This is a genomic window from Rhodospirillales bacterium (assembly GCA_016872535.1).
Lineage (GTDB): Bacteria > Pseudomonadota > Alphaproteobacteria > Rhodospirillales > 2-12-FULL-67-15 > 2-12-FULL-67-15.
On the sequence record VGZQ01000003.1, the window covers coordinates 1 to 83542 of the forward strand.

Consider the following 83542-nt stretch of genomic DNA (forward strand, 5'->3'; position numbering starts at 1 on the left):
GCCTCCTTAAGGATGCCGATGATCTGTTCCTCGCTGAACCTGCTGCGCTTCATGGTGGGTCCTCCCTGGGTCAAAATTAACGGGAAAACTCACCCTCCGGTTGGACCTAAAAACGGGGGGAAGGTCAAACACAGGCCATGTAGTCGAGCGGATTAAAAAGAAATCGAACCCGAGAGTTAAGCGATTAATCTTGGCTTATATACAGTTAGAGGAAACAGTCGTTGCGTTTTTGGATGCTCTTCTTAAGGAAAGTCGTTTAAGGCATTAATGAGCGAAGGGAGAGTTACTATGTCCGATGTAAAAAATTGGTTTGATCGTCAGGTCGAGTTTGCAGTGAAGGATATCGAAACTTGGCCTGCTTGGATGAATAATGCAGCTAGGATCGCTGGTGGCATAACTCATGGACGTCAGGTAGGTAGCAGAAAACCGAATAATCGGAGTTCGAGTAGTTACGATGATTCTCAGAAAAAAGCAAAATCCTTTCTTAAGGGGGTCTAGAGAAATCTATGAATAGATATTCTTCCATGAGAGTTAGATAAGCCCGCTCTCGCGCACGCCGTCGAAGATGAACTGGACCGAAAGGGCGGCGAGCAGGATGCCGACCACGCGGGTGATCACGTTCTGCCCGGTGATACCGAGGAACTGGCCGAGGCGCGCGGCCACCAGCAGGAGCGCGAAGGTCAGCGCCAGGACTAAACCGAGGGCGATGAACACCGCCGTGACGCGGGCCGTGTCGCCCGCCGCCTGGGCATAGAGCAGGATGACTGCGCCCATGGTGCCCGGCCCGGCGATCAAGGGCGTCGCCAGCGGAAAGACGGAAATGTCGTGGCGATGGCCGGCCTCCAGGTCCTCGTCGTCGGTGGTGGTGACGCCGCCCGAGGAACGCGCGAACACCATGTCGATCGCCATCAGCAGCAGCAGCACGCCGCCCGCGACGCGGAGCGCCGCCAGGCTGATGCCGAGCAATTCCAAGAGCTTGTTGCCGAAAAGGGCGAACGCGAACAGGATCGCGGCCGCGATCAGCACGCCGCGCAGCGCCATGGCGATCCGGCGTCCCTGCGAGGCGTGCGGGGTCAGCGCCGCGAACAGCACCGCCACGTCCACCGGCGCGACGGTGGCGAAGAAGGTGGTGAAGGCGAGCAGTCCGGCTTCGAACATTTCGGCCCTATTTTACACCCGTCCGGCCATCGCCGCCTCGAGCAAGCCCTTGAGGTTGGCGACGTCGAGCGGCACCGGGTTGCCGCCCGCGGTCGGGTCGTTGGCGGCCATTTGCGACAGTTCGTCGAGCCGGCTTTCCTCGACGCCCAACTCGCGGCAGGTGTGGGGGATCTTGAATTCGCGGCGGAGATCCATCACCCAGTCCAGGAATCCGTCGAAGGTCGGTTTGGATAGGCCGATGTAGCGCGCGGCCGCGGCGATGCGCTCGGCGATCGCCTTGCGGTTGAACACCAGCACGTAGGGCATGAACACGGCGTTGGTGAGGCCATGATGCGAGTTGTAGACCGCGCCGACCGGGTGCGAGAGCGAATGGATCGCGCCGAGCCCCTTCTGGAACGCGGTCGCGCCCATGGTCGCCGCCGCCATCATGTGGGCGCGCGCGGCGAGATCGCGGCCGTCCTTGACCGCGCGCTGCAGGTAGTCGCGCACGAGGCGCATGCCTTCGAGGGCGATGCCGTCGGCGAGCGGATGGAAGCCCGGTGCGCAAAACGCCTCCAGGCAATGGGCGAAGGCGTCCATGCCGGTCGCGGCGGTGATGTGCGGGGGCAGGCCGACGGTCAGTTCGGGATCGAGGATCGCCTGGCCCGGCATCATGCCGGGGTGGAAGATGATCTTCTTGGTGTGGGTCGCCTCGTCCACGATCACGCTGGCGCGGCCGACCTCGGAGCCTGTGCCCGACGTCGTCGGCACCGACACCGTCGGCGCGATGCCCTTTTCGTCGACCCGCTTCCAGTTGTCGCCCACGTCCTCGAAATCCCAGAGCGGGCGGCTCTGCCCGGCCATGAGCGCGATCGCCTTGCCGGCGTCCAGCGCGCTGCCGCCGCCGAAGGCGATCACCCCGTCGTGGCTGCCCTGGCGATAGGCGGTAAGACCGTCGTCCACGTTGCGCCCGACGGGATTTGGGCGGACGTCGCTGAACACGGCGGCAGTCAGACCAGCCTTCTTTAGGGAATCGACCGCCGCGCCGATCATCGGCAGTTTCGCCAGCCCCGGATCGGTCACCAGCAGCGGGCGTTTCATCCCGAGGGCTTCGCACGCGCGCGGCAGTTCCTTGATCCGCCCGGCGCCGAAGCGGACCTTGGTCGGATAGTTCCAGTTGCCGATAGGAGACGTTTGTTCGCTCATGGATCGATTCTCAGGTTTTGACGCGGAGGTGGAACGATTTCGGCCGGGTCAGGTGCTCGTAGCCGAGGATGGAAAGGGTACATCCGCGTCCCGAATCCTTGACCCCGGTCCAGGCGAGCGCCGGATCGAGATAATCGCAGCGGTTCATGAACCAGGTGCCGGTGTCGACGGCGTCGCCGATGCGGATCGCGGCGTTTTCGTCCGCGGTCCAGATCGCGGCCGTCAGACCATACGGGCTGTCGTTCATCAGGTGGATCGCCTCGTCGTCGCCCTTGACCTTCATGATGCCGATCACCGGGCCGAACGATTCCTCCATCATCACCGACATGGAATGATCGACGTTCACCAGCACCTGGGGCGCGAGGTAGGGGGTACCCTGCCTGCTCGCCGGAAAGGCGCGCTCATCGATCAGGGCCTTGGCGCCGCGCTTGACCGCCTCGGCGATCTGCTGGCGCACGAATTCGGCCGCGTCGGCGCGCACCATGGGCCCGAGGTTGGTTTCGGGCTTGGAGGGATCGCCGAGCTTGTACTTGCGTGTCAGGTCGGCGAAGCCCTCGACGAAGCGGTCGTAAACGTCGGCGTGGACGTAGATGCGCTCGATCCCGCAGCACGACTGGCCGGAATTGAAGAACGCGCCGTCGACCAGGTTTTCGACCGCGTGATCGAGGTCGCAATCGGGCCGGACATAGGCCGGATCCTTGCCGCCCAGCTCGAGCCCGACGCCGATGAAGCGCCCGGCGGCGGCGCTTTCCACCGTCCGTCCGCCGGCGACCGAACCGGTGAAGGCGACAAAGGCGACCTCCGGCGACTTGACGACCTTTTCGGTGTCGGCATGGGTGAGGTGAAGATGCTGGAACACGCCCGCCGGAATGCCGGCGGCGTCGAACGCGGCCTGGAACCGTTCGGCGCAAAGCGGCGTCTGGTGCGAATGCTTGAGGATCACCGTGTTGCCGGCGGCGAGGGCCGGCACGATCGAATTGACGGCGGTCAGGTAGGGGTAGTTCCACGGCGCGATGGTGAAGACGACGCCGAGCGGTTCGGGCCGGATGAAACGCCGGAAATTTTCCTTGGGCCCGACGTCGCGGTCGGCCAGCGCCGCGGGCGCCTCTTTGATCATGTAGCGCGCGCGTTCCTCGAACCCGCGCACCTCGCCCGGGGATTGCGCGATGGGGCGGCCCATCTGCCAGGTGATTTCCTCGGCGATCTTGTCCTTGTTGACGACGAAAGCGTCGACGGCCTTGAGAAGCAGGTGGCAGCGTTCGGCGATCGGAACGCTTTTCCATTTCTTCTGGGCGGCGCGGGCGCGTTCGAGGGCGCCGCCGATGTCGGCGGCGGACGCGAGCGGGCGTTCGACGTAGACCCGGCCATCCACCGGGGAGATGGTTTTGAGGGAGGCGGGCATGGGCGAGGAGTCCTGGCTGGAGGGTCGAGACGTAATATAACACTTTGAGAAAGAAGGAAAAACAAGCCTAAAAGGGGGTTTGTGCAAGGTCCGTTCGGCGTCTTGTGGTTCGAGTTCGGCCGTCAGGTTCACAAGATTGGTTGTTTCCGGAGAGTCTTCGCTTGGTGGTGAGACCGATCCCACCGATAGGCGCGGAACAGACCTGACCGATTTGATTGGAAATCAAATCGGGTCGAAGATCGTCGTCGAATGGCGGCGCTCCCGATGCCGGCCGTCTCGAATCAGATCGGCCGTTCTTTGGAAAACCTGTCTTTCAATCGCAATTACAGAGACTTGGCATAACCCCAACCGAGACTTGGTAGAGCCATATTTAAACTATACATTCGAGAACCGAGATCTGGGTGAAAAACAGCCTCAGTTCTTAATAGCACCGAACAGTCTTCGTGCCGAACATCCCCGTTCGCCTCGGCTTGATGCCGCCCCTGACTGGCCTCGTGGAAATGTATGGCCAGGAAATCATATGGGCGGCCACCATTGCCTGCGCCGAAATCAATGAGAGCGGCGGCGTACTCGGGCGCCCCCTGCAATTGATGGTCGAGGATGACGGCAGTCTGCCCCAGACGGCGGTCCCGGCGGCACGACGATTGATTCAGGAGCACGGGTGCAGCGCCATCATCGGCAACCTGCTTTCGAACGCGCGCATCGACGTGGCGGCCAAGGTCGCCGCCCCTCTGGGCATTCCCTATCTCAACTTCTCTTTCTACGAAGGCAGCATCTCGTCGCGCTGGTTCTTCCACTTCGCCGCCCTTCCCAACCAGCAAATCGACAAGATGATTCCGTTCATGGCCGAACACTATGGCGTAAAGATGTTCTTCGCCGGCAACAATTACGAATGGCCGCACGGATCGATCGACGCGTGCAAGCGGTCCCTGGCCGCGCTGAACGGCGAGATCGTGGGCGAGGAATATCTGCCCCTTGGCGTCCGCACCGAGGAGATCGATGGCCTGCTGGAGCGCGTGGCCCGATCCGGCGCGGATGTCTTCGTCCCTTATTTTGCGGGCGCCGACCAGATCACTCTGCTGTCCCGCTTCGCCGAAATGGGGATCAAAAGCCACATGGCGGTGGTCATGGGGCATTTCGACGAAATCATTGCCGGGCGGCTGTCCCCCGAGGCTCGGGATGGGCTCTATTCCAGCAATACCTATTTCATGTCGATCGACACGCCCCAATCCCGGGCCTACCTGGCTCGGCTGAAGGAATTGCCCGGCGTTTCGGATCTATGGCCACGTGGCAATGGCGTGCTCACTAATTTCGGCGAGGGGACTTATGTCTGTGTCAAGGCTTTTGCCGAAGCAGCCCGGATCGCCGGAAACACGGAGCCGGAGGCCCTTGCCGCCGCGCTTGAGAATGTGCGGGTGCTCGGGCCGCAGGGAGAGGTGCGCATGGATGCGGCGTCGCACCACGCGACGGTGAACTCCTATCTAGCCCGCTGCCGGAAGGACGGAACCTTCGAAGTGGTGCAGGCATTCAGACCGATTCCGCCGCAAATCCCCGAGCGCTACCGGCCCCGTCCCAGCGAACCCCGTTTCGCGGAATTGCCTTTCGGTCCGCAAGCGGTCGCTCGCATGGCGTCGGAAGCCGGCGAGGCCTATCGCTGGGTGGGAACGGCAAAGAAAATCCTGGCGCTGGCCGACATGGCGATCCTGGCTACGGACCAGAACGGGTTCATCACCGACGCCAATCGCGCCGTGTCCGAAATGTTCGGGTATGCCAACGGTGAACTGAAGGGACTGTCGGTTCACCTTCTGGTTCCGCCCCATCTGCGGGCCATCCATCAAGAGCATATGGCCCGCTTTCTGGCCGGCGACGAGACCGAGCGCCGGATGGGAAGGCGGGGCGAGATCTCCGGTTATCGCAAAGACGGCACCTTCTTCCCGCTGGAAGCGTCCATTGCCAAATTCCGCGACGGCGAATCCTGGGTGCTGGTGGCAACCTTGCGCGACATGACCGCGGCGAAGGAAGCGGAAGCCGAACTGACCCGGCGCGCCACCCACGACCCACTGACCGGCCTTCCCAACCGCGCCCTGGTCTACGAGCGCCTCGAAAAGGTCCTTCACCGGTCGAAAGCGCGCGGCGATAACATCGCCCTGCTGTTCATCGACCTGGATGGCTTCAAGGCGGTGAACGACAAGTACGGCCACGAAGCCGGCGACTATCTGCTGAAGGAAATTTCCCAGCGCTTCATCCAAGCGGTGCGCCCGGGGGATACGGTCGGACGCCTTGCCGGCGACGAATTTGTGATCCTGTGCGAGCACGTGGATTCTCCGGCCATGCTCTCCTCCCTCGCGGAACGCATCCTCGACGCCGCAAAGCAGGCCGTGCCATATGGGACGGACAAGCTGTTCGTGACCGCCAGCATAGGCATAGCCGCCGGGCATGGTTCCACCCATACCGCCGACGATCTTGTCCGTGCCGCCGACACCGCCATGTATTTCGTCAAGGGGTCCGGGCGGGCGGGATGGCGGTTCTTCAACGAAGACCTGCAGAAGGAGGCGCAGCGGCGCCTGTCCATTTCCACGGGGTTGCGCACGGCGTTGGAGCGCGACGAATTCCATGCGGTGTATCAGCCGATTGTGGACATCCGTTCATCCGTGGTGGTCGGCGGCGAGCTTCTCCTGCGCTGGCGCTCTGCCGAAGGTGAGGAGTCGCCCGCTGTCTTCATTCCCGTCGCCGAGATGAACGGGACCATCGTCGCGATCGGCTATTGGGTCTTCGAGCAGGGATGCCGGACCGAGAAGCGATGGCGCGAACAGGCCGGGGAGAACGCCCCCTATGTCTCGCTCAACATGTCGGCGCGCCAGATGGCCGATCCGCTGCTGGTTGACAAATATGCCGCAATTCTGAAGGAAACTGGCGCCGATCCCAGGCGCCTGCTTCTGGAGATTACCGAGACGTCCCTGATGGCCGATCCTTCCTTCAATCGCGAGGTCGTCGACCGGTTGGCGGGGTTGGGCATGCGCATCGCGGTGGACGATTTCGGTAGCGGCTATTCGTCCCTGGTGCAGTTGCTTCGACTCAAGATCGATGTTCTCAAGATCGGCAGGGAATTCATCCAGGACATCGATATCGACCCCGACAGCAGAATCATCGTTTCCGCCCTGTGTCGCATGGCGAAATCGCTGAAACTGATGCTTATCGCCGAAGGCGTCGAGACTCAGAACCAAAGAAATATGCTTCGCGCTTTGGGCTGCGACTGCATTCAGGGATATCTGTTCTACCGCCCTATGCCTGCCGACGAATTGCTGATCGCGGCGACCAACTCCCATCGCGCCAAGGAACGGGGTGACGACGACCTTCAATTCCTGATCTGCTCAAGTAGGCCGGCCAAAGCCGTAGCACGGTCGCCGCTCGACGACATCGTTGCCGAAGCGCGAGCATACAATCCGCTGAACGGAATCACCGGTTATCTGATTCATTTCGACGGGGCGTTCGTTCAATACCTGGAGGGTAACGGGGCGGACATCCATCGCCTGTTCGCCATGATCAAAAAAGACCCGCGACACCGCGACGTAACCCTGGTTTCCAAGGGAAAGCTGGCCCGGCGGTTATTCGCGGGCTGGACGATGGGGGTCCGGAGTCTCGACAGTCCGGCGATTGCCGATGACCTTGGCGGTGGCGGCTTGGTATTCGAAGCGCTGACAACCAATCCCGTCGCCTGTCGCGCCTTGTTCGAGGCTATTGCGATGGAATCGCAATAACCGAACGAGCCTCTTCGAAGGAATCGAGCAAAGCGGTGCGGGTTGCCGCCGCCCATCAGACTTCGTTCCCGGCCGAATAATGGCGACTCCGCGCTAAATCCGTGTGCGGGGAGGGTGTTTAAACGGCCGCGGGCGAGAAGCGTTATTTTTCTCGTTAACCACGAATCGAATATCGAAAAAGGTGGCGGCCGCTTTTGGGGCGAGTCATCATCGTGACAATAAAAAAGTAGCTTGGGGGACTGTACGATGATCGACGATACGCGTAGGTGCGCCTTCGTGACGGGGGGCGGCCGAGGAATCGGGCGCGCGATCGCGCGTCGTCTGCTGCAAGAGGGCTGGGCGGTGGCGATCGCCGACATCGATCGCGAAGCGGGCTTGAAATTCGAGGCCGAATTCGTGGCGATCGGCCCGTGTCATTTCCATCAGGCCGACGTGCGCCAGGAAGACGACGTCAAGAACGCGATCGCCGCCACGCTCGTTCGCTTCGGCCGGATTGACGGCCTCGTCAACAACGCCGGCATCGCCAAGGCCTCGGCGGCGAAGGTGACCGAGCTCGCGCTCGCCGATTGGAATCGGATTATCGGCACCAACCTGACCGGCGCGTTCTTGTGCGCCAAGCACGCGACGCCGCATTTGCGCGCGGCCAAGGGAGCGATCGTCAACATCGCCTCGACCCGCGCGCTGATGAGCGAACCGAACACCGAAGCCTACGTCGCTTCCAAGGGAGGTCTCGTCGCTCTCACGCACGCGCTGGCGATCAGCCTCGGGCCCGAGGTGCGGGTCAATTGCGTCAGCCCGGGTTGGATCGACACGCGCGGGGAAGGCGCGGCCCGCGCGCATAAAACCGGCGAACTGTCCGCCGCCGACCATGCCCAGCATCCGGCGGGCCGTGTCGGCCGTCCCGATGACATCGCCGAGGCCGTCGCCTATCTCCTCGGCGATCACGCGGGCTTCATTACCGGCGCCAACCTGGTGATCGACGGCGGCATGACGCGGAAGATGATTTACGTCTAGGCGTCGGCCGTTTCAGAGGATGCGGGCGCGGATTTTGTTGCCGGCCCAATCGGTCAAAATCACCAGGGCAATGATCACGATCAGGACCATGGCGGTCGTCTGGTAATCGAACAGCCGGATGCTGGAGATCAAATGGAACCCGATCCCGCCCGCGCCGACCAGGCCGAGCACGGTCGCCGAGCGGATGCTGACCTCGAAGCGGTAGAGATTGTAGGTGATGAAGTGGGGCAGGATTTGGGGGACGATGGCGTAGGCGACCGTCTGCGACCAGCCGGCGCCGGTCGATTGCATCGCCTCGACCGGGCCGTGATCGACCGCCTCGATCGCCTCGGCGTAGAACTTGCCGAGCATGCCGGCGTTGTGCAGCGCGAGCGCGAGAATGCCGGGAAACGGGCCGAGGCCGACGGCGGACACGAAGATGAGCGCGAACACCAGTTCCGAAACGCCGCGCAGCGCGTTGAGAATAAATCGCGCGCTGCCGTAGACGACGACGTGGGGCGAGATGTTACGCGCCGCCATCAGGCCGAGCGGGATGGCGAGCACGATGCCGAGCACGGTACCCCAGATGGCGATCTCGATGGTCTCGATGGTCGGCTGCACGATGCGCGGGGTGAAGGCCCAGTCCGGCGGGAACATGCGCCCGACATAGCTGGCGATGGCGGGAAGGCCGCGCACGAATTCTCCCAGGCTCAGATCGGTGTCGCGGGCGCTGACGTAGAGGACGACCAGGGCGACCAGGACGCCGCCGCCGACGGTCACGGTCTGGCGCAGCCGTTCGGCCGGCGTGCGCGCGGAATCGAGCAGTTCCTCCAACCGCTGGCGGCGGTCGGCGGGGGAGGGGCGGCCGGCGGGATCAGGCGCGTTCACGGTCGTCCTCCTCGTCGTCGACGGTCGCGCCGTAGATGCCGTGCAGCGTGTCCTGGCTCAGGTCGCGGACGTGGCCGTCGAACACGATGCCACCGCCGGCAAGCCCGATCACTCGTTCGCCGAACTCGCGCGCGTAGTTGACCTGGTGGATGTTGAGCAGCACGGTGATGCCCAACTCCTCGTTGATACGGCGGAGATAGCGCAGCACGACGCGGGCGATGTTGGGATCCAAACTGGCGACCGGCTCGTCGGCCAGCAGCAACACCGGCTTCTGGTTGAGCACGCGGGCAATGGCGACGCGCTGCTGTTCGCCGCCGGAGAGCGTATCGGCGCGCTGGAACGCCTTGTGCGCCATGTTGACGCGCTCCAGGCAGTCGAGGGCGGCGAGCTTTTCCTCGCGGCCGAAGCGGAAAGCGAGCGACGGCAGCAGCGCCTTATAGCCGAGCGTGCCGGTCAGCACGTTGGACAGCACCGAGAGTCGCTTCACCAGGTTGAACTGCTGGAAGATCATGCCGATGCGCCGGCGCATGTGGCGCAGGTCCCGGCGCCCGCTCGGGGTCGGCGTGCCCTCGAAGCGGATATCGCCGCCGCTCGGCTCGACCAGGCGGTTGATGCAGCGCATCAGCGTGGATTTGCCCGCGCCGGAACGGCCGAGCACAACGATGAATTCCCCGGCGCGCGCGTCGAACGACACGTCGTGAAGCGCGGTGTGCGCCCCATAACGCTTGTTGAGGTTGCGGACCTCGAGAATCGGCGCGGCCGGGGCGGTCACGATTCCACCCCGGCCGTGGACGTTTCGCTCACTTACCGGCTGCTTTCTTCTGCTGATCCTGGAAGGCGATCAGTTCGCGCACCGTGTCGTAATCCTTGTCGGTCGCCGGATCCATCGCGTTGACGACGCCGAGCTTGCCGAACTGGACGTTGCTGATGGCCAGCAGGCCCTTGCGCAGCTTGTCCTGCAGGTCCTTGGGCAGGTTGGTACGCACGACGAAGGGCGAGCCGGGGATCGGATCGGACTCGAACACGATCCGCACGTCCTCTTTCTTCAATTGGCCGCGGGATATGGCAAGATCGTAGACCTCGTCGGCGATGCCGGCGGCGTTGACCTTGCCTTCCTTGACCGCGATCAACGAGGCCTGGTGGGTGCCGGAATAATAGAGCGACTTGAAATCCTTTTCCGGGTTGATGCCGTTCTTGTGCAGCGCGAGCCGGGGCACGAAGTTGCCCGAGGTCGAGGCCGGATCGACCAGCGCGAAGGTCTTGCCCTTGAGGTCGGCGAGCGAACGAATCGGCTGATCGGGATGCGCGATGATCAGCGCGCGGTAAGAGGATTTTCCCGTCTGCGCCATCACCCCGCGCGCGACCGGATCAACCCCCACCTTGACCTTATCCTTGGCCAGGATGTAGGCGGCCGGACCCAGGAACGCGACTTCGAGCTTGTCGGATTTCAGCGCCTCGACGACCGCGCTGTAGTCGAGGGCGACGAACGGCTTAACCTTCATGCCGACCGCGGCCTCGAACGCCTTGATGAACGGCTGCGAATCGGCGATCAGCTTGTCCGCGTCCTCGGACGGGATCAGGCCGAAACGGATTTCGTTGGTTTGGGCGAACGCGGCCGGAGCGGCGAGCAGGCCGAACGCGGCGGCGGCCAACAGCGTGCGACGTAACATCTTTGGGGCCTCCCCTGTCTGGTTTGTCGACGACGTTTATACCGGCCATAGTAGCCTCAGGGCGCGCCGGATTTCACCCCTAATTCGCGCAGAGCGTTCCGCACGGCGGCCAGGGCTCCGCGCATTTCGCGTTGGCCAATGGCGCCAATGCACCCCATGCGGAAGGAATCGGCGACCGTGAGCTTGCCCGGATAGATGACATAGCCCTGATCCTTCAGCAGATTGTAGAACCGCTCGAACTTGAAGTTGGGGTCTTTCGGCATGCGGAAGGTGACGATGATCGGCGCCTGCAGCTTATCCGGCAGCAAGGTGACGAAACCCATCTTGCGCATGCCGTTGACCAGGGTCCGGCAGTTGGCGGAATAACGCGCGTTGCGGCCCTTGACCCCGCCCGCCTTGTCGAACTGCTCGATCGCCTTGTCGAGGGCGACGATGACGTGAATCGGCGGGGTGAAGCGCCATTGCTTGTTGGCTTCCATCGCCTGCCACTGGTCGTAGAGATCGAGGCTGAGCGAATGGGCGTTGCCCTTGGCGGCCTTGAGCGTCTCGGTCCGGACGATGACGAAGCCCATCCCCGGCACGCCTTCCAGGTTCTTGTTGGAGGACGCCATCACCGCGTCGCACGGCGTCGCCTTGAGGTCGAGCGGAATGGCGCCGAACGCGCTCATGGAATCGAGCAGCAGCGCGCGCCCGCGCGCCTTCGCGATCCGGGCGACTTCGTCGACGGGGTTGAGCAATCCCGACGTGGTCTCGCAGTGGATCATCAGCACGTGGGTGAGCGACGGATCGGCGGCCAGGCGCCGGTCGACCTCGGCCGGATCGGGCGGCGTGTCCTCGGCCGTCTCGTAGGCCGCATAGGCGCGGCCCATGTAGTCGAGAATCTTGCACATGCGCTTGCCGTAGGCGCCGTTGACCAGCACCAGCGCCTTGCCGTTCCTCGGCACCAGGGTTCCGATCGCGGCCTCGACCGCGAAGGTGCCGCTGCCCTGCATCGGCACGGTGACGTGGGTGTCGCTGGCGTTGACGATGGCGCGCAGCCGGTCGCGCACGCGGGCGTTGATGGCGATGAAGGTGGCGTCGCGCGAGCCCCAATCGCGCAGCATGGCTTCCTTGGTCGCGCGGGTGGTGGTGAGCGGGCCCGGCGTCAGCAGAATGGGATCGCGAAATTTGGTTTTGGCGCGGCGGGTTTTTTTCGTGCGAGTGGGGGACTTGCGCGCGCGAAGCAGCGAGCGGCCGGCGGTGCGGGGCATGGCGGGTTCCCTGATGGGTGGCGGGACCCCGATTATCGAGGATATTTCCGCCTGAATCCAGACATCGCCGGGTTCCGTCGAGCGGAACCCGGCGGTCGGATCGAAAGCCCCGCCGGCTTACTTTTTCGCCGCGAATTCGCGCAGCGGCTTGAGCGAAAACAGGAAATCGTCCTTGTCCAACGGTTTATGGCAGGCGTAACACTCGGCCAGGTTGGCGGTGCCGCGCGGCGTTTTGTCGGCGTTGAAAATGCCGTAGTTCCAGTCGCCGTTCTTGAGCAGGTCCGGGATGTCCTTGCCCCAACCCGCCTGCATTTCCATCACCGTGGTGAAGGAAATCTTATCGGGTTCCAGATGGCCGTCCTTGCCGGTCACCGGTTTGCCGGCGGAATCGAGCTTGGGCGTGAAGACATCGAGCACGAAGATCGCTCCGTTGGGCATGGGCTTGCCGTCCTTCGCCGCCTTGACGGCAACGTCGTTGGCATAGAGATGGCGCACCTGCGGCCGCTCGGGATAGTTGACCGTTTGATAGAGGGTGTACTTCGTGCGGTAATCGTCGGGCAGCTTGACCCGGGTGTTGAGCAGAGTCGGGAACATGGACGAGGTGTCGGTGCCCTTGGACGCCCCCTGCAGGCCGGCATAGAAGGCGGCGACGTTGGCAATGTCCGCCGGCGTGATCTGGGCGGCGATCGCGTTCATGACCGCGTTCTTGCGCGCGCCCGACTTGAACGCGGTCAGTTGCGAGGCGAGGTACGCCTGCTTCTGGCCGGCGAGGTTGGGGATGGCGGCGCTGACGCTGACGCCGTTGGCGCCGTGGCAGGCGGCGCAAACCTGCTCGGCTTTGGCCTTGCCGGCGGCAAGGTCCGGCGTCGGCGCTTGGGCCAGGGCGAGGGCCGGTGCGAAGGCGGCGGCGCCGAAAACGAACGCGAAACGTTTCATGGCGAGATACCCCCTCTTGCGAAAGTTGGTCGTGAACCGCCGCGACTATGCCCAACCCGTATCGGGTCGAAAAGATACAGCCGTCGCGTTCACGCAAGAGTGAAGAAAGCTACCTTCGCCGCCACGCCTGGGTGCGAGCCAACACCCCCCGGGTCAGCGCGAAGTGGAGAATGCGCACCGCGGCCGAGGTGTAGACGATCATCATGCCCATGGCCGCGGCCGAGGCCAGTTCGCCCGCGTCGTCCATGTTGAGCACCGCGACCGAAGCGAGCGCCGTGTGCGGGGCGTAGAGGAACACCACCGCCGACACCGTGGTCATGGCGTTGACGAACAGATACATGCTGATGTCGAGCGCGGCCGGCGCGCACACCGGCACCGTGACCCGCGCGAAGGTCTTGTAGACCGGCACCTTGAGCGAGGCCGACACCGCCTCAAACTCGGCGTCCAACTGCTTCAGCGCGGTCACGGCGGTCAGGTGCGCGACGGTGTAGAAATGGACGACCGTGTTGATCACCAGGATCGCCATGGTGTGATAGAGGCCGCCGAGCGGGTTACTGGGCGCGTTGAAGAAAAAGACATAGGCGAGGCCCAGCACCAATCCCGGCACCGCCATCGGCATCATGGCGAGGAACTGGAGCGCGAGCCGCGCCGTGCGGAAAGCGCGGCATTTTTCGACCAGGTAGGCGCCGACGAACACGACCGTGGTGCCGATCGCGGCGGTCCACGCCGCCATGACCAGCGAATTGCGGTACGACGCCCAGCCGCCGCCGTCGCGCAGGTCGAACTGGTAGTGGTAGTTGGTGAGCGTCAGGTTGTAGGGCCAGAGCTTGATCCAGGACGCGTAGGCCGCGACCGCGAGCACGGTCAGGATCGCGGCCCCGACCAGGGCGCAGAACGCGAAAAACAGGGCGTCGCGGCCGCGCTTCGGTTTGGCTTCGTACGGCACCGCGCGCGCGGTCAGCGCCGCGCTCTGGCGCCGCTCCGCCAGCCGGTCGGCGAAGAAGGCGAGCACCGCCGGGCCGAGCAGGATCATGCTCACCACCGCACCCATCTCGAAATCGTGCCGCCCGACCACCTGTTTGTAGACGTCGGTCGCCAGCACGTTGTACTTGCCGCCGATCACCTTAGGCACGCCGAAATCGGTGATGACCAGGGTGAAGACGACGAAGAACGCGCTGATCAGGCCGTAACGCACGCCGGGAAGCGTGACGGTGAAGAAGATGCGCGTCTTGCTGGCGCCGAGGGATTCAGCCGCCTCGTAGAGCCGGGCGTCGCTGGTCGATAGCGCGATCAGAAGGATCGTCAGCGCGTGCGGGAAGACGTAGAACAATTCGCCCAGCACGATGCCGATCGGCCCGTAGATGGTTTCGCCCATGAGCAGGCCCTTGGCGAGCCCCTGGTTGCCGAACAGGTAAACGAGCGAAATGGCGGGCAGCAGCGACGGCATCAGGATCGGAATCAGCGCGATCCCCTTGAACACGCTCTTGAACGACATGCAGGTGCGGGTCAGGCCGTAGGCGAACAGGAAGGCGAGCGGCAGCGCGATCAGGGTGGTGATGAAGGTGACCACCAGGCTGTTGCCGATCGAATAGAACAGCGCCGGGGTCGAAAAATAAGTCCGGTAATTGGCGAGCCCGACGAATTGGCCGTCGGCGTTCTGGAAGCCCTTGGCGAGGAGGGCGTAGAGCGGCGCGGCGATCCCGATCAGGAGCGCGCCGACGATCAGCGCGGTCGCGGCGAGAAGGATCTTGTCGTCGGCGGACATGCGCGCCCGGATCGGCCCCCGCACGGGGGCGAGGCCCTCCGGGGAGACCGCGATGACGGGCCGGCTCACGGCGACGACCTATGATTTGCCGTTGAAGACGAGAATGCGCTCGGGCGGGACGGCGACGAGGAACTGCGCGCCCTCGCGCACGCCGAGGTCGCGCACGAGGTTGGTGGAAAAGTCGGCGAGCAGTTCGAATCCGCCGTCGCCTTCGCTCCTAAGCGTCGCCCGCCAGAACGAGCCCAGGAATTCGATCGTGGCGACGGAAACCGGAAACGCGTTGGCGTCCGCCGCCGCGATGCCGCGCACCGTCACGTCCTCGGGCCGGACGCAGACGGTCGCGGGTTGGCCCGCGCGGAGCCCTTCGCCGGCGGCGAATTCGACCGCGCCGACGCGCACGCGCCCGCCTGGGGTCACCGTACCCTTGAGGAAGTTCATCGAGCCGACGAAATCGGCGATGAACGGCGTCGCCGGACGGCCGTAGATGTCCTCGGGCGTGCCGACCTGCTCGATCCGGCCCTGGTTCATGACCACGATCCGGTCGGCCATGGTCAGTGCTTCCTCCTGGTCGTGGGTGACCATGATGGTGGTGACGCCGAGCTTTTCCTGCAGCGCCTTGATTTCGCGGCGGAGATGAACGCGCACCTTGGCATCCAGCGCGCTCAGCGGTTCGTCGAGGAGCAGCAGGCCGGGCGACGTGGCGAGCGCGCGGGCAAGCGCGACCCGCTGCTGCTGGCCGCCGGAAATCTGCGAGGGATACTTGTCGGCGTGTTCGGTAAGCCCGACCAGGTCCAGCAATTCGTTCACCCGTCGCGCGGTCTCGGCGCGCGCCGCGCGCCGCGATTCGAGGCCGTAGGCGACGTTCTTGCGGACCGTCAGGTTGGGAAAGAGAGCGTAGGACTGAAAGACGATGCCGAAATCGCGTTCCGCCGGCGGCAACGCCGAAATATCGCGTCCGGCCTGGATGATTTGGCCCCGGGTCTGGATATCGAGCCCGGCGATGGCGCGCAACAGCGTCGTCTTGCCGCACCCCGAGGGCCCGAGGAAACAGACGAAATCGCCCTCGTGGACGTCGAGCGACACGTCGCTGAGCGCGGCGAACTCGCCGAACATCTTGCTCAGGCCGCGGATCGAGAGATAGGGGGCGCGCTCCGTTCGCGCTTCCCGTACATTTTCCTCGAGTGCCGTCATCGAGAAATCCCAACCCCCCACCCCAACCCTCCCCCGCAAGGGGGGAGGGGACTTTTATAGTAACCCCCCTCCCCTTGCGGGAGGGGGTAGGGGGAGGGGTCGCTTTCGCCTGGACGAAAACCGACGAGGAGCGGCGATAACGAAACCGTCACTTCTTCGGATCGGATTTGGAGTCGTAACGCTTCTGCCATTCGTTGAGGATGCGGATGCGGTTATCCGCCGCCCAGCCGAAGTCGTTCTTGGCGAACCTGTTCGGGATATCCTGCAGCTCCTTGGTCGGGTTGGGAACGCCGGGCATGGAAACGGCCTCGTAGCCGGGGGCGTAGAGGTCCATGGCCTGGCGGCTGACCGACCAATCGGCGACCTTGCGGGCGAGGTCGAGCTTCTTGGTATTCTTGACGATGGCGAAGGCTTCGAGTTCCCAGCCGAGTCCCTCGGACGGGAACACGACCTCGAGCGGCGCGCCCTCGGCCTTGGACTTCACGCCGCGGTAAGCGAAGGAGACGCCGAGCGGCACTTCGCCCGAAGCCGCGAGCCGGCACGGCGCCGAGCCCGAATGGGTGTAGCGGGCGATGTTCTCGTGCAGCTTGTCCATGTACGCCCAGCCGTCCTTCTCGCCCCACATCTGCAGCCAACTGGAGACGTCGAGGAAGCCGGTGCCCGACGAATTCGGATTGGGCATGACGACGCTGCCCTTGTAGACCGGCTTGGTCAGGTCCATCCACGACGCCGGTATCGGCAGGTTCTTCTTTTTGGCCTCGACGGTGTTGACGCAGACGGCCGCCGCGTAGACGCGCTGGCCGATCCACTGCGGCGGGTTGTTCTTGGTGTCGTAGTAGCGCTTGTCGAGCTTGTCGAGGCCCTTGGGCGCGTAGCCCTGGAAATAACCCTGGTTGGCGAGCAGCACCAGGCTGGTGGCGGCCAAACCGTAGACCATGTCGGCCTTGGGATTGTCTTTCTCGGCGAGCAGCTTGGAGGTGACGATGCCGGTCGAATCGCGCACCCATTTCACGTCCACGTCGGGCACGGCGTCCTCGATCGCCTTCTTGAACTTGGCGAGCTCGTCGGCCTCGATCGCGGTGTAGATCAAGAGATCGGTCTTGGCGGCGGCGGGTTGGGCCGCGAAGGCGGCCAGGGCCACGCCGGCGGCCAGGCCCCAGGCGATTTTGGCGGCGCGTTGAAAGGTCATTGGTCGGATCCTCCTTGTCGATGATGTTGTTGGCGTGTTGCGGCCGTGCGCGGAAAGCCGGGTTTTTTCAGCACCACATAGTTCCACAATATTCCTCACTTCGCCACTACCCCAGGGGAGTGCCGCGCCCGCCGCCATTCTACCTTGCTATGGTGATGCATAAACGGGGAAAAAGTGATATTTTCTTGATACTTCCGGGAACGCTAGGATTTTAGCCATGCTCGCGGAACGCCGCCGCGCCCTGATTCTCGACGTCATCGCCCGTCACGGCTCGGCCAGCGTCGCCGAACTCGCCCGTCGGCTGAAAGTGTCGCGCGAAACCATACGGCGCGATCTGCTGCGCCTCGAGGCCGACAACAAGCTCGCCAAGACCCACGGCGGGGCGCTGGCGCTCGGCGCGGTCGAGCCGGCGGTCGCCGACCGCATGAAGGTCAACATCGCGGGCAAGCGCGCGATCGCGCGCGCGGCCGCCGAAACGGTCGCCGACGGGGCAAGCGTGATTCTCGATTGCGGCACCACCGCGCTCTGCCTCGCCGAAATGCTGGTCGCGCGGCGGCGGCTCACGATCCTGACCAACGATCTGGAGGTGGCGGGACGGCTCGCCGGGCGCAACGACAACAAGGTGTTTCTCCTCGGCGGCGAGCTGGCCGGCAACCAGAGCGCCACCTTCGGGCGCGACGCGCCCGCCATGCTCGCCGGCCATCTCGCCGACATGGCCTTCGTCAGCCCGGCGGTGGTGTCGGATCACCCGTGGCTGATGGACTACACGCGCGAGGCGGCGGCGCTGCACGAAGCCATGATCGCCCAGGCCCGCGCCGTCGTCCTCTTGGTCGACGGCACCAAGTTCGGCCGCACCGCGCCCGCGCGCGTCGCCGCGTTCGAGCGCGCCCACACCTTGATCACCGATATCGATCCGCCCGCGGCCCGCCTGCGCGCGCTGAAAACGATCGCCGGCAAGGTCGTGGTGGCGAAATAACGAATAGATCGGCGACCTTTACGGCATCTTCGATTGCAACTTTACGATCTTGCCGTCCACGGCGAACACGCCGTCGCCGCGATGATGGAGGATCTTTGGATTTTTCCGTTTCGGATCGATCCACGCCTTGACCGCTTCGAGCACGAACAGATTGTACTTCTTGACGAAGCCCGTATCGACCACCTTGCACTCGATGTTGGCGAAGCATTCGGCGATCAGCGGCGGTTTCACGCGCTTGGCTTGAAGCGGCGTCAGGCCGAACTTCTTGAACTTGTCGATCGTGCGGCCCGAGCAATTGCCGACCGCCACCATCTGGCGCGCGAGGTCGCGCGCGGGGATCGCGATCACGCATTCCTTGGTCGCGCGCAGGGCGGCGAAGCTGTGGTTGGCCTCGCTGACGATACAGGCGATCAGCGGCGGCTCGAATTCCATCGGCGTCAGCCACGACATGGTCATGACGTTGGCGCAGCCCTTGTGCGCGGTCGTCAGCAGGACCACCGGACCCGGTTCGAGCAGTTGGTAGACCTTGGCGAGGGGGAGGGCTTTCATCGGGAGCCTCCACCGATGCGGATAGAGCTACAATTTTCATATATGGTTTGAGACGAAGCTGGGCGCTATACGGTATCTTGACAATATTCCTATTACCGGCTATATTTTCCGATAAAATAATCCCGCGTTCTTGGACAGGTGAATAGGTCTCAGATTTCTGGCGCGCGCCGGATGTCGCGCTTAGGACCGTTTTTCCGCCCGCGCCGCAAAAACGCCTACAAATGTCTACATGAATCGGGCTGTTTCGAAGGATATCAACGCGTTAAGCCCGATTTACCCGCTGTTAGCTTGGCGCAAGCGAGCGGAATGTGGGTGTCAACGTGGCGCGAGCCGCCCAAGTCGAATGACCGTTCCGCTCTCCGGCGCGTCCGCCGCGCATATAAGTTCGACGATCGCCTCGGCCGCCGCTTTCGGCTTGGGCAGCCCCGACGGAGCTTCGCCGGGAAAAGCCTTGGCGCGCAGCGCCGTGCGCGTCGGGCCGGGGTCCACCAGGTGGACGCGCACCTTGGCGTGGGCCACCTCGGCGGCGTAACTGCGCACCATCGCCTCCAACGCGGCCTTGGCGGCGGCATACGGCCCCCAATAGGCCGCGTGCGCGCCCTCGGGCACCCCGCCGGTGAGAAAAATCGCGCAGGCTGAGGCGGACGCGCGCAGCAGCGGATCGAGCGAGCGGATCAGGCGGTAGTTGGCGGTGAGGTCGATTGCGAGGGTGCGCTCGAAATCCTCCGGCTTGACATGGGGGAGCGGACTGAGCGGGCCGAGTTCGGCCGCGGCGGCGACCAGAAGGTCGAGTTTCTTGTGGCGTTGGAACAGGGCTGCGCCCAGCCGGTCGATGCCGGCGAAATCGAGCAAGTCGAGCGGCACCAAGGTTACGGTTTTGCCGAGCGCGCGGATTTCGTCGTCGAGTTCCTCGAGCGCGCCCTGGGTGCGGGCGAGCGCGATCACGTGCGCCCCTTCGCGCGCGCAGGCGAGCGCCGTCGCGCGGCCGATCCCGCGCGAGGCCCCGGTGACGAGGGCGATGCGGCCCTCGAGGCGTTTCATGTCAGGCCCGCTCGGCCAGCAGCGACAGCTGCCTCGGCACGTCGCCTTCGTTCTGGTCGGAAAGGGCGATCGGGTATTCGCCGCTGAAGCAGGCGTCGCAATACTGCGGCGCGTTCGACAGGCGGTGCGGCTCGCCGACCGCGCGGTAAAGTCCGTCGAGGGAAACGAACGCGAGCGAATCGGCGCCGATGAACCGACGCATGCCTTCGACGTCGTGGCGCGCGGCCAGCAGCTTGTCGCGCTCGGGCGTGTCGATGCCGTAGAAACAGGGGTGCGTGGTCGGCGGGCTGGAGATGCGCATGTGCACTTCGCTCGCGCCGGCGTTGCGGACCATTTCGACGATCTTGACCGAAGTGGTGCCGCGCACGATCGAATCGTCGACCAGGACGACGCGCTTGTCCTTGAGGTAGGCGGCGTTGGCGTTGTGCTTGAGCCGGACGCCCAGGTGGCGGATCTGGTCGGTCGGTTCGATGAAGGTGCGGCCGACGTAGTGGTTGCGGACGATGCCGAGTTCGAACGGCACCCGCGACTGCTCGGCGTAGCCGATGGCGGCGGGCACGCCCGAATCCGGAACCGGCACCACCACGTCGGCGGACACGTGGCTTTCGCGCGCCAGCTCGCGGCCGATGCGCTTGCGCGTCTCGTAGACGTTGCGACCCTCGATCGAGCTGTCGGGGCGGGCGAAATAGACGTACTCGAAGATGCAGAAGCGGCGCGGCGCGCGGGCGAAGGGCTTGTAGCTCTTGAGTCCGTCCTTGTCGATCACCACGATCTCGCCGGGCTCGACGTCGCGCTCGTACGTCGCGCCGATGATGTCGAGGGCGCAGGTTTCGGAGGCGAGCACGTAAGCCGGGCCGAGCCGCCCCAGCACCAGCGGGCGCACCCCGTACGGGTCGCGCACGCCGATCAGCTTGGCGCGCGTCAGCGCGACCAGCGAGTAGGCGCCCTCGACCTGGCGGAGCGCGTCGATCATGCGGTCGACCACGCGCGCCTGGTCGCTGATGGCGATCAGGTGGACGATGGTCTCGGTGTCGGTGGTCGACTGGAAGATGCAGCCGCGCTGGACCAGCGCGCGCCGGAGGGTGTAGGCGTTGGTGAGGTTGCCGTTGTGGGCGATGGCCAATCCGCCGAAGGCGAAATCGGCGAACAGCGGCTGGACGTTGCGCAGTACCGTGTCGCCGGTGGTGGCGTAGCGGACGTGGCCGATGGCCATGTCGCCGACCAGGCGGCGAATGACCGATTCCTGGTCGAAATTGTCGCCGACCAGGCCGAGCGCGCGATGACTGTGGAAATGGGCGCCGTCGTAACTGACGACGCCGACCGCCTCCTGGCCGCGATGCTGGAGCGCGTGCAGGCCGAGCGCGGTGTGGGCGGCGGCGTCGGCGAGGCCGTAGATGCCGAACAGGCCGCACTCCTCCTTCGGATGATCGTCGTCGACCCGATCGGCGAAGGGGTGGTGTCGGATCATGGAATTCCGGCGCCTACTACGTTTGGCGAAGCGTTCTTGTACTCCTCCGGGGGCGCTCTGTCACTCGCCTATGACCGTAGAGTTATTGGCGTTTTCCGGTGCTGTCGATCAGGCGCTGCATGTCCTGGCGCTCCTTCTCGGTATAGCCCTCCGGCGGGTCGCGGTCCGGGGCCTTGGGGCGGGGTTGCAGCAGATCGCGAATCGTGGGCTCGGGCGCCGCACCGTCGCCGGTTTTCGGCCGGCGCAGGCCGAGACGGTCGGCGGTCGAAGGCGGCAGCGCGCCGATCAGCAGGTTGGCGCCCGCGCCCATCCAGGGCGTCGTGCGCGCCTTGGCGACCCATTCGGGCCGTTCCTTGGGCGGGACCGCCAGCATGTAGACGACGAAGGCGAGCACCGCGATCAGGGCGCCGCGCGCGAGCCCGAACAAAAAGCCGAGTGCGCGGTCGAGGGCGCCCAACGCGCTGTCCTTGACCCGGCGCGAAATCATGCGCGCAAGCAGGGAGAGGACGACCAGCGCGACCAGGAACAGCGCCGCGCCGGCGGCGATGTCCGCGAACAGGGCGTTGTCGATGAACTGGCGAAAGTACGGCTTGGCGTGGGGAAAGCCGTAGATCGCCGCCGCCGCCGCGCCGATCCAGCCGGTGATCGAGAGAACTTCGTGGACGAAGCCGCGGAAGTAGGCGAACCCGGCCGATACCAGCAGCAAGGCCGCGACCGCGAGATCGAGTCCGTTGACGCCGGCCAAACTAGGCATGGCCGGATCTCCGGGGGGTGGAATGAGTGCGCGCGAGCAGGGCGGCGAGTTCGGTCACGTGGCCGAGTTCGCGCACGTCGATTCCGGAAACCCGCGCGGGCTTGCCGCCGGTACGATGCGGCGCGGGCGCGAGTGCCCGCTTGAAGCCGAGCTTGGCCGCCTCCTTGAGGCGCGCTTCGGCGTGGGCCACCGGGCGGATTTCGCCCGAAAGCCCGATTTCGCCGAACACCACCGCGTCGGCCGGCGCGGGCACGCCGGCGAGCGAGGAAATCAGCGCGCACGCGGCGGCGAGGTCGGCGGCCGGTTCGTTGATGCGCAAGCCGCCGGCGACATTGAGATAGACGTCCTGGTTGGCGAACGACAGCCCCGCGCGCGCCTCGAGCACCGCCAGCACCATGGCGAGGCGGCCCGAATCCCATCCCACCACCGCGCGCCGAGGCGTGCCCGGCTGCGCGGGCGCGATCAGCGACTGGATTTCCACCAGCACCGGGCGGGTGCCTTCCATGCCGGCGAACACCGAGGCGCCCGGCTGGGCGTCCGGCCCGCGTTCGGACAGGAACAGCGCCGACGGGTTCGGCACCTCGGCCAGGCCTTCCTCGCCCATGGCGAAGACGCCGATCTCGTCGGCCGGGCCGAAGCGGTTTTTGACCGCGCGCAGGATGCGGAAGCGGTGCGTCCGCTCGCCCTCGAAATAGAGCACCGTGTCGACCATGTGCTCCAGCACGCGCGGGCCGGCGATGAGGCCTTCCTTGGTGACGTGACCGATGAGCACCAGCGCGAAGCCGCGCCGCTTGGCGAGCCGGATCAACTCGTGCGCCGCCGCGCGCACCTGGGCGACCGTGCCGGGGGCGGATTCGAGCGTTTCGACGAACAGGGTCTGGATCGAATCGACGACCACGAATTCGGGCGCGTCGCCGGAAGCGAGCGAGGCGGCGATGTCGCCGACCTGGGTCGCGACCGCGAGCTTGACCGGGGAATCGGCGATGCCGAGACGTTCGGCGCGCAGCCGCACCTGGTCGATTGCCTCTTCGCCGGAAATGTAGACGGCGCCGTGGCCGTTGGCGGCGACGCGGGCGGCGGCCTGGAGCAGCAGGGTGGATTTGCCGATGCCGGGATCGCCGCCGACCAGCACGGCGGAACCGGCCACCAGTCCGCCGCCGAGCACCCGGTCGAGTTCGGCGATGCCGGTCGCGAGCCGGGGCGCGGGCGCGCGCTCGCCGCGCAGACCGACGAACGGCACGGCGCGGCCCTTGCTCGCGCCGCCGAGCGCCTTGGGCTTGGCCTCGATGGCTTCCTCGGCGAGCGTGTTCCAGGCGCCGCACGCCTCGCAGCGGCCGGTCCACTTCGGCGCTTCGGCGCCGCAAGCCTGGCAGACGAATTTCGATGTGGCGCGCGCCATGACCCGCGCTCGTCAGGCCCTGACGGCCATCTTGATCGGGCCCTCGGCGCGGCCGTGCACGAATTGATCCACGTACGGATTGCCGGATGTGTCGACCGCGACGGGGGGGCCGTTCCAGATGATGCGGCCCTGGTGCAGCATGGCGATGCGGTGCGCGATCTTGCGCGCGCTGGCCATGTCGTGGGTGATGGAAAGGGCAGTGGCGCCGACCTCGCGCGTGGTCTTGACGATCAGGTCGTTGATGACGTCGGCCATGATCGGATCGAGGCCGGTGGTCGGCTCGTCGAAGAAAATGATTTCGGGATCGGAGGCGATGGCGCGGGCGAGCGCGACGCGCTTCTGCATGCCGCCCGAAAGCTCGGCGGGCGAAAGCTGGCCGACCTCGGCGCCGAGCCCGACCTGGGCGAGCTTGGCGACGGCAATCTCGCGCGCGCGCGCGCGGTTGACCTTCTTCTGGGCGAGCAGGCCGAAGGCGACGTTTTCCCACACCGGCAGGCTGTCGAACAGGGCCGCGCCCTGGAACAGCATGCCAAACTTGCGGTTGATGCGCTCGCGCCCGTCGGCGTCGATACCGACCACTTCCTCGCCGTCGACCTCGATGCTGCCGGAATCGGGCTGCAGGATGCCGAGCACGCTCTTGATCAGCACCGACTTGCCGGTGCCCGAGCCGCCGATCACGACGAGCGATTCGCCGACGCCGACGTCGAGATCGATGCCGTCGAGCACCACCTTGCGCCCGAACGCCTTCTTCAGGCCGCGAATGCGGATCTTCGGTCGGGCGGGGGTGGCGGCGCGGTCGCTCATTTTCCGGCGAAGAACATTTCGGTCAGGATGTAGTCGAAGCAGAGGATCAGGATCGAGGCGGCGACCACGGCGTTGGTGGTGGCGGCGCCGACTCCCTGCGCGCCGCCCTTCGACGTGTAGCCGTGATAGCAACCCATCAGGGTGACGATGAAGCCGAACACGCCGGCCTTGACCAGCCCCGAGATCACGTCCTCGGCCTCCATGAAATCCCAAGTGCTTTGCAGGTAATTGGCGGGGTTGAAGCCGAGCTTGTAGGTGGCGACCAGGAATCCGCCGAGCACGCCGATGATGTCGGCGATCAGCACCAGAATCGGCAGCATGGCGACGCCGGCGATCAGGCGCGGCGCGACCAGGTACTTCATCGGGTTGGTGGAGAGCGTGGTCAGCGCGTCGATCTGCTCGGTCACGCGCATGGTGCCGATCTCGGCGGCCATGGCGGCGCCAACCCGGCCCGCGACCATCAATCCGGCGAGCACCGGCCCCAGTTCGCGGGTGACGGCGACGACGACGACGTTGGCGATCGCCGCCTCGGCCGAGAAGCGGGCGAAGCCGGTGTAACTCTGCAGCGCCAGCACCATGCCGGTGAAAATCGCGGTCAGGCCGACCACCGGCAGCGAAAAGTAACCGATCTCCACCATCTGGCGGACGATCATGCGGCCATAGAAGGGCGGGCGAAAGCAATGGACGACGCCCGCGAGCGCGAACAGCGTGAGGCGCCCGGCGGTGGCGAGAAAGTCGAGAAAGACATGACCGATCGGCTGGAGGAAATTCACGGCGCGTCGCCTTCCAGCCAAACGCGATGGGCGCGGTGCCCCAGCCGGGTCAGCAGTTCGTAGCCGATGGTGCCGGCCGCGGCCGCCACGTCGTCGAGCGGGTTATGGGGGCCGATCAGGTCGACGAGGGTCCCCGGCCGGGCGAGTTCTTCGGGCAGACCGGATACGTCGATGGTCGTCAAGTCCATGGAGACCCGTCCCACCACGGCGGCCCGGTGTTCGCCGATATAGCAGATTCCGGCGTTGCTCAACGCGCGCGGATAACCGTCGGCGTAGCCGGCGGCGATGGTGGCGATCCGACTCGGCCGGGCGAAGCGGTGCGTCGCACCATAACCAACGGTCTCGGCAGCGTCAACGTCGCGCACTTGCAGGACTTTGGCCTGCACGCGCACCACCTGCGCCATCGGATTGGGCTCGCCCGGCACCGGCGCGATGCCGTAAAGCGCGGCGCCGGGGCGCGCCATGTCGAAGTGATATTCAGGGGCAAGAAAAATGCCGGACGAATTGGCGAGCGACACCGACGGGGCGATGCCGGTGGTGGCGAGCCGGGACTTGGCGGCGATGAACTGGGCGAGCTGCTTGGCGTTGAGCGGATGATGGGGCTCGTCGGCGCAGGCGAGGTGGCTGAGAAAAAGCCGCACGTCGATCCCGGCCAGGCGATCGGGCTCGCTGGCGAGCGTCGCGACTTCGGCCGGCGTCAGCCCCAGCCGGCGCATGCCGGTGTCGGCGTGCAGCGCGGCGGGAAGCTTGCGTCCCCGGCCGCGGGCGAACGCCGACCAGAGGGCGACGTCGCCGAGCGTATTGAGTACAGGGATTACGCCCGCGTCGGCGATCGCGGCTTCGTTGCCGGCAAGCGGCGGCGCCAGAACGTAGACCGCACATCCCGCCAACGCGGGCGCGAGACCGAGTCCCTCGTCGAGGGTCACGACGAAGAACGTCCGGCAGCCGGCCTTGGCCAGCGCGGGCGCGACCCGCGAGGCCCCCAGGCCGTAGGCATCGGCCTTGACCACCGCGGCGCATTCGGCGCCCGGCGCGAGGCGCGACCGCAACGTTCGCCAGTTGCCGGCGACGGCGCCGAGGTCGATGGTGACGATGGCGCCCGCGGTTGCCGGCGTGGTCGCGTGCGTCGTCATGGGCCGCTGTCCCCTTGCTCCGGCCCGGATCAGGCTTCGGGCGAATGCTCGCGGTCGAGGTCGCCGAACCGGGTGAAGCGGCCCTGGAACATCAATTCCACCGTGCCGACGGGGCCGTGGCGCTGCTTGGCGACGATAATCTCGGCAAGGTTGCGGACTCGTTCCATGCGCTCTTCCCACTTGATGTGGCGTTCGGCGAACTTGGAGGAATCCTCGTCGTCGCGCTGGGTCGGCTTGCGCAGGTTGACGTAATATTCTTCGCGGAAGATGAACATGACCAGGTCCGCGTCCTGCTCGATCGAGCCGGATTCGCGCAAATCGGCGAGTTGCGGCTTCTTGTCGTCGCGGGCTTCGACCTGGCGCGAGAGCTGCGACAGCGCCAGCACCGGCACGTTCAATTCCTTGGCCAGGACCTTGAGGCCGCGCGTGATCTCGGACACTTCCTGCACGCGATTGTCGGGGCGCGCCGCTGCGCCGCCGGAGATCAATTGCAAGTAGTCGACCACGATCAGGCCGAGATTGTGCTGGCGCTTCAGCCGCCGCGCGCGGGTGCGCAGCGCGCTTACCGTCAAGCCGGGCGTGTCGTCGATAAAAATGGGCATCCGGTTGATTTCCGGCGCGATGGCGGCGAGCCGGTCGAATTCCTCGTTCGACAACTGGCCCTTGCGCATGGCGTCGGACGAAATATTGGTGGCTTCCGACAGGATACGCGCGGCCAATTGCTCGGACGACATTTCGAGGGAGAAGAAGCCGACCACCGCGCCCTCGGCGCCTTTGGACCGGATAAAGGCGCTCGCCGTATTGAAGGCGATGTTGGTGGCGAGGGCGGTTTTGCCCATGGCCGGGCGTCCGGCGAGAATGACGAGATCGGACGGATGCAGGCCGCCCAGCAACTGGTCGAGGTCGCGAAAGCCCGTGGTGACGCCGGCGAGCTTGCCTTCGCGCTTGTGGGCGCGCTCGGCCATTTCGAGCGCCTTTTCGAGCGAGCGCGAGAACGCCTCGAAGCCGCGCTCGTACTCGCCGGTGGTGGCGAGGTCGTAGAGGCGCTGCTCGGCCTGTTCGATCTGGGTGCTGGCGGTGCGGTCGACCTCGGCGGCGAAGGCGTCGTTGACCATGTCCTCGCCGATGCCGATCAACTCGCGCCGCAGGTGCAAATCGTGGATCAGGCGGCCGTATTCGCCGGCGTTGATGACGGTGGTGGCGCTTTCGGCCAGCTCCATCAGGTAGGCAGGCCCGCCGATCTCGGCCAGCGCCTGCTCCTGCTCGAAATAGCGCCGGAGCGTGACCGGATCGGCGATCTGGCCGCGCTCGATCAACAGGCCGATGGCGGCGTAAATGCGCCCGTGCTGCGGAATCGCGAAATGCTCGGGCCGGAGGAATTCGGACACGCGCTCGAAGGCGCGGTTGTTGACGAAAACCGCGCCAAGCAGGGCCTTTTCGGCCGGAATGTTGTGGGGCGGCTGGCGGCGCGCGATCTCGGATGAATCGTCGCGGAGCGCCGGCAGCGCGGCGGAAAGGGCGATCGGCATGGCGGCGAATAAACACCTCGGCGCGTCGCAATCTCAACGCGCGCAGGTCTGTTAGAAATGTGTATAACGGGGACAGGCGGTGAAAAACAGGACTTGACTTCTGTCGTGCGAAAAGCCGCGCCGGCCTTAGCTCTCAAGCCGCCCGCGGATCGCTTTGCCGGGGCATCAGCCGGAGCTTCGGGCCCGAATCGGGACCGTAGAGGTAGTCGCGCACCAACGGCACCGCGTCCCGGCGCTTCGCCATTTGCACCTGGAACACGACGGAATCGAGGTGCCGGAAGGAAACCTCGCTGATGGCGAGGTAAAATTCCCACATCCGACAGAACCTTTCGTCGTAGATCGCCGCCGCGCGCGCGCGGTTGGCCAGGAAGCGCCGCCGCCAATGGCGCAGCGTTTCGGCATAATGCAACCGAAGGATCTCGACGTCGGTGGTCTCGATGCCCGTGTGTTCGACCGCGCGGGCGATCTCCGACAGCGCCGGGATGTAGCCCCCGGGAAAGATGTATTTGCGGATCCAGGGGTCGGTGCGGCCCGGCCGCTGGGTGCGCCCGATGGTGTGAAGCAGAGCGATCCCGTCCGGGGTCAACCGATCGCGGATTTGGGCGAAAAATTGCCGATAGTGATTGACGCCGACATGTTCGAACATGCCGACCGAAACGATCCGATCGTAAATGCCGGTTTCATCGCGGTAGTCGCGCAACGCAAAACGGACCCGGTTGGCGAGGCCTTCGCGCCGGGCGCGCGCCTCGGCATAGGCGAGCTGTTCGGACGACAACGTAAGGCCGGTCACCTCGACGCCGTGCTCGCGGGCGAGATGAAGCGCGAGTCCTCCCCAACCCGAGCCGATATCGAGAACTTTCTGACCCGGCTTGAGCAGAAGCTTGGCGGCGATGTGGCGTTTCTTGTCGATCTGGGCCGTTTCCAGGTCTTCTCCGCCGGTTCGGAAATATGCGCAACTGTATTGCCGGTCGGAATCGAGGAAGAGTTCGTACAGCTCGCCCGACAAATCGTAGTGGTGAGCGACATTGGCGCGGGCTTTTGTGATCGGATTGAACTGATCGAAACGGCGGAACAGGCGCTCGATGGCAATCCGCGCGCGGTTGAAGGGGTGCAATCCCACCCGGCCGACGTTGAGGCACAACAAATCGAGCAGGTTGTAAAGACTACCGCCGTTTTCGATGGTGAGCGTGCCGTCGGTGTAAGCTTCGCCGAGGGCGAGACTCGGGTTGAAAAACAGCCGACGCGGCAACGCGGGGTCGTGCAGGCGAATGGCGACCGCCGGTCCGGGCGCGCCGGAAAATACATGACGGCCTCCACCCGCGTCGGTCACTGTCAACGTGCCGACGCGGATCAGGTGGGTGAGCAGCCTCGACAGCAAGAACATGGCGAATCCCTCGGGCCACGGCCGCGCTTAGTCGTTCGAGCAAGTCCTACGTTGTTTTTTTGGCACGCGATCTATTCCCGGGCCATTTTCCGAGATAGGCGGCCCACCAATATTAGGCGAAATACGAATAAGGAAGAACCCGGGAAAAGGTTCAAATAAACCCGGGCATTAAAGACCGAGAAGGAGAGTCAGGTTTGGCGCGGGACCGGCGGAAATCCGGCGGGCGGGTCGGCAACCGGGGTTATTCGGCCTTTTTCGATTTCTTGGATTTCGCCTTCGGCTTGGCTTCGGCTTCGGCCCCGGCCTCGGCTTCCGCGGGTGCGGCGACTTCGGCCTCCGCCGCGCCTTCGGCGCCGGGTTGTTCGCCCTTGGGACCGGCGCCTTCCTCGAACAGGGCCTCGGCGCGCTGGCGCGCTTCCTCGCGCGCGAGTTTCTCATCTTCGGCCTGAGCGCCGTAGACCACCGCGGTGCCGGTGCGGGCCTGGATTTGCGCTTCTTCGGCCGAGCGGGCGACGTTGACCGTGATCGTCACCGCCACTTCGGGGTGAAGATGGACGGGAACCTGGACGAGGCCGAGGGCCTTGATCGGCACGTTCAACTCGACTTGCTGGCGTTCGACGGTGAAGCCCGCGTCCTTGACCGCCGCGGCGATGTCGCGGGCGTTCACGGAACCGTAGAGTTGCCCGGCTTCGCCCGCTTGGCGGATAAGGACAACGGCGAGACCTTTCATCTTTTCGGCGACGCGATCGGCGTCGGACTTGCGCGCGAGGTTTTGCGCTTCGAGCTGGGCCCGGCGCGTTTCGAACAGTTTTTTGTTTTCATCGGTCGCGCGCAGCGCCTTCTTGCGCGGCAACAGGTAATTGCGCGCATATCCGGCCTTGACCTTCACCACCTCGCCCATTTGGCCGAGCTTGGCGATGCGTTCCAGCAGAATGACTTCCATCGTACGTTCTCCTTCATGCCCTCGTTCAGGCTTGCGGCTCGTTCGATCCGGGCCGAGGCCCGCCGGGCAGCCTGTTGCGTATTCCGATCCAGTGTTCCAGCACGCCCACCGCCGCCACGACCAACAGGGCCCAGGCGGAGATGAACAAAACAACGTAAAAACCGACAAGCAGCGCCCGGGGTTGCGGGGTCCGGTTTGCCAGCCCGTGCACGACCGCAAGCCCGAGAAGGAAGTGCGGGAACGCCAGCGCGAGCGCGAGGTTGCGCCCCGTATACCCCACATCCCCCGGCCCGATCAACGCCAACAAGGCCGCCCCGACCAGCAGCCAGGAAAGCCAGTCGGGCAGCGTTATTTCGGACCAGACCGGTTTCGGCCTGAGCGCCCGCCCGGTCCGGATCAGGACGGCTTCGGCCATAACGGCGTTAACCGCCCCCATCGCCACCCAGGACACTCCGATCCAGCCCGGAAACAGCCCGATCATGGTGGCCACAAGAGGTGAACGCTCGGCCCCGCCGAGGGTGGGCAACAGGGCGGCCATGCCTTTTTCGATGTGCGCGGCGACGGCCGCCTGGAACCCTTCGCCAGAGGAGAGCGCCAGCGCGGCGGCGGCGATCAGGGCCGCCGCCAGGGCGGCAAGCCACGCCACCACGTGTCCATGCGGGTACCATTCGGCCGGGGTGATGGTCGATCCGTTTCCGGTTTCGTCGCCGACCACGATATCCACTTTGGGTTGACGGCTGAGCCCGAGCCACACCACCAGCGCGCCGGGTAGGGCATGGCCGACGACATAGAGCAGCATGGCCAAAGGCCCTGCGAGCAGGCCGGCGACCAGCGCGCCGACGCCGCACGCGGCCAAAGCGGGACGAACGCCGAGAGCGAGTCCGGTCAACATCAACGGCAGCGGACCAAGATAGATCAGCAGGAGAGTCGCGCCGGGAGCGCGGGCGAGAAACGCGAGGCCGGCGAGCGCGCTGGCCACGCCGGCGGCCACGGCGAACAGCAGGTCCCTGGTCATGGCACGCCCATCCCCGACGGCCCATCCCCGAAGTGAAGTAACGAGCCGCCGTCCGCGCCTCAGCGCACCGCGTAGGGAATCAGCGCGAGGAAACGGGCGCGCTTGATGGCGTTGGCGAGTTCCCGCTGCTTCTTGGCGGACACGGCCGAAATACGGCTCGGCACGATCTTGCCGCGCTCGGATACGTAGCGCGACAGCAGACGCACGTCCTTGTAGTCGATCTTCGGCGCTTTGTCGCCGCTGAACGGGCAGCTCTTGCGCCGGCGGAAAAACGCGCCGCCGCGGCCGCCGGGTTTACGCGCGCCGTTCATGAACCGCCTCCTTCGCCGTCATCGGAACCGAGATCGCGGGGCGCGCCTTCCTCGCCGCGGGAGCGGCGCGGCCGGTCGCGATCGCCCCCGAAGCGATCGCCACCGAAGCGGTCGCCACCGAAGCGGTCGCCGCGCCCGGGGCGCTCGTCGCGTTGGTCGCGCGCGCGCATCATGGCGGACGGGCCTTCTTCCAGCTCCTCGACGCGGACGGTCAGATGGCGGATGACGTCCTCGTTGATGCGCATTTGACGTTCCATCTCGTGCACGGCCGCGGCCGGCGCGTCGATGTTGAGCAGCAGGTAATGGCCCTTGCGGTTTTTCTTGATGCGGAAGGCGAGGTTGCGCAGGCCCCAGTATTCGCGCTTGGTCACTTTGCCGCCGAGGTCGGCGACGACCTTGGCGAACGCCTCGCCGAGCGCCTCGGCCTGCGGCTGCGAGATGTCCTGGCGGGCGATGAAAACGTTTTCGTAGTACGTCAAAGTCGGTGGCTCCCTTCGGGTTGTCTCAGCCCGCGCCGGGACGAGCATGTCCGGGCCGGGCATAGCCGGACGCGATAGCGGCCGGCAAGGAGGTTAAGAGGGCGCGCACTATACACGAAGACCCTCTTGAGGCAAGGGCGCCCGGCCGATATCACTCCGGTCCTTGCCACCCCCGCGAACGCTCGCCAAAGTGGCCGGAAAACAAGGAGAAACTTCGCCCATGACCCGCGCGCTCGTGTTCCCCGGACAAGGCTCCCAGGCGGTCGGCATGGGGCGCGAATTGGCCGAGGCCTTCGCCCCCGCCCGCCAAGTGTTCGAGGAGGTCGACGAGGCCCTCAAGCAGAACCTGAGTCGCCTCATGTTCGAGGGCCCCGAGGCGGATTTGACCCTGACCGAAAACGCCCAGCCCGCGCTGATGGCGGTCAGCCTCGCGATCGTGCGTACCCTCGAGCGCGAAGGGGGTCTCGATCTCGCGCGCCACGTGTCGTTCGTCGCCGGTCACAGCCTCGGCGAATATTCGGCGCTCGCCGCCGTTGGCGCTTTTTCGCTCGCCGATACCGCCCGGCTGCTCAGGACGCGCGGCCGCGCCATGCAGGAAGCGGTACCGGTCGGCGTCGGTGCCATGGCGGCGCTGCTTGGGCTCGATCTCGACGGCGCGCGCGCGGCCGCCGCCGAGGCCGCGCAGGGCGAGGTGTGCGACGCCGCCAACGACAACGCCCCCGGTCAGGTGGTGGTGAGCGGCCACAAGAGCGCGGTCGAACGCGCGGTCGCGATCGCCAAGACCAAGGGCGCCAAGCGCGCCATGCTGTTGCCGGTGAGCGCGCCCTTCCATTGCGCCCTAATGGCGCCGGCGGCCGAGGTCATGGTCAAGGCGCTGGCGGACGTGCAGATGCACGCGCCCAAGGTTCCGGTGGTCGCCAACGTCACCGCCGGGCCGGTCAGCGAGATCGGCGATATTCGTCGTCGCCTCGCCGAGCAGGTCACCGGCATGGTTCGTTGGCGCGAAAGCGTCGAATTTCTGAAGGGCAGCGGGGTGACCCAGGCGGCCGAATTGGGCGCGGGCAAGGTTCTCGCCGGTCTCGGCAAGCGGACCGCGCCCGAGATCGCGTTTACCAGCGTCGGCGTTCCGGCCGATGTCGAGGGCTTTCTCAAAGCGCTGTAGACGGCTACCGTGGATGGGACAGGGAACGATGTTTGATCTTCAGGGCAAGCGCGCGTTGGTGACGGGAGCGTCGGGCGGCATCGGCGGATCGATCGCGCGCGCGTTGCAGGCTCAAGGCGCCGTAGTCGGATTGTCGGGCACCCGCGTCGACGCGCTCAACGCGCTCGCCGCCGAGTTGAAGGAACGCGCGCACGTCCTGCCCGCCGATTTATCCGATCCGGCGGCGGCGGACGGATTGATCAAGGCGGCGGACGCGGCTCTCGGCGGCGTCGATATCCTGGTCAACAACGCGGGCCTCACCCGCGACGGACTCGCGGTGCGGATGAAGGACGAGGACTGGCAGAAAGTCCTCGACGTCAATCTTACCTCCGCGTTCCGTCTCAGCCGCGCGGTGCTGCGCGGCATGATGAAAAACCGTTGGGGGCGGATCGTTTCCATTTCGTCCGTGGTCGGCGCGACCGGCAACGCGGGCCAGGCCAACTATGCCGCTTCCAAGGCCGGCCTGTTCGGCATGTCGAAGGCGCTTGCCCAGGAAGTCGCCTCGCGCAACATCACCGTCAATTGCGTCGCGCCCGGATTCATCGTCACCGCCATGACCGATTCGCTTTCCGAGGAACAGAAGCAAAAGCTCGCCCAGAACATTCCCGCCGCGCGGCTGGGCACCCCCGCCGACGTCGCCGCCGCCGTGGTGTATCTGGCGAGCGAGGAAGCGGCCTACGTCACCGGCCAGACGCTGCACGTCAACGGCGGCTTGGCCATGATCTAAGGCCCGCCGGGCGGCTTTGGGGCCTTCGGGCGCCTAGCCAAGGGGGGTAGATTGTGTTAGGAAACCGCTACCGCGGTGGTTTTTTCGAACCGACGGACATCAACGAATTCGAGGTCTAGAATCATGAGCGACGTTGCCGAGCGCGTGAAGAAAATCGTTGTCGAGCACCTGGGGGTCGATGCCTCGAAGGTCGTGGAAGGGGCGCACTTCATCGAGGATTTGGGGGCCGACAGCCTCGATACCGTCGAATTGGTCATGGCGTTCGAGGAGGAATTCGGCATCGAAATCCCCGACGACGCAGCCGAGAAAATCCAGACGATCAAAGACGCGATCGGTTTCATTCAGTCTCAGTCGAAGAAGTGAGCGGATCGGAGCGCCGCCGCTTCGGTCGTCGTCGCGGGCACAGCGATGGGTCAGGTAGATAATTCCCTGAGACGCGTGGTCGTCACCGGGATCGGGATTGTGTCCCCGCTCGGCGTCGGCATTAAGACGAACTGGGATGGCTTGATGGCGGGCCGTTCCGGTATCGGTTCGATTCAATCCTTCGACACCTCCGACCTGCCGGCCAAGATCGCGGGCCAGGTGCCGCGTGGCGAAACGTCCTCGGGCCTCTTCAATCCCGACGACTGGATTCCGCCCAAGGACCAGCGGCGGATGGACGACTTCATCATCTACGGACTTGCCGCCGCGAACCAGGCGATCGAGGATTCGGGCTGGAAACCGGAGAGCGAGGAAGGCCGCTGCCGCACCGGCGTGCTGATCGGCTCGGGCATCGGCGGTCTGCCGGAAATCGCCCGCACCGCGTCCATCGTCGAAAAGGGCCAGTCGCGCAAAGTGAGCCCGTTCTTCATCCCGGCGAGTCTGATCAATCTCGTTTCCGGCCACGTGTCGATCCGCCACGGGTTCAAGGGCCCGAATCACGCGGTGGTGACCGCGTGCTCGACCGGTGCGCACGCCATCGGCGACGCCGCGCGGTTGATCATGTGGGACGATGCCGACGTGATGATCGCGGGTGGGGCCGAAGCCGCCGTCTGCCGCATCGGCATGGCCGGCTTCTGCGCCGCGCGCGCGCTGGCGACCAAATTCAACGACACGCCGGAAAAGGCGTCGCGGCCCTGGGACAAGGATCGCGATGGCTTCGTCATGGGCGACGGCGCCGGTGTCGTGGTGCTGGAAGAATACGAACACGCCAGGAAGCGTGGCGCCAAGATTTACGCCGAGGTGGTCGGCTACGGCCTGTCCGGCGACGCCCACCACATCACGGCGCCGGCCGCCGACGGCGACGGGGCGCAGCGGTGCATGAAAATGGCGCTCAAGCGCGCGAAGATGAACCCGGACGAAATCGACTACGTCAACGCCCATGGCACCTCGACCCCGCTCGGCGACGAGATCGAACTGAACGCGGTCAAGAAGGTGTTCGGCGACGCGGCGTATAAGATTTCCATGTCGTCGACCAAGTCCTCGATCGGACATCTGCTCGGCGCGGCGGGGGCGGTCGAGGCGATCTATTCGATTCTCGCCATCAATCACGGGGTGGCGCCGCCGACGCTCAATCTCGACAATCCCTCGGACGGCTGCGACATCGACCTGGTTCCCCACCAGCCCAAGGAACGCCCGATCCGCGCCGCGCTCTCCAATTCCTTCGGCTTCGGCGGCACCAACGCCTCGCTCGTGTTCAAGGCCGTCAACTGACGGGACCCGGCGGTGGCGCTTCGGCCCGCCCGTACGTTCCTAATCGTTCTGCTTCTTCTCGCGCTCGGGCTTGCGTTCGGCGGGGCCGTCGCCTGGTCCAGGCTCGACGGGCCGGGGCCGCTCGCCCGGCCGCACGCGGTCGTCATCCCCAAGGGCGCGGGCGGCGAAGGCATCGCGCGGCGCCTGCATGAGTCGGGCGTGATTGCCGATCCTTGGCTGTTCCGTCTCGCAGCGCGAATCCTGGGGCGCTCGAAACCCCTGCGCGCCGGCGAATACGAATTCCCCGCGCGCGCGAGCGCGTTCGAGGCCATCCGTCTGCTGCAAAGCGGGCGCACGGTGGTGCGGCGCCTGACCGTGCCGGAAGGGCTCACGGTCCGGCAGGTGATGGGATTGCTGATCGACGCCGAGGGGCTCGAAGGACCAGTCACGCGCCTCGCGGGCGAGGGCTGGCTGTTGCCCGAGACTTATCATTACTCCTGGGGCGACACGCGCCAGGGATTGGTGGAGCGGATGGAAGCGGCCATGCGCGATGCGCTTGCGCGCGCCTGGGGCGCGCGCGCGGGCGAATCCCCGCGCGCAACAGACAATGCGCCCCTATCGGGGCGCTCGGCGCCGCCCATTCTCAAAACGCCGGAGGAAGCGTTGACGCTCGCCTCCATCGTCGAGAAGGAAACCGGCGTCGCCGCGGAACGGCCGCGCATCGCGGCGGTGTTCCTGAACCGCCTCAAGGCCAACATGAAGCTGCAATCGGACCCGACCGTGATTTACGGCATCAGCCGGGGCGAGGGGAACTTCAACCGCGCGCTCGCTCGCGCCGATCTGGAGGCGGACACGCCCTACAACACCTACACCCGCGCCGGCCTGCCGCCGGGGCCGATCGCCAATCCGGGACGGTCGTCGATCGAGGCCGTGCTCAATCCGGTTGCGTCGGACGAACTCTATTTCGTCGCCGACGGCACGGGCGGCCACGCTTTCGCTAAGACCCTCGACGAGCACAACCGCAACGTCGCGCGCTGGCGCCGGATTCGGGACGGGCGGGACGGGAACGCGGTGCCGCCGAAATAACGGCACTCAATCCTTCTTCGGCATCCGCGTCAGCAGCGGATCGGTCCAGGCGGGCGGGAGAGCCGCGAACAGCCAGGTCAGGAACGCGGTCGGGCGGGGAAAGCTGATGCGCGGTTTATTGCGCCGCAAGCCGGCGACGATGATGTCGGCGGCGCGTTCCGCATCCATTAGGAATGGCATCGGGAAACGATTGTTCGCCGTCATCCGCGTCGTCACGAAGCCCGGGCAGACCACGTTGACCGAAATACCTTCCGGTTTCAGCCACCCGCGCAAACCTTCGCCCCAGGTCTTGGCCGCCGCCTTGCTCGCCGAATAGGCCGGCGCGCCGGGCAGACCGCGATAGCCCGCGAGCGAGGCGATGATCGCGATCTGGCCCGCGCGCCGCGCCCGCATCGCCCGGATCGCCGGCCACACGGTGTTGACCACGCCGTCGAGGTTGATCGCGAAGATGGCGCGCGTCTGATCCTCGTTCTCGCCGCTGCCGCCGGTACCGCCAGAAATGCCGGCGTTGGCGACGACGAGATCGAGCGATCTCGCGGCATCAGCGCGCGCGATCCAGGCATCCATGGCCGCCCGGTCGGCAACATCGATCGTTTCGGCTACGACCTCCGCGCCCTTGGCGACGCACGCGGCGTGGGTTTCCGCGAGTCTTGCCGAATCGCGGCCGGAAAGAAAAAGCCGCGCGCCGGAGCAGGCGTAGCGGAGCGCCAACGCCCGGCCGAGCCCGCTGGAGGCGCCGGTGATCAGAATGGACGACGGTTCGGGGCGCAGAGTCATGGATTATCCTAGCATTGGCGGGTCCGCGCGGCGCGGGCTATAAACGCCCAAAGCGGAGAAGTCTCCATGACGCTCTATTCCATGACCGGGTTTGCCCGTGCCGAGGGCAAGGACGACCAAGCCGCTTGGGCGTGGGAAGTCCGCAGCGTCAACGGACGTGGGCTCGATTCCCGGCTGCGCCTGCCGCCCGGCTACGAGCGGATCGAGGGGCCGGCGCGGGATCTAATCGCCAAGCACCTGAAGCGCGGCAATGTCCAAGCGACGTTGACCGTGACCGCCGCGGGCGGGGGCGCGAAAATCGCCGTCAACCGGGACGTGCTGGAGCAGGCGATCCATCTCGCGGGCGAATTGGCCCACCGCCTGCCGTCGGCCAGGCCGCCGTCGGTCGATGGCCTCTTGGCCTTGCGGGGCGTGATCGAAACGGTCGATCACGAACCGAGCGCGGAAGAACGCGAGCGGCGCGATACGGCGATCCTCGGCGATCTCGACCAGGCGCTGCTTCGCCTCGTGCTCGCGCGCGGGGGCGAGGGTCGTAAGCTGGCCGAGGCGCTCCGCGCGCGTCTCGACGAAATCGAAGCGTTGACGCGCGCGGCGGAAAAGCTCGCCGCCATCCAGCCGCAGGCGATTCAAGCCCGCCTCAAGAAAAACGTCGCCGAACTGCTGGAGGCATCGCCGGGCATGTCGTCCGAGCGGTTGGCGCAGGAGGTGGCGTTGCTCGCCGCCAAGGCCGACCTGCGCGAGGAATTGGACCGCCTGAAGGCCCACGTCGGCCAGGCGCGCGAATTGATCGCCGCCGGCGCGGGCGTGGGGCGCCGGCTCGATTTTCTCTGCCAGGAGTTCAACCGCGAGGCCAACACGCTCTGCTCCAAGTCCGAGGAGATCGAGCTGACCCGCATCGGCCTCGACCTCAAAGCGGCGATCGAGCAAATGCGCGAGCAAATCCAGAACATCGAATAGGCCAGAACATCGAATAGGCCAGAACATCGAATAGGAACGACCGGATGCAGCACGGAATCCACCGCCGCGGCCTGATGCTGGTGTTGTCCTCGCCGTCGGGCGCGGGTAAGACGACGATTTCGCGTGAGTTGTTGAAACGCGAGCCCGGCCTGGTCATGTCGGTGTCGGCCACCACCAGGTCGCCGCGCCCGGGCGAGGTTGAAGGCAAGGACTATTTTTTCAAGACCGTTGCCCAATTCGAGGCGATGGTGAAAAAAAACGAGTTTCTCGAACACGCCCGGGTGTTCGACAACCTCTACGGCACGCCGCGCGCGGCGGTGGAAACGGCGCTGGCCGCCGGCCGCGACGTGCTGTTCGACGTCGATTGGCAGGGAACGCAAAAGCTCAAGGAAACGGCCCGGTCGGACTTGGCGAGCGTGTTCATCCTGCCGCCGTCGATGGCGGAACTGGAGAACCGCCTGCGTGCGCGCGCCCAGGATTCGGACGACGTGGTGCGGAGCCGCATGGCCCGCGCCGCGTCCGAGATGAGCCATTGGGCCGAGTACGATTACATCGTGGTCAACGTCGACGTGGAATCCTCGGTCGCGCGCGTGCAAGCGATCCTCGCCGCCGAACGGCTACGGCGCGACCGTCAGACGGGCCTCTCGGACTTTGTCGGCGAGATGTGCGGGAAGGAGTAGGCGTTTCGCCATGTGGCCCGACCGGCGATTGACCGAACTGTTCGGAATCGAGCATCCGCTGATCCAGGCGCCGATGGCGGGCGCCATGGACGGCGCGCTCGCGGCCGAGGTTTCGGCGGCGGGCGGCCTCGGTTCGTTGCCGTGCGCGATGCTGAACGCGGCGCAAATCCGCGCCGAGGTCGATAGGATCCGCCGGCGCACCGATAAACCCTTCAACCTCAATTTCTTCTGTCACACACCGCCCGAATTGAACAACGCGGGCGAGGCGGCCTGGCGCGACCGGCTCGCGCCTTACTACCGCGAATACGGGCTCGATCCGGCGGCGCCGGTGGCGGCAAGCCTGCGCCTGCCGTTCGACGCTGCGATGTGCGAGCTGGTGGAAGAATTAAAACCGCGCGTGGCGAGCTTCCATTTCGGCCTGCCGTCGCCCGAGTTGCTCGCGCGCGTCAAGCGCGCCGGTTGCGCGGTGATGAGTTCCGCGACCACGGTCGCGGAAGCGCGCCGGCTGGAAACACGCGGGGTCGACGCGATCATCGCGCAAGGAGCGGAAGCCGGCGGCCATCGCGGCATGTTCCTCGACATGGATATCGCCGGCCAGGTCGGCACGTTCGCGCTGGTGCCGCAGGTCGTCGATGCGGTCAAGGTGCCGGTGATCGCGACCGGCGGCATTTCGGATTCGCGCGGGATTGCGGCGGCGCTGGCCCTCGGCGCGGCCGGCGTTCAGATCGGCACCGCCTATCTGTTCACGCCGGAAGCGAAAATTTCCACACCGTATCGCGCGGCACTGAAATCCGCGCGCGACGACGCGACCCGCATTACCAACGTCATGACCGGCCGTCCGGCGCGGGGGATCGTCAATCGGGTGATGCGCGAGGTCGGCCCGATCACCGCCGTCGCGCCCGAATTTCCGCTCGCGGCGGGTGCCTTGGCGCCGCTCCGGGCCAGGGCGGAAGCGGCGGGTTCGGGCGATTTCTCGCCGTTGTGGTCCGGCCAGGCGGCGGCGCTCGGTCGGGAAATGCCCGCGGCCGAGCTAACGGCCGCGCTCGCGCGTGAAACGCTCGCCCGTCTCCGCCGCCTCGCGGACTGAAACGCCTCAGTCCGCCGCCAGCGCCGCGAACTCCTCGACCGTGAGCGTTTCCGCGCGCCGGGTGCCGTCGATGCCCCGGGCCTCGGGGTCGAGGCCGATCCGTTTCAGGGACTGGCGCAGCATCTTGCGCCGTTGGCCGAACGCGGCGGCGACGGTTCGTTCCATCGCCTCCCACGGCACGTCGGCGCCGCGCGGCCGGGGTCGCGGGTCGAGGTTGACGACGGTCGAGACGACCTTGGGCGGCGGCACGAAAGCCTTCGGCGAAACGTCGAATTCGCGCTCGACTTCGCACAGCCATCGGGTCATCACGGAAAGCCGCCCGTAGGCTTTCGTGCCGGGTTCGGCGAGCAAGCGTTCGGCGACCTCCCTTTGGAACATCAACGTCAGGCGCGCGTACGCATGCGCATCCTCGCGAATGTGGCGGAGCCAGCCGATCAGGAGCGGCGTCGCGACATTGTAGGGCAGGTTGGCGACGATGCGTCGGGGCGCGGGAACGAGGGCGCGCGGGTCGACGGCGAGGGCGTCCGCCTCCACCACGCTCAGCCTTCCCGGGTGGGCGGTTTCCAGTTCGGCGAGCGCGGCGACGCAGCGAGAATCTTTTTCCACCGCCGTCACCTCCGCTCCGGCTTCGAGCAGCGCGCGGGTCAACCCGCCCGGGCCGGGGCCGATTTCGACAACGCGCTCGCCCCGGACGACGGTTGCCGCGCGGACGATGCGCGCGCACAAGTTGGCGTCGAGCAGGAAATGCTGGCCGAGCGCGCGCCGGGCGCCGAGGTCGAAACGGCGAATCACATCGCGGAGCGGCGGCAGGACTTCCGACGGCGCTTCGCTCATATCCCGTCGCCGGTGAAGGCGGCGGCGCCGGCGCCCGAGGTCATGTCGACCCGCGCGCGCATCGCCGCCATGCGCGCGGCCATGCGCAGCGCGGCGATCAGGCTCGCGGGCCGCGCCGTGCCCCGGCCCGCGATGTCGAACGCGGTGCCGTGGTCGGGCGATGTGCGCACGAACGGCAATCCCAGCGTCAGGTTGACCGCTTCGTCGAAGGCGATGGTCTTGATCGGGATCAGCGCCTGATCGTGATACATGCAAATGGCGGCGTCGTATGATTCGCGCGCGGCGGGGGCGAACATGGTGTCCGGCGGCCACGGCCCGGACACGTCGATGCCGCGTTCCGTCAGCCGCTCGATCGCGGGGCGGATGACGGTTTCCTCCTCGGTGCCCAAGCGGGACCCTTCCCCGGCGTGGGGATTGAGGCCGGCGACGGCCAATCGCGGCGCGCGGATGCCGAAGTCGCGGGCCAGCGCCTTGGCGGTGATCGCGGATTTGGCGACGATGGCTTCCGTGGTCAGGCTGCGGATCGATTCGATCAGGCTGACGTGAATCGTCACCGGCACGACGCGGAGCGCGTCGCATGCCAGCATCATCACCGGCGGCGTCGCGACTTTCGCCAGCGCCGCCAGGAATTCGGTGTGCCCGGCGTGAGCGAACCCACCCCGGTAGAGCGACGCTTTATGGATCGGATTGGTGACGACGGCGGCCGCGCGCCCGGCCTGAACCAGTTCGACCGCGCGTTCGATCGAGCGAAGCACCGCGCGGCCGTTGGCCGGATCGGGTCGGCCCGGCTCGACCGCCTTAGGCAGCGGTTCGGGCAAAACGGGGAGCGCCGAGCGAAACGCGCCACGCGCGTCCTCGGGACCGGCGATCGCCTTGATCGGAACGGCAAGAGCGAGGCGCCGCGCGAGCGCCGCCAGCCGATCGGGGTCGTCGATCAGGAAAAACGGCGGCAGGCGCTCGGGATCGCGCGCGAACCAAGCCTTGAGGGCGATTTCGCCGCCGATGCCGGCGGGCTCGCCCATGGTGAGCGCGAGCGGCGCGCCGCCCGCGGACGCCGGTCCGACGGTCGTCGAGGCCCTCACATTCGACGGCGTTGCCGAAGCGGGGGGCATGTCAGACCCGCACGTCGATGAAAGCGGAGCGACGCAGATCGCGCAGGTATTGGCGCGCGCCGAGCTGGAGGCGCTCCTCGATCAGCATGTTCATCACCCGATCGCGCTGTTCGGCGGCGGCAGAGGGTATTTCACGCTTGCAAACCATCATAACGATGAAGGCGTCCTTGGCTTGCAGGGCTTGGCTGGGGGTATTGACGGGAAGATTTTCGACCAACGCGCGGGTCTCCGGCGGCAACGAACTCAACTTGACCGTGCCGAGACTGCCGGACATGGGTGAGCCGGAAGCCTTGGCGGCGCGCTCCATGTCGGCGCAGGACTTGGCATCGCCGACGAGGGATTCGGCCTGGGCGAGCTGGACCCGGATTTGTGCCGGTGTCGGGTTGGGCGGCAGCGGTACCAAAACTTGGTGCAGAGTGAGCATGGGCTCGGCCTCGGGCAGGGCCGACCCGGCGCGGCGCTCGCGCAGCAACAAGATGTAGTAGCCGTTTTCGCCGCGCACCGGCGGCGTGATTTGCCCGGGCTGCAGTTGGGCAAGCGCCTGGTCGGCCGCCTGCTCAAGCTGTCCGGCCGAGACCCAACCGAGATCGCCGCCTTGGGCCGCCGAAGGACTGTGGGAAAAATTCTGGGCGATGGCGCGAAACGGCACGCCGCCCCGGATCTGGTCGATCAGCCGGGCGGCCAACGCCGCCGCTTCCCGCTCCTTGGCCGGATCGTCGGCGGCAATGAAGATCTCGGCGGCGAGACTCTGCGGCTTGCCGGCGTTGGCGCGGATACGGGCCAGATGCTCGTCGATTTCCTCGTCGCTGATGCGGATGCCGCGACGGTAGCGCCGATTGACGATTTGGCGCCACAGAACGTCGGACTCGATCCGATCGGTCAGGGTATCGATGGCAATCCCAACCCTGTTCAGATAATCCTTCATGCCGCCGGGCGGCATGTTGGCTTGCGATTCCATGCGCGCCAGAATGCTTTCGATTTCCCCTTTTTCGGCTTTGATCCCGATACGCTTGGCTTCTTGGATTTTCAGGCGCTCGTCGATCAGCGATTGGATCGCATCCGGTATCAAGCGACGGCGAGTCTCGGCCGTGTCGGGAAGGCCGGCGGTCAACATGGTGAAGCGGAGACGGTGCTCGAGATCGAGGCGGGAAATCGGTTCGTCGTTGACGACAGCGGCAATCCCCTCGACCGTTGTGCGCGCCTGGAGCGGCTGGACAATTCCTTGCTGGGCCCCGGCCGGCCAAGCGGCGGCCGTGGCGCCGGTCGCGATCATTAAAAAGACAAGAGCAGTTCGCGAAATCATCATCACAAATAATAATCCCGCCGCCGGCGCTTTGCCACCGCCGCCGATCAGGGCGCGACGGAGGTTCCGATTTCGCCGAGGGTCTTGAAGGTCAGGCGGAAGGTGATCGAATCGTCGGTTTTGAGGTCGCGGTCATAGAAGAACGAGCGCCGCGCGTCGGCGGAAAAGATGAAACACTCGTCCTCGTACGTGGCGTTAAACGCCAGGGCCCGCAAATCGTCGGTTTCGAGATCCTGAAGCGATGCGAAACCGAAGCGCCAGTTCCGCGAAATTTGCGATCTGAGGGAAAGGCTCAGCTGTTCCAGGGTCGGAAGGCCGCTGTTGGCGGCTCTCTCGGCCGAGAGATAATTGGCGCTGACGGAAAAAGCCTGCGGGCCGACGCTGGCGCCGATCTCGCTGCGCGACGGGCTGAAGTTTTCTTTGTCGATCCGAGTCCGGTAATCGAAGGTTATGTGTTTCAGGGGGCGCACATTGATCCTTCCGACGAAATCCGACAGGTGGTCCTCGAGACCGGTGCCCGAAGCAAAAGTGCTGTCGTCGCGGACGCGGACCGACTGGCCGAACAGCACCGACGTGCTGCCGCCGCGATCGCCGAACACCCCCCAACGCAGGCCGTAGTTGAACCGCGGGCCGGTTTCGACCCGGTCGAGGCCGGCGAAACGCCGTCCGGTGAACAGGTTGGTTTCGTCGAACTCGACTTCGCGGCTGTCCTCGTTCGGGATTTTCGCGAGATTGCCGCCGTAGGGGCTAACCACAAGGGAAGTGATCGGCTCGAAAACCTCGCTGACGCCCTCATGACGGCGCACAAAGGGGTAGCGCCACTCGAACGCCGCTTCCGGATAAAAGCGTCCCGTGGCTCCGGTGAACGTGTTGCTGCGCCCGGCGATCACGTGGTCGTCGACATGGTAGAGATCGCCCCGCAACGTGAACGACAACTTGTAGATGTCGCCGGCGGGTCCGACATAGGGGAGATCCCATCCGGGGGCGACGGACAGGCGCCGGACGTCGGTTCCCTCGCTGCGGGTGAAGGCGAGCAGGTTGGCGTCCATTCGGGTGCGGCCGCCGCCCGCGCCCGGTTCGCCGAGGTGGGAATAATCGATCGAAGGCAGGACCAGGGGCGCTTGACCGGGTTTGTCCTCCGCGCGCAGTCCCTGGAAAGCATAAGCGTTGGCGACCGCATAATTACGCCCGCGGAAGCCTTCGGCGTATGCCCGTGAGATCAAGGTCGGCGGTGTCGTGTAGCGGTATTGGCGGGTATAGGTGTCGTCGGTCGAGCGTTGGGCGTCCAGGCCCCATCGCCAGGTGTCGTTAACATTGAATCGGCCCTTCATGTCGATGTGGCCGCGCAGGTCGCTGTCGCCGTCGACCGCGCCGCTGAATTTGCCTTTGATTTCGCTGTTATGGCCGATGAAACGGTGCTCGGCGCCGACCCCGACGTTTTGCTTGGTGGAAAACAAGGGGGTAAGGGTCAGGTCGTGATTGGGCGCGATATCCCAGAAAAACGGCGTCTGCACCATGGCGCCGAAGAAATTGGAGCCACCGTAATGGGGCGCGAGGAATCCGGTGCGGCGCTTCACGGTCGGGTCGGGGTGGGAGAAGTAGGGCGTATAGGCGACGGGTACGCCGTACATTTCCATCCAGGCGTCCTTGTATTCAACCGTTTGACGGTCGGCGTCGTGGATTACACGCACGGCTTTCACCTGCCAGAGCAGGGGGCGCGACGGGTTGGTCTTGCACGGCTCGCACGGGCTGTAGACCGCCCGATCGAAGTCGTGGCGCGTGCCGTCCGAGCGGCGGGCCGAGGCGGCGGCCACGCGCGAGCGGTCGGCGAGCAGCAGGCGCAGGCTTTGCATGGTGCCTTCGCGCATGTCGCCGGTCAGCTCGACGTAATCGGCGAAGATGACCTCGCCGGTCGATTCGTGAAGACGGACGTTGCCGCTGGCGCTGATCAGGTCCTGGCGTTGGTTGTAGGTGACGGTGTCGGCGTAAAGGGTGCGTGGGCCGTGGACGATCTCGACGTTGCCGCTGGCGGTGACGACGCCGAGGTCGCGGTTATGGATGACCTCGTCGGCGGTGAGGTTGGCCGGCACGGCGGTGTCGGGGCGCGGCTGCCCGGCGGCGGGCGCGGCGGCGAACAGGAGCGCGGCCAGCACGAGCGCTTCGGTCGTGCGCGAGCGGAGGTAGGCGCGCATGGTCAGCCGTCCTCCAAGTGAAGCAGAAGCGCGGCGCCGATCAGGCCCGCGACCCCCGACGGCGACCAGGCGGCGAGCATCACCGGCACACCGCTCGACAAACCGAGGGCCAGCGAAATATCGGAAAAGAAATAAACCAGAAAGCCGGTCAGCACGCCGAGGCCAACAATCGCCGTGGTTCCCCCTTGTCGGACGTGTCGCAGCGTGAACGTCGCCGCGAGCAGCACCATCGCCATCATCAGGAACGGAGCGGCGAGAAGGCTTTGCAGGTGCAGGCGATGGCGAAGCGCCGAGAAGCCGGCGGCCCTGAGCGAGTCGATGAACTGGGGCAGATCCCAAAACGACATGGTTTCGGGCGGAGCGAAGCTGTCTTGAATGCGTTCGAGCGTCAGGTCGGTGGCCAGGCGATAGGACGGCGTGAAGGCCGGAGGCTCCCCCGGGCGATGCACCCAGGCATCGCGCAGGGTCCAATGGCCGAGACCGAGGACCGCATTATCCGCGTCAATTCGCCCGGCGAACCGGTCGGTGCCCTGATGAAGGAAAGCGATCACGGATTTGAGTTCTACTCGCTCGCCGGCGACCGAAATGCCGGTCGAGCGGATCACCACTTGGCCCGTGTCCCCGCCTTGACGCAGCCATACCCCTCCGCCGCTGAGCGTCAAGGCACTGGCGCCGGATTTCAACAGTTCGGTGTCCATCCGTTCGTACCGCGCCAACAGGATCGCCGAGAAGGGGTTGATCGCGCCGATGCGAAACGCCCCGATCAGCAGCGTGACCACCAGCACCGGCATCAGGAATTGCCATGCGGATACCCCAGCCGAGCGGGTCACGACCAGTTCGTGGCTGCGTGTCATCCGCCAGAAGGTCGCCATGCTGCCGAACAGAACGGCGAACGGAAATGTCAGCTGCATGGCGTGCGGAAATTTGAGCGCCGCCATCTCGAAAATGAGCCGCATGCCGACCCCGGGCTTGCCGGCGGCGCGACGCATGAGTTCGACGACGTCGAATACGAAAATCAAAAACACGAACAGGCCGAGGACCGCAATGAAATGGAGGGCATAATGGCGGGCGATATAGAGAGACAGGGTCTGGGAAAAACGCATGGCGGATCTCAGGCGGCGGCAACCGCTGCGCGGCGTCGGCGCGGGGTTCGGATCGTGAACCAGTAGCCGAGGACGATCGGTATGATGGTGTTGAAGTAGATCAGCGGGGCGAACGAAGGCCGTTTGACCACGTACCCCTCGACCCCCATCGCCGCGGCTTGGGCGGCGATCATGAGGGCGACCGCGAGCATCACGCGCTTGGTTTGCGCCCGGCGGCTGAAGGGGCCGGAAATCAGGCAGGCGAGCGCGATCAGTGAAAATCCGAAAGCCGAAAAAGGTTGCGTCAGGCGCTTATGCCCCTCGACCAGAAAGCGCCCCTTGTCGCGCGGCGAGAGACCGGAGTCGCCCGCCGCGTTGAACAACTCGGGGAGAGTACGTTCGCGCGGCTCACGGAAACGCGCGTCGGTCGTCCCGCGCGCCGGTTCGATGTCGAACGTGTAGCGGTCGAAATAGAGTACCGACAACTGGTGCGTTTGCGCGTCCATTTCCTGACGATTGCCGTCGAATAATACGATCCGCGAACCGTCGTCGGCGTTCACCATCGCGCCGCGCGCGGCCATCAAGGTCGAAGGCCTGCCCGGGCGGCGCTCGTCATGGACCAGGACGCCGTGCAGCTGTTCGTCGGCCGTCCGTTCGCGGACGTAAACCGTGATGCCGGGTCGGACGAGGGTGAACATGCCTTCGCGCAGCAGGACGTGCGAAAAAGTATGGCGGATGGTCCACTGCAACTCCTTGAACGCCGTGTAGGACCTGGGTAGGACGTCGATGTTGAGCACGAACAATACGGTCGCGACGCCGGTGGCGACCATCAGCGCGGGACGCATCAGTTCCTGCTGGCTCATGCCGGCGGCGCGCATCACCACCAACTCGCGATCGGCGATCATCTTGCCGTAGACGAAGGCGACGGCGATGAAGAGCGCAACCGGCAGAATGATCGACAGCAGGTTAGGCAGCAGCAGGGCGGTGAGGTACAGGAATCCCCCTACGCTGAGCCCGCGATTGACGATCATTTCGACGAAGCGGAGCGATTGGGACAGCCACATGACGCAGACGAGCGCAAGCGCGACGAGGACAAGCCCCATCGCCAGCTGGTGCAGCACGTAACGCGTCAGGCCGTTCATGGTGTGTGCCCGATTCGGGGTTCGCCCAAGGTGGGCGAAGTATGCCGGAAAAGCAAGAAACAACGGGCTTTTTGGCAAACGCGGCGTTAACCGAAATCGCCTGTATGCCGAGATCAGATCGCAAAAAGGCCCGTGTCGGCGACGGTGGCGCCACCCTCAATCACGATTCGAGCCAAAACCGGGGCCGACACCAGATCTTGTTCGGAAAAAAATCTGGCACACACGATCTTGCTTTGGAGAAATTCCGCGGTGTAAGGCGATTCGCCGCCCCGATCGAGCAGCGCCTGGGCGGCGAGCGCCGCGCGGATGGCCAGCCACCCGCCGACCACCGTTCCGAACAGCTTGAGATAGGCCGTCGCGCCGGCGGCGACATGGGCCGGATTGTCGGGCCATGTCGTGGCGATCCAGCGGGTCGCGCTGTCGAGCGCGGCGACCGCGGCTTCGAAGTGGACGGCGGTCGAAGCGAAGTCAGATCGAGCGGCGCGCGCCGCCAGTTCCGGGCGGAGCAACGAGAGTTCACCGATCAAACTCAGCGCCGCGCGCGCCCGATCGCGTCCGACTTTGCGGCCGACGAGATCGAGGGCCTGGATGCCGTTGGTACCTTCGTAGATGGCGGTAATGCGGGCATCGCGCAGGTGCTGCGCCGCGCCGGTTTCCTCGATATAGCCCATGCCGCCGTGCACCTGGACGCCGATATCGGCGGCGGCGATGCCGGCATCAGTGCACCAACCCTTAACCACCGGTGTCATCACTTCGACCGTGGCGTGATGGCGAGCGCGCGCGACGGGGTCGGGATGACGGCGCGAGAGGTCGATCTGGGCGGCAACGAAGAGAGCGAGCAGCCGGCCGACCTCGGCACGGGATTTCATGAAGAGAAGCATCCGCCGGACGTCGGGGTGGCGCTCGATCGGCTGCGGGGTGTGATCGGGAGAACCCGCCGCGCGGCTTTGCACGCGCTCGCGCGCATAAGCCCGGGTGCGTTGGTAGGCGCGCTCGGCGCAAGCGACGCCCTGCAGGCCGATCGCCAAGCGCGCGTTGTTCATCATCAGGAACATGTTTTCGATGCCGCGGTGTTCCTCGCCGACCAGATAACCCTCCGCACCGCCGTTTTCGCCGAAAGCCATGACCGCCGTCGGGCTCGCATGGATGCCGAGTTTATGTTCAAGTGACAAGGCGCGGAGGTCGTTGCGCGCACCCGGTTTTCCATCGGGGTCGGGGATGAACTTGGGCACCAGGAAGAGCGACAGGCCTTTGATGCCCTCGGGCGCGCCGGGGGTGCGGGCGAGAACCATGTGGACGATGTTCTCGGCGACGTCGTGATCGCCCCAGGTGATGAAAATTTTCTGTCCGGTAATGCGCCATGCCCGGCCATTCGGCACAGCCCGAGTGCGGATGCGCGCCAGGTCGGAGCCGGCCTGCGGTTCGGTAAGCACCATGGTGCCGGTCCATTGGCCGGACACCAGACGAGGCAGGAACGTCGTTTTGAGTTCGGGGGAACCGTGCGCGCTTAGCACCTCGATCGCGCTTTGAGTGAGCAGCGGGCAGAGCGCAAACGCCATATTCGCGGCATTCCAAATTTCTGAAACCGCCGTCGCCACCAGCCACGGCAGATCCTGGCCGCCGAACTCGGCGGGAGACGGCACCGCGTTCCAGCCGCCGGCGATAAACCGGGCGTAGGCGTCGGCGAACCCCTCGGGCGTACGGACAACCCCGTTCTCAAGACGAGAGCCTTGCCTATCGCCGATCCGGTTGAGTGGCGCGAGCACGTCGGCGGCGAAGCGCCCGGCTTCGTCGAGAACCTGGGCGACAAGGTCCTCGTTCACCTCCTCGCAGCCGGGCAAAGCCCGCACTTGGGCCAAATTCGCCACTTCAGTCATGGCGAACAGCATGTCGGCGGCGGGCGCGGCGTAATCGCTCATGGTCGCAGTATGGGGGCGCCGTCGCGCGCGTTCAATCCCGCGGCCGAACCAGAATTAACGCGGGCACGAGGGCGGCCGCCGACAGCGCGACCATGGCGAGGAACGCCACGGCGGAAGAGGCGGCATAAAGCGGCCCGACGGCGTACACGGCGATGCCGAGGCCGAGACCCATCACGGTCGCCGAATAGTAGCTCTGGGCCGTCGCCGACACCGACGGCGAAACACGCTGGGCGATGAAATGGATGGCGCCAAGATGGGCGGCACCGAAAGTAAAGGCGTGTAGCGCCTGCGTGACAATCAGCACCGGCAGCGCCTCGCTCGCGGCAACGGCCGTCCAGCGGATGATACCGGCGGCACCCGCCAGCGCCACCAGCGCCGACGGCGAAATCCGGCGCAGCACCGCCGGGCCGAACGCGAACAGGATTATTTCGGCGATGACCCCTTCGGCCCAGAGCGCGCCGATCACCGTTTCGGAATGGCCGGCCGCGCGCCAGTGCAGGGTACCGAAAGCGTAGTAAGCGGCATGGCTCGCCTGGACGAGCGAACACGCGAGCAACATGGCGAGAAACGGGCGATCACCGAGAAGTTCAAGCGCGGCCGGACGCCCGACGGCCGCCGGCGCGCGCGCGTCCGGTACGGCGGCGACCGCGCCGACCACCAGCGCCATCGCCGGCACCAGCAACGCGAGAACCGTTTCGCCAGGGCGTCCGGCCAGCCAGGCGCCGCTACCGGCGGCGGCGGCAACAAATGCGATCGAGCCCCACAGCCGAACGCGGCCATAATCGAAATCCCCCGCCCGCGCCGCGAGCAGGGTCAGGCTTTCGCCGAGCGGCATCACCGGCGCCCACAGGGCGAGGAACAGCAGGTTGACGAGCAGGATTGCCGTAAATCCCTCGGCGACAAAAAAAGCGGCGAAGACCATGCTCGCGCCGAGGACGAGGGCGAGCATGATCGGCCGGCGCGCGCCGCTTCGGTCGGCGAAATGGGCGATTAGCGGATTGACCGCGACCTTAACGACGATGCCGGCAGCGATGATGAGGGCGATCCCTTCCGCATCGATCCCCTTGGCCGCGAGCCACACCGGCCAGAACGGCAGATGGATGCCGGCGAACACGAAGAAGGCGGCGTAGAAAAAGGAGAGGCGAATCGCGTCGCCGCGCATGACGATTTTCCGCTAAAGTGGACCGGGCCGAAGATAGGGCCGCGCGCCGGAAAGGGAAACAGCGGGTTGCGGAGGTCGCGACTCCCGCTACGACGATCTACCGGACCCGCGATAGAGGGAAATGATCGATGCGAATCGCTTTTGTCGGCGCGGGCGGAGTCGGAGGATATTTCGGGGCTCGGCTGATGGCCGCCGGGAACAGCGTCGCCTTCGTCGCGCGCGGCGCGCACCTGGCGGCGATGCGCCAAAATGGCCTCGAGGTGAAAAGCGCGCGCGGCGATTTGCGCCTTCACCCGGTCGAGGCGAGCGAAGACGCGCGGGCGATCGGTCCGGTCGACATCGCCGTCGTCGCAGTCAAGTTGTATGACACCGAGGCGGCGGCGGAAGCCTGTTGTCATTTGATCGGCCCCGGCACGGCGGTAGTGTCGCTGCAAAACGGCGTCACCGGTGCCGACACGTTGCGGAAAGCGGTCGGCCCCGAGCGCGTCTTCGGCGGCATCGCCTACATCATGGCGACGATCGATCGACCCGGAACGATCGTCCACACCGGCACGATGGCGCGGATCGTGCTTGGGGAATTCGGCGGCGGCGGAAGCACCCGCGTCACCACGTTCGCACAGGCCCTGCGCGGCGCCGGGGTTGATGTCGAGGAAAGCTCCGACATCGACGCCGCGATCTGGGGTAAATTCGCCTTTCTCGCGCCGTTGAGCGGCATCACGTCGCTCGCGCGCGCGACCGTCGGGCCGATCCGGCGGGATCCGGGAACGCGCGCACTGTTCGAACGGGCGATCGCCGAAACGGTGGCGGTGGCGCGCGCCCGCGGGATCGCGTTGCCGGAGGATGCGGTCGCGCGGACGATGGCGTTTCTCGACGGGCTGCCGGACGACATGGGCTCATCCATGTATTATGACCTGCGCCACGGCAAAAGGCTGGAGCTTCCGCATCTCTCCGGCGCGGTCGTACGTCTGGGGCGCGAGGCGGGCGTGGCGACTCCGACCCACGATTTCATCGTTGCCGCGCTTGGGCTTCACGCCGCCGGTGCGCCGGCCGCTATTTCCGAAGCCAATTCGCGCAAATAATCGAGGCCGGCGACCGCCCGGCTGCCGTACCAGGACAGCAGATCGCCCTCGACCAGATGTGCTTTGCCGGTCGCGCCCGGAAACTGCCGGACAAAGTCGTCGACATGCCGCTCCTTGAAGGGGAACGGTTCGGTCGCGAATAGGATCAAGTCGGCGTCGTCGACGGTGGGCGGATCGATCCCGATTTTCGGATAGCGCCGTTCCGGGTCGTGGCCGAGCGTGTGCCAGTTTGCGGCGGCCAACATGCGCGCGATGTACGTGTCGTGGGAAACGGTCATCCACGGGTTCATCCAGATCAAATAAATGGCGCGGCGGGCGGGAAAAGCTTTCGCCGCTTGGGCGAGGCGCGCGCGCGCGGCGGCGAACCGTTCGGCCAGCGCTTCCGCCTCGCGCGTCCGGCCGAACATACCGCCGATCAAGCGATAGAGCGGCAAGTTATCCTCCGGCGTAATCGGGTAGGTCACCACGGTCCGGATGCCGAGGCGGGCGATTTCGTCGGCCATCTCTTTGGGATTCTCGTCGATATTGAGCAGGACATGGGTGGGCGCGAGCGCCGCTAGCCGACGCATGTTGATCCGCTTCGGGCCGCCGAGGCTCTTGATTTTGCGGGTCGCGGGCGAAGGGCGTACGCACCAGGCGGTCCGCCCCACCACTTGCGCACCGAGCCCAAGGTCGAACAGCAGCTCCGTCAGGCTCGGCACCAAGGACACAATACGCGCGCCCGGTGCCGGTTCATGGTTTTGTCCGATCGCGTCGATCAAGTCCATTTTGGAACACTTTTAGTTTATCTCCGCCACAACACCGTCGCGGCGTAATGCATTAACATCCTCGAGCATTCATTAACACCGATCGCGCCGCTAAAAATTCTTTTGAATACAGCGTGATAACGTCTTCGAAGCGGGCTTGCATGGACATGCTCGATGGCGTTGGACATACTTTCACATTGGCTAAAATAATCCAGGATTGCACCTGGGTCCAACCGAAGCGGTTCATCGCGATAAATCAATGCTCCAGTCCGCCAGGGGAAAAAAATCGTTGAGTGCCCGGAACGGCAAGGCCGCCCACGGTGGTCCCGAGCGGCGGAAGTCCAATCGCCCTTGGAGTAAGCGAATGGCGGCGAAATCCGCCGGCCACGACGCGAGATGGTCGGCGGGATTCGCCGAGGAGTGTCCCGAGCCTATCTTGCGTGTTTCGCCGGAAGGGCGGGTCCTGTTCGTCAACGATCCGGCCAATTTCCTCCTTGGCTTTTGGCAAGTCGGCCTCGGCGACACATTGCCGTCGCCGTGGCCGGGAACCCTCGGCGCGCTGTTCGCCGGCACGGAAATGATATCCGCCGTCGAGATGGAATGCGAAGGGCGCGTGTTCGCGTTGACCCTGCAACCCGTCCGCGCGCAGGGGTATATTAATATTTGGGGCCGTGACGCGACCGCCGCGCGCCGCGCCGAAGCCGAAGTCCAACGCGTCGTTCATCACGATCCGCTGACGGGCCTGCCCAACCGGACGCTGTTTCTGGACCGCCTCGAACAAACCGTTCTGCAGGCGCGCCGCGCCCGCACCCAGGCCGCGGTTCATCTTGTCAACCTGGACTTCTTCAAGGAGATCAACGATACCGCCGGCCACGCGGTCGGCGACGGGATTCTGAAAGCCATGGCAGAACGCCTGCTCGCCACGGTGCGCGATACGGACACCGTCGCGCGCCTCGGTTCGGACGAATTCGCCGTCATCCAGGGCGAATTGCGCGAAACCGACGGCGCGGACGTTCTGGCGCGGAAGATTCTCGAGGCGTTCAAGCCGCCGCTGGCCGTCGACGGCCAGGTCCATAAGTGTTCGATCACGGTCGGGGTCAGCCTGTTTCCCGACGACGGCCAGGACGCGCCGGAACTTCTTCGCCACGCCGATCTTGCCCTGTTCCACGCCAAGAAGGAGGAGCGCGGCGGCTATCGTTTCTATACCGCGAAGATGAACGAAACGCTGCAGCGGCGACGCAGCATCGAGCAGGATCTCAGCGGCGCGCTCGACCGCCAGGAATTCGTCCTCCATTACCAGCCGAAAATGAACGCCCGCACCGGCGAGGTGTGCGGCATGGAAGCGTTGATCCGCTGGCGCCATCCCGAAAAGGGCTTCGTATCGCCAGGCGATTTCATTCCGGTGGCCGAGCGTTCGCGCCTGATCATCCCGATCGGCGAATGGTCGTTGTTCGAGGCCTGTCGCCGGACCAAGGCGTGGCACGACGCCGGCCTGCCCAAGGCCAAGGCAGCGGTTAATCTGTCGGCGGTGCAGCTGCGCGACAAGTCCTTGGTTGAATCGGTAACCTGGATTCTCGATGGCACCGGCCTCGCCCCCGAATTCCTGGAGTTGGAGATCACCGAAAGCGTCGCCATGCGCGATGTCGACGAAACGATCCGGCTGTTCAAGCAACTGGCCGATCTCGGAGTTTCGCTGTCGATCGACGATTTCGGCACCGGTTATTCGAGCTTGAGCTATTTGAAACGGTTTCCGGTCAAGCGCATCAAGATCGACCGCACGTTCGTTTCCGACATCGGCACGGACCCGACATCGGGCGCCATCGCCCGCGCCGTCACGACGCTTGGCCACGGTTTCGGCATGGAGATCACGGCCGAGGGAATCGAAACCCGTGAGCAGTTGGAGTTTCTCATCGACATCGGCGTCGACGAGATCCAGGGCTACTTTTTCAGCAAGCCGCTTGGCGCGGAAGATTTCGCCAAGTTTGTCGGCGCGCCGGATCCCCGCCATCCCGCGATCGAGGTGGTGCGCGGCCGCCAGAGCCGGATCGATGCTGACATCGCCGGGTAGGGGCGCATTCCGCGCCACCTCAACGCGCTGATTCGACAACGAAAAAACCCCCGACGGCGCCGTTGCCGCTCATCCGACGCGTCCGGTTGTTTCGGCGGTCGCGAACGGCTATAAGCGCCGCCTTCACGACCCTGTAAGGCGGAATACAATCCATGGTGAAAGAGCGTACCCTTTCCATCATCAAGCCGGATGCGACGCGGCGCAACCTGACCGGGCAGATCAACGCCCGCCTCGAACAAGCCGGCCTCGCCATCGTCGCGCAGAAGCGCATTCGTCTCACCCGCGCCCAGGCCGAAGCGTTCTACGCCGTTCATGCGGAGCGCGCGTTTTACCGGGATTTATGCGACTTTATGACCTCGGGCCCGGTGGTCGTGCAGGTGCTGGAAGGCGAAAACGCCGTTGCCCGTAATCGCGAGGTGATGGGGGCGACCAATCCGGCCAACGCTGCCGCCGGCACCATCCGCAAGGATTTCGCCGAAAGCATCGAGGCCAATTCGGTTCACGGGTCCGATTCGCCCGAAAACGCGGCTCGGGAAATCGCCTTTTTCTTCAGCGAGTGCGAAATCGTCGGCTGATCGGCCGCGCCGCTTTCGACTTTCCCGTTTTTTTGTTCTTTGGATCGCAGAGCGATCCCCAGCCGCAATTCTTCTAATAACCTGAAAAATAATAGCAATATTATATATTGCAATTAGTTCTCATTTGCGATAATAACGCGTTGGTATGTAAGTGAAACACTGTGGAGATTGTGCGATGCGTTCGTTCCTTTCGATTTGTTGCGTAATGGTTCTGGCTGGTGCGGCGCCCATGGCCCCGGCGATGGCGGCGGAACTCAACATCTATTCGGCCCGCCACTATCCCTCCGACGACGCGCTCTACGCCGGCTTCACCCAGGCGACCGGCATCAAGATCAACCGGGTCGAGGCGAGCGGCGACAAACTGCTCGCGCGCCTGCGCCAGGAAGGACGCAACAGCCCGGCCGACGTTCTCATGGTGGTGGACGCGGGCAATCTCTGGCTCGCCGAGAAGGAAGGATTGTTCCATCCGGTGAAGTCCGAGGGACTTGTGGCGCGAATCCCGCCCAACCTCCGCCACCCGGACGGCTTGTGGTTCGGCTTTTCCACCCGCGCCCGGGTGATCGTCTACAACAAGTCCCAGGTCGGTGCGGCCGACGCGCCCAAGCGCTATGAAGATCTCGCCGATGCCCGCTGGAAGGGCAAGGTGTGCATGCGCTCGTCGTCCAACGTCTACAATCTCTCCCTGATGGCGTCGCTCGTGCACCACCTGGGCGAGGCCAAGGCCGAAGCCTGGGCGCGCGGCGTGGTCGCCAATTTCGCCCGCGATCCCAAGGGCGGCGATACCGACCAGATCCGCGCCGTCGCCGCGGGCGAATGCGCCGTCACGCTCGCCAACACCTATTACGTCGTGCGTCTGATGAAATCGGACAAGGACGCCGACCGGGCGGTGGCGGAGAAAATCGCTGTCGTCTTCCCGAATCAAGGCGATCGGGGTACCCACGTCAACGTCTCGGGCGCGGGCATGCTCAAGCACGCACCGCACCCGGAAAACGCCGTGCGTTTCCTCGAATATCTGCTCAGCCCCGAGGCGCAATCCTTGTTTGCCGTCGCCAACAACGAATATCCGGTGGCCGAGGACGTCGCCGGCGACGCGACGCTCATCAAGCTCGGCCGCTTCAAGGCCGACGATCTCGGGATTCATATCCTCGGCGAAAACCAGCCGCGCGCGCAGATGGCCTACGACCGGGCCGGGTTCAAATAAGTCGGGCGCCCTTAAGGTAATGCCGGTTGCGTTCCCGCGCGGCCGCGGGCGGCCGCGCGGGCGAGCATTACGATCGGCAGAAGCCCGACCAAGACGATGCCCAGCGACGCGGCGGCGGCCTCCGCCAGCCGTTCGTCGGCGGCGAGATTGTGCGCTTGCACCGCGAGGGTGTCGAAATTGAATGGCCTGAGCAACAGCGTCGCCGGCAGCTCCTTGGTGACATCGACGAACACGATCAGCAGGGCGGCAAGCAGGCTCGGGCGCAGCAGCGGCAAATGCACGCGCGCGAGCACGCGTCCCGGCCGGGCCCCGAGGGTGCGGGCGGCGCCGTCCATGCTGGGAGTGATCTTGGCAAGGCTCGCTTCCACGGTTTGCAGCGACACGGCGAGAAAGCGGACCAGGTAGGCGAATACCAGCGCGACGATGGTTCCGGTCAGGATCAATCCGGTTGAAATTCCGAACGTCGCGCGCATCCAGGAGTCCACGGCGTTGTCGAAGGCGCCGAGCGGGATCAGCACCCCGACGGCGATCACCGATCCGGGCATCGCATAGCCCATGCCGGCTAGGCGTCCGGTTCCGAAGGATACCGGACCAGGATTTAAGCGCTGCGCGTAGGCAAGCAGCAGGGCGACAGCCAGCGCCAGCACCGCCGTGACTGCGGCGAGCGTCAGGGTGTTGGCGGCGAGACCGGCGAAGCGCGCACCCAAGTTCATGCCATCGCCCGCAAACGTCAGGCCGGCGAGGATCGCGGCCGGCAACGCAAACCCGAACAGCAGCGGCAGGGCGCAGGCAAGAATGGCGAGCGCAGCGCGAGTTCCGCCAAGCACGTAGCGCGGCAGCGGCTTTGATCGTCCGGCGGTCTGGAAATAACGCGCTTGGCCGCGGTTGCGGCGCTCGGCCGCGATCAGCACGACGACGAACGCCAGCAGCGCCAGCGACAGTTGCGCCGCCGCCACCGGGTCGTTCATGGAGAACCACGCGCGATAGATGCCGACCGTGAATGTCGGCACGCCGAAATAGGCGACGGTGCCGAAGTCGGCGAGCGTCTCCATCAGCGCCAGCGCCGCGCCGGCGACGATGGCCGGCCGCGCGAGCGGCACCGCGACCCGGACGAAAGCCTCCCAGGCGTTGCATCCGAGCGCTCGGGCGGCCTCGATCGGGCCCGCGGACTGTTCCAGGAACGCGGCGCGGGCGAGCAGATAGACGTAAGGGTAAAGCACCGCGACGAACATCGCCGCGGCGCCGAGCAACGAGCGGATGTCGGGAAACCAGTAATCGCCCACCGACCAGCCGGTCAGCGCGCGCAGCGCACCCTGCACCGGACCGGCCGGCTGGAAAAAATCGGTGTAGGCGTAAGCCGCGACATACGACGGCGCGGCAAGCGGCAACACCAGCGCCCATTCGAAGATGCGCCGGCCGGGAAACTCGCACATGGCGACGATCCAGGCGGCCGGCACCCCGACGATCACCACGCCGACGCCGACCATAACCACCAGCGCGAGCGTGTTGCCGATATAGGAGGGAAGAACCGTATCGGCGAGGTGCGCCCAGGCGCCTTGGCCGGGCGCGAAGGCATATAGGGCGACGGCGGCGATGGGCAGGATCAGGAGGCCGCCGACGAGAACCGCGAGGACGACAAGCGGGGACGGGCGCGCGCGGGACCGGGACGCGGACGCGGCGGGCGATGCGGCGGGAGAGACACTCATGCGTGCGGCATTGTCCGGGAAAAATCCCGGCATTACAACCGCTTCGAGGACATCACGGCGCCGGGTTGACCAGCGCGCCGGTAGGGGTTCGCGCGCGCTCGATGACGGCCCGCTCGCCCTCGATCCTGACGCGGCCCTCGGCGATCAGGCGGACGGCGTGCGGATAGATGACATGCTCCTGGGCCAGGACCCGGGCGGCGAGGGTTTCGGCGGTGTCCTCGGGGCGCACCGGCACCGCGGCCTGGGCGATGATCGGGCCCTCGTCCATGTTCTCGCGCACGAAATGGACGGTACAGCCGGCGAATCGCGCGCCGGCTTCGATCACGCGCTCGTGGGTGTGCAGTCCCTTGAAGGCGGGCAGCAACGACGGATGGATGTTGATCATCCGGTCGCGCCAGCGCCGCACGAATCCGGCGCCGAGCAGGCGCATGAATCCGGCGAGGCACACCAGACCCGCGCCCGAGGCCTCGATCGCCCTGGTCAATTGGTTTTCGAACGCGGCGCGGTCGGGAAAATTACGGTGATCGATCACATGGGTCGCAACGCCCGCAGCCTTCGCCCGTTCGAGACCGAGGGCGTCCGGCTCGTTGGCGAGGGTGAGGACGATCTCGGCCGGATAGGCGGGATCCCGACAGGCGTCGATCAGGGCCTGAAGGTTGCTGCCCCGGCCCGAAATCAACACCGCCAGCTTCAATCGCGCCATGCGCCGTCGAGTCCTTCGAGAACGACCGCCGGGCCGGTCGCGCGTGGAATGATTTCGCCGATGGGGTAAACAGTTTCGCCGTGGTCGCGCAAAATCCCGACGATTGCGTCGGCCTCCGACGCAGCGACGATGGCGATCATGCCGATGCCGCAATTGAAAGTGCGCGCCATTTCCTCCGGCGCCACGTTGCCGGTCGCCTTCAGCCAGCGGAACACGGGCGGAATCCGCCACTTCTTCATATCGATCCGCGCCGCGAAACGGTCGGAATAAACGCGCGGCGGATTTTCGATCAAACCGCCGCCGGTGATGTGGGCGAGCGCGTGCACGCCGTTCGCCTTGAGCGCGGCGAGGCCGCTTTTGACGTAAATCCGCGTCGGCGTCAGCAGCGCCTGGCCGAGCGACTGGCGCGCGTCAAACGGCGCGCGCGCGTCGAAGCCGAAGCCGGCACGCTCGACCACGCGGCGCACGAGCGAGAAGCCGTTAGAGTGAACGCCGTTCGAAGCGAGCCCGAGAATGGCGTCGCCGGCGGCGACGTGGGCGCCGGTCAACACCCGGTCGCGCTCGACCGCGCCGACGGCGAAGCCGGCGAGGTCGTAATCCTCGCCTGCGTACATGCCGGGCATTTCGGCGGTCTCGCCGCCGACCAGCGCGCAACCCGCTTGGCGGCAACCCTCGGCGATCCCGGCGATGACCGCGCGACCGACGGCGACGTCGAGCTTGCCGGTGGCGAAGTAATCGAGAAAGAACAGCGGCTCGGCGCCCTGGACGAGCAGATCGTTGACGCACATGGCGACCAGGTCGATGCCGATGCCGTCGTGCATGCGGGCTGCGACGGCGATCTTGAGCTTGGTACCGACGCCGTCGGTACCGGAAACCAGGATCGGATCGCGATAACCCGCCGCCTTGAGATCGAACAGCGCGCCGAAGCCGCCGAGCCCGCCCATCGTCCCACGCCGGTCGGTCGAACGGGCGAGCGGCTTGATTGCCTCGACCAAGGCATCACCGGAATCGATGTCGACACCCGAGTCGCGATAAGTAAGACCGGGGTCGGTTTGCGGATCCTGGCGCGTCGTCGCCATGCTCGAAAATCCCCCGGTTCACCGGCCCGCGTCGGCTTTGCACGCGGGCGACCTGTGCTACATTGAGCGCCCTTCGGGCGAGCCGAAGATAGACCTTTTGCGAAGGTTTTCAATGCGCGAGATGACCGGCTTGACGGTGCTGCGGATCGCGCTCGCGGGTGCGATTCTCGCCTTTTGGTTCGCGCCGGTCCGGGCGGCGTCGGTCTTCGACGTGGCGGGCGTGGCAGTGGACGTAACCGCCGATACCGCCGCCCAGGCCCGCGAACGGGCCTTGGCCGAGGGCGAGCGCGTCGCCTTTCGTCGCCTGCTGGAGCGGCTGACGCTGCGGTCCGACCATTCGCGCCTCCCGAACCCGCCGCGCGCCGAAATCGGCAACTACCTGCAGGATTTCTCCGTCGCCGACGAGAAAACCTCGCCGGTCCGCTATCTCGCCAAGCTCACGTTCCGCTTCAAAGCCGAGGAAATCCGCCGCTTGCTCGATCAGGTCGGCATCCCGTTCGCCGAAACCATGAGCAAACCGGTCTTGGTGCTACCGGTTTATCAGTCCGCCGGTGCGCTCCTGTTGTGGGACGACCCCAATCCGTGGCGATCGGCTTGGAGTCAAGTGACGGTGCGCGAGGGGTTGGTTCCATTGGTGTTGGCGGCTGGCGATTTGCAGGACGTGGCGGCGATCGGTGCCGAACAGGCGGCGGCCGCCGACGAAACGCGGCTTGCGGCGATCGCGGGCCGTTACGGCACCACCGACACCGTCGTTGCCGTCGCGACCATGGGCTACCAGCCGCAGCAGTCGGTTCCTTATGTCCGGGTCTTCGTGTCGCGCCACGGTCCGACCGCGCCCAAGGGGCGGACGGAAATTGAGATTACCGCGCAGGCCGGCGAAAACACCGGGCGTCTTCTCCAGCGCGCCGCCGCCGAGACGACTCGGCTGATCGAAGACGGCTGGAAGCGCGAAAACCTGCTCAGCCTCGGCCGCGCCTCGGTCGCGGCGGTGTCGGTGCCGATCGGCTCGCTCGCCGACTGGCTGGCGGTGCGCAAGAAGATGGGCGAAGTTTCGGTCGTGCGGCGAGCCGAGGTGATCCTGATGTCCAAGGCCGAAGTACGGCTCGCGCTTCATTTCATCGGCGAGGTGGACCAACTCGCGCTCGCGCTCGGTCAGGCGGATCTGCATCTTCTGCGCGAGGGCGACCTATGGGTCCTCACCTCCTCTCGGCCGGCGCGGGGATGACGGACGGTATTTCGTGCTCGCGCACCTGCCCAACCTGATCTCGCTGATGCGCCTGCTGATGGTGCCGCTGGTGGTGTACCTGATTCTGCACGAACGCCTGATTGCCGGGTTCTGGCTGTTCGTCGCCGCCGGCATCAGCGACGCCATCGACGGCTACATCGCCAAGCGATTCAACGTTTCAAGTCCGCTCGGTCGCTATCTCGATCCACTCGCCGACAAGGCGCTGCTGGTCGCGTTATTCGTTCTCGGCGGCTATCTGGATTTTCTGCCCGACTGGCTGGTGATCCTGGTGGTATTCCGCGACGTGATGATCATCGGCGGTGCCATCCTGTTCTATACGCTCGACCTGCCACCGAAGATGCCGCCCTTGGTGGTTAGCAAAATCAACACCGCATGCCAGATCGTGCTGGTGGCGGCGGCGCTCGCCTTTCGCGGCTACGGACTGGACTTGGCCCCGCTGCAATCCGTGCTGGAATACCTGGTAGCGGCGACGACCCTCGCCTCCGGCTTGGCATATCTGGTGAAATGGGGCCGCTTGGCGGCGACGATCGAGGAGGATCGCTAATCATGAACCGGCGAACCGTGTTTCTGCTCGCGCTAATCGGCGGGGTCGGGCTGCTGCTCTACGGCCTTTCCGGCGTGCTGCTGCCTTTCGTCGCCGGGCTGTTGGTCGCCTATTTCCTCGATCCGGTCGCCGACCGGCTGGAAAGCGCCGGGTTCTCGCGCACGCTCGCGACCACGGTCATCACTATCGCCTTCTTCGTGCTGGTGGCGGCAGTCTTGACGGTGCTGGCGCCGCTGCTGCAAGGGCAGATCGTCGGCCTCGTCGCCAAGACGCCGACGGTGGTCGAGGCACTGCGCGAGCAGGCCGCGCCGCTGATCGAGCGTTTCCAGGCGACACTGACCCAGGAGCAAATCGCGCGTCTGCGCGAGGCGGCCGGAACCTACGCGGGCGAAGCGGCCAAGCTGCTCGGCACCATGGTCGGCCGGGTGCTCAGCGGGGGCGCGGCGTTTCTCCAGCTTCTCTCGCTCGTGATCATCACGCCGTTGGTGTCGTTCTACCTGCTGCGCGATTGGGACCGGATCGTCGCCCAATTCGACGACTTGCTGCCGCGCGATATGGCGCCGACGGTGCGCGAGGTCATGGGCGAGATCGACCGGACCATCGCCGCATGGGTGCGCGGCCAAGCGACGGTGTGCCTGCTGCTGGCGACGTGGTATGGGCTCGGCCTGACCTTGGTCGGCCTCGAATTCGGCCTGGTCATCGGCTTTCTCACTGGCCTGATCTCGTTCGTGCCTTATTTCGGCATGGGCATCGGCCTCGCGGTCGCGCTCGGCGTCGCCTTCGCCCAGTTTTCCGGCGTGATGCCTTTCGTCCTGGTGGCGGGCGTCTTCGCCGTCGGTCAGGTGGTCGAAGGTTACGTTCTCACGCCCAAACTGGTCGGGGATAAAGTTGGGCTGCACCCGGTATGGGTGATCTTCGCGTTGCTCGCGGGCGGCGCGTTGTTCGGCTTCACCGGGGTGCTGCTCGCGGTGCCGGTCGCGGCGGTGATCGGCGTGTTGCTGCGCCATGCTCTCGCGCGCTATCGCGCCAGCGCCTATTGGCGCGGCGAGGGTCGTTCGTGACCGCCGCGACTGCCGACGCGGGGCGGCAGCTCGCGCTCGCTTTTGCGCACCGGGCCGCCTTCGGCGCCGACGATTTCCTGGTCGCGCCGTCGAACGCGGACGCGGTCGCCTGGGTCGATCGCTGGCGGACGTGGGCCCGCCCGGTGCTGGTGCTGCATGGTCCCCCAGGCTGCGGCAAGACCCATCTCGGCCATGTTTTTCTCGGTCTCGCCGACGGCATCGCAATTGCGGCCAAGGATTTGGGCGCAAGCGACTTCGCCCGCCTTGTGGACGAACGCCGCACCGACACGCCCGCGATGCTGGTGGAGGACGCCGACCGAATCGGCGATCCGGCCGCCGAGCACGCGCTTTTTCACTTGCACAATCTGATCGTTGAGGCACGGGGATATCTGCTGCTGACCGCGCGCGTGCCGCCCGCGCGTTGGCCGATCCGGCTGCCCGATCTCGCCTCGCGGGTACGCGCCGCCCCGACGGTCGCCATAGCACCGCCGGACGAGGCGTTGATCGGCGCGGTATTGGTCAAGCAGTTCGCCGACCGCCAGGTGCGGGTCGATCCCGCCGTGATCGCGTTCTTAATGGCGCGCATGGAGCGCTCCTTCGACGCGGCGCGGCGGCTGGTGGACGCCCTCGATGCGGCCGCGTTGAGCGAAGGTCGCGCCATCACTGTTCCGCTTGTGTCGGCGGTTCTGGCACGTCTCAGTGATGAGACGAAAGATTAGGCGCGCGCGAGCTTGATCTTGCGCCCTTCGGCCGAGAGTGCGATCCGGCCCCGGATCAGACCGAGCGCGTCGTCGCCGAACACTTCGCGCCGCCAGCCGGAGAGCGCGGCGACGCCCGCCTTTTCGCCGAAGGCGGCGATGCGTTCCAGGTCGGACGCCGAGGCCAGCAGCTTCGGCGCCACGCCCGAGGACTCGGCGGCGTGCTTGAGTAGCACCTTGAGCAGGTCGGTCACCGGCCCGATACCGCCCGGTAGGTCGGTCTTTTCCTCCATATGCGGGCACTCCCTGTCCGGTACGGCAATGCCGGCGGCGATGGCCTTCAGGAGCCCGGCGCCCATGGACCCCTCGGCCATCTTGGCGCTCAAGCCCCGAGTGCGCGCGAGCGCGTCGACCGACGTCGGCCGGTGGTGCGCGATCTCGATCAGGGATTCGTCGCGCAAGACGCGCCCGCGCGGAATGTCGCGGCGCTGGGCCTCACGCTCGCGCCAGGCGGCGACCTCGCGCAGGACCGAGAGGAAGCGTCCGCCGCCGCGCGCCTTGAGCCTGAGCCACGCGCGCGCCGGATCGACGTCGTAGGTGGCCGTGTTGGTTAGCACCGCCATTTCCTCCGCTAGCCACGATTCGCGGCCATTGGCGGCGAGCCGGCGGCGTAGTTCCTCGTAGACCTTGCGCAGGTGAATCACATCGTCGAGGGCATACGCGATCTGGCGTTCGCTCAAGGGTCGCGCCGACCAGTCGGTGAAGCGCGAGGATTTGTCGATCCGGGCGCGGGCGAGCGAGCCGACCAGGGTTTCGTAGCTCGCCGAATCGCCGAAGCCGCAGACCATCGCCGCGACTTGGGTGTCGAATACCGGCGTCGGCAGTTTCTTGGTCAAGTAATAGAAGATTTCCAAATCCTGGCGCGCGGCGTGAAAGACCTTGAGCACGCCCGGATCGTCGAAAATCCGAAGGAGCGGGGCGAGATCGATTCCCGGTGCGAGCGCGTCGATGGCGGCGGCTGCGGCGGGGTCGTCATCCATGCCGCCGCCGGCCACCTGCACGACGCAGAGGATCGGCCAATAGGTCCGCTCGCGCATGAATTCGGTGTCAACGGTGACGAACGGCGCGCCGGCGATGCGCCGGCAGAAATCGGCGAGGACTTCGCTGTCGGCGATCAGGGCGGGGCGGGATGGACTCAACGACGACTCCGCCGTTCCTCGGGAGCTAGGCCGGCGACGAACTCGCGGCGGGTGAAGGCGTGGCCGCAGACCATGCAGTTGAGCGGGCCGAACGGCTCGCGCGCCGGGTCGAATTCGCCCTGGGCGACGTTTTGTCGTTCGCCGCAGTTGGGGCAGCGTGCCGGTCCCATGCCGGGTGCGAGGGGGCCGGTACGTTCGCCGGATTCGGACCGGGATGGGGTGGCGGGGGGCATGGGCGTCGTGTCCTCGAAGTCTAAGATGTGGCGCTTCGCGGGCCCGAGGTCAATGTCTTCGCGTTGTGTCATCAGTCCACTGTAACTTGACAAACGGCGCCGGGCGGTCGAGCTTTCGCCCGCCCTTTTTAGTTCGACCCGATGCATCCTTACCGCACCCACACCTGCGGCGCACTGCGCCCCGCCCACGTCGGCGAAACCGTCCGGCTGTCGGGCTGGGTCCATCGCAAGCGCGACCACGGCAACCTGCTGTTCGTCGATCTGCGCGACCATTACGGCCTGACCCAGTGCGTGATCGACAGTTCCGCGCCGCCCTTCAAGGTCGCCGAAGGCGTGCGCCCGGAAAGCGTGGTCATCGTCACCGGTCGCGTGGTCAAGCGCGCGCCGGAAACCGTGAATCCCAACCTGCCGACCGGCGAGGTCGAAGTGGCGATCGCCGCGATCGAGGTGGAAGGCCCGGCCGAGGTGCTGCCGATCCAGGTCGCGGGCGACATCGAATACCCCGAGGATTTGCGCCTGACCTATCGCTTCCTCGATCTCCGGCGCGAAAAGCCGCACCGCAACATCCTGCTCCGCAGCCAGGTGATCGCGAGCATCCGCCGGCGCATGACCGAACAAGGCTTCGTCGAATTCCAAACCCCGATCCTGACCGCCAGTTCGCCCGAAGGCGCGCGCGACTACCTGGTGCCGTCGCGCAACCATCCGGGCCAGTTCTACGCGCTGCCCCAGGCGCCGCAGCAGTTCAAGCAGTTGATCATGATTTCGGGCTTCGACCGCTATTTCCAGATCGCGCCCTGCTTTCGCGACGAGGACGCGCGCGCCGACCGCTCTCCGGGCGAGTTCTACCAGCTCGACTTCGAAATGGCGTTTGTCACCCAGGATGACGTGTTCGCGGCGATCGAGCCGGTATTGGCCGGCGTGTTCGAGGAATTCGCGCGCGGGCGCACGGTGACCAAACCACCGTTTCCGCGCGTCCCTTACGCCGATTCCATGCTGAGGTACGGCAACGACAAGCCCGATCTCCGCAATCCGATCGTGATGAGCGACGCGACCGAGATCTTTCGCGGCTCCGGCTTCGGGCTGTTCGCCAACCTGGTGGCCAAGGGCGCGGTGGTGCGCGCGATTCCCGCGCCGGGCGCCGGCGCGCAACCGCGCAGCTTCTTCGACAAGCTCAACGATTGGGCCAAGGCCGAAGGCGCGGGCGGCCTCGGCTACATGGTGATGGAGGACGGCGGCGCCAAAGGCCCGATCGGCAAGAACCTGGATGCCGAGCGCATCGCCCGCGTGCGCCAGACGACCGGTGCCAAAGATGGCGACGCCGTGTTCTTCGTTTGCGGCGACAAAGCCAAGGCGGAGAAATTCGCCGGCCTCGCCCGCACCCGCATCGGCGAGGAACTCGATCTGATCGAGAAAAATGCCTTCCGTTTCTGCTGGGTGGTTGATTTTCCGATGTACGAGTTGAATCCGGACACCCAGAAGATCGAATTCAGCCACAATCCATTCTCGATGCCGCAAGGGGGACTGGAGGCGCTCAACACCAAGGCCCCACTCGACGTCCTCGCCTTCCAATACGACATCGTCTGCAACGGCATCGAGCTTTCGAGCGGCGCGATCCGCAACCATCGCCCGGACATCATGCTGCGCGCGTTCGAGATCGCGGGATATGGTAAGGAGGAAGTCGAACGCCGCTTCGGCGGCATGCTGTCGGCGTTCCGCTACGGCGCGCCACCGCACGGCGGTTCGGCCCCGGGCATCGACCGGATCGTGATGATGCTGGCGGACGAACCCAACATCCGCGAGGTGATCGTGTTCCCCATGAACCAGCAGGCCCAGGACCTGCTCATGGGCGCGCCTGCGCCGGCCGACCCGGCGCGGCTCAAGGAACTGCACCTGAAGCTCGATTTGCCGAAGCCGAAGGGCAAGGACGAGCGTTAATCCCGCGTAGCCCCAATCGGCGCTTGACTTTGCCGGTTCCAGCCCCCATATAACGCGCGACCGATTTCTCGCGATCGCGCGGACAGCGCCCCGCTTCGGCGGCAGCTCTTCATTCATCCCGAGACAATCTTTGCAACGTCGCCGGCCCCGGAAGCGCGTGGGGCGGGCCAAAACGCCGGTTAGGCGCGCGACTTGATTCGCGCGCCCGGCGCCTAAGGAAATATTTTAACGTGACTCAATCTACCTTCTCTGGTCTCGGCCTCGCCGAACCGATCGTGCGTGCACTCTCTTCCGAAAACTACGCTGTTCCCACTCCGATCCAGGCCCAAGCCGTTCCGCTACTGCTCGCCGGGCGCGATCTGCTCGGCATCGCCCAAACCGGCACCGGCAAGACCGCCGCCTTCGTGCTGCCGATTCTTCAGCATCTTTCGGCCGCGAGCGAATCCTTGCGGCAAACAAGTCGGGATGGCGCTCACTCTCAGCGCGCCTTACGCGCGCTGATCCTCGCGCCGACGCGCGAACTCGCCTTGCAGATCGGCGAACGCATCCAGGCCTACGGCCGCCATCTCGGTCTTCGCCACGCGGTGATTTTGGGCGGCGTCGGCCAAGGCCCGCAGGTGCAGGCGTTGCGCGCGGGCGTCGATATCCTGGTCGCCACGCCTGGCCGCCTGCTCGATCTCCACAATCAACGTCACGTCCGTCTCGACGCCATTACCCACTTGGTGATCGACGAAGCCGACCGTATGCTCGACATGGGCTTTATCCGCGACGTGCGCCGCATCGTCGCGCTGCTGCCGAAGGTGCGCCAATCGCTGCTGTTTTCCGCGACCATGCCCGCCGACGTGGCGCGGCTCGCCCACGACATGCTCCGCGATCCGGCACGGATCGAGGTGACGCCCCAGGTGGTCACCGTCGAGCGCATCGACCAGTCGGTCTATATGGTCGAAACCGCCGCCAAGCGAGGGTTGCTCACCTACCTGATGGCCGATCCGGCGCTCGCGCGCGTGATCGTGTTCACCCGCACCAAGCACGGCGCCAATCGGGTGGCGGAGCACCTGGAGAAGACCGGAATCACCGCCGCCGCCATTCACGGCAACAAGTCGCAAGGCGCGCGCGTGCGCGCCCTCGAAGGCTTCCGCGAAGGCCATGTGCGCGCCCTGGTCGCAACCGACATCGCCGCGCGCGGCATCGACGTCGATGGCATCAGCCACGTGGTCAACTTCGACCTGCCCAACATCCCGGAAAGCTACGTGCACCGCATCGGCCGCACCGCGCGCGCCGGGGCGGACGGCAAGGCGATCTCGTTCTGCGATGGGAGCGAGCGCGAATACCTGCGCGACATCGAAAAATTGATCCGCAAAACGCTGCCGGTGGCGGGACGGGTGGCGGCGGCGCCGGGCGCGCAAACGCACGGCGTGGCTGATCGCCGCCATTCCGGTTCTCAGCGCCGCGCCGGCCGCGATCGCGGCGCGCGCTTCGGCCGTTTCGGCGGCAGGGATTCGGCGAATGCGACCGCGCGGCCGACCCAGCGCGCGAGCGCCCCGGGCGCCGCGTAGGCTTTTTTCTCGACGTAGAGAAATCCCCGCATCGGCCGGCCGGTGAAATCCATCGGCCGGACGTCGGGCGGCGCGAGCCATTTCCGTGCATCGTCCGGCGCGACCCGGACGACCAATTTGTCGTCGAGCACGCCGCAGCACATGTGGTCTTTGACCATGAAGGCGAGGCCACCGAACATTTTGCGCTCGCTCGTGCCCGGACGGCGAACCATGAGACGCCGGATTTTTTCCGCGAGTTTCGCGTCGTAAGCCACGGCGCCTTGCCCCTCAGCGCCAGTGGGGCGGATAGGTTTTGTCGTATCCCGGCAGCGCCCGAATCCGCTCGCGCCATTTTTCGATCGCCGGATAGCGTTCGGCGAACGGCAACAGGCCGAGGCCGAGCGGCTGGGCGCTGTCCTTGCCGGCGGCGCGCAGCAGGATTTCGATGGAAGGATAAACCGCCAGATCGGCGGCGCTGAGCCGGTCGAGGGCAAGCCAATCGTTGTCGCTCAAGCGGCGTTCCATGATCCCGAGCTCGTCGTGGGCCTCGGGAACGGCGGCGCGGATGTCGTCCGTATTGTCCTCGACGGTCCCGAACAGGACCGGAACAACGATCCGAAGGCCGGCGGGCTCCAGGTAGTAGACCAAATCGGATATCGCCTTCCACACCCGGCCGGTTTCCTCCGCGCTCCGCCCGAACAGGGGCGGGTCGGGATATTTGCGGTCGAGATAGGCCATGATGGCGATGGATTCGGCCAGCACGTAGTCGCCGTCCTTGATCGTCGGCACCTTGCCGCGCGGATTGAGGGCGAGGAACCCGGGCGCCTTGTGCTCCTCCTTCGCGAATTGGAGCAGGCGCGAAACGTACGGAATTTTCTTCGCTTCGAGCGTCAACAGCACGCGCCAGGCGGGCGGGCTGCCGCTGCCCCAATAGACTTCGAGCGTCATGGTTTTCTCCTGTCGTGTCGTCAACGGCTCGGCGGCGGACTATACTGGGGGCGGCGTGTCTAGTCACTTGCTTTTTACAAGTTACTGATCGGAATGCGATTCATGGCGAGGGTGGCGACCGACAAACCGGCGAAACGGGGGCGCAAGGGCGGATTCCGCTCCGGGTGCCCGATCGTCTGCGCGCTCGATCTGGTCGGCGACAAGTGGAGCCTGGTCGTCGTGCGCGACATGATGCTGGGCAAAAGGAAATACCGGGAATTCCTGGAATCACCCGAGGGCATCCCGACCAACATCCTGGCCGACCGCCTGAAATCTCTCGAAGGGCAGGGGATCGTCCGCCGCCGGCGCTACCAAGCGCACCCGGTCCGCCACGAATACGCGCTCACCCGGAAGGGGGCGGAGTTGCTGCCGGTGCTGCAGCAATTCGTGATCTGGGCGCGCAAGCACGTGCCCGGGCGCTGGGGCGATCCGCCCAAGGGGTTTTTCGGGGCGACGCCCGACGACCTTCTGAAACCAAAATCGAAAACGCCCGGCGGAAAGAACTAGGTTCTACTTTCCGAGCAGCTTCTTCATGGTGTCGCCGGCGGCGCCGGCCGCCCCTTCGAGCGCCTTGGTCGCTCCTTGCGCCGCTTCACCGGCCGCCTTGGCGGCGCCTTCGGCCGCGCCCTTGGCGAGGCCGCTCGCCTCCCCAATCAGCTTATCGATGTTGAGGGTCCCGGCTGCGTTGCGTGCGCCCTGGGAGATGGAGGCCATCAATCGTTCGCCCACCTCCTCGGGCGTGGCGCCCTTCTTTTCCTTGCCGATGTCCTTCAAGTGGATGTTGGGCAGCGGCGCGTCCAGCTGCTTACCCTTGAGCAGCGCGTGGCTGACACCGACCTTGCCGTCGCGCACGTAAAGATTGTCGATGATCAGTTTCGGTCCTTCGCCTTTTTTCTCGTCTTTTTTCGCGCCGCCCGCGCCCATCTTTTGGGCGTAGCTTTGCGCGTTTTTCTGGAGGGCGTCGAAGTTGGAGCCGCCGGAGGCCATCTCGTAGGTCACCTGCGGCGCAGCGATCAAAACCTCCTTCAGCACGATGACATCCTTGGTGGTGCGGGCGGTATCGAGCGTCACCTTGACCTCGCCCAGCCTGAGGGCCGCGGGAGTGGCGAACCCTTGCGGATTTCCGACCACTAGGCCGGCGAGGCGGCCTTGACCGTTCTTCACTGAAACGTCGGCTTCGGCGAGCGTCACCTTCGCCTGCAACGCCTCGCGGCCGTAGGTTTCGACCGCGGCCTTGATCAGCGAGCCGATGTTGGACAACAGCACCGTGACCGCGATGGCGGCGACCGCGATCAGGGCGACCGCGCCGCCGCCGACAATCCATAAGGTGCGTTTCATGGGCGATGTTCCTCTTTCCCGGGCTATATAGACGATTCGGCGGTCCCTATGGTAGCCTCTTTCGGTCGGGCCACGGCAGGCGCCCGGCGACACCAAGACGAATCCCCGCATAAGTTTTCCCGCGAAGGTCGTCCAAGCTCTGCCCTGCTCGTGCATCGAGGAGGGTAATCCATGTCTGCGTCCAATTCGTCCGCGTCTTCCGCCGCTCCGTCCATCGCCCCCACCGAACTCTGCGCGCTGCTCGACCGCGGTGGGGCGATTTTCTATGACGTCCGCCGTCGCGTCCGTTACGAAGAAAGCGGCGAAGCGATCCCCGGCGCCCCCTGGCGCGATCCGAGCGAAATCGAATCGTGGTCGCGCCATTTGTTGCCCAGTCGCGCGGTGGTGGTGACCTGCGTCCACGGCCACGAGGTGAGCCAGAACGCCGCCGCCGTGCTCAAGGCGCGCGGGCTCGATGCGCGCTATCTCGCGGGTGGTGTCGAAGGCTGGCGCCAGGCGGGACTGCCGCTCGTTCGCCAGGCGCCGCCGGCCAAGGGTTCCGCCTGGATCACCCGCGGGAAACCGAAGATCGATCGCATCGCCTGCCCGTGGCTGGTGAAGCGTTTTTACGATCCTTCCGCGCGCTTTCTTTACGTGCCGGCCGATCGCGTGCTGGCCGAGGCCGAGGCGAACGGCGCGATCCCCTACGACGTGCCCGGCGTCGAAATGAGCCACGACGGCGAGCTGTGCAGTTTCGACACCATGATCCGGCGCTTGGGACTGAAGGAACCCGCGCTCACGGACCTAGCCGTGATTGTGCGCGGCGCCGATACGGGGCGCCCCGAGTTGTCGCCAGTGGCGCCGGGGTTGCTCGCGGTGTCGCTCGGGCTTTCGGCCATGTTTGCCGACGACCAGGAAATGCTCGGTCACGGCATGGTGGTGTATGATGCGCTCTACGCGTGGCTCTTAAGGGCACGGGGCGAAACCCACGGCTGGCCGTCGAAGGCCTGAAGTGGGAGATGGGAGGGGGAAAACAGCATGACGCAGGCGGTAAAACCCGACGCGGTGCCGATGGCCGACGCGCTCAAGGTCTGGGTCCGGGTTGCGGCTTTGAGCTTCGGCGGGCCGGTGGCGCAGATCGCGGTCATGCACCGCATCGTGGTCGAGGAAAAACGCTGGATCGGCGAGGAGCGATTCCTGCACGCGCTCAACTACTGCATGCTGCTGCCGGGGCCGGAAGCGACCCAGATGGCAGTCTATCTCGGCTGGCTGCTCAACAAGGCGTGGGGCGGCTTCCTCGCCGGCTTCCTGTTCGTGCTGCCCGGCGTTGTCGTGATGATGGTCTTGAGCGTGATTTACTCCGGCTACGGCGAAATGCCGGTGGTGGCGGCGGTGTTCTACGGCATCAAGGCCGCGGTGCTCGCGATCGTGATCGAGGCGATGGTGCGCATCGGCAAGCGCGCGCTCAAGACCGAGGCGCAATACGCCATCGCCGCGCTCGCCTTCGTCGCCATCTTCTTCCTCGATGCGCCGTTCCCGCTGATCATCGTCGCCGCCGGCGTCGCCGGATACCTGGGCTCGCGCGCATGGCCGGCACAGTTTTCGCCGGGCGCCGGCCACGGTAAGAAAGCCAACATGCCGCCCCCGGTGATCGCCGAGGAGAGCTTGCACGAAGTCGCGCCGAGCACGCGCCGGACTCTCTGGATTTCGCTTCTGTTCGCCGTGGTCTGGCTCGGGCCGGTGGTCGCAGTCATGGCCTGGCTCGGGTTCGCCGACGTCTTTTCACAGATCGGATTCTTCTTCAGCAAGCTTGCGGTGGTGACCTTCGGCGGCGCCTACGCGGTGCTCGCCTATATGGCGCAGCAGGCGGTCGAGACCTACGGCTGGGTCACGGCGGGCGAGATGCTGGACGGGCTCGGCTTGGCCGAAACCACGCCGGGGCCGCTGATCATGGTGACGCAGTTCATCGGCTTTCTTGCCGCCTTCCGCGATCCGGGCGGCTTGACGCCAATCACGGCAGGGGTGCTGGGTGGCCTGATGGCGACCTGGGCGACGTTCGGGCCGTCGTTTTTCCTGATCTTTCTCGGCGCGCCGTACATCGAGGCGCTGCGCCAAAATAAGGCGCTCTCGGCCGCGCTCGCCGCCATCACCGCGGCGGTGGTGGGCGTGGTGCTCAACCTCGCCGTCTGGTTCGCGGTCCACGTCATGTTCGCCGACGTGCGCGAAGTGGCCCTCGGCCCGTTCAAGGCGCCGTGGCCCGCATGGGCGAGCCTGGATCCCATGACCGCGATTCTCTCGCTCGCCGCGCTCGTCGCCATGCTCCGCTTCAAGATCGGCATGCTGACGACGCTGGCGGCGGCCGCCTTGATCGGGGTGGTGTGGAAACTGGGGTCGTTGTAGAAAGAAGGTTGCATTCTCGCGATCGAAAGCTGCGATCATGTGCCGCTGGCTCGCCTATCTCGGACGGCCCGTTTTCCTCGAAAAATACCTGTTCGAGCCCGAGCATTCTTTAATCGCGCAGAGCCTCAACCCGGAGCGCACGGCCGTCACCGCCAACGGCGACGGCTTCGGGGTCGGCTGGTACGGCGAACGCGACCAGCCCGGGCTTTACCGCGAAATCCTGCCCGCTTGGAACGATCCCAACCTCCGGAGCCTCGCGGCCCAGATCCGCTCGCGGCTATTTTTCGCCCACGTGCGCGCCTCGACCGGCACCGAAACCTCGCGCGCCAACTGCCATCCGTTCGTGCACGGCAAGTGGATGTTCATGCACAACGGCCAGATCGGCGATTACGAACGGGTGCGCCGGGCGTTGGACGCGCTGCTGCCAGATTCGCTATACGCGCACCGGCGCGGTACCACCGACAGCGAGACATTCTTTTATCTGCTGCTCCATTTTGGACTCGAATCCGATCCGGAAGACGCCTGGCGCAAGACGGTCGCGGCCGTGCTCGAAGAAATGAAGCGCGCCGGCGCGACGCAGCCCTTCCGCATGACCGCGATCCTGACCGACGGCAAGGTCCTCTACGCGCTCCGCTACGCGACCGACCCGGTGCCGCCGAGCCTTTATTGGCGTTGCGACAAGGAGGCGCTGCTGGTGGTCTCCGAGCCGCTCGATTCCGACAAGCTCAACTGGTCGGAGGTGCCGGCGCAGTCGCTGCTGCTGGCGGAAGGCATGGGCCAGGCGGCGGTCGAACCGTTTCGCGTTTAAAGACCGAACGATTTTTTCAGCCGCGCCCGCGCGCGTCGGCCCACCGCGAGGCTCCAGGCGTTGACCACCGCGAGGCGGAACCCGCCTGGTGGCATGGCGTGCGCTTGGGGCGGCTTGTCGGCGTGGAAGGTGATCTGCACGCTGCTGACGCCGGGCATGCGCCGCACCTTGGCGATCTCGCTCGCGGGAGGATGCGCATATGCTGTCCCGTGCGGACCAAATAAAACCACGCTGTAGCCGTCGCGGCGCGCGCGGTCGGCGAAGCGCCAGCGGCCTTCGGCGTAGAGGCGGATCAGCGCTTCGACCCAGCCCGGGCCGTAGAGGTCCGGCCATTGGTCGGAAAAGCGCAGATGCGCCTCGATGATGGTGTCGTCGATGGTCTCGAAGTTGACGATGCCGGTGTAGCCGCGCAATTCGTGGAGTGCCCAGGCGGCGAGGCGGGCCTCAAGTCGGGGGCGCGCCTTCGCCTCCACCTTCCAATGGTCGAAGGTGCCGCCGCCGGTCGGTGCGCCGACCGCGTGGCGCCACCAGCGCGGACGGCCGTCGATCAGCGCGACGTCGGTACTGAGGTGCGACCCCTTCAGCAGCGGCATCCACATGTGCCCGGGAGTAAGCGCATGGAGATACTCCTTGCGGGTGCGGATGATCCGGCTGCCCGCGCCCATGCCCTTGAGGTTCACGGTCGGTTTCGAAAAGACCGGGAAGGCGGGCGGCATCACCCCGTGCGGCCCGGCGACCAGCCCCTGGCTCTGGGCGACCATCAGCTTGTCGTAAACCCAGCGGTGGCGCGGATAGAGCGTCCAGCAATCGGGATCGTCGGTCGGGATGACCACGTTCCGCGGGCAGGAGTGGCCCGCGAAATACTGGCGGCGCCAGGGGTCGGGCTCGACGATTGGCATGTCAACGGGGCGGCAGCACCTTGCCCGGATTCATGATGCCCTTGGGGTCGAGCGCTGCCTTGATCGCGCGCATGAGATCGAGTTCCACGCTGCTTTTGTAGCGCGCCATGTCGGCGAGGCGCAGTTGGCCGACACCGTGCTCGGCGCTGAAGCTGCCGTTCAGTTCGCGGACCAAATCGTGGACGCCGCGGTTGACGCGCTCGCGCTCCGCGAAAAAAGCCGCGCGGTCCGTCCCCACCGGCTGGCTTAGGTTGAAATGCACGTTGCCGTCGCCCATGTGGCCGAAGGCGCACACGCGCACGCCGGGGATCAGGCGCTCGGCCACGTCGGCGCCGCGCGTCACCAGGTCGGGCACGCGCGCGACCGGCACCGACACGTCGTGCTTGAGGCTGCCGCCTTCCGGCTTCTGTGCTTCGGAAATGGATTCGCGAAGCTGCCATAGCGCGGCGGCCTGAGCCTCGCTTTGAGCGATGGTCGCATCGGCAACCGTCTCCGCCTCGGTCGCTTCTGCCAGCACAGCTTCGAGCACGGCGGCGAGCGTGTCCCCCTTCGCGTGCGGACTCGCCAGCTCGGCCAGTGCGTACCATGGGTGCGGCGTGACGAACGGATCGCGGGTGCCGGGCGCGTGGCGCAGCACGCAGTCGAGAGCGAAGCGGTTGGCGAATTCGAACGCGATCAGCGTTTCGCCGCCGCGTTCGCGCAGGCGCACGAACAGATCGAGCGCGGCCGCGGGGGAGGCAAGCGCGGCGAACGCCACCGCGCGCGCCTTCAGCTTCGGAAACAGCTTGAGGGTGGCGGCGGTGACCACGCCGAGCGTTCCTTCCGCGCCGATGAAGAGCTGCTTTAGATCATAGCCGGTATTGTCCTTGTGCAGAGATCGCAACCCGTTCCAGACGCGGCCGTCGGGTAGCACCGCCTCGATTCCCAGCACCAGATCGCGGGTATTGCCATAGCGCAGCACGTGCACGCCGCCGGCGTTGGTCGAGATGTTGCCGCCGACGGTGCAGCTCCCTTCCGCCGCCAGGCTCAACGGGAACAGGGCGCCCGCCTCGTCGGCCGCGCGCTGCACGTCGGCGAGCACGCAGCCGGCCTCGGCGACCATGGTGAAATTGAGGGCATCTAGGGCGCGGATGCGCCTCATCCGCTTCAAGGACAACAGCACACCCGAGGCCGGCACCGCGCCGCCGGCGAGGCCGGTGTTGCCGCCCTGAGGCGTGACGGCTACGCTGGCGTCCGCGCACAGCTTGACGACGCGGGCCACTTCGTCGGTCGAGGCGGGCATCGCCAGAATCGCGCACGCGCCGCGATAGGTGCCGCGCTCCTCGGCGAGATGGGGCGCGAGCGTCGCCTCGTCCGTGGCCCAGCCGTGCGGGCCGACGGCGGCCTTGATGTCATCGAGAAAACGCGAAGGTAATTTCGCGGGCAATTTCGGCGGGGCGGTCATGGTCGGGACGTTAGCCCTGCCGCCGCCCCCCGCCAAGAGGAGAGGAAACTGCCTATGATCACCATCCGTCCATCGCACGAACGGGGCAGCGGCGACTACGGTTGGCTCGCCGCCAAGTACACGTTTTCCTTCGCCGATTACCAAGACCCCGCGCACATGGGCTTTCGCGCGCTCCGGGTCATCAACGAGGACTGGGTCAAGCCCGGCATGGGCTTCAAGACTCACGGCCATAGCGACATGGAGATCGTCACCTACGTTCTCTCGGGCGCGATCGCGCACAAGGACAGCCTCGGCAACGGTTCGACCATCCGGCCCGGCGACGTCCAGCGCATGAGCGCCGGCACCGGCATCCTGCACAGCGAGTTCAATCCCTCCGACACCGAGCCGGAACACCATTTGCAGATTTGGCTTTTGCCCGAACGCACGGGGCTGATGCCCGGGTACGAACAGAAGACGTTCCCGATCGCCGAACAGACCGATCACCTGCACCTGATCGCCAGCCGCGACGCTCGGCTCGGTTCGGTCACCATCCACCAGGACGCGGACATCTACGCCTGCCGGCTGTCCCCGGGTGGCCGCGTCTCCAGTGCGCTCGCGCCCGGCCGGCACGCCTGGATTCAGGCGGCGCGTGGCGCGGTCGAGGTCAACGGCGTCACGCTTCGGGCCGGCGACGGCGCCGCCATCAGCGACGAGGACGAGATTGACATCCGGAGCCGCGACGGAGGAGAGTTCCTGCTGTTCGACCTCGCCTGATAACAGCCTCACCCTTCGACAAGCTCAGGGTGAGGCTATAACCAAACGCCCTCATGCTGAGCTTGTCGAAGCATGAGGCAAGCCGACCAACTGCTCCCGACCCGGAGATTTCCACCTGATCACCGATCCCGGATTTTTGATCGCCGCCGTGGTGGCGGTGCTGATCGCGGGCATTTCCAAGGGTGGGCTCGGCGGCGGCGGGCTCACTATCCTGTCGGTGCCGCTGATGTCGCTGTTCGTGCCGCCGCCGCAGGCGGCTGCCATCATGCTGCCGGTGCTGTGCGCCATGGACGCCATGGGCATCTGGGTCTATCGAAAAAAATGGAGCGCCATCAACATGCGCATCCTGATTCCGGCGGCGACCGTCGGGATCGTCGTCGGCGCGCTGCTGTTCAAGTATTTGAACGCCGACGCCATCCGTCTGATGATCGGGGTGCTGGCGCTGGTGTTCTCCCTCAACTGGTGGCTCAACCGCAAGCGCCCGCGTCCGCCGGCGCGGCCGAGCATTTCCAAGGGTGGCTTCTGGGGTTCGCTCGCCGGGTTCACCAGCTTCGTCGCCCATGCGGGCGGGCCGCCGCTCAACATCTATTTGCTGCCGCTGCGCCTGGAGAAGGAAATTCTTATCGGCACCAGCGTGATGTTCTTCGCTATCGTCAACTTGGTGAAGATTCCCCCGTATTACTGGCTCGGCCAGTTCACGGCGGAAAACCTGTGGACGGCGGCGGCGCTGCTGCCGCTGGTGCCGATCGGCATGTGGATCGGCATCTGGGGCCAGCGCCGCGTCAATGAGGCTCTCTTCTACAACGTCTGTTACGCCATGCTGGTGCTCGCCGGAATCAAGCTGGTCCACGACGGCGCGATGCCGATATTCGGGATCAAGTAGGTTCGGCGGCCCTGCGCAGGCGATCATTGATCGCGCGCCCCAAACCTTCGTCGGGGATCGGCATGACGGCGATGGCGCGAGCGCCCGATTGGTCGAGATCGTGCAGCAGGGCGAACAAATTCGCCGCTGCCTCGATTAGGTCGCCGGCCGGGCTCAGATTGCGTACCGGGCTCGAGGTTTTCGGAACGTCGCCGCCAAAGGCAAGCAAGGCCTCGCCGGCGCGGACTTTGGTCGCGCCGAGGCGAAGCGGCAGCGCCGGCGCGTAGTGACGGCGCGCCATCCCCGGCGAAAGACGTTCGTCGTCGTCGACCGCCGTTTCGCCGCTCGCATCCGCAACCGGCTGGCCGAGGCGCCGGGCGATGTCCTCGGGCCCGATCGCTCCCAAACGAAGGACGCGCGGGCACTCGCCGGAAAGATCGAGTACGGTCGATTCCAACCCAACCCGGCAGGGTCCGCCGTCGAGGATCAAGTCGACCCGCGAGCCCAATCCATTCGCTACGTGCGCCGCCATGGTCGGGCTCGCGCGTCCGCTCGGGTTGGCGCTCGGCGCGGCGATTGGGCGCTCACAGGCAGCAAGGAGTGCGCGCGCGACCGCGTGATCCGGCGCGCGCACGGCAAGCGTGACGAGTCCGGCCGAGGCGAGACGCGCGACCGGGCAGGGTCGCGCGGGCGAATCCCCGCGCGCATCGAAAGACGAGTCCGCACGCGGCAGCACCAGCGTCAGCGGCCCTGGCCAGAACGCGGCGGCGAGGATTTCGGCGCGCGCGTCGAAGCACGCCAGCTTGCGGGCCTCGTCCGCGCCAGTCACGTGCACGATCAGCGGATTAAAGCGTGGGCGGCCCTTGGCCTCGAACACGCGGGCGACGGCGCGCTCGGAGGTGGCGTCGGCGCCGAGGCCGTAGACGGTCTCGGTCGGAAAAGCGACTAGGCCGCCCGCGCGAATGATCCGGGCGGCTTCGGCGATCGCCGCGTCGGTCGGGGGAAGGATGCGGGGCGAGGGGTTCACGGGGACGAGAATTTCGCGCGGGCGGGATGAGATCAACAATCAAAATTAAAGAGCCGTCGCTGCGCGACGGCTCTTTGCCCCCTCGGGGGCTGGTCCTCTCGGGACTATCCGGTCGGGTCACTCATGAAGTGGCCCGGCATCGGAAGGTGTTCCACAGGAGTGGAACATCTGGTTCGCGGCCCTTACGAGCCGCTACAAGGGCCGTTCCCCGGGGTAGCGCGCAAGGGGAACGGGTATCCCTGCTTTTGAGCCCTCTTGGGCACGGTTTACATATAGCAAAGGCAGCGAAAATTTTCAACGCAAAACGGCGCACGAAAATTTCGCGCGCGAAATTGTTTTGTTGACACGGAATTTCATTCGCGCGGCATCGTGAAGCCGGGGCCATGCGCGACGAAATGCGGATTTAAAAATCCCGGCTTGCCGTAGGTGAGTTCGGCGCCGTCGCGATCGACGACGTTTCCGCCGGCGTAACGAAGAACCGCGTGACCGGCGGCGGCGTCCCATTCCATGGTCGGCGCGAAACGGGGATAGACGTCGGCGGCGCCCTCGGCGATGCGGCAGAATTTGAGGGAACTGCCGGCGACCACGCGCGTGTGCGCGCCGAGCCTGTCGAGCCAAGCATCGACCTCCGGCGTCGAATGGTGGCGGCTGACGGTGGCGACGAGACTTTGGGCCGGAGCGGGACGGCAGGCGATGAGCTCGGGCTTGGCATCGCTCTTGGCGCGGAAAGCGCCTCCCGGCCAGCCCCAATAGGCGAGATCGGGCACGGGAGCGTAAACGATCCCGACCACCGGGCGGCCCGCTTCGATCAGCGCGATGTTGACGGTGAATTCGCCGTTGCGTTCGACAAATTCCTTGGTGCCGTCCAACGGATCCACCAGCCAGAACGGGTGGCCGGTAATAGCGGGCGCGTTGCCTTGGGCGAACGCTTCCTCGGCGACGATGGGAAAGGCGTCGGTGATCTCGCCCTTGATCGCGGCGGCGATCAGGACCTCGGCGGCGCGGTCGGCGGCGGTCACCGGCGAGGCGTCGGCTTTTTTATCCACCGCGAAATCGGTGCGGTAGACCTTGAGGATTTCCGCGCCCGCGCGGCGCGCGATGGCGCGCAACGTGTCGATCAGGCCGTGGGTGAGGTTGACGGTCATGGCGTCTCGGTGTGAGGCGAAAATTTCGACGCGGCGGTGCGGCTTGTCAACGGGCGGCGGCCGCGGCAGCGCGCAGCGCCGGCTCGTAGGCGAAGATGGCGGGCGTGCCGCCGGTGTGGACGAAGAGCACGGTTTCGTTCCGCGCGATCCCGCCATCTGCGATCAGGCGGATCATGCCGGCCATGGCCTTGCCCGTATAGACGGGATCGAGGAACAGACCCTCGCTCCGGGCGGCGATCAGGATGGCGTCCGTGACTTCGGCGCCGAACTTGCCGTAGCCGGGCGCGAGCGAATTGTCGGCGATGTCCACGTCCGATGGCGCGAGATCGACCGGATTCCCGGCCAGGCGTCCGATCTCGGCCACCCGCTCGGCAATCCGGGCCGATTGCTGGGCGGCCGGGCGGCGGACGCAGATACCGGTGATTCTGCGCCCGTCGCCGAGGGCGCGGAAGCCATAGAGAAGCCCGGCGTGGGTCGCACCGCTGCCCGACGCGACGACGACGCGGCCGATGCCCAAGTCGGCCTCGCGGTCTTGGACGGCGATCTCGGCGGCGGCGAGCGCGTAGCCGAGCGCGCCGAGCGGCGGATGGCCGGGACCGAGATGGATCACGTAGGGCCGCCGTCCGCGCCGGGCGAGATCGGCCGCGATGGTCTCCAGGCGGGCATCGGCGCCGGCCTCGTCCTCGCCGGCAGGATAAGCATGCAGTGTCGCCCCCATCAGCCGGTCGAGCAGCACGTTGCCCGAATTGCGGTAAAGTTCATCGACTTCGGCGACCCGCTCTTCCAGTTGGATGTGGCATTGCATGCCGAGGCGCGCGGCGAAGGCGGCACATGTGCGGACGAAATTCGATTGCACCGCGCCGGTGATCAGCACCGTGTCGGCGCCCCGGGCGCGGGCCTCGCCCATGTAGAATTCGAGTTGGCGGACCTTGTTGCCGCCGAAGCCGAGGCCTGTGCAGTCGTCGCGCTTGATCAGAATGCGCGGGCCCCCGAGCGCCGCCGTCAGGTTGGGCGCCTCCTCGATCGGCGTCGGCAGATGCCCGAACGCCGCGCGAGAAAAACGCTCGAGGCCGGGGATAGCAATTAGTCCGGTCATAATTTGTCGAGTGGATCGTGAGCGATATCGAGGATCACGAGAACTTCACGTGCTGATCGTCGACCTTAAGCGCGCCTTTGACCTCGGCGGCGGCGAAGCGATGCGCGCGGAACGCAGCCGACCAATGATCGGCGGCCAAGCCCGCCTTGCGCTTCAAGTGCGCGAGGAACGCTTCCACCTGCGGCAGCTGCTCCCACACCGAGGGCAGGAACAGCGCCCGCGCCGGTCCATCGGCGATGATCAGCCCGTCTTCGCCGGGACGGAGTTGGGCGAGCAGGTCCTTCTGGTCGCGAAAATGCATCGGCTCGGGCGCCGTCAGCACCGAGACGGAAAGATCGAGCCCATCCTGCTCGTGCGGGCCGAGCCGGGGAAAGCGCGGGTCCTTGAACGCGGCGCGGTAGGCGTTCTCGGCGACGTCGGCGGCGAGCGGCCGATGGGCCTCGGGCGAGCCGATGCAGCCGCGCAAATTTCCGTTGCGCTTCAAGGTGACGAACGCGGCGCCGCGCGCGCGCAATTCCTCGGCCACCGCATCGAGCGCGACCGGAACCGGGCGGTCATGGGCGAGCCCATGGGCAATGGAACGCGCCGCGATGCCAAGCAACGCCCCGCCGTGGCGCTTGAGCATGGCGCGCGCCTTGGCGAGCGCCGAACCCTCACCGCTTTTCTTGGCTGGAGCGGGGCTTTCTTCGAAAAACAGCCACGAGCCGTAGCCGACCACCTGGTCGCGCGACCCGGCGGTGTCGCCGGAATTGCGCAAATCGACTTGTTGGACGGAGAGCCCCTTTCTGCGCGCGAGCGCGAGCAGGCCCTTGACCGGCACCCGGCCGCACGCCTGGTCGCGGCCGATGGCGCCGCCGTCCAGGCGCACGATCGCTTGCGCGGTGGCGGCGTCGATCGCGCGCGCCGCGTCGTAGGGAAGGTAGTGGCTGAGGTCGGAACTGATCACGATCAGGGTTTCAGGCCCGTCCCAGGCGCGTTCCAGGACCTCGGCCACTTCCATCTCGGTCGCGTCGCCGACCGCGAGCGGAACCAGGTTGAATCGCCCGAGCACCACCTGCAGGAACGGTAGGTGCACTTCCAGGCTGTGTTCCTGGGCGTGGCTCGCGTCGAACACCTCGACTTGGCGAAGCTCGGCGAGCCTGGCGCACGTATCCCGGTCGATTGGCACGTCGCCGAGCGGCGTCGCGAAGGCGTCCGCGCCGGAAAGCGCGAGGCCGCGCACCGGCACCCGGTGGCAGGGCCCGAGCAGCACCACGCGGGTGATGGTTCCGCGCACGGGTGCGAGGCGGGCGTAGGCGGTCGCGGCCACCGGTCCGGAATACATGTAGCCCGCGTGCGGCACGATGATCGCCTTCGGCACGGGCCTCTGCTCGGTGGCACTCTCGGCCGTGGCTTCGGCCAGGTAGCGGCGCACGGAAGCCTCCAGCTCTCTCGGGTTTCCCGGGTAGAACCGGCCGGCGACGGCGGCGGGCCTGATCGCGTTCATGGATTGGGGTTCGGCGTTACCAGGCTATATTATAGGCGAGTCCCATCCTGTGGACATAGGCACGATGGATACCACCGTCAACGATACGGATCTCGGCGAAACCTTTCCGGGGCGCTACTGGCACGCGCTGCCGGACGGGCGGGTGCAGTGCGATGTCTGCCCGCGGCTGTGCAAACTGCGCGAGGGCCAGCGGGGCCTTTGCTTCGTGCGCGCCTGTTATCGGGGCGGCATCGTGCTCACCACCTACGGCCGTTCGTCGGGCTTCTGTATCGATCCGATCGAAAAAAAGCCGCTCAACCACTTTTTACCCGGCACGCCGATCCTCTCTTTCGGCACCGCCGGCTGCAATCTGACCTGCAAGTTTTGCCAGAACTGGTCGATCAGCAAGGCGCGCGAATTCGACAAGCTCGCCGACCAGGCTTCGCCCGAAGCGATCGCCCGCACCGCCGAAAAGACCGGCTGCCGCAGCGTCGCCTTCACCTACAACGACCCGGTGATCTTCCTCGAATACGCCGTCGACGTGGCCAAGGCCTGCCACGCGCGGGGCATCAAGACGGTGGCGGTGACGGCGGGCTACATCTGCCCGGAGCCGCGCGCCGAATTCTACCGGCACATGGACGCGGCCAACGTCGATTTGAAGGGATTCAGCGAACGCTTCTATCGCGACCTCTGCACCGGGCACCTGGAAGCGGTGCTCGATACGCTCCGCTACATCAAGCGCGAGACCCGAACTTGGCTCGAAATCACCACGCTTCTCATCCCGGGCGAAAACGACTCGGACGAGGAGTTGGACGCGCTCAGCCGCTGGGTGAACGCGGAGCTGGGGCCGGATGTG

Annotated in this window: 77 protein-coding genes; 28 read left to right on the forward strand and 49 right to left on the reverse strand. The window is 65.9% G+C overall.

Features of this window, described 5'->3' with window-relative positions; translation table 11 throughout:
• Window positions 1-531: 531 nt before the first annotated feature.
• From FJ311_01205 to FJ311_01215, 3 genes are read right to left on the reverse strand one after another with little or no spacing between them, the layout of a single operon-like run.
• Complete coding sequence (locus FJ311_01205) at window positions 532-1158, reverse strand: MarC family protein (protein MBM3950053.1); 627 nt, start codon at window positions 1156-1158, stop codon at window positions 532-534.
• Between the two features lie 12 nt (window positions 1159-1170).
• Window positions 1171-2343: an iron-containing alcohol dehydrogenase gene (locus FJ311_01210; GenBank protein MBM3950054.1), complete on the reverse strand. Its 1173-nt coding sequence runs from the start codon at window positions 2341-2343 to the stop codon at window positions 1171-1173.
• A gap of 10 nt (window positions 2344-2353) precedes the next feature.
• Window positions 2354-3745, reverse strand: a complete 1392-nt coding sequence (locus FJ311_01215) for an aldehyde dehydrogenase family protein (protein MBM3950055.1) — start codon at window positions 3743-3745, stop codon at window positions 2354-2356.
• 473 nt (window positions 3746-4218) lie between these two features.
• Here FJ311_01215 and FJ311_01220 point away from each other — a divergent pair, with 473 nt between their 5' ends.
• Complete coding sequence (locus tag FJ311_01220; GenBank protein ID MBM3950056.1) at window positions 4219-7503, forward strand: EAL domain-containing protein; 3285 nt, start codon at window positions 4219-4221, stop codon at window positions 7501-7503.
• Between the two features lie 246 nt (window positions 7504-7749).
• The gene (locus FJ311_01225; protein ID MBM3950057.1) at window positions 7750-8517 is read left to right on the forward strand and encodes an SDR family oxidoreductase; all 768 of its coding nucleotides are present in this window, start codon (window positions 7750-7752) and stop codon (window positions 8515-8517) included.
• Between the two features lie 12 nt (window positions 8518-8529).
• Here the strand turns inward: FJ311_01225 and phnE are convergent, their stop codons facing one another.
• The 8 genes from phnE to FJ311_01265 form a co-directional block, all read right to left on the reverse strand.
• On the reverse strand, window positions 8530-9330 hold the full coding sequence (gene phnE / locus FJ311_01230; GenBank protein ID MBM3950058.1) for a phosphonate ABC transporter, permease protein PhnE: 801 nt from the start codon (window positions 9328-9330) through the stop codon (window positions 8530-8532).
• Window positions 9331-9370: 40 nt separating this feature from the next.
• Window positions 9371-10135, reverse strand: a complete 765-nt coding sequence (gene phnC / locus FJ311_01235; GenBank protein ID MBM3950059.1) for a phosphonate ABC transporter ATP-binding protein — start codon at window positions 10133-10135, stop codon at window positions 9371-9373.
• 49 nt (window positions 10136-10184) lie between these two features.
• Window positions 10185-11054 carry a phosphate/phosphite/phosphonate ABC transporter substrate-binding protein gene (locus tag FJ311_01240; GenBank protein ID MBM3950060.1) on the reverse strand — a complete coding sequence of 290 codons (870 nt, stop codon included), beginning with the start codon at window positions 11052-11054 and terminating at the stop codon, window positions 10185-10187.
• Between the two features lie 56 nt (window positions 11055-11110).
• Window positions 11111-12304, reverse strand: a complete 1194-nt coding sequence (locus FJ311_01245; protein ID MBM3950061.1) for a 2-aminoethylphosphonate--pyruvate transaminase — start codon at window positions 12302-12304, stop codon at window positions 11111-11113.
• A 117-nt stretch (window positions 12305-12421) separates the two neighbouring features.
• Entirely contained in the window at window positions 12422-13240 is an 819-nt protein-coding gene (locus FJ311_01250) for a c-type cytochrome (GenBank protein ID MBM3950062.1), read from the reverse strand.
• Between the two features lie 109 nt (window positions 13241-13349).
• Window positions 13350-15005, reverse strand: coding sequence for a putative 2-aminoethylphosphonate ABC transporter permease subunit (locus tag FJ311_01255; protein MBM3950063.1), 1656 nt, complete (start codon window positions 15003-15005; stop codon window positions 13350-13352).
• Window positions 15006-15083: 78 nt separating this feature from the next.
• Window positions 15084-16196, reverse strand: coding sequence for a putative 2-aminoethylphosphonate ABC transporter ATP-binding protein (locus FJ311_01260; GenBank protein ID MBM3950064.1), 1113 nt, complete (start codon window positions 16194-16196; stop codon window positions 15084-15086).
• 148 nt (window positions 16197-16344) lie between these two features.
• Window positions 16345-17385 carry a putative 2-aminoethylphosphonate ABC transporter substrate-binding protein gene (locus FJ311_01265; GenBank protein MBM3950065.1) on the reverse strand — a complete coding sequence of 347 codons (1041 nt, stop codon included), beginning with the start codon at window positions 17383-17385 and terminating at the stop codon, window positions 16345-16347.
• Between the two features lie 217 nt (window positions 17386-17602).
• Between FJ311_01265 and FJ311_01270 the strand changes: the two genes are divergently transcribed.
• The gene (locus FJ311_01270) at window positions 17603-18361 is read left to right on the forward strand and encodes a DeoR/GlpR transcriptional regulator (protein ID MBM3950066.1); all 759 of its coding nucleotides are present in this window, start codon (window positions 17603-17605) and stop codon (window positions 18359-18361) included.
• Between the two features lie 18 nt (window positions 18362-18379).
• On the opposite strand, the gene FJ311_01275 is transcribed toward FJ311_01270, so the two are convergent.
• From FJ311_01275 to FJ311_01340, 14 genes are all read right to left on the reverse strand, one after another.
• The gene (locus FJ311_01275; GenBank protein ID MBM3950067.1) at window positions 18380-18910 is read right to left on the reverse strand and encodes a flavin reductase family protein; all 531 of its coding nucleotides are present in this window, start codon (window positions 18908-18910) and stop codon (window positions 18380-18382) included.
• Between the two features lie 315 nt (window positions 18911-19225).
• Window positions 19226-19951 (reverse strand): SDR family NAD(P)-dependent oxidoreductase, encoded by a 726-nt coding sequence (locus tag FJ311_01280; protein ID MBM3950068.1) that lies wholly within the window; start codon window positions 19949-19951, stop codon window positions 19226-19228.
• Window position 19952: 1 nt separating this feature from the next.
• Window positions 19953-21419: an amidophosphoribosyltransferase gene (locus tag FJ311_01285; protein ID MBM3950069.1), complete on the reverse strand. Its 1467-nt coding sequence runs from the start codon at window positions 21417-21419 to the stop codon at window positions 19953-19955.
• Between the two features lie 82 nt (window positions 21420-21501).
• Window positions 21502-22173, reverse strand: coding sequence for a CvpA family protein (locus tag FJ311_01290; GenBank protein ID MBM3950070.1), 672 nt, complete (start codon window positions 22171-22173; stop codon window positions 21502-21504).
• Window positions 22166-23572, reverse strand: coding sequence for a DNA repair protein RadA (gene radA, locus FJ311_01295; protein MBM3950071.1), 1407 nt, complete (start codon window positions 23570-23572; stop codon window positions 22166-22168). The genes FJ311_01290 and radA overlap by 8 nt, the downstream gene beginning before the upstream one ends.
• Before the next feature lie 12 nt (window positions 23573-23584).
• Window positions 23585-24376, reverse strand: a complete 792-nt coding sequence (locus FJ311_01300; protein MBM3950072.1) for an ATP-binding cassette domain-containing protein — start codon at window positions 24374-24376, stop codon at window positions 23585-23587.
• Window positions 24373-25149, reverse strand: a complete 777-nt coding sequence (locus tag FJ311_01305) for an ABC transporter permease (protein ID MBM3950073.1) — start codon at window positions 25147-25149, stop codon at window positions 24373-24375. The genes FJ311_01300 and FJ311_01305 overlap by 4 nt, the downstream gene beginning before the upstream one ends.
• Entirely contained in the window at window positions 25146-26282 is a 1137-nt protein-coding gene (gene alr / locus FJ311_01310) for an alanine racemase (protein ID MBM3950074.1), read from the reverse strand. The genes FJ311_01305 and alr overlap by 4 nt, the downstream gene beginning before the upstream one ends.
• 29 nt (window positions 26283-26311) lie before the next feature.
• A complete protein-coding gene (locus tag FJ311_01315) occupies window positions 26312-27811 on the reverse strand; it encodes a replicative DNA helicase (protein MBM3950075.1) in 1500 nt (499 codons plus the stop codon).
• 133 nt (window positions 27812-27944) lie between these two features.
• Window positions 27945-29195, reverse strand: a complete 1251-nt coding sequence (locus FJ311_01320) for a class I SAM-dependent methyltransferase (GenBank protein MBM3950076.1) — start codon at window positions 29193-29195, stop codon at window positions 27945-27947.
• Between the two features lie 241 nt (window positions 29196-29436).
• Window positions 29437-30138 carry a 50S ribosomal protein L9 gene (locus tag FJ311_01325; protein MBM3950077.1) on the reverse strand — a complete coding sequence of 234 codons (702 nt, stop codon included), beginning with the start codon at window positions 30136-30138 and terminating at the stop codon, window positions 29437-29439.
• 25 nt (window positions 30139-30163) lie between these two features.
• Window positions 30164-31153 carry a DUF2232 domain-containing protein gene (locus FJ311_01330; protein MBM3950078.1) on the reverse strand — a complete coding sequence of 330 codons (990 nt, stop codon included), beginning with the start codon at window positions 31151-31153 and terminating at the stop codon, window positions 30164-30166.
• A gap of 59 nt (window positions 31154-31212) precedes the next feature.
• Window positions 31213-31464, reverse strand: a complete 252-nt coding sequence (rpsR, locus tag FJ311_01335) for a 30S ribosomal protein S18 (GenBank protein MBM3950079.1) — start codon at window positions 31462-31464, stop codon at window positions 31213-31215.
• Window positions 31461-31943, reverse strand: coding sequence for a 30S ribosomal protein S6 (locus tag FJ311_01340; protein ID MBM3950080.1), 483 nt, complete (start codon window positions 31941-31943; stop codon window positions 31461-31463). Before FJ311_01340 ends, rpsR begins: the two co-directional genes overlap by 4 nt.
• A 220-nt stretch (window positions 31944-32163) precedes the next feature.
• Between FJ311_01340 and fabD the strand changes: the two genes are divergently transcribed.
• The 5 genes from fabD to mltG all read left to right on the forward strand — a co-directional run bounded on the left by fabD (window position 32164) and on the right by mltG (window position 36628).
• Entirely contained in the window at window positions 32164-33105 is a 942-nt protein-coding gene (fabD, locus tag FJ311_01345) for an ACP S-malonyltransferase (GenBank protein MBM3950081.1), read from the forward strand.
• A gap of 28 nt (window positions 33106-33133) precedes the next feature.
• Window positions 33134-33871, forward strand: coding sequence for a 3-oxoacyl-[acyl-carrier-protein] reductase (gene fabG / locus FJ311_01350; protein ID MBM3950082.1), 738 nt, complete (start codon window positions 33134-33136; stop codon window positions 33869-33871).
• A gap of 123 nt (window positions 33872-33994) precedes the next feature.
• Complete coding sequence (locus FJ311_01355; GenBank protein ID MBM3950083.1) at window positions 33995-34234, forward strand: acyl carrier protein; 240 nt, start codon at window positions 33995-33997, stop codon at window positions 34232-34234.
• A gap of 66 nt (window positions 34235-34300) precedes the next feature.
• Window positions 34301-35563 (forward strand): beta-ketoacyl-ACP synthase II, encoded by a 1263-nt coding sequence (fabF, locus tag FJ311_01360; GenBank protein MBM3950084.1) that lies wholly within the window; start codon window positions 34301-34303, stop codon window positions 35561-35563.
• A gap of 12 nt (window positions 35564-35575) precedes the next feature.
• A complete protein-coding gene (gene mltG, locus FJ311_01365) occupies window positions 35576-36628 on the forward strand; it encodes an endolytic transglycosylase MltG (protein ID MBM3950085.1) in 1053 nt (350 codons plus the stop codon).
• A gap of 6 nt (window positions 36629-36634) precedes the next feature.
• Here the strand turns inward: mltG and FJ311_01370 are convergent, their stop codons facing one another.
• Window positions 36635-37405, reverse strand: coding sequence for an SDR family NAD(P)-dependent oxidoreductase (locus FJ311_01370; GenBank protein ID MBM3950086.1), 771 nt, complete (start codon window positions 37403-37405; stop codon window positions 36635-36637).
• Between the two features lie 66 nt (window positions 37406-37471).
• Here FJ311_01370 and FJ311_01375 point away from each other — a divergent pair, with 66 nt between their 5' ends.
• Genes FJ311_01375 through FJ311_01385 form a run of 3 tightly spaced genes read left to right on the forward strand, consistent with a single transcriptional unit; the run spans window position 37472 to window position 40129 of the window.
• Window positions 37472-38362 (forward strand): YicC family protein, encoded by an 891-nt coding sequence (locus FJ311_01375; protein ID MBM3950087.1) that lies wholly within the window; start codon window positions 37472-37474, stop codon window positions 38360-38362.
• A 44-nt stretch (window positions 38363-38406) separates the two neighbouring features.
• The gene (locus FJ311_01380) at window positions 38407-39042 is read left to right on the forward strand and encodes a guanylate kinase (GenBank protein MBM3950088.1); all 636 of its coding nucleotides are present in this window, start codon (window positions 38407-38409) and stop codon (window positions 39040-39042) included.
• Window positions 39043-39052: 10 nt separating this feature from the next.
• A complete protein-coding gene (locus FJ311_01385) occupies window positions 39053-40129 on the forward strand; it encodes a nitronate monooxygenase (GenBank protein ID MBM3950089.1) in 1077 nt (358 codons plus the stop codon).
• Between the two features lie 6 nt (window positions 40130-40135).
• On the opposite strand, the gene rsmA is transcribed toward FJ311_01385, so the two are convergent.
• The 8 genes from rsmA to FJ311_01425 form a co-directional block, all read right to left on the reverse strand.
• Window positions 40136-40963, reverse strand: a complete 828-nt coding sequence (gene rsmA / locus FJ311_01390; GenBank protein MBM3950090.1) for a 16S rRNA (adenine(1518)-N(6)/adenine(1519)-N(6))-dimethyltransferase RsmA — start codon at window positions 40961-40963, stop codon at window positions 40136-40138.
• A complete protein-coding gene (gene pdxA / locus FJ311_01395) occupies window positions 40960-42075 on the reverse strand; it encodes a 4-hydroxythreonine-4-phosphate dehydrogenase PdxA (protein ID MBM3950091.1) in 1116 nt (371 codons plus the stop codon). The genes rsmA and pdxA overlap by 4 nt, the downstream gene beginning before the upstream one ends.
• Window position 42076: 1 nt before the next feature.
• On the reverse strand, window positions 42077-43381 hold the full coding sequence (locus FJ311_01400) for a hypothetical protein (protein ID MBM3950092.1): 1305 nt from the start codon (window positions 43379-43381) through the stop codon (window positions 42077-42079).
• A 44-nt stretch (window positions 43382-43425) separates the two neighbouring features.
• A complete protein-coding gene (locus FJ311_01405) occupies window positions 43426-45570 on the reverse strand; it encodes an LPS-assembly protein LptD (GenBank protein MBM3950093.1) in 2145 nt (714 codons plus the stop codon).
• A 2-nt stretch (window positions 45571-45572) separates the two neighbouring features.
• Window positions 45573-46673 carry an LPS export ABC transporter permease LptG gene (gene lptG, locus FJ311_01410; GenBank protein MBM3950094.1) on the reverse strand — a complete coding sequence of 367 codons (1101 nt, stop codon included), beginning with the start codon at window positions 46671-46673 and terminating at the stop codon, window positions 45573-45575.
• 8 nt (window positions 46674-46681) lie between these two features.
• Window positions 46682-47773, reverse strand: coding sequence for an LPS export ABC transporter permease LptF (lptF, locus tag FJ311_01415; GenBank protein ID MBM3950095.1), 1092 nt, complete (start codon window positions 47771-47773; stop codon window positions 46682-46684).
• Window positions 47774-47907: 134 nt separating this feature from the next.
• On the reverse strand, window positions 47908-49713 hold the full coding sequence (locus FJ311_01420) for an acyl-CoA dehydrogenase (GenBank protein MBM3950096.1): 1806 nt from the start codon (window positions 49711-49713) through the stop codon (window positions 47908-47910).
• Window positions 49714-49744: 31 nt separating this feature from the next.
• Window positions 49745-50875 carry a 3-phenylpropionate MFS transporter gene (locus FJ311_01425; protein MBM3950097.1) on the reverse strand — a complete coding sequence of 377 codons (1131 nt, stop codon included), beginning with the start codon at window positions 50873-50875 and terminating at the stop codon, window positions 49745-49747.
• Window positions 50876-51003: 128 nt separating this feature from the next.
• Here FJ311_01425 and FJ311_01430 point away from each other — a divergent pair, with 128 nt between their 5' ends.
• Window positions 51004-51954, forward strand: coding sequence for a 2-dehydropantoate 2-reductase (locus FJ311_01430; protein MBM3950098.1), 951 nt, complete (start codon window positions 51004-51006; stop codon window positions 51952-51954).
• Here the strand turns inward: FJ311_01430 and FJ311_01435 are convergent.
• Window positions 51903-52721: a cobalamin-binding protein gene (locus tag FJ311_01435; protein ID MBM3950099.1), complete on the reverse strand. Its 819-nt coding sequence runs from the start codon at window positions 52719-52721 to the stop codon at window positions 51903-51905. The genes FJ311_01430 and FJ311_01435 overlap by 52 nt on opposite strands.
• 238 nt (window positions 52722-52959) lie before the next feature.
• Between FJ311_01435 and FJ311_01440 the strand changes: the two genes are divergently transcribed.
• The 3 genes from FJ311_01440 to FJ311_01450 all read left to right on the forward strand — a co-directional run bounded on the left by FJ311_01440 (window position 52960) and on the right by FJ311_01450 (window position 56544).
• Window positions 52960-54768, forward strand: coding sequence for a bifunctional diguanylate cyclase/phosphodiesterase (locus FJ311_01440; GenBank protein MBM3950100.1), 1809 nt, complete (start codon window positions 52960-52962; stop codon window positions 54766-54768).
• A gap of 152 nt (window positions 54769-54920) precedes the next feature.
• On the forward strand, window positions 54921-55343 hold the full coding sequence (locus tag FJ311_01445; GenBank protein ID MBM3950101.1) for a nucleoside-diphosphate kinase: 423 nt from the start codon (window positions 54921-54923) through the stop codon (window positions 55341-55343).
• A 175-nt stretch (window positions 55344-55518) separates the two neighbouring features.
• Window positions 55519-56544: a Fe(3+) ABC transporter substrate-binding protein gene (locus FJ311_01450; GenBank protein ID MBM3950102.1), complete on the forward strand. Its 1026-nt coding sequence runs from the start codon at window positions 55519-55521 to the stop codon at window positions 56542-56544.
• An 11-nt stretch (window positions 56545-56555) separates the two neighbouring features.
• Here the strand turns inward: FJ311_01450 and FJ311_01455 are convergent, their stop codons facing one another.
• From FJ311_01455 to FJ311_01465, 3 genes are read right to left on the reverse strand one after another with little or no spacing between them, the layout of a single operon-like run.
• Window positions 56556-58250, reverse strand: coding sequence for an iron ABC transporter permease (locus FJ311_01455; protein ID MBM3950103.1), 1695 nt, complete (start codon window positions 58248-58250; stop codon window positions 56556-56558).
• Window positions 58251-58302: 52 nt separating this feature from the next.
• Window positions 58303-58953: a phosphoribosylglycinamide formyltransferase gene (locus FJ311_01460; GenBank protein MBM3950104.1), complete on the reverse strand. Its 651-nt coding sequence runs from the start codon at window positions 58951-58953 to the stop codon at window positions 58303-58305.
• A complete protein-coding gene (locus tag FJ311_01465) occupies window positions 58941-60032 on the reverse strand; it encodes a phosphoribosylformylglycinamidine cyclo-ligase (GenBank protein MBM3950105.1) in 1092 nt (363 codons plus the stop codon). Before FJ311_01465 ends, FJ311_01460 begins: the two co-directional genes overlap by 13 nt.
• Between FJ311_01465 and FJ311_01470 the strand changes: the two genes are divergently transcribed.
• Genes FJ311_01470 through FJ311_01485 form a run of 4 tightly spaced genes read left to right on the forward strand, consistent with a single transcriptional unit; the run spans window position 60031 to window position 63602 of the window.
• Window positions 60031-61257 carry a DUF2066 domain-containing protein gene (locus FJ311_01470; GenBank protein ID MBM3950106.1) on the forward strand — a complete coding sequence of 409 codons (1227 nt, stop codon included), beginning with the start codon at window positions 60031-60033 and terminating at the stop codon, window positions 61255-61257. The two genes, FJ311_01465 and FJ311_01470, sit on opposite strands and share 2 nt — an antisense overlap.
• Window positions 61258-61303: 46 nt before the next feature.
• Complete coding sequence (locus FJ311_01475) at window positions 61304-61822, forward strand: CDP-alcohol phosphatidyltransferase family protein (protein MBM3950107.1); 519 nt, start codon at window positions 61304-61306, stop codon at window positions 61820-61822.
• A 2-nt stretch (window positions 61823-61824) separates the two neighbouring features.
• Complete coding sequence (locus FJ311_01480) at window positions 61825-62883, forward strand: AI-2E family transporter (GenBank protein MBM3950108.1); 1059 nt, start codon at window positions 61825-61827, stop codon at window positions 62881-62883.
• Window positions 62880-63602 (forward strand): DNA replication protein, encoded by a 723-nt coding sequence (locus FJ311_01485; GenBank protein MBM3950109.1) that lies wholly within the window; start codon window positions 62880-62882, stop codon window positions 63600-63602. The genes FJ311_01480 and FJ311_01485 overlap by 4 nt, the downstream gene beginning before the upstream one ends.
• On the opposite strand, the gene rnd is transcribed toward FJ311_01485, so the two are convergent.
• A complete protein-coding gene (gene rnd, locus FJ311_01490; protein ID MBM3950110.1) occupies window positions 63599-64759 on the reverse strand; it encodes a ribonuclease D in 1161 nt (386 codons plus the stop codon). The two genes, FJ311_01485 and rnd, sit on opposite strands and share 4 nt — an antisense overlap.
• A gap of 17 nt (window positions 64760-64776) precedes the next feature.
• Window positions 64777-65013, reverse strand: coding sequence for a hypothetical protein (locus FJ311_01495; GenBank protein MBM3950111.1), 237 nt, complete (start codon window positions 65011-65013; stop codon window positions 64777-64779).
• 141 nt (window positions 65014-65154) lie between these two features.
• Here FJ311_01495 and aspS point away from each other — a divergent pair, with 141 nt between their 5' ends.
• Window positions 65155-66948 (forward strand): aspartate--tRNA ligase, encoded by a 1794-nt coding sequence (gene aspS, locus FJ311_01500; GenBank protein MBM3950112.1) that lies wholly within the window; start codon window positions 65155-65157, stop codon window positions 66946-66948.
• A gap of 230 nt (window positions 66949-67178) precedes the next feature.
• Window positions 67179-68504 carry a DEAD/DEAH box helicase gene (locus tag FJ311_01505; protein MBM3950113.1) on the forward strand — a complete coding sequence of 442 codons (1326 nt, stop codon included), beginning with the start codon at window positions 67179-67181 and terminating at the stop codon, window positions 68502-68504.
• Here FJ311_01505 and FJ311_01510 read toward each other — a convergent pair.
• Together FJ311_01510 and FJ311_01515 are read right to left on the reverse strand one after the other, a co-directional pair.
• Entirely contained in the window at window positions 68390-68758 is a 369-nt protein-coding gene (locus tag FJ311_01510; GenBank protein ID MBM3950114.1) for a TfoX/Sxy family protein, read from the reverse strand. The two genes, FJ311_01505 and FJ311_01510, sit on opposite strands and share 115 nt — an antisense overlap.
• A gap of 13 nt (window positions 68759-68771) precedes the next feature.
• Complete coding sequence (locus FJ311_01515) at window positions 68772-69431, reverse strand: glutathione S-transferase family protein (protein MBM3950115.1); 660 nt, start codon at window positions 69429-69431, stop codon at window positions 68772-68774.
• A 102-nt stretch (window positions 69432-69533) separates the two neighbouring features.
• Between FJ311_01515 and FJ311_01520 the strand changes: the two genes are divergently transcribed.
• Window positions 69534-69977: a helix-turn-helix transcriptional regulator gene (locus tag FJ311_01520; GenBank protein MBM3950116.1), complete on the forward strand. Its 444-nt coding sequence runs from the start codon at window positions 69534-69536 to the stop codon at window positions 69975-69977.
• A gap of 3 nt (window positions 69978-69980) precedes the next feature.
• Here FJ311_01520 and FJ311_01525 read toward each other — a convergent pair whose 3' ends face one another.
• Window positions 69981-70808, reverse strand: a complete 828-nt coding sequence (locus FJ311_01525) for a hypothetical protein (protein MBM3950117.1) — start codon at window positions 70806-70808, stop codon at window positions 69981-69983.
• 171 nt (window positions 70809-70979) lie between these two features.
• Between FJ311_01525 and FJ311_01530 the strand changes: the two genes are divergently transcribed.
• From FJ311_01530 to FJ311_01540, 3 genes are read left to right on the forward strand one after another with little or no spacing between them, the layout of a single operon-like run.
• Complete coding sequence (locus FJ311_01530) at window positions 70980-71798, forward strand: sulfurtransferase (protein MBM3950118.1); 819 nt, start codon at window positions 70980-70982, stop codon at window positions 71796-71798.
• A gap of 27 nt (window positions 71799-71825) precedes the next feature.
• Window positions 71826-73187 carry a chromate efflux transporter gene (chrA, locus tag FJ311_01535; protein ID MBM3950119.1) on the forward strand — a complete coding sequence of 454 codons (1362 nt, stop codon included), beginning with the start codon at window positions 71826-71828 and terminating at the stop codon, window positions 73185-73187.
• A 37-nt stretch (window positions 73188-73224) separates the two neighbouring features.
• Complete coding sequence (locus FJ311_01540; GenBank protein MBM3950120.1) at window positions 73225-73995, forward strand: class II glutamine amidotransferase; 771 nt, start codon at window positions 73225-73227, stop codon at window positions 73993-73995.
• Here the strand turns inward: FJ311_01540 and FJ311_01545 are convergent.
• Together FJ311_01545 and FJ311_01550 are read right to left on the reverse strand one after the other, a co-directional pair.
• On the reverse strand, window positions 73992-74894 hold the full coding sequence (locus tag FJ311_01545; protein MBM3950121.1) for a hypothetical protein: 903 nt from the start codon (window positions 74892-74894) through the stop codon (window positions 73992-73994). The genes FJ311_01540 and FJ311_01545 overlap by 4 nt on opposite strands.
• Before the next feature lies 1 nt (window position 74895).
• Window positions 74896-76338: an FAD-binding oxidoreductase gene (locus FJ311_01550; GenBank protein MBM3950122.1), complete on the reverse strand. Its 1443-nt coding sequence runs from the start codon at window positions 76336-76338 to the stop codon at window positions 74896-74898.
• Between the two features lie 54 nt (window positions 76339-76392).
• On the opposite strand from FJ311_01550, the gene FJ311_01555 reads away from it, so the two are divergent.
• Together FJ311_01555 and FJ311_01560 are read left to right on the forward strand one after the other, a co-directional pair.
• Window positions 76393-77091, forward strand: coding sequence for a pirin family protein (locus FJ311_01555; GenBank protein ID MBM3950123.1), 699 nt, complete (start codon window positions 76393-76395; stop codon window positions 77089-77091).
• A 115-nt stretch (window positions 77092-77206) separates the two neighbouring features.
• On the forward strand, window positions 77207-77974 hold the full coding sequence (locus tag FJ311_01560) for a sulfite exporter TauE/SafE family protein (GenBank protein MBM3950124.1): 768 nt from the start codon (window positions 77207-77209) through the stop codon (window positions 77972-77974).
• Here FJ311_01560 and FJ311_01565 read toward each other — a convergent pair.
• The 4 genes from FJ311_01565 to amrB all read right to left on the reverse strand — a co-directional run bounded on the left by FJ311_01565 (window position 77967) and on the right by amrB (window position 82707).
• Window positions 77967-78980 carry a threonylcarbamoyl-AMP synthase gene (locus FJ311_01565; GenBank protein ID MBM3950125.1) on the reverse strand — a complete coding sequence of 338 codons (1014 nt, stop codon included), beginning with the start codon at window positions 78978-78980 and terminating at the stop codon, window positions 77967-77969. The genes FJ311_01560 and FJ311_01565 overlap by 8 nt on opposite strands.
• Window positions 78981-79333: 353 nt before the next feature.
• Entirely contained in the window at window positions 79334-80125 is a 792-nt protein-coding gene (cysQ, locus tag FJ311_01570; GenBank protein ID MBM3950126.1) for a 3'(2'),5'-bisphosphate nucleotidase CysQ, read from the reverse strand.
• A gap of 46 nt (window positions 80126-80171) precedes the next feature.
• Window positions 80172-81221, reverse strand: a complete 1050-nt coding sequence (locus FJ311_01575) for a D-cysteine desulfhydrase family protein (GenBank protein ID MBM3950127.1) — start codon at window positions 81219-81221, stop codon at window positions 80172-80174.
• A gap of 34 nt (window positions 81222-81255) precedes the next feature.
• Window positions 81256-82707, reverse strand: a complete 1452-nt coding sequence (gene amrB, locus FJ311_01580; protein MBM3950128.1) for an AmmeMemoRadiSam system protein B — start codon at window positions 82705-82707, stop codon at window positions 81256-81258.
• A 64-nt stretch (window positions 82708-82771) separates the two neighbouring features.
• On the opposite strand from amrB, the gene amrS reads away from it, so the two are divergent.
• On the forward strand, window positions 82772-83542 hold a 771-nt coding region (gene amrS / locus FJ311_01585; protein MBM3950129.1), incomplete at its 3' end, for an AmmeMemoRadiSam system radical SAM enzyme.

What these genes read in the sequence shown, in the direction of transcription:
- FJ311_01205 (MBM3950053.1), bottom strand. Translation starts at nt 1,158, where the DNA reads ATGTTCGAAGCCGGACTGCTCGCCTTCACCACCTTCTTCGCCACCGTC.
- FJ311_01210 (MBM3950054.1), bottom strand. Translation starts at nt 2,343, where the DNA reads ATGAGCGAACAAACGTCTCCTATCGGCAACTGGAACTATCCGACCAAG.
- FJ311_01215 (MBM3950055.1), bottom strand. Translation starts at nt 3,745, where the DNA reads ATGCCCGCCTCCCTCAAAACCATCTCCCCGGTGGATGGCCGGGTCTAC.
- FJ311_01220 (MBM3950056.1), top strand. Translation starts at nt 4,219, where the DNA reads ATGCCGCCCCTGACTGGCCTCGTGGAAATGTATGGCCAGGAAATCATA.
- FJ311_01225 (MBM3950057.1), top strand. Translation starts at nt 7,750, where the DNA reads ATGATCGACGATACGCGTAGGTGCGCCTTCGTGACGGGGGGCGGCCGA.
- FJ311_01240 (MBM3950060.1), bottom strand. Translation starts at nt 11,054, where the DNA reads ATGTTACGTCGCACGCTGTTGGCCGCCGCCGCGTTCGGCCTGCTCGCC.
- FJ311_01245 (MBM3950061.1), bottom strand. Translation starts at nt 12,304, where the DNA reads ATGCCCCGCACCGCCGGCCGCTCGCTGCTTCGCGCGCGCAAGTCCCCC.
- FJ311_01250 (MBM3950062.1), bottom strand. Translation starts at nt 13,240, where the DNA reads ATGAAACGTTTCGCGTTCGTTTTCGGCGCCGCCGCCTTCGCACCGGCC.
- FJ311_01255 (MBM3950063.1), bottom strand. Translation starts at nt 15,005, where the DNA reads ATGTCCGCCGACGACAAGATCCTTCTCGCCGCGACCGCGCTGATCGTC.
- FJ311_01260 (MBM3950064.1), bottom strand. Translation starts at nt 16,196, where the DNA reads ATGACGGCACTCGAGGAAAATGTACGGGAAGCGCGAACGGAGCGCGCC.
- FJ311_01265 (MBM3950065.1), bottom strand. Translation starts at nt 17,385, where the DNA reads ATGACCTTTCAACGCGCCGCCAAAATCGCCTGGGGCCTGGCCGCCGGC.
- FJ311_01270 (MBM3950066.1), top strand. Translation starts at nt 17,603, where the DNA reads ATGCTCGCGGAACGCCGCCGCGCCCTGATTCTCGACGTCATCGCCCGT.
- FJ311_01275 (MBM3950067.1), bottom strand. Translation starts at nt 18,910, where the DNA reads ATGAAAGCCCTCCCCCTCGCCAAGGTCTACCAACTGCTCGAACCGGGT.
- FJ311_01280 (MBM3950068.1), bottom strand. Translation starts at nt 19,951, where the DNA reads ATGAAACGCCTCGAGGGCCGCATCGCCCTCGTCACCGGGGCCTCGCGC.
- FJ311_01285 (MBM3950069.1), bottom strand. Translation starts at nt 21,419, where the DNA reads ATGATCCGACACCACCCCTTCGCCGATCGGGTCGACGACGATCATCCG.
- FJ311_01290 (MBM3950070.1), bottom strand. Translation starts at nt 22,173, where the DNA reads ATGCCTAGTTTGGCCGGCGTCAACGGACTCGATCTCGCGGTCGCGGCC.
- radA (MBM3950071.1), bottom strand. Translation starts at nt 23,572, where the DNA reads ATGGCGCGCGCCACATCGAAATTCGTCTGCCAGGCTTGCGGCGCCGAA.
- FJ311_01300 (MBM3950072.1), bottom strand. Translation starts at nt 24,376, where the DNA reads ATGAGCGACCGCGCCGCCACCCCCGCCCGACCGAAGATCCGCATTCGC.
- alr (MBM3950074.1), bottom strand. Translation starts at nt 26,282, where the DNA reads ATGACGACGCACGCGACCACGCCGGCAACCGCGGGCGCCATCGTCACC.
- FJ311_01315 (MBM3950075.1), bottom strand. Translation starts at nt 27,811, where the DNA reads ATGCCGATCGCCCTTTCCGCCGCGCTGCCGGCGCTCCGCGACGATTCA.
- FJ311_01320 (MBM3950076.1), bottom strand. Translation starts at nt 29,195, where the DNA reads ATGTTCTTGCTGTCGAGGCTGCTCACCCACCTGATCCGCGTCGGCACG.
- FJ311_01325 (MBM3950077.1), bottom strand. Translation starts at nt 30,138, where the DNA reads ATGGAAGTCATTCTGCTGGAACGCATCGCCAAGCTCGGCCAAATGGGC.
- FJ311_01330 (MBM3950078.1), bottom strand. Translation starts at nt 31,153, where the DNA reads ATGACCAGGGACCTGCTGTTCGCCGTGGCCGCCGGCGTGGCCAGCGCG.
- rpsR (MBM3950079.1), bottom strand. Translation starts at nt 31,464, where the DNA reads ATGAACGGCGCGCGTAAACCCGGCGGCCGCGGCGGCGCGTTTTTCCGC.
- fabD (MBM3950081.1), top strand. Translation starts at nt 32,164, where the DNA reads ATGACCCGCGCGCTCGTGTTCCCCGGACAAGGCTCCCAGGCGGTCGGC.
- fabG (MBM3950082.1), top strand. Translation starts at nt 33,134, where the DNA reads ATGTTTGATCTTCAGGGCAAGCGCGCGTTGGTGACGGGAGCGTCGGGC.
- FJ311_01355 (MBM3950083.1), top strand. Translation starts at nt 33,995, where the DNA reads ATGAGCGACGTTGCCGAGCGCGTGAAGAAAATCGTTGTCGAGCACCTG.
- FJ311_01370 (MBM3950086.1), bottom strand. Translation starts at nt 37,405, where the DNA reads ATGACTCTGCGCCCCGAACCGTCGTCCATTCTGATCACCGGCGCCTCC.
- FJ311_01375 (MBM3950087.1), top strand. Translation starts at nt 37,472, where the DNA reads ATGACGCTCTATTCCATGACCGGGTTTGCCCGTGCCGAGGGCAAGGAC.
- FJ311_01380 (MBM3950088.1), top strand. Translation starts at nt 38,407, where the DNA reads ATGCAGCACGGAATCCACCGCCGCGGCCTGATGCTGGTGTTGTCCTCG.
- FJ311_01385 (MBM3950089.1), top strand. Translation starts at nt 39,053, where the DNA reads ATGTGGCCCGACCGGCGATTGACCGAACTGTTCGGAATCGAGCATCCG.
- rsmA (MBM3950090.1), bottom strand. Translation starts at nt 40,963, where the DNA reads ATGAGCGAAGCGCCGTCGGAAGTCCTGCCGCCGCTCCGCGATGTGATT.
- pdxA (MBM3950091.1), bottom strand. Translation starts at nt 42,075, where the DNA reads ATGCCCCCCGCTTCGGCAACGCCGTCGAATGTGAGGGCCTCGACGACC.
- FJ311_01400 (MBM3950092.1), bottom strand. Translation starts at nt 43,381, where the DNA reads ATGATGATTTCGCGAACTGCTCTTGTCTTTTTAATGATCGCGACCGGC.
- FJ311_01405 (MBM3950093.1), bottom strand. Translation starts at nt 45,570, where the DNA reads ATGCGCGCCTACCTCCGCTCGCGCACGACCGAAGCGCTCGTGCTGGCC.
- lptG (MBM3950094.1), bottom strand. Translation starts at nt 46,673, where the DNA reads ATGCGTTTTTCCCAGACCCTGTCTCTCTATATCGCCCGCCATTATGCC.
- FJ311_01420 (MBM3950096.1), bottom strand. Translation starts at nt 49,713, where the DNA reads ATGAGCGATTACGCCGCGCCCGCCGCCGACATGCTGTTCGCCATGACT.
- FJ311_01425 (MBM3950097.1), bottom strand. Translation starts at nt 50,875, where the DNA reads ATGCGCGGCGACGCGATTCGCCTCTCCTTTTTCTACGCCGCCTTCTTC.
- FJ311_01430 (MBM3950098.1), top strand. Translation starts at nt 51,004, where the DNA reads ATGCGAATCGCTTTTGTCGGCGCGGGCGGAGTCGGAGGATATTTCGGG.
- FJ311_01435 (MBM3950099.1), bottom strand. Translation starts at nt 52,721, where the DNA reads ATGGACTTGATCGACGCGATCGGACAAAACCATGAACCGGCACCGGGC.
- FJ311_01440 (MBM3950100.1), top strand. Translation starts at nt 52,960, where the DNA reads ATGCTCCAGTCCGCCAGGGGAAAAAAATCGTTGAGTGCCCGGAACGGC.
- FJ311_01445 (MBM3950101.1), top strand. Translation starts at nt 54,921, where the DNA reads ATGGTGAAAGAGCGTACCCTTTCCATCATCAAGCCGGATGCGACGCGG.
- FJ311_01450 (MBM3950102.1), top strand. Translation starts at nt 55,519, where the DNA reads ATGCGTTCGTTCCTTTCGATTTGTTGCGTAATGGTTCTGGCTGGTGCG.
- FJ311_01455 (MBM3950103.1), bottom strand. Translation starts at nt 58,250, where the DNA reads ATGAGTGTCTCTCCCGCCGCATCGCCCGCCGCGTCCGCGTCCCGGTCC.
- FJ311_01460 (MBM3950104.1), bottom strand. Translation starts at nt 58,953, where the DNA reads ATGGCGCGATTGAAGCTGGCGGTGTTGATTTCGGGCCGGGGCAGCAAC.
- FJ311_01470 (MBM3950106.1), top strand. Translation starts at nt 60,031, where the DNA reads ATGCTCGAAAATCCCCCGGTTCACCGGCCCGCGTCGGCTTTGCACGCG.
- FJ311_01465 (MBM3950105.1), bottom strand. Translation starts at nt 60,032, where the DNA reads ATGGCGACGACGCGCCAGGATCCGCAAACCGACCCCGGTCTTACTTAT.
- FJ311_01475 (MBM3950107.1), top strand. Translation starts at nt 61,304, where the DNA reads ATGCGCCTGCTGATGGTGCCGCTGGTGGTGTACCTGATTCTGCACGAA.
- FJ311_01480 (MBM3950108.1), top strand. Translation starts at nt 61,825, where the DNA reads ATGAACCGGCGAACCGTGTTTCTGCTCGCGCTAATCGGCGGGGTCGGG.
- FJ311_01495 (MBM3950111.1), bottom strand. Translation starts at nt 65,013, where the DNA reads ATGCCCCCCGCCACCCCATCCCGGTCCGAATCCGGCGAACGTACCGGC.
- aspS (MBM3950112.1), top strand. Translation starts at nt 65,155, where the DNA reads ATGCATCCTTACCGCACCCACACCTGCGGCGCACTGCGCCCCGCCCAC.
- FJ311_01515 (MBM3950115.1), bottom strand. Translation starts at nt 69,431, where the DNA reads ATGACGCTCGAAGTCTATTGGGGCAGCGGCAGCCCGCCCGCCTGGCGC.
- FJ311_01520 (MBM3950116.1), top strand. Translation starts at nt 69,534, where the DNA reads ATGGCGAGGGTGGCGACCGACAAACCGGCGAAACGGGGGCGCAAGGGC.
- FJ311_01525 (MBM3950117.1), bottom strand. Translation starts at nt 70,808, where the DNA reads ATGAAACGCACCTTATGGATTGTCGGCGGCGGCGCGGTCGCCCTGATC.
- FJ311_01530 (MBM3950118.1), top strand. Translation starts at nt 70,980, where the DNA reads ATGTCTGCGTCCAATTCGTCCGCGTCTTCCGCCGCTCCGTCCATCGCC.
- chrA (MBM3950119.1), top strand. Translation starts at nt 71,826, where the DNA reads ATGACGCAGGCGGTAAAACCCGACGCGGTGCCGATGGCCGACGCGCTC.
- FJ311_01540 (MBM3950120.1), top strand. Translation starts at nt 73,225, where the DNA reads ATGTGCCGCTGGCTCGCCTATCTCGGACGGCCCGTTTTCCTCGAAAAA.
- FJ311_01545 (MBM3950121.1), bottom strand. Translation starts at nt 74,894, where the DNA reads ATGCCAATCGTCGAGCCCGACCCCTGGCGCCGCCAGTATTTCGCGGGC.
- FJ311_01550 (MBM3950122.1), bottom strand. Translation starts at nt 76,338, where the DNA reads ATGACCGCCCCGCCGAAATTGCCCGCGAAATTACCTTCGCGTTTTCTC.
- FJ311_01555 (MBM3950123.1), top strand. Translation starts at nt 76,393, where the DNA reads ATGATCACCATCCGTCCATCGCACGAACGGGGCAGCGGCGACTACGGT.
- cysQ (MBM3950126.1), bottom strand. Translation starts at nt 80,125, where the DNA reads ATGACCGTCAACCTCACCCACGGCCTGATCGACACGTTGCGCGCCATC.
- FJ311_01575 (MBM3950127.1), bottom strand. Translation starts at nt 81,221, where the DNA reads ATGACCGGACTAATTGCTATCCCCGGCCTCGAGCGTTTTTCTCGCGCG.
- amrB (MBM3950128.1), bottom strand. Translation starts at nt 82,707, where the DNA reads ATGAACGCGATCAGGCCCGCCGCCGTCGCCGGCCGGTTCTACCCGGGA.